Below are 113,938 nucleotides of genomic sequence, written 5' to 3' on the forward strand. Positions count from 1 at the left end.
GGGCACCGGGGTCGCCCCCTTCATCGGCTTCCTCCACGAGCGCCGCGCCCTCGGCCACCGCGCGCCCAACTGGCTCTTCTTCGGCGAACAGCACCGGGCCACCGACTTCTACTACGAGGACGAGCTGACCGCCTTTCTCTCCGACGGCACCCTCACCCGTCTGGACACCGCCTTCTCCCGCGACCAACGGGCCAAGATCTACGTCCAGGACAGGATCCGAGAACACGGTCCGCTGCTGTGGTCCTGGCTCCAGGACGGCGCCCACCTGTACGTCTGCGGCGACGCCTCCCGCATGGCCAAGGACGTCGACCAGGCGCTGCGCGACATCGTCACCGCCCATGGTGGTCTCGGCGAGGACGGGGCAGCCCTGTACCTCAGGCAACTCGCGGCCGACAAACGATACGTCCGGGACGTGTACTGATCAGCTGCGGCCGCCCTGACCACCTTGCGGGAGCCCTGCCTGAAGGTGCGCAGGCACGGGGCGTCGGCTCGTACGGTGTCGGTTGTGCCGAGGCGGGGAGTGCGCGTGGAGAGCATCACGAAGAACCGGCAGTCGCCGGAGGTTCTGCGGGCCATGGTCGAGCGTGCCTACGGTCCGGACCGTATCCCTGAGGGCGAGGGGTGGGTGAGCGAGCTGGCGCATGGCTGGTTCAACGTCGCCTACCGCATACGGCTTCGCGACGGCTACGAGGTCGTCCTGAAGATCGCGCCACCGGCCGGGGTGGAAGTGATGACCTACGAGCAGGGCGCGATGGGGATCGAGCTGGCGGCGCTTGAACTCATCGGCCGGCACACGGCCGTGCCGGTCCCCCGCGTCGACTTCGCCGACCGGAGCCGCCAACTGTGCGACGCGGACTGGTTCTTCATGCCGTACGTCGACGCCGACAATCTCGCCGTCGTCGGCCCCGAGCTGCCGGCGCAGGAGCTGGCCGGGTACAAGGAGCAGGTGGGCGCGGCCAACCGGCAGATCAACTCCATCCGCGGTAGGGCGTTCGGGCCACTGGCCGGCCCGGGGGACGCCTGCTGGCGACGGGTGTTCACGGACATCGTCGAGGACGTCCTGGTCGACGGGGAGCGCCGCCGGGTCGATCTGGGCTGGGACTACGACACGGTGCGCGAGGTACTGGCCGAGCATGCCGCGAGCCTGGACGAGGTGAGCGAGCCACGGCTGGTGGAGTGGGATCTGTGGGACGGCAACGTCCTGGTCCACGACGGGAAGATCGCGTGCCTCATCGACCACGAGCGGGCCTTCTTCGGTGACCCGCTCATCGAGTTCGGGTTCGCCGGCACGCAGCTGGCTGCCTTCGGCGACTCCACCCACTTCATGCGCGGCTACGGACACCCTCCGCTGACCGAGACCCAGAGCGTGCGCCGCCGCCTGTACTGCCTGCACCTGCTGCTCATCATGGTGATCGAGACCGTCTACCGCCGCCACACCGACACCGCCCAGTACGACCTCGCGCGCGAGCGGCTGACCGAGGTCATGGCCCAACTGGGCCGCACGCGCCGCTGAAGTAGGCGTCCCGTTCATCGACGCGCGTTCCCGGTCCCAATCGCCCCTTGACCAGCCGACGGTTCACGTCAGCGGATGTCGTGGTCGGGGTGGGTCTGGTCGTACGTGTGCCGTGCCTCGGCGATGCCGGCACGGTGGGCCAGGGACCAGTCGGCGAGTGCCTTGACCAGGTGGGTCAGGCCGGCTCCGGTCTCCGTGAGGCGGTAGTCGACATGAGCCGGCACGGTCGGGTACACGGTGCGCAGCACGAGGCCGTCGCGTTCGAGCCTTCGTACCGTGAGGGTGAGCATGCGCTGCGAGATGCCGTCGATGGCACGCTGCAGTTCACGGAACCGGCGTGGTCCGCCCGCGAGTTCAACGATCACGAGTACCGACCACTTGTCCCCGATGCGGTCCAGGACGTCGCGGATGCCGCAGTCGGGGTGATCCTCGCGTCCGCAGGGCTCGAGGTCGGCGGAGGTGGTGGTTACCCCGGTGTGCGTGAGTGACATCAGACTGCCTTCTTGTGGCCCGCGGGCGTGCGGTCAAGGATCAAGTGTAGTTACCGATGAGAACCACAACGGCAGATTGCGACTGACATGATTCTGGTGACCGGAGCGAACGGAAACCTCGGCTCGGCCACTCTTGCGGCGCTGCACGCTCGCGGCGTCGTCGCGACGGGCGGCAGCCGCACGCCGGGCGAGGGGATGCGGCCTCTTGACTTCGATGACCCCGCGGGCCTCGATCTCGCCGGTGTGTCGACCCTGGTGCTGGTCTCCGCCGGTTTCGCGGAGGACGACGCGGTCGTCGGGAGGCACGCCGGGGTCCTGGACGCCGCCGTCCGCGACGGCGTCCGGCACGTCGTCTACACGAGCCTGACCGGCGCCGGTGACCATCTCGGTTTCGCGCTCGCCCACCGTGCGACCGAACGCCTCGTCCGGGCCGGCGGACTGCCCTGGACGATCCTGCGCAACGGCCTCTACGCCGAACTCTTCGGCGGTCTCCTGATGTGGGCCGGCAGGGGCGTGGAGTCCGCGTTCGGGGACGGCGCGCTGGCCGCGGTCGCGCGAGAGGATCTCGCCGATGCGGCCGCGACCGTTGCGGCGGATCCGACGCGGCACAGCGGACGCGTCTACGAACTCGTCGGCACGTCGATCACGGCGGGAGGGGTGGCCGACCGGCTCGGGGTCCCGCACCACACCATCAGCGTGGGCGAGTACCGGCGCCGCCTCCTCGACGAGACACCGGGCCTGCTGCCGTTCCAGCCGCCGATGCTCGCCTCGATCGCCACTGCCGTCCGACACGGCTTCCTGGCCGGCACCACCACCGACCTCCCGGACCTCCTTGACCGGCCGGCCCGCGACCCATTGGCCACGGCCGTCGCAGCCGCGTCGGCCACGAGACCCAAAGCAAGCGTCTCCTCGTAGCGCATCGTGGGCTCGCTCAAGCCCGACCGTCGCGCCATCTCCTGAACGGTCGGACCCACTGCTTGCCCTCCGGCCGCGAAGTGGCTCCAGGTCGGCTGAGCGTCAGAAGAAGTCCGCCCAGGGCTGGTCCCAGATCTGCTTCACGCACAGGACCAGGAAGAGCAGTCCGGCGATGGCGAGCATGGCGTTGCTGAGCAGGCCGTTGCGCCACTCGCTGGGCGTGCGGGAGGAGTTGAGGAGCCAGATCAGGGTGAGGGCGAGGAAGGGGAGGAAGGCGGCGCCCAGGACACCGTAGAGAATCACCAGGCGGAACGGCTGGCCCTGGAAGAGCAGGACGATCGGCGGGAAGGTCAGCCAGAGCAGGTACGCACGGAAGGGCCAGGACTTCTCCCGGGTGCCCGACGCCACTTCCTCCCCGGTCGTCCTGGTCCCGCGATAGCGCTCCACGAAGTCCGCGAACATCAGGCTCACGCCGTGCCAGACGCCGATGAGCGAGGTGAAGGACGTGGCGAAGAAGCCGATCAGGAAGAACTTGGCGGTCGCCGTGCCGTACTCGGCTTCGAGGATGTCGCTCAGCTGGATGAGGCCCTGGTCGCCACTGGCGATGGCGATGTTCGCGGAGTGCAGCAGCTCGGCGCCCACGAAGAGCATCGAGATGACGAAGACGCCGGTGGTGATGTAGGCGACGCGGTTGTCGAGGCGCATGACCTTCATCCAGCCCGTGTTCGTCCAGCCCTTCGCGTTGACCCAATACCCGTACGCGGCAAGGGTGATGGTGCCGCCGACACCGCCGATCAGGCCGAGCGTGTTGAGGATCGAGTCCTTCTCGTCGGGGAGGACGGGGAGGAGGCCGGCGAAGGCGTCACCGAGGTTGGGGGTGACGCGGATCGCCAGGTAGACCGTGACGACGAACATCACGCCCACCAGCACGGTCATGACCTTCTCGAAAACCTCGTACTTGTTGAACCACACGAACACCAGGCCGACCAGGCCGCAGATGACCGCCCAGGGCTTGATCGACCAGGAGTCCGGGAAGACGTCGGGGAACAACGCCTGCAGCGGTAGCGCGCTCGACGACATCGCCGCCGCGCCGTACACGAAGCCCCAGATGACCACGTAGACGACGAAGAAGTACGTCGTCCACCGGCCCAGACTCGCCCAGCCGTCGAAGAGGGTTCGTCCGGTGGACAGATGCCAGCGGCCGGCCGCCTCGGCGAGAGAGATCTTGACCACGCAGCCGATGACCGCGGCCCAGAGCAGGGTGTAACCGAAGTTGCTGCCCGCCACAAGCGTCGCCACGAGGTCGCCGGCGCCGACTCCCGTCGCGGCGACGACGATGCCGGGTCCGATGTACTTCCAACTCGACTTGCGCGGCCGGGAGGTGGTCTCCCCTGACTCTGAGTTCCCAGTGGTCTCCGTCATGTGAATCAAGAAAGCGTAAAGAGTGCGAGGCCACAAGGGCGCGTGCTTCGATCACCACTCGACGTACACAGCGCCCGAGCAGGGCGACGCGCTGCCGCATGGGCGCGCACAGTATGAACAGAACTGAGCGATCAATGGTGCGCGAGTCGGCGTGTTCCTAGCATCACAGCGCTCGGCGCGATGGTGCGCCACTGGATCAGGAGCGTGGTTGTGCCCAGCCCCAGTCGGAACAGACCTTCCCGCACCGGATCCCTCATGCGACGTGGCGTGGCGCTGGCCGCCGGTATCGCGGGCGTCGTCGGGTCGTTGAGCGGCGTCAGCGCGGCCCAAGCCACCCAGCTGCGGCCGGGGCCGGCTGTGTGCCCCGCGGGTGTGGGCAGCAAGGCCACCTGTTACACCGGCCAGGACGCCAACGGGGCCTACTACGCGATCGCCGTGCCCGAGCACTGGAACGGCTCGCTGGTCGTACATGCTCATGGCGGCCCCGACTTGGGTGAGGGGTCGGATCCGGAGCGGAGCATCGACGACCTGGATCGCTGGTCCGTGATGGTGGACGAGGGATATGCCTGGGCCGGTTCGTCCTACCGCCGGGGGCGCTTCTCCGTGTTCACCTTCCGCGACATCGTGCACAACCGGCTCGGCGACCGGAATCCCTTCAGCAACAAGGGCGTGCGGTACTCCGGTTCGCACGACGACAAGGCACTCGACGCGGGCGTCGAGCGTTTCTCCGCCGACCCCGACGCCCGGCGCGATCTGTCCTACGACAGCGACCTCACCGGGCGGGTTTCGATGCCCGTACTCACCATGCACGCCATCGACGACCCCACGGCATTCATCGAACACGAGGCTGCGTACCGGGCGAGCCGTGAGGGCGCCCATCGCGAGTCGAACCTCGTGCAGACCTTCACCGGTGAGAGCGAGCACAGCGCACTGAGTGACTCGGAGTACGCCAACTCCATTGCTGCGCTGGCCGGCTGGGTGCGCACGGGCAGGAGGCCTACGCCGCAGTCCGTCGCGTCATCGTGTGCCTCTTTCGACCGCACCTACGGGACGGGGTGCTTCTACGACTCCGACTTCCGCCCGTCGCGGTACGCCTCTCGGGTCCTGCCGCGGCCGGGCGGGCTGTCGTGGCCGGCCATGACGGTATCTCAGGAAGAGGCCTGGAGCCGGATCAACGGGGTGGGGATCGCCCCGTAGCAGGCGCGGCGCCGCCGGTCGCCGAAAGGCGGCGGGCGGCGGGCGGCGGGCGGCGGGCGGCGTTGGGATGTCGCCGGCGCGAACGGCGGCGAGCCGGCCGGCGAGCACCTGGCCGAGTCCGGGGCGGGGGCGCTTGTCAGCTGCAGCGGCGCCCCGCCGCGACGCCTGCTCCGGGCGCAGCCTCCCCCGCGCGTACCCTCTTCTGCGTGTCAGCCCCCTCCCCGCATCACGTCGCCGTCCTCGTGCTCGAGGGTGCGAAGCCTCTCGATGTCGGCATTCCTGCCCAGGTGTTCACGACCCGCGCGAGCATGCCGTACGAGGTACGGGTGTGCGGCGCGGCATCCGGTCTGGTGACCGGCGGCGACGGCCTGTCGTACTACGTCGCCCACGGGCTGCAGGCGCTCGAGTGGGCTGACACCGTTTTCGTCCCTGGCTACCGGTTCCCGGATCGCGAGGACCCGCCGCAGGCCGTCGTCGATGCGCTGACCGCCGCCCACGACCGGGGGGCGCGGCTCGCCGCCATCTCGACGGGTGCCTTCGCGCTCGCGGCCACGGGGCTGCTCGACGGCAGACGCGCCACGACACACTGGCACTACACGCGGGCACTCGCGGCGAAGCGTCCGCTCGTTCAGGTCGACGAGGATGTTCTGTTCGTCGACGAGGGCAGCGTGCTGACGTCGGCGGGCGCCGCCTCCGGCATCGACCTGTGCCTGCACATCCTGCGCCGCGATCTCGGAGTGTCCGCGTCCAACCACGCGGCCCGGCGCCTGGTGGCTGCCCCCTATCGCAGCGGCGGCCAGGCGCAGTACGTACCGCGCAGGGTGCCCGAGCCGCTCAGCGAGCGGTTCGCAGCCACCCGGGAGTGGGCGTTGCACCGGCTCGGCGAGCCCCTCACCCTCGAAACGCTCGCCCGGCACGCGGCGGTGTCGCCGCGCACGTTCTCGCGACGCTTCGCCGAAGACACCGGGTACACGCCGATGCAGTGGGTCATGCGCGCCCGCATCGACGTGGCCCGCGAGCTGCTCGAACGCTCGCAGCGGAGTGTCGAGCAGATCGCCGCCGACGTCGGTCTCGGCACCGGTTCCAATCTCCGGCTGCACTTTCAGCGCATCCTCGACACCACGCCGAGCGAGTACCGGCGCACCTTCACCCAAGGCGAGTAGCCCCGCCACCACGTGGCGCGATACTTGCGAACCGTGGCGATCACGCCACTGTCACCGGCTGCAGGCGCGCGACACGCTGATGGCGAACGAGAAGGGACACCACTCATGACTCGCATTGCCATCAACGGATTCGGCCGCATCGGACGCAACGTGCTGCGCGCACTGCTCGAACGCGACAGCGACCTGGAGGTCGTCGCCGTCAACGACCTCACGGAGCCCGCCGCCCTTGCGCGGCTGCTGGCCTACGACTCGACATCGGGCCGGCTCGGGCGCCCGGTGGACGTCGATGGGGACGCCCTCGTCGTCGACGGCCGTCGCATCACCGTTCTCGCCGAGCGCGAACCTGCGCAGCTGCCATGGGCCGAGCTCGGCGTCGACATCGTGCTCGAGGCGACCGGCCGCTTCACGTCGGCCAAGGCTGCCCGCTCCCACATCGACGCGGGCGCGAAGAGGGTACTCATCAGCGCGCCTGCGGACGGAGCGGATGTCACCCTCGCGTTCGGGGTCAACACCGACGCGTACGATCCGGCCCTGCACACGATCGTCTCGAACGCCTCGTGCACGACCAACGCGCTTGCGCCTCTGGCCGCGGTGCTCGACGATCTTGCCGGTATCGAGCACGGCTTCATGACGACGGTGCACGCCTATACACAGGAACAGAACCTGCAGGACGGTCCGCACCGCGACGCCCGCCGCGCCCGCGCCGCCGCGGTCAACATCGTGCCGACCACGACGGGCGCCGCCAAGGCGATCGGCCTCGTGCTGCCGAACCTTGAGGGCAAGCTGTCGGGCGACTCGATCCGCGTGCCGGTTCCGGTGGGATCGATCGTCGAGCTCAACACGACCGTCGCCCGCGACGTGACGCGCGAGGACGTGCTGGGTGCGTACCGCGCGGCGGCGCAGGGGCCGCTCGCCGGCGTGCTCGAGTACTCGGACGACGCGCTCGTCTCCTCCGACATCACGGGCAATCCGGCCTCGTCCATTTTCGACTCGGCTCTCACCCGCGTCGACGGCCGCCACATCAAGGTGGTCGCCTGGTACGACAACGAGTGGGGCTTCTCCAACCGCGTGATCGATACGCTCCAACTTCTCGCCGCCGGCTGACCGGTAGTCGGGCGGACGCTGCCGACCACGGCGTGCGGGTGCGTCAGGGTCAGGTCCCCGACAACCGGCTCGTCGTGGTTGAGCCTCCGGTCGCCCCCGTCAGCGACTCCCGCGGGCGTTGAGCCGGGCGGCCTGGCGCGTCAGGTGGTCGCGTTCGGCGAGGTTGGGCGCCTTGGGAGCGGCCTCGGCATACAGCCGTGCCGCTGTGGCCAGGTCGCCGTCGCGTTCGTGCAGGTAGGCGGCCACCGCGGTGTGCCGGGGCAGTGAGTCGTCCAGCGTCGCGAGCGCCGCCAGGCCGGCGCGCGGTCCGTCGGCCTCACCGACGGCCACGGCGCGGTTGAGTCGGACGACCGGGCTGTCGGTCAGACGTGCGAGCTCGTCGTACCACTCGACGATCTGCACCCAGTCGGTCTCCTCGGCGGTGGGCGCGTCGGCGTGGAGCGCCGCGATGGCGGCCTGGGCCTGGAACTCGCCCAGCCGGTCGCGGGCTAGGGCCGCCTGGAGGATCCCGACGCCCTCGGCGATCGCCTTGGTGTCCCACCGGGCGCGGTCCTGCTCGGCGAGTGGCACCAGGCTGCCGTCGGGCGCGGTCCGGGCGGCGCGGCGGGCGTGGTGGAGCAGCATGAGGGCGAGCAGCCCCGCGACCTCGGGGTGGTCGATGGCGGCCGCGAGTTGCCGGGTGAGCCGGATGGCCTCGGCGGCGAGGTCGACGTCGCCGGAGTGGCCCTCGTTGAAGACCAGGTAGAGGACGCGCAGCACGGTGGCGACGTCGCCGGGCTGGTCGAACCGCACGCCGGAGACCGTGCGCTTGGCCCGGCTGATCCGCTGCGCCATCGTCGCCTCGGGCACCAGGTAGGCCTGGGCGATCTGGCGAGTGGTGAGCCCGCCGACGGCACGCAGCGTGAGTGCGACCGCGGAGGACGGCGTAAGCGACGGGTGCGCGCACAGGAAGTAGAGCTGGAGCGTGTCGTCCACCGCGGGCGCGGGTCCGGGTACCGGTTCCTCGTCGAGGCGGTCCTCGCGTCGGCGGCGGGCGGTGTCCGCCCGGGTCGCGTCGAGGAAACGGCGCCAGGCCACGGTGACCAGCCAGCCCTTCGCATCCCGCGGTGGATCGGCCGGCCACACGCGGACCGCCTCGACCAGCGCGTCCTGTACGGCGTCCTCGGCGGCCGCGAAGTCCGCTCCTCGCCGGACGAGGACGCCGAGCACGCTGGGCGTGAGGCTCCGGAGCAGGACCTCGTTCACTTGAAAGAACACTCCGAGATGGTGGGCGAGGCGCCGTAGAACGGGCGCAGCTCGAGCCATTCGTGGATCGGCTTTCCGCCCGCTCCGGGGGCGGCCGACAGTTCCCCGGCCAGCTCGACTGCTCGCTCGTAGCTGTCGACGTCGATCACCATCCAGCCGGCGATGAGGTCCTTGGTCTCGGCGAACGGTCCGTCGGTGACCGGCGGGCGACCCTCGCCGTCATAGCGGACGAACGTCCCCTCGGGGGCGAGCGCCTGACTGTCGACGAACTCGCCGGTCTCTTCGAGCCGCGCCGCGAAGTCGTTCATGTACTGCACGTGCGCCGAGATCTCCTCCGGCGTCCACTGCTCCATCGGCACGTCATTGACCGCCGCCGGAGCGCCGCTGTAGTGCTTGAGCAGCAAGTACTTGGCCATGGTGATACTCCTCGGTGCTGGTACAAACTATTTTGGTCGCGTTCACTGCCGGGACGAAGCCAGTCACCGGATCTCGACATCACCGTCCGAACTTTTTGAGATTCGTCGATGAGCCCGAGTGAGCCGACTTACGGTGCCCCGTCCACGCCGTGGCACGTGGGCCGGGCGGAGCGACGCCTCCCAGGATCAGCGACGACCCGGGGCAACTGAATCAAGAGAAGGCTCACGTACGTCACTCCCTGTGGTCCTGGCGCGTCGCGGAGCGCCCGTACCTCTGGCCTGTTCCGCGTGGCACCTCGGTGATCGCGCCTGTTGCGACAATGGGCCGGTGAATAACGTGTCACCGCGGAATCAGGATCGCCGAAGCCGACCCAACTACGACCGTGAATCTCTTCTTGAGATCGCGGTCGAGGTTTTCAACGAGCGCGGCTACGACGCCACCGGTATGGAGGAGTTGGCCAGACGCCTGGGCCTGAGCAAGTCCAGCATCTACCACCATGTCTCGGGCAAGGAGGAAATTCTGGATCTTGCCGTCACCCGTGCGCTCGATGCCCTTTTTTCCCTCATCGACGAACCCGATGAGGCGGAACTCCGGCCGACGGCCCGGCTTGAGCACATCGTGCGTCGGAGCGTCGAAGTACTCGCGGCAGAGCTGCCGTACGTCACCTTGCTCCTGAGGGTCCATGGGAACAGTGCCACTGAACAGCGAATCCTCAAGCGACGGCGAGAATTCGACCACCGCGTTGCCGAGCTGGTCGAGCTGGCGGCGCAGGAAGGAGGAATCCGTGCCGATATCGATCCCCATCTCGCAAGCCGACTGGTCTTCGGCACCGTAAATTCTCTCATCGAGTGGTACCGGCCGGACGGGGAGCTTCCTGTGGCTGTCCTCGCCGACGCTCTCACCGTCCTCGTCTTCGGCGGTTTGCGGTCTCATGGTCACGCCGGTTCTGTCGACATTCCCCGGCGCACGAGTCGGCCCCGCCTCTGAAGCGACGCGACCTGGAGACCGCGTGCGGCGATGCGGGGGTACCGCACCGCTTCGCGGACCAGGAATTCGCTCGCGCCCGGTGAGGTGAACCGATATTTTCCGCCTGAGGGCATTGAAGTCCCGGACGCGACCGCAAGGGAAGATCTGCATGGACATCGAGGGTGCGCGGACCGACCGACTGGGCTTGCTGCTCGAGCAGTTCGACAAGGCCCGGGAGATGGCCCAGGTGCGGCTGACCGGGCTCGGTGACGAGGAGTACCTGTGGGAGCCGGTGCCCGGTTGCTGGTCGCTCCGGCGCCGGGGCGAGACGGCGACACCCAGGGCGTTCGGGCCGGGCGAGTGGGTGCTCGACCTGGGCGCGGCGGACATCCCGGCGAGCGAGTACGCCGAGGTAGCCCGGCAGGCAGCCGGCGGCATGACCGTTGACAAGATCGCCGACGACTGGAGCGTGAGTGTCGAGCGGGTCGAGCAGATCCTCACCCACACCGGTGCGCCGGAACCGGACGCGGCGCCGGTCACGACCATCGCGTGGCGGCTCGGACACCTGCACTACCAGTTCGCGGGCGGCTGGGAGTGGGCCTTCGGCGAACGGCTGCAGGACCCGAAGCTGATGATCGACTTCTCCCCGTCCGCCGACCTGACACTCGAGCGGTTCTGGCCGGTGATCGACCGGTGGCGCGAGAGCATCGGCTCCGTCACGGAAGAGCAGCTCGACACGGTCGGCTTCTCGCAGTACCCGTACGGCTCCGACCCCGACGACCCGTTCATCGGCGTCCTGTCGGGAGCCAACCTCGAATTCATCCACCACATGGCAGAGATCGCGTTGCTCCGTGACCTGTGGCGAGCCCGCTTCACCGCCGGCGGGTAGGCCGGACGCGCGACCGTGTTTCACGGTGCACCGGTCCAACCGCCCTGAACGATTCGTAACCCGCTCTGTGAGCTTGCCGGTTGAGCAGCCAGGGCAGCGAAGCCCTTGATGGGCCCAGCTGTTGCAGGCCGACGAGGACACGGTGTGCGAAGTGATCCGGCGGTCAACTGACATGTGCGGCGATGGTTCGCGCACATGTCAGGGACTCGGTGTGCGTCGTGTCCACCTCCAGGTCGTAGGACACCCCTTCGTGCACCACATCCGCCTGCGCCGCGGCCATCCCCTGTACGCGATCTCCTCGTGCGACCTCACGGCCTGCGGCGACCGCGCTGTCACACCTGACGCCCACCCAAAACACGGGCAGTCCGCCCAGTGCCTTCTGCCACCGTTGCTGAGACGCTCCTCCGCCGAGGAAGACGTCATCGATGATGACCCTGGCGCCTGCATGGGCCATCGCCACAACACCGTTCATCCAGGCTGCCTCCAGCGCCCGGAAGTCCGCCCCGACGCTCACCTCTCCGTCCGACGCGAACACGATTCCCTCGTCCGACGCACGCATCTTCGCCGGCAAGGCATCGACGAACGAGTCGCATCCGAACGCCAGCCACGGATCAGCCAGTTGGGCCTGCAGGCATCGTACGATCCCGGACTTCCCCGAGCTGGAACCACCGTTGAGAATGATCATCCGAGTCGTCACCGCCCCACGGTAAAGCGCGTCCCTCACGACACAAAACGAATTCCGATGACGGCACCGCCCGGTCGAGCCGCGCGACGGTCGCACAGGCATCAACCTCAGGAGCCCTGACCGTCAGTCTGCGCCGATACCACAAGGGGAAAGTTGCGAACGCAAGCGCTGTGACGCGGTGTTTCCTGCCCGACCCCGACCGTCAAGTCGTTCTACGGGTAACCAGCCACACACAGCCGAGGCTGATCAGTGTCACCGCCGTGAGGTACAGGGCGATAGGTGTGGTGGATGACCAGCTCGTGTAGAGGCCTGTGGCAACGGTCGGCGCGATGCCGCCACCCAGTATCGCTCCCAACTGGTAGCCGAGAGAGGCCCCGCTATAGCGAATCTCAGCTCTGAAGAGTTCCGAGAACAGTGCCGCGATCGGCCCATAGACGATACCCATGAATACCGCCGTCACCAGGAGTGCCAGCAGAATCAGGGCAGAGTTCGCGGTGTTGACCATGGGGAACAGGAAGACGGCACACACCACAAGACCCATGGAACCGATCCTGAGTACCACCCGACGGCCGTGCCGGTCGGAGAGAGCGGAGGCCCATGGTATGACCGCGAGCCACACAAGTGAGGCGATGAGCGTGAGGACAAGGATGCGGTTCCGGCTCAGTTCGAGCACGGCAGTCGTATACGACAGCAGGTAGGCCATGAAGATGTAGCCGACCGCATTGATTCCGATGAACGCGCCGGCGGAAAGAGCCACTTCCTTCCAGTGTTCTCGCAGCACCGTCACGATGGGCATGCGCTGTTCCGACTTCGCCTGCTTGACCGCCTCGAAGTCCGGGCTTTCGGCGATGGTTAGTCGAATCACCAATCCCGCCACCACCATGACGGCGCTCGCCAGGAACGGGACTCGCCACCCCCAGGCCAGGAAAGCGTCATTGCTGAGATTGGTCGTGAGGCCGAGGAACACCAGGTTGGCGACAATGAGGCCCCCGGGCACGCCCATCTGCGGGAAACTGCCGTAGAAGGCCTTCTTTCGATCCGGGGCATGCTCGACAGCCATGAGGACTGCGCCGCCCCACTCGCCACCGACCCCTATGCCCTGGATGAAACGGAGGGTCACGAGCAGGATCGGCGCCCAGACGCCGATGGTGGCGTAGGTGGGAAGCAGCCCTATGCCCACCGTGGCAAGTCCCATGGTCAGCAGTGAAATCACCAGCATGGACTTGCGGCCGACGCGGTCACCGAAGTGGCCCATGACGATGCCGCCCACCGGGCGGGCGAAGAAGCCGACCGAGTAAGTGGCGAAGGCAGCCAACGTTCCCGCGGCCTCGGAGACGCCCGGGAAGAACAACGGTCCGAATGCAATTGCCGCAGCCATGCCGTAGATGAAGTAGTCGTACCACTCAATGGCGGTTCCGACGAAGCTTGCTGTTGCCACTCGCAGCGGGCGTATCCGCTTTGGCGTGACTGTCCCGGGTAGGTTTCGATCGATGGCCACTGCTGTCTCCTGACAGGGTGAGCGGTGCCGCCGTAGTTGTTCATCGGGGCTTGGGGAGGGAGATATCAGAGCGAAGTGGGGGATGAAGTCGCCCGATTGCCGAACTGCTCGAGGCCGGTCTGGTCACTACCTCGATCAACGGCTGGATGTGCTCTGCCGGCTTGCGCCTGAGCCCAGTTTTCCGACACTCCTCGTGTCGCGGGACCGAGCCGGCCGACTCAAGCAGGGCGCTGCGCAACTGATTTCCGTCGATTTCACTGGGTGAGTGATACCGACGGCGCCAGCAGCAGTCGACGGAAGACCGAGGCAGGGTGGCGCCCGGACCGCTCCCGCCAGCTGGAGATGGAGACTCTGCAGCTGAGTGGACTAGGCCTTTCATCATGTCGGCAGAGACTTCCAGGGCTGCGGCCGATCATTGCCCCAGACCTACCGACCGAACGATTGGTCGTCTCGTGACTGGTAAGTAAAGGCAGCCGTGCAACCGGTGTCAAGGGAATGGAACGGATAGAAGTTTGCCCGCCCAGGAGCATCACTGGGGCAATCGTTTACTACCGCCCCTCAACTCCCTGGCTGTCGCGGGGATGGCCTTCGCCTCCTCGGCCCACACAGGGCCGGACACCGCTGCCAGAGGCCCGCGCGGCCACGTCTGCACCCGAACAGGCAAGAAAAGTGACACTCCGTCGACGACGGACGGAGGGGCGACGGAAGGGCAATCGGGCAGGCTCACCACCCTTGCGGCGTTTGCTGGTTTGCACAGAAGCAGTGTTCCGAACTGCGCGCGTGACCTTGCACGGACGGCTGCTCACGAAGAGACGGCCATCGCTCAGCAGTGACCACAGAACGCCCGGGTGGCTGCGTACGAACGCGAAAGCGCCCTGGATTTCCCGCTTTCCCCTGCCTTCTTCTCGGCCCTTCAGCGCCCCTGATGCGCCCTCAGAACGGGCAGCGCCTGGCGGCCGCCCGAGCCAGTTGGTCCACCGGGGCGGTCAGCTGTCGTAGTCGACAGACAGCGTTTCGGAGAGCGGGTACGTCTGGCACGTCAGCACGTATCCGGCATCGACCTCAGCGGTTTCGAGGGCGTAGTTGCGGCGCATGTCCGCCTCGCCCTGCGTGACTCGAGCGCGGCAGGTGCCGCAGACCCCTCCCTTGCAGGCAAAGGGAAGGTCTGGACGGATGCGCGCAGCCGAGTCGAGGATCGTACGCCCGCGGGACAGCCCTGCCGTGGTGGAACGGCCGTCGAGGGTGATGGTGACCTCGCTGACGGGTCCGTCGACCGTCGGCTCTTCGCGGCGGATCGCCTGGGCCGGCTCGTCGGCGAAGAACAGCTCCTGGTGCACGCGTTCGTTGGACACGTTGAGATTCGCCAGTACCTGCTGGGCGTCCCGAACCATGCCGTGGGGGCCGCACAACCACCAGTGGTCTGCGCTTGCGACGTCGATCAGTCCGTCGATGAGGGCGTCGAGGCGCCGGCCGTCCAGGCGGCCGGAGAGCAGGTCTGCCTCACGGGGTTCCCGGGAGAGGACGTGTGCGAGCTGGAACCGGGTGCGGTATGTGTCCTTCAGGTCGGCCAGCTCGTCGGCGAACATGACTGAGTCGGTGCGCCGGTTTCCGTAGAAGAGCGTCACTTTGGACAGGTCGTTGGACGCAAGTACCGACTCGGCGATGGACATCATGGGGGTGACCCCGGATCCCGCCGCGATGAGTACGTGGTGACCGGGCCCTGTGAGGTCGGGTGTGAAGGAACCTGTGGGAGCCATGACTTCGATGGTGTCGCCGGGCTTCACCTCGTGGACCAACCAGGAGGAGAACAGTCCTCCCGGGACCTCCCGGACTCCGATGCGAGGGGGTGTACCGGCCGGCGAGCAGATCGAGTACGAGCGGCGTTCGTCCCGTCCGTCGATCTCACGACGCAGAGTGAGTGACTGGCCCGGTGCGAAGAGGAACTCCGGTGCCAAGGCCTCGGGGATCTCAAAGCTGACAGCGACCGCGTCTTCGCACAGGCGTTGTACGCCGGCCACACGCAGGGTGTGGAACATCGGGCGGCGCCTGCGTGCCCTTGTCGCGGGGGCACCGGAAGTCGGTGCCATCAGCTCTGCCATCAGATCTCCTTGACGTACTCGAACGGCTCATGGCAAGTGAGGCAACGCCACAGTGCCTTGCAGGAGGTTGACCCGAAACGCGATGTCTCCTGAGTTTCCACCGACCCGCACCGCGGGCACGGCACGATGTGGCGGATCGGTGAGAGGCTCAGCGGTACCGGGCCGGCGGGGCGTTGCGGTGTCCTCAGGGGTGGGGCGATGTCGTACTCGGTGAGTTTGCGGCGCCCTGCTGGGGTGATCCAGTCGCTGGTCCACGGCGGGTTCAGTACGGTGCGGATCTCCACCCGTTCGAAGCCGGCCTTCCTCAGGCGGGCGGACACGTCCGCCCGCATCTCCGCCATGGCCGGGCATCCTGAGTACGTCGGGGTCAGGCTCGCGACCACCGTGCCGTCTCCGGTGATGGTGACGTCGCGCAGGACCCCCAGGTCAGCCAGGGTGAGCATGGGCAGTTCGGGGTCGGGCACCTGCTCGGCAACACGCCGGGCGCGCCGGACGTCGGACAGGGCGGTCACCATGTCGCGTCCGGATGCGCACGGGCCACACTCTGCAGTTCGGCAAGGAGTGGCGCGAGGTGTTCGGTGTGGTCACCGTGCCGGCCCCCTCCGGGCAGGGGCGGAGTTTGCGGCATGGCGAGGCCGGCGGCGTCGAGCACCTGCTGAAGATCCGCCAGGACTTCGCTTCGCCCGTCGTGGGCCGAGAACAGTTCCTGCAAGTAGGGGGCAACGTCTGCGAGTGCGTTGTTGATGCGGCGGTGGGATTCTTCCGTTCCGTCTCCCAGGCGCACCATCCACTCGGCTGCGTACTGTCGGTGGTAGGCCAGTTCCTTCAGGGCCTTGTCGGCGATCGCCGACAGTACGGGATCCGGCGACGAGACGAGCCGGGCGAAGTGAGCGAGACGCCAGCTGGAGAACGCGAACAGCCGCACGATGGAGAACGCGAAGTCGCCGTTGGGGAGTTCGACCAGGCGGACGTTGCGGAAGTCCTCCGCATCCCTGAAGTAGGCATAGGCGTCCTCGGTGCGGCCGGTGCCGTCGGCCTGGCCGCAGCGGGCGTACAGCAGTCGCGCCTGGCCCAGCAGGTCGAGTCCGACGTTGGCGAGCGCCACCTCCTCCTCCAACTCCGGTGCCAGGGTGACCCATTCGGCGAGCCGTTGCGCCAGGATCAGGGTGTCGTCGCCGAGGGCACTGCAGGAGGCAGCCAGTTCGACGGCATCGATGCCGTCGGGCACAGAGGTGTCCACGCCGTGCAGCGGGTCTTCGAACCCGGTACCGAACGCCCAGCGGGCATCGCTGTCGTCGTGGCCCTCGGCCAGAGTCATGTAGACGTGATCGTCACTCATCCCCGGCTCCTAGATGTGCGGGACATCGTCAGGGATGTCGTAGAAGGTCGGATGGCGGTACACCTTGTCCGCGCTGGGCGCGAAGAAGGGGTCCTTCTCATCGCGCGAGGAGGCGGCGATGTGCTCCGAGCGCACGACCCAGATACTGACCCCCTCATTGCGCCGGGTGTAGAGGTCGCGGGCGTGGGTGAGAGCCATCCGGTCGTCCGCCGCGTGCAGCGAGCCCACATGCACATGGTTCAGTCCGCGCTTGCCCCGGACGAACACCTCGTACAACGGCCAGTCCCGCTTCTCGGTCTCCGCTTCGCTCATGCCGCTGCCTCCTCACGTGCTCGGGCGGCCTGCTTACTCGCATGGGCGGTGGCCGCCTCCCGTACCCAGGCGCCTTCATCGTGTGCGATCCGGCGCCGCTCGACTCGCTCCGTGTTGCACGGGCCGTCACCGGCGATCACCCGCTTGAGTTCGGAGAAGTCGGGGGTGCCGAAGTCGTGGTGGCCCCGTTCGTCGTTCCAGCGCAGTTCGGGGTCGGGCAGGGTGACACCGAGCTTCTCCGCCTGCGGCACCGTCATGTCGACGAAGCGCCGGCGCAGTTCGTCGTTGCTGTGCCGCTTGATCTTCCAGGCCATGGACTGGGCGGAGTTGGGCGAATCGTCGTCCGGGGGGCCGAACATCATCAGCGAGGGCCACCACCACCGGTCGACGGCGTCCTGCACCATCTCACGCTGGGCGTCCGTGCCACGCATCATCGTCATCAGCAGCTCGAAGCCCTGGCGCTGATGGAACGACTCCTCCTTGCAGATCCGCACCATGGCTCGCGCATAGGGACCGTACGAGCTGCGGCACAACGGGACCTGGTTGCAGATCGCCGCACCGTCCACGAACCAGCCGATGACGCCCACGTCCGCGAAAGTGGGCGTCGGGTAGTTGAAGATCGACGAGTACTTCTGGCGGCCCTCGATCAGTCGCTGGGTCAGGTCGGCCCGGTCCGCTCCCAGGGTCTCGGCAGCGGAGTAGAGGTACAGCCCGTGGCCTGCTTCGTCCTGGACCTTTGCGAACAGGATGGCCTTGCGGCGCAGCGACGGCGCCTTGGTGATCCACTCGCCTTCCGGCTGCATGCCGATGATTTCCGAGTGCGCGTGCTGGGCGATCTGCCGGACAAGCGACTTTCGGTACCCCTCGGGCATCCAGTCGCGCGGCTCGATCCGCTGGTCCCGCGCGATCGTCGACTCGAAGTGGGACCGCAGGTCCGGCTCGGTGTCACTACCGGGGGACGCGACGGAATGTGTTGTAGCCATGTGCACCACCTTACCTACCGACCATTCGTTCGGTCCATCATACGGTGACCCCTCCCCGGCCTGGCAAGCACCGGTGGGGACTGCACCCGGAAAAGGACGGCCGCTGTCCGGCCGGGAAGTCCGGCCGGGATGGACGTACCGCGGCACGGTGATCCTCTGTGCCGTCCAGTCGCTCCCGCCGCGCTACGGCCTCACGTTCGAGTACGCCTCCGCCCTGACGGTCACCATGTGTAGAACCCCTGTCCGGCCTTCTGCCCGAGTTCGCCACGGGCCACCTTCTCCCTCAGCAACTGCGGCGGCGCGAAGCGATCGCCGAGTGTGGCATGCAGGTGTTCGGCGATGGCGAGCCGCACGTCGAGCCCGACCAGGTCCGTCAGCCGCAGCGGTCCCATGGGGTGCCTGTAGCCGAGCCGCATCGCGTCGTCGATGGCCTCAGGGGCGGCGACACCCTCCTCGACCATACGGATGGCCTCCAGGCCCAGGGCCAGGCCGAGACGGCTGCTGGCGAAGCCAGGGGAATCCTTGACGACGACGTCCTGCTTGCCCAGCGCCTTGGTCCATTCCAGAGCGGCTCGGACCGTGCGAGGAGCGGTGTCGGGTGCGATCACGATCTCGACCAGTGCGGAGGCCGGCACCGGATTGAAGAAGTGCATGCCGAGGAAGCGTTCGGGGCGGCGGAGGACGGAGGCAAGGTCGGTGACCGACAGCGAGCTCGTGTTGGTGGCCAGGACAGTCGCGTCGCTCACCGCTTCTTCGGCCGCCTTGAGCAGGCGGGCCTTGAGCGCGACGTCCTCGGGAACGGCTTCCACGACCAGTTCGGTGTCCGGGGGCAGGGCCTCCACCGTCGATACGAAGGTCACTCGCCGGGTCACAACCGCTGCCGACTCGGCGAGGTGGCCCCGCTCTTCCGCCCGCGTGAGGCCGGCTCCGATCCGCTCCACCGCCGCGGCGGCAGCCTCCGTGCCGCTCTCCACGACCGTCACCACCGAACCGGCGGCAGCGAAGGACTGCGCGATCCCCGATCCCATGCGTCCGCCCCCGATGACTCCGACGGCCCTGGGCGCTGACGTCATGTCCGGCTCCTTCTGTCGAGAAAACGTGTCATGCGGTCCTTCTTGTCATCGCTCTCGAACAGCACGGCCTGTGCCAGGTCGTCGGCCACGGGGTGGGATCCGGGCGAGTCCACGACGAGCTTCGTGAGGCGCAGGGCCGTGGCTGATGAGCGCGCCATTCGATCGAGCAGCGCGTGGGCTGCCTCCAGCAGTTCTTCGGCCGGGACGACATCGATGACCAGGCCGACAGCGAGAGCTGCCCGGGCGTCGAGGTTGCGGTCGGCGAGCAGGACCTGCTTGGCGACGGACTCACCGACCAGTTCGGGCAGGCGCCAGCAGGCACCGGCCGCCGCGAGAATGCCAAGGCCCGGCTCGGGATTGCCGAACACAGCATCGGGGCCGGCAAGGCGCAGGTCGCAGGCATAGGCCAGTTCGGCCCCACCTCCCAGTGCCCAGCCGTCGACCGCGGCGAGCGTGGGCATGGGCAGCCTCCGGACTCGCTCGAACAGTCGGCTGTTGATGCCCTGCAGAGCTTCGTCCCTGCCTCGCTCGATGAGTTCGGCGATGTCGGCCCCGCCTGCGAAGACACCGCCGTGTCCGGTCAGGAGAAGCAGTTTGGGGGCACGTTCCAGTTGCTCGCACACCTGGTGCAGCTCGGTGATCATGCGGCCACTGATGGCGTTGCGGGCCTCTGGGCGGTGCAGGGTGACGACGACCCGGTCTGTGCCCTCCTCCACCCGCAAGGTGTCGTACGACGAGGGGTGACCGTCGGCGGTCATACCCGCTCCACCAGGAGCGCGACGCCCTGGCCCACGCCTACGCACAGGGTGGCCAGACCGCGGCGGCCGTCCTCTCGCTCCAGCCGACCGAGCAGGGTGAGGAGGATGCGGGCGCCGGAGCAGCCGAGTGGGTGGCCCAGGGCGATGGCCCCGCCGTCGGCGTTGACCTTCTCCTCGTCCATCTTCAACCGTCGCATCACGGCGAGTGACTGAGCGGCGAAGGCCTCGTTCAGCTCGATCGCGTCGAGGTCCCCGATTCCCCAGCCCGCGCGGCCGAGTGCCTTCTCGGTGGCCGGGACGGGCCCCAGTCCCATGAGGTTGGGCTGCACACCGGCCGAGGCCGAGCCGATGATCCGCGCCCGCGGTGTGAGTCCGTAGCGGTCGACGGCTGCCGCTCCGGCGAGCACCAGTGCGGCAGCGCCGTCCGACAACGGAGAGGACGAGCCTGCCGTGACGATGCCGTCCTTGCGGAAAATGGTGCGCAAGGACCCCAGTTTCTCCAGGGTGGTTGTCGCCCGTGGGCCCTCGTCCCTGGTCACCGTGGTGTCCTTGACCAGGACCGGCACGATCTCCCGGTCGAAGCGGCCTGCCTCCTGCGCCGCAAGAGCTCGGTGGTGACTGCGCAGGGCGAAGGCGTCCGACTCGGCACGGGTGATGCCGTCCAGAGCCGCTACCTCTTCAGCGGTCTCCCCCATGGACAGGGTGATCTTCGGTGTCTGCGGTCCGGCGTCGCCGGCGACAGCCAGGTCCGCGGCGGCGAATCGCGGGTTGGTGAATCGCCAGCCCAGAGCGGTGTCGTGCACCTGTCCCGGCTTGGCCCATGGGGTGCCGGGCTTCTCCATCACCCAAGGCGCGCGGGTCATGGACTCCACTCCCCCGGCGACCACCAGATCGGCCTCTCCGGCGCGGATCGTGTGAGCGGCCGAGGCCACCGCCGTCAGGCCCGAAGCGCACAGGCGGTTGACGGTGTAGCCGGGCACGGTATGGGGCAGGCCCGCGAGCAGCGCAGCCATGCGTGCTACGTCCCTGTTGTCCTCACCGGCCTGATTGGCGGCTCCCAGAACGACTTCGTCCACGGCCTCACGCGGAATGGCAGAGCGGCGGACTGCCTCGCCGACGACCAGAGCCGCGAGGTCATCGGGGCGCACGGAGGCCAGGGCGCCGCCGTAGCGCCCCAGGGCGGTCCGCGCTCCGTCGATCAGGTAGATCTCATCCGACATCAGGCGGACTCCTCAGCAGGGGCAGGTGCAGGACGGCGCGACTGCAGGGTCGCGAAACGGCCTGCGCCGAAGGCGGGATCGGACAAGGTGGCGTCGGCTGCCGGGTTGGCGGCGCAGCCGACGGAAGTCACTGAAGGCAGGGGCAGCCGACAGGTTGACGAAAACCCCACCGGTGACGTCTCCCGAGAGGTGCCCGCCGGCCCTGGTGTCGGGTGTGGCGTCGCACCAGGACGCGGCAGCGGCTTTCGCGGCGGCCACGGCGGCTTGAGGCGCCAGGCGGGGGTAGCTGACGCCGAGCGGGACTGCGTACGGCGAGGTCTCGGAGGATGCGGCCCACGCCTGGCCGGGGTGGCCGGGCCTGTCGAACGGGGTACCGAACCGGCGGTGGAAAACAGCCTCACCGTGCTTCGCAGCGCCTTCCCCGTCGCCGGACTTGCCCGGTGACTCGGGGTACGGAGACCAGTGATCCCGACATGCGACCGTGGCGGCCGCCTGGTCGGGCAGTGCGCTGTGACGTGCGAAGCAGTCAAGATCCTTCGGGTTCTGCTGGAGCATACGGCCCCCCTCTTGACAGGCAGGAGTCTGGCTGGATTACTTGGACTTGCCGCACGCTAACCGAATGTTCGGTCGGTCCACAAGGTGGTGGAAATGACGACCCAGGTGAACAGCACGACGCCTGATCCCGTCACAAGGATGTTCGCCGATGACGAGGCATCACGAGGGCTCGGCATCGAGCTGCTGCAGCACGGCGACGGGGCTGCCGTGCTTCGGATGACCGTGACCTCCGCCATGGTCAACGGACACGGGATTGCCCATGGCGGCTTCCTGTTCCTCCTCGCCGACTCGGCCTTCGCCTGCGCCTGCAACGGCCACGGTCCCGTGACCGTCGCCGCGGCTGCCGACATCGACTTCATCGCGCCCGCGTACGAGGGTGATGTCCTCGTGGCCACGGCACATGAACGCACTCGGTTCGGCCGCAGCGGCATCTACGACGTGAGTGTCCTGCGCGGCGACGACGTGATCGCGGAGTTCCGCGGACGGAGTCGCACTCTCCGCAGCACGCAACATGAGGAGCCGCAATGAGCAGCGAAGTCATCGTGCCCGAGCACTCGAAAGCGCACCGAGGAGACCCGCCCCCCAAAGCATTGCTGGATGGCGTCGAACGGCTGTCGCGCGAGGAGATCAGGCCTCTCCAGCTCACCAGACTGCGCACGACGCTGCAGCACGCCTACGACAACGTGGAGCTGTACCGGCACAAGTTCGACGAGGCCGGGGTCAAACCCGACGACTGCCGCAGCCTTGAGGACCTGTCCCGGTTCCCCTTCACCACCAAGGCCGACCTGCGTGACACGTACCCCTTCGGCATGTTCGCCGTCCCGATGTCGGACGTACGTCGCGTACACGCTTCCAGCGGCACCACCGGCCGCCCCACAGTGGTCGGTTACACCGACAACGACCTCGCCATGTGGGCCGATGTCGTCGCCCGGTCCATCCGGGCCGCCGGCGGCCGCCCGGGTCACAAAGTCCACATCTCCTACGGCTACGGCCTGTTCACCGGAGGCCTCGGTGCCCACTACGGCGCCGAACGCGCCGGATGCACCGTGATCCCCGCCTCCGGAGGCATGACCGCACGCCAAGTGCAGATCATTCAGGACTTCAAGCCCGAGATCATCATGGTCACACCCTCGTACATGCTCACCCTCCTCGACGAGTTCGAGCGCCAAGGCATCGACCCTCGCTCCACATCCCTCAGGGTCGGCATCTTCGGCGCCGAACCCTGGACGGAGCAGATGCGCCGCGAGATCGAAGAGCGCCTGAACATCCACGCCGTCGACATCTACGGGCTGTCCGAGGTGATCGGTCCCGGGGTCGCCCAGGAATGTGTGGAGACCAAGGACGGATTGCATGTCTGGGAGGACCACTTCTACCCGGAGGTCGTCGATCCGCTCACCGATGAGGTCCTGGCGGAGGGTGACAGCGGTGAACTGGTCTTCACCTCGCTCACCAAGGAAGCCCTGCCGATCATCCGCTACCGCACACGGGACCTGACTCGGCTGTTGCCGGGGACCGCCCGGCCCGGATTCCGCCGTATCGAGAAGATCACCGGACGCTGCGACGACATGATCATCCTTCGCGGTGTCAATGTCTTCCCCAGCCAGGTGGAAGAGATCGTGCTGCGCACAGCTGGTGTGGCCCCTCACTTCCAGATCGAACTCAGCCGGCGGGGACGGATGGATCACATGACGGTCCGCGTCGAAGCGCGGCCCGGCAGCAGCTCCGCTCAGCATGCGGCCGCCACGAAAGCAATCGCTCAGGGAATCAAGGACGGCGTCGGCATCTCCGTCGAGGTTGCCGTCGTGGACCCCGAAACTTTGGAGCGATCGCAGGGCAAGCTTCGACGCGTGAGGGACACGCGTCGGCCCTGACCCACCGGAGGATCCATACGTCCTCCCCCGGAGGGTCCCGCAATTACTCACGTCCGCAGGAGCTTAGGGCCGGCTCGTGTCCTTCGCGGGAGCAGAAAGTCGGTGCACTCCCACGAAGGCACATCACGCTGCCGTCGGCGACGGCTCGCAGGTGTCCCGCTCGTGCTGTGACGGCGTAGGGCCGCCGGGTTGGTCGATTTCGTGCCCCGTGTCACCTCCGCCAGAACAGGTGGTGCGCCACGCCGCTCGTGCTGGGCACGACCTCGAGGTGGAACCGGTCGAGCAGGTCATCGGGGGAATCCCAGAGGCGAAGGCCAGATCCGAGCTTCACCGGCGCGACCGCCACGTGCAGGGTGTCGACGAGGTCGGCGGCAAGGAACTGCCGGATGGTGGTGACCCCGCCGCCGAGTCGGACGTCCTTGCCCTGTGCCGCCTCCCGCGCCCGTTCGAGGACGGTGATCGGGTCGCCGTCGACAAAGTGGAACGTGGTGTCCGAGAGCGTGATCGAAGGGCGCTCGTGGTGGGTCATGACGAACACCGGGGTATGGAACGGGGGCTCGTCGCCCCACCATCCGCGCCAGTCATGGTCGTGCCAGGGCCCGCGCTGGGGGCCGAACTTGTTACGACCCATGATCTCGGCGCCGATGTTGTGTGCGAAGTCCCGCGTGAAGTAGTCGTCGAGGCCGCGACTGCCTCCGGGATCGGTGCGCCTGGGCCAACTTGCCGTGGCACCGGCCCAGGCGAACAGCCTCTCGGCATCGGCGAGGCCGAACGGGCTCTCGAGGCTCTGGTGCTCACCGGCACCGATCCCGTCACTTGAGACGTTGAAGTTCATGACCTTCAGCAGCTGATCCACGTGTTCCCCTCGTCAGGTCCTGTCGCATCCTGATGGGGCGAAGTGCCCCACACCAGGACGTCGAACGGGACGTGGGCGGATCGACAGCCGCCTGATCTTTTTCTCGCTGCGGATTCGGGCCGTGTTCTGGGAACGCGGTGAACCTCGTGAAACCGAGGTGCCTCGACTCGCATCGGTCGGGTAGCGTGCGGGCCATGTCGAGTCCTGAGTCAGACACGGTGGGGGCTTTCGGTCACGCCGTCAGCCCCCTGAACCACTGAGCTCATAGCCCTGCCGTCGCGCCGCATCCTGTGGCGGGACGACAGTTTCCCCGGGGGCCGACCGCGGTGACGAGATGACCTTCTCGTACTTCTCCTCACCTCGGAGCCACTCGATGCCTCTCCCGTTGTATCTGCTTGCCATGGCCGTCTTCGCCATGGGCACCTCGGAGTTCATGCTCGCCGGCCTCTTGCCGGACATCGCATCAGATCTCGATGTCACCGTCGGGACAGCAGGCGTTCTGACCGCGGCCTTCGCCAGCGGCATGGTCGTTGGCGCCCCGCTTGTCGCAGCGCTGGCCCGCAACTGGTCCAGGCGCGTCAGTCTGCTCGGGTTCATCGTCACCTTCGCGGCGGCTCACGCCGTGGGCGCCCTCACAACAAGCTTCCCGGTCCTGTTCGCCACCCGGGTCGTCGCCGCCCTCGCGAACGCAGGGTTCCTTGCCGTCGCTCTGACGACCGCCGCCACGCTTGTCTCGCCCGACAAGAAGGGGCGTGCGCTGGGCGTGCTGCTGTCGGGCACGACGGTAGCCACGGTCGCCGGTGTCCCAGGTGGGTCGGTACTCGGTGCGTTGCTCGGCTGGCGGGCCACATTCTGGGCTGTCGCCGCTCTTTGCGTGCCCACGGCTCTCGGCATCCTGAAAGGCATCTCATCGGGGCGCGTGAAGGAAGAGGCGACTGACGGGCCGGCCTTGCGAGGAGAGCTCGCCCAGCTCGCTGAGCGGAGGTTGATCCTGGTGATGGCGCTCGGGGCGCTGGTGAACGCGGCAACCTTCGCCGGCTTCACCTTCCTCGCCCCCGTCGTGACCGACACCGCCGGACTGAGTGAACTGTGGATCTCTGTCGCCCTGGTGCTCTTCGGCGCCGGTTCCTTCGCCGGGGTCACCGTCGCCGGCCGACTGTCCGACCAGTACCCCGGCCCGGTCATCGCAGTCGCCGGTCCGCTGCTGTTGATCGGCTGGCCGGCTCTGGCCGTGCTGGCCGACAAGCCGGTCGCTCTGCTCACCCTCGTGTTCGTGCAGGGCGCCCTGTCGTTCGCGCTGGGCAGCACTCTGATCGCACGGGTCCTCTACGAGGCCGCAGGAGCCCCCACCATGGCCGGCTCGTACGCGACCGCGGCACTCAACGTCGGCGCCACCGTCGGACCCCTCATCGCCGCGACCACCCTCAGCACCCCGGGCGGAAATACCGGGCCTTTCTGGTTGAGCGGACTCCTGGTCGCGGTTGCGCTGCTCATCGCGTTCCCCCTTCGCACAGTTGTCGAGACCGCCGGAGCACCGAGGTGTGACTTCCGCCCGCGTCATGGCGAAGGACCACCGACAGCCCCGTAAGCGGTCTCTCGCAGGCCTCTGCGCAAAAACTGGGGTGTGATCAACGGGGATACCATGTGGAGATGGCTGAGAGTTCCCGGGGAAGCAATCCGACGGATGGTGGCCGTCCCCTGAGGCGAGACGCCGCTCTCAACCGGGAAAGGATCCTGCAGGCCGCACGCGAGGTCTTCGGCCGGCGCGGGTTGGGGGTCACGCTCGACGACGTGGCCCGCCACGCCGGAGTCGGCGTCGGTACGATGTATCGCCGCTTCCCCACCAAGGAAGCCCTCGTAAGTGCCCTGTTCGAGCAGGATCTCGCGATGCGGCAGGAGTCGGCCGAGAAGGCGCTCGCTCATCCTGACCCTTGGCAAGGCCTGGTCGACTTCCTCATGGAGATGACGGCCGACCTCGCCGAGAACCGCGGCCTCCATGAAGTGATCATGCTGGGCAGCCACAGCTCCGAACCCATGGAGACAGCGCGCGGAGGCATGCTCCCCTTCCTCGGAGCCTTGATCCGCCGAGCCCAGGAGAGCGGAGATCTCCGGGCGGAGGTAACTCCCTCCGACATCCCGGTCATCCAGCACATGCTGAGCGCCGCCACCCAGTTCACACAGGGAAAGCGGCCGGACATCTGGCGCCGCTACATCGAGATCCTTCTGAATGGCCTCCGAGAGCGCCCCGACAACCCTCCACTGACAACTCCAAGTCTCAGCAACGAGACGGTGGAGCAGGTCATGGGACTCGTCCGGCCCGCTCAGGCACAAGAGTAGCGAGCCGACGGCAGGGCCTTTCAGCGTCTGCACGCAGGGCCCCACTCCGGAAACCACGCATGGCCCCACTCCGGAAACAAGGAGTAGCCGGGCGGACGGTCATGATGGCCGTGACCAGCCCGGCGGCGGCAGAGGAGCCGTCACTTCTGGGGCGACGGCGCCCAGCTGGAGCCGTGTTGTCGGGAGCAGGGGCCAACCCAAAACCAGGGCCTCGAACTGGGATCGCGCCCCGCCGGGACGGGCTGCCCCGGATTCACCACCAGCGTCGTCGGCGTTCCCGCCGACGTCGGCGAAACGCCGTCGCCGGCACGGCCTGAGCTGTCCCCGGGCGGGCCATCCCCGTACTGCACATCGACCAAGGCGGTGCTATCTTAACTAAACGGAGAGATCATCTCCACTTAAAGGAGGTTCACCATGTTTGCACGCAGCACGCTCAGCGTGATCGCAGGGATCACGCTTCTCGGTCTCGGGGTGACGGCCTGCTCGTCCGGGGGATCGTCCACAATAGCCGCCGGATCCGCGTCCCCCTCCCCCGCGGCAAAGACCGTCGCCTGCCCAGTGACCTCCAGCGAAGCGGGTACCGCTCCCTCCGGGGCATCCAGCGCACCTCCCGCCGGGGCAGCAATTCCCGTGGCGAAAACGGTGAAGCCGGCCGACACCAGCAACAGCACGGTCATCACTCCGGACGGCCCGCAGATCCAGTGCACCGACACCGAGGTGACGACGCACAAGGACATCACGTACTCGTCACCCACGGCCGACGGTAAGAAGCTCGACCTGAAACTGGACCTTCAGGTGCCGGAGACGGCGGGCAAGAAGCCCCTGGTGGTCTACATCACCGGAGGCGGGTTCGTGATGGACGACAAGTCGGCCAACCTCGGCCAACGCACCTACGTGGCAGATCAGGGTTACGCGGTCGCGAGTATCGAGTACCGCACGACGACGACCGGCTCCACCTACAAAGATGGCGTCGCCGACGTGAAGTCCGCCATCCGCTACCTGCGTGCCCACGCCGACGAGTACGGCATCGACACGAACAAGGTGGCCGTCTGGGGCCAGTCGGCCGGCGGGTACCTCGCCGCCATGGCTGGTGCGACCAACGGGACGAAGCAGTTTGATTCGGGGGACAACCTCGACCGGAGCAGCGACGTCCAGGCCGTGGTCGACGAGTTCGGCGCCGGCGACCTGGCGAAGATCGCCGACGACTTCGACTCCGCGACCAAGGCTGCTTACTTGGCTCCTGGCAGCTTCATCAACGCATACGTATTCGGTCCCGATTCCACCAAAACCGTCGTAACGGACCCTGCCGCGAACAAGGCAGCCGACCCAGCCACCTACCTGAGCGAATCCTCCGCTCCGTTCATCCTGCTCCAGGGATCCGACGACCACATCATCTCTTCCAGCCAGTCGTTGATCCTTCTCGACGCTCTCAAGGCCAAGGGAGTGGAGGCCACTCGCTATGTCGTCAAGGGCGCCAACCACGGAGACATGTCATTCCTCGGTGACACCAAGGCGGGCCTGCCTTGGTCCACGCAAAAGGTGATGGGCACCATTACCGGATTCCTGGACAAGAAACTCGGAATTTGATGTCAGAAAGCTTCGCTTTCCGAACGTGATCGTGTGTTTCGAGGTTGGTGGGCGTGAACTCCGCCTGTGGGTGGGAGAGATGGGGCGGTTCATCTGCTCGTCTTGTCCGTGGAGCCCGTAGTGAACCGGTCAGGTCGCCCGAGCGGGTCGCCCGAGCGGGTCGCCCGAGCGGGTCGCCTGAGCGGGTCGCCTGAGTAGGTCACTAACTGTCCTATACAGCCTCTAGTCTGCGGCATATGGAGAAACACGAGGACGGCGTCGAGATCCTTGTCGCCGCGAGCCCGGCCGAGCTGGAGGCGTGGCTCGAAGAGCATCACGGGAAGAAGGCCGCGCTCTGGGTGAAGATCGCCAAGAAGCATACCGGCATCTCGTCGCTCACCTGGGAAGAGATGGTCGACACGGTGCTCTGCTTTGGCTGGATCGACGGTCAGCGGCGCGGCTTCGACGACTCGTACTTTCTGCAGCGCACGACACCCCGCCGCCCCCGGTCCGCCTGGTCGCAGGTGAACGTCGACAAGGCCGAGGTCCTGATCGCGGCAGGCCGGATGCGCCCCCGCGGCCTTGCCGCGGTCGAGGCGGCGCGGGCGGACGGCCGCTGGGAGACGGCATACGCCTCGCAGAAGAACGCCACCGCACCACCGGATCTCATCGAAGCCCTCGAGGCGAACCCTGCAGCGCGGGTGTTCTACGACACGCTCGGCAAGTCCGACCAGTTCGCCCTGTACCTCGGTCTGGTCACCGCCCGTACCGAGAAGACGCGGCTGGCCCGCCTGGAGCGGATGGTGGCGTCCATGGCAAGGTCCGAGCGGCCATCATGATCGACCGCTCGGTCCCCCGCGCAAAGAGTTCGTGATTCAACAGACAGCCCGACCTCTTCGGGAACTTCACCTGAGCCCAATCACGCCGAAAGCCAATAAGGAAACACGATGACCAATTCTAGCGACTTCCCCAAGCCCACCATTGTTCCGGTCAACGGCGTGGAACTCGAAGTCTTCGAAGCAGGACGAGAAAACAAGGGAAAGCCCATCGTGCTCTGCCACGGCTGGCCTGAGCACGCGTACTCCTGGCGTCATCTGATGCCCGTCCTCGCCGAAGCCGGCTACCACGTCATCGCACCGAACCAGCGGGGTTACGGCAACTCATCCCAGCCGGCCGAAGTGGCCGACTACGACATCGAGCACCTGTCGGGCGACCTCGTCGCGCTCCTCGACCACTACGGATACGAAGACGCCACCTTCGTCGGCCATGACTGGGGTGCGTTCGTCGTCTGGGGACTGGCCCTGCTGCGCCCCAACCGTGTGAACAAGGTGATCAACCTGTCCTTGCCTTACCAGGTGCGCGGTGAAACGCCGTGGATCGAGGTCATGGAACAGTTCCTCGGCGGCGACTTCTACTTCGTCCACTTCAATCGACAGCCGGGCGTTGCGGACGCCGTGTTCGATGCGAACACAAGCCAGTTTCTCCGCAACCTCTACCGGAAGAACGTTCCCCCGGTGCCCCCTGAGCCGGGCATGGCGTTTATCAACCTCGCCCTGGCGGAAGCACCGCTCGGTGAGCCTGTCATGAGCGACAGCGACCTGGCCGTCTACATCTCCGGGTTCGAAACGTCGGGATTCACGGGCGGCATCAACTGGTACCGGAACCTCGACCGCAACTGGCACCAGCTGGCGGACGTGGACCCGATCATCCAGCAGCCCGCCCTCATGATCTACGGCGACCGGGACCTTGCGGTCCCGAGGTCCGAAACGCTGGCGGAGTTCGTGCCCAACGTGGAAGTTGTCGGCCTGGACTGCGGGCACTGGATCCAGGAGGAAATGCCTGAGGAAACAAACCAGCTGATTACCAAATGGCTGGAACAGCAGGATGCCACCGTCTGAGAAGGCTTCGCCGCCGCCTCGGGCGCAGCGAGGGCCCGCAGGATCTACTGGTGAGCCCATCTCTCCCGCCCACAGGCAGAGTTCACGCCCACCAACCTCGAACCACACGATCACGTTCGGAAAGCGGAAGCCTTCTCAGTTCCGATGCGGGGATCAGGCTGTGCGGTTCCTCGGCCCCCCTCACCCCGCAGATGAAATCGTGGCGGCCGACGACGACCAGGACCGGCACGGCGACCGAGCTGAGTTCCGCACTGTCGTCGATCGTGTGCGGTCCGAGGTTCTCGTCCAGTGTCGAGATCGCCGCCGGTCTCGCCGTGACACCCCCGGGTCCGGCGAGCGAGGACGAGGTCACCTGGACCTACCTGACAGCGAGCCCCGGCCACGGCAGACCGCTGCCGTACTCCCAGGTCGGGGACGAAGTCGAGGCTCCTTACTATGGCGATCGACATAGCTATAGAGACCACTATAGTTACAGGCATGGCGAGACCGAAGTCGGATTCACGGGAGAAGATCCTCGGCGTGGCGCAACTCCTGCTGTGCCGCCAGGGCTACAAGGGGACAGGACTGGCACAGATCATCGAGGAGTCCGGCGCGCCCCGCGGATCGGTCTACTACCTCTTCCCGGGTGGCAAGGAGGAGATCGCAGTCGAGGCCACCCGGATCGCCACAGCTGACTCGGTGGCGTTCATCGACGCCACCTGCCAGGCCGGCCCCACCGCCCGGCAGTGGATCACCGCGATGTTCGAGAACTGCTCACGCGAACTGCAGGACAGCGGCTTCGCCGAGGGGATGCCGCTCACCACCGTCACCCTCGACTCCGTGCCCGGCTCCCCCGCCCTCAGCGCCGTCTGCCGCGAGGGCTACGAGTCGCTGGTCCAGGCCCTGCAAAAGGGCCTGGAAGGTTACGGAGTCTCCTCCACGGAACAGTCCCGCGGGCTCGCCACACTCCTGCTCAGCGCATGGGAAGGCGCCACGATCCTCGCCCGCGCCCAGCAGTCATTGGACCCCTTCCAGGAGATCCTGCCCCACGTCCTCTCTCTCCTCCCCGAATGAGCGGCTGCCCTCACCGCGAACGCCGGACGCCGGACGCAGAACCGTGAGCCGTGAACCGTGAACCGACAGGAACCAACCCGATGCCCGCGTGCCCCGACCACCCGACTGGAAGCGACCTTCCCGTCCACCCGTCAGCTCCGGTGCCGGACGGTTCGTGGGTTCATGGCTGGGTCAGTTCGGGCAGGTCGAGTTCGGGGAGGTCCAGCTCGGGCAGATCCAGGTCCCACGGGTCGCTCTGGACGACATAGGTGCAGTCCGTGTACGAGTAGCCGGACTCGATCTTGCTGGTGGCGGTGTGGTTGGCATTGTCGACCGTGTCGTCGGCACGCTTGTAGAGGAAGTAGTAGTCGCCTGCGGGCAGCACCAGTCTGGTCTTCGGATAGCTCCTGCTCGCGTCCTGGCAGGCAAGGGTTCTGCCGCTCGACTCACTGGAGTACGTCTCGCAACCCCCGCAGGCCCTCAGCGAGACCTTTCCGGTGACCGGACCGGTGAAGAGGATCTCCACATTGTCCGGAGCGTCATTGCTGATGACGAGTTCCAGTCCGGAGCCATTCGGTTCGGCGGCCGACGGCACGCGCTTGCCCGCCGCAGGAGACTCCTCGGCGATCTCCGCGCCTATGGCGATGTTCTGAGCCTGCACGCGATGTTCGCTGTCCTTGTACCTGTCGGCGAAATCGGTCATGGTCTGGCGGGCCGCGGCGAAGTCGTCGTCCTTGAACTGGTCCACACCGCAGGCGTAGGTCCCCGACTCCACCCCATCACCGGCTTCCGCGGACAGCACGGTCGCGCTCTCGCCGGGCAGCCCCGATGCCGTGTCGCTGACCCGTTGCAGTTCCTCGGTGACAGCGCAGGGAGCCCGATCGCCGCTGGTCAGTTCCCCGTTCAACTGCTTGATCCTGCTCCGGACGGCCGGCTCCACCTTGTCCGCCTGCGCGGAGGCCGGGAACGTACGCAACAGGACCCCGAACTCGCCCCCGTCCGTGGCTGCCCCCTCGGCCCCGAGCCTGCTCACGCCGCACTCGTACAGCGAGGTGGCCAACCGGTCGTCGGGCCAGGCGGTGAGACTGCCCAGCAGATCCTCGTCCACCGCGTCGGGGACGGTCCGCAGATACGTCAGCGGTTCGACGGCGTCGCAGTACTCGTCCTTCGCGTACGGGTCGGCGACGGTGGTGTAGTACTTTCTCAGCCTGTCCGGTACGAGCTTCGCGGCTCTCGATCCCTCATGTTCCTCGGCGAGTTCGCTGTATTGCGCCAGCGCTCTCCGGTAGTGCTCCTTCGATGCGGCGAACGAGCCGGCGGAGCCTTCGGCCACCAGTTCGTCGGCGCCGGCGAGCCGGTCGAGCAGCATCTGCTCCACGGCCTCGTCCCGTGCCGCGTCATAGGCGACCGCACCGCCCGCCGGCACCGCCAGCAGCACCAGGCCCAGGGCAAGGACCACGGGCGGCCGCAGCAGGCCGGACCGGCCTGGCGCACCCGTCGCCGCCGGCGCAGGATCAGCGGGGACACGCAGTCCGCGGCGTGCCCCGTCGCCTGCGGTGAACAGCAGGAAGATGACGTACGCGACCACCACTCCACCGGGTACGCCGTCCGGATCCGCGGGCAACGCGATCAGCAGCAGCACGGCCGTCACGGCCCAGCAGAGAGCCGCGGCCATCCAGCGGCGCAGCAGCACATATCCGAGTCCCAGGCCGCTCAGGTTCAGCAAAGCCACGGCCGGCGCGCGCAGGGGATCGGGCGCAGACAGCGCACCGACCAAAGGCGGACGGTCCGGCGGGGGCGGGAACGGTGAGTAGCCCGGCACCGGGGAAGGGCCCGAGGGCGGGAGCACGGAGTCCTCGGGCGGTGCCGGGGGCGGTGCCGGTACCGGGTCCGGAGCTGCGGCCCCGGCCGGTGCCGAAGGCCCGCCCTCGCTGTGCCCCCGGTCCGGGTCCGGCACCGTCGAAGATCCCTCAGGGCCCCAGGGCACGCCCGGGTCCGAGGGCCTCGAGCCAGCTCTGTCGTACTCGTCTCCTGAACCCACAGCATCCCCCAACTGCCTTGACCCCAGCCCTACTTCAGCACGATACGCATGCATCCGGAGAATTTCGAACATACCCAGCACACGTCGCGCTCAAGCGCCCGCCGTGGACACCGTAGGGGCCCGGTGTGCAACAGGCCTTGCTGATGGGAGCGGCCTCCTCCGCACCGAAGCCGGCGGGTGCGGAAAGCCGAGAGGCTTCAGCCCTGGGCCAGTTCCGCCACCGGCTGCCACTTCTCCCACGTCGCCAGACGTTGCTCGTAGTCGGCCCTGGCGATACCCAGTGGCGCCGCACCGAAGAAACACCGCAGCGGCGGCTCGGCGGCGTCCACGATCTCCAGGACGGCCGCCGCGGACGCGCGCGGATCGCCCGGGGTGCCGATGCGCTGACGACGCTGCTCCTGAACCTGCTTGTGGAACTCTGCGTACGCGGGCAGCTGCTCGGACGTGCTCGACGACGAGCCCGCCCAGTCGGTGGAGAAGCCACCGGGCTCGATCAGCGTGACCTTGATGCCGAACGGCGCCACCTCCTGGGCCAGCGCCTGGCTGATCCCCTCGAGCGCCCACTTCGACGCGTGGTAGATGCCGACCAGCGGGAACGCGCTGATCCCGCCGATGGAAGAGACCTGCAGAATGTGACCGCTGCCCTGCTCGCGCAGGAACGGCAGTGCGGCCTGGGTGACCCACAGCGCCCCGAACAGGTTGGTCTCCAGCTGCGCGCGGGCCTCCGCCTCAGTGAGTTCCTCGACCATGCCGAAGTGGCCGTAGCCGGCATTGTTCACGACGACGTCCAAGCGCCCGAATCGCTCGTGCGCCTGCCGCACGGCTGCAAAGCCCGCGTCGCGGTCCGTGACATCCAGTTGCAGGGGCAGGAGCCGCTCTCCATAGGTCGCGCCAAGATCGTCCAACGTGGACAGATCGCGTGCCGTCGCGGCCACGGAGTCACCGCGTTCCAGCGCCGCGATCGCCCACTCCCGCCCGAAGCCGCGCGAGGCTCCGGTGATGAACCAGACCTTCTGTGTCATGGCGTACTCCTCATGAAAGTCGTCGGCCGCGCCGTCGCGACGGCGCGGTCCTGCCTTCACCAGCGAACACCCTGGAGTGCGCTCGAAGTCAACTCGGGCGCTCCCCGACCGGGGGCGCCCGGGTGTCGCGTCCGGGATCGGTGGCTCAGGCCTGTAGGCGAGTGCCGTTGACGGCGACACGGCGGCCCTGGCGGGTGTGGGGGAAGGAGTCCCACACAGCGTGGTGCTGCACGCTTCGGTTGTCCCAGCAGACCAGGGTGCGCGGCTGCCAGTGGACGCGGCAGTGCAGCAGCGGGTTCCTGGCGATGTGGGCGTACAGCATGTCGAGCAGGGCGCTGCTCTCGGCGCGACTCTTCACGGAGGACAGCGCGGCGCGCGCGTCGTCCGCCAGGCCGTACGCCTGGCGCAGTAGCCGTCGGTCAGTTCGGTGTCGACGAGGACACCTCCGACGAGCATCACGTCCGCGTCGCCCTGCCTGAGCATCCCGGCGGCGAGGTGGACGCCGACGAGCGAGCTGGAGCTGCCGACTGCACGGTGAAGGCGGGGCCGGTCAGACCGAGGTGGTAGGCGGCCTTACACGGCCGTCGGTCGAGGGAAAGTGCTCGATGCCGCGCCGGCCGGAGGTGACCAGGTCCCAGAAGGCGGCCAGGTCGCGAGCGCCGGGGAGCCGTACGGCCATGCCGATGACGGCGATGGGCTCCAGCCGGTCGGCGTGGTGACGGGTGCCCGTCAGCCCGCCGACCGACCCCTGGGGTGACGAGTCGTCAGCCATACACTCACGCCCGGCATGAGGTCGGCCTCGCGCGGCCGACGGAACCCGAGGGGCCGCAACTGGTCCGCGTGAGGGGCGGAGACCGTGATCGCGACGGCGGTCGCGGCCTGGTCGTCGACGGCGCGCAGCCCTGGTGCCAGCAGGTCGGCAGCGACGGTACGGTCCCAGGCGCTCGTCTCGTCCGGCGCGCCCGCGATGACCACCTTCCAGTGCGGCCCCGGGGGCCCCGCCTCCTTCAGCAACGCCGGCAGCACCGGGCGGTGTTGCCGGCCGATGGCGAGTTCACGCGCAAGAAGGCTGCTGAAGTACGTCTCGGGGGGCTCGGACTCGACGCCGGGCGGCAACCAGACGGCGGCAGCGAGGAGCGCGCCGTCCTCCTGCTCGGCCACCCATACCTGGCCCTCTTCGAGGGCATGGTGGGCCAGCACCAGCCGCATGGCGCTCTGCGCCTGCTCCCAGTCCCGTGCGGAGCTGCCCGGAGCCGCGGCCGGGGCTGAAGGCGAGGTCGAAGGTGGGGCGGGAGCGATCAGGCGTACCACGGCGGGCACGTCCACCAGGCCCGCCGCACGCACGGACGTCCGAGGATGCAGTTGAAGAGTCGTCATGTTCGCGTTCTCCCTTTCAGATGACCCGGCTCGTTCCGGTGATGCCGGCCACGGCCGGGCGCATCCGTCCGGTGGACGCGAACGCGGTTCGGAAGAGGCGGGAGGGCCGCAGGCCCGGGGCGGCCGCCTGCCGCGGCCGCCGCGGCAGGCGCGGGTGGTCGTCGCCGTCGCCGTCGCCGAAGCTGTCGTGGTCGTGGTGGGGCTGGGGCCTGCTGAGCAGGACCACACCGCGGCCGGCCGCCGCGGCGCCCGCGATCGCGAGCAGGGTGCCGGTCGTCCCGTACTGGAAGCCTTCACCGAGCAGGGTGATGCCGATGAGCGACGCGGTGACGGGGTTGACGAGGGTGAGCAGGGCGAGCGGGCCACCGAGGCCGCTGCGATAGGCCTTCTGGGAGAGCAACAGCCCGGCCGTGGCGAACGCTGCGGTGAGCACCGTCACCACCGCCACGTTCCAGGACAGCGCCGGCCCGACGGCGAGCTTCTGGGCCAGCGTGGAGCCGACTCCGGAGGCGATGCCGGAAGCCGCCGCGAAGGCGAGGCCGCCCAGGGCGAAGCGGCCCGAAGCGACCCGGACGAGGACCGCGACGACCGTGGCGGCGGTGAGGGCGACCATCACGACCTCGGTGGCGTCCAGGGTGTTGTCCGGCGCGTTGCCCGAGGCGGTGGCGGTCAGCAGTGCGGTCAGCCCGACGAGGGTGAGGGCCATGCCGCGCCACTGCGTTCCCGAGGTCCGACTGCGGGCGGCCAGCGAGCCCAGGGGAACTGCCGCCACGAGGGTCAGCGCGCCGAGCGGCTGCACCAGGGTCAGCGGCCCGTACCTCAGGGCGACGACGTGCAGCAGTGCGCCGGTGGCGTTGAGGAGAACCGACCACCACCATGAGCCGCGGACGAGGGCGCCGCGCAGGTCCGGAGTTCTGGCGGCGGTCCTTTCCTGGACCACGGCCGCCGTGGCATAGCAGACCGCGGAGAGCAACGAGAGGGCGACAGCCAGGAACACCGGAGAGGTAGTCATCGCGCAGCCCGCGCCACGACGGTCACGACCAGCGCCGCGGACCCCGACTCACGCGGTACGCCGGGCTTGCTACTGCGACTACTGGGCACGCCCCGAACTCCCTCAATACGAAACGGTTTCGTACACATAACCTATGTCGACCAAGAACGAAACGCAAGCGTTTCTTTAATTCGGCGCTTGGCGTAACCCGCTCAGGTACGTCGATCCACGCGCCGCGGCCGCCTGCTCCGGACCTGCACCGGCAGGTGGCCGCCACCTTCCACCCTCCCTCGCGGCAGCGCGCAGGGCACGACGCCCAGGATTATTGTCGGCGGTATGGACGGAAATCGCCCAGGGTGGCGCCAGTGTCTCCTCGGCGGGGCGGTGTTCGCCGTCTGCATGGCCGGCACCACGCTGCCGACCCCGCTCTACACCCTCTACCAGGAGAAGTTCGATTTCTCCGAGCTGATGGTGACCGTCGTGTACGCCGTTTACGCCTTCGGGGTCATCGGCGTACTGCTGCTGGCAGGCAACGCCTCCGACGCCGTCGGCAGGCGGCCCGTACTGCTGGCAGGCCTGGGATTCGCGACCTTGAGCGCCGTCTGCTTCCTGTCCGCCGACGGGCTGACCTGGCTGTACGCGGGCCGGCTGATGTCGGGACTGTCAGCCGGCCTGTTCACCGGGGCCGCCACGGTCTACGTGCTGGAACTGGCACCGGACGGCGGCGCCTCCCGGGCGACGTTCGTGGCGACAGCCGTCAACATGGGCGGGCTGGGCTGCGGTCCGCTGCTCGCCGGAGTACTCGCCCAGTACGCCACCTGGCCCCTGTATCTACCGTTCGCCGTGCACCTCGTGCTGGTGGCCGGCTCGGCTCTCGTCCTGCTGCGTCTGCCGGAGACCGTACGGGAGCGACGGCCGCTGAGCACCGTACGGCCGCAGCGGCCAGGCGTGCCCTCGCAGGTGCGGGCCGTGTTCGGGCCCGCGGCGATCGCCTCCTTCGTGGGGTTCGCGCTGTTCGGGGTGTTCACCGCGGTCAGCCCGGCCTTCCTCGAAGATTCCCTGAACGTGGACAACCACGCCGTGAGCGGGCTTGTCGTCGCGCTGGCCTTCTTCGCCTCGATCGGCGGGCAGCTGTTGGTCGGCCGGGTCGGGGTCGGCCGGTCGCTGCCGCTGGGCTGCGCCACACTGTTCCTCGCCCTTGCGCTGCTCGCGGGTGCGCTGCGGTGGGACCTGCTGTCACTGGTGGTGGCGAGCGCGCTCGTCGCAGGGGTGGGCCAGGGGCTGGCCTTCCGCGGAGCGCTGTCCGCGGTGGCCGAGGCCTCTCCCCCGGACCGGCGCGCTGCAGTGATCTCGATGCTGTTCGTGGTGGCCTACGGGGGCATTTCGGTGCCGGTCATCGGTGTGGGGGTGCTGGCGGGTCCGATGGGCCTGGAGGGTGCGGGCCTGGTGTTCATCGCGTGCATGGCTGTCCTCGTCACGACCGCAGCCGCCTATCTGCTGCGGCGACCGGTACAGGCGAGCACGTGACCACAGGCGGACGCGCGACAGCGGACACGTGACACAGGCGGCCGCGTGATCGCAGGCAGACACGGTCGCGTGATCGCAGGCAGACGCGGCCCCTGCCGCGCCCGCCTGCACGCCTGTCGATCGCCGTCCCGGCGCGCGCCGGGCCCTCAGCTGCCCAACGCCGTCGAGACGACGGTTTTCGCCTCCTCCTGAACCTGGCGGAGGTGGTCGGTGCCGAGGAAGGACTCGGCGTAGATCTTGTAGACGTCCTCCGTGCCTGAGGGACGGGCCGCGAACCACGCGTTGGCGGTGGTCACCTTGATGCCACCGATGGACGCTCCATTGCCCGGAGCTTCGGTGAGTACCCCGGTGACGGCTTCTCCGGCCAGGGTGTCCGTGCCGACCTGCGCGGGTGAGAGCCTCGCGAGGAGAGCCTTCTCCTCGCGGGTCGCCGGGGCGTCGATGCGCTCGTAGGCGGGTTCGCCGAAACGTGCGGTCAGCGCGGCGTAGTGCTCCGACGGCGTCTTCCCGGTCACGGCCGTGATCTCCGAGGCGAGCAGAGCCAGGATGATGCCGTCCTTGTCGGTGGTCCACACCGAACCGTCGTGGCGCAGGAAGGAAGCGCCGGCCGACTCCTCCCCGCCGAAACCGAGTGAGCCGTCGGACAGCCCGTCCACGAACCACTTGAATCCCACCGGCACCTCGACCAGTCGGCGGCCCAGATCGGCGGCGACCCGGTCGATCATCCCGGACGACACCAGCGTCTTGCCGATCCCCGTGTCCGCGGGCCACTGCTCCCGGTGCGAGTACAGGTAGAAGATGGCGGCGGCGAGGTAGTGGTTGGGGTTCATGAGCCCGGCGTCCGGGGTGACGATCCCGTGGCGGTCGGCGTCGGCGTCGTTGCCTGTGGAGATCTGGAAGCGGTCGCGCTGCTCGATCAGCGAGGCCATGGCATAGGGCGAGGAACAGTCCATTCGGATCTTGCCATCCCAGTCCAGCGTCATGAACCGCCAGGTGGGGTCGGCAAGCGGGTTGACCACGGTGAGGTCGAGCGCGTGCTGTTCGGCGATGCGTCCCCAGTAGGCGACCGAGGCCCCGCCCAGCGGGTCCGCACCGATGCGCACCCCGGCCGCCCGGATCGCCGCCAGGTCCAGCACCTGCGGCAGGTCGGCCACGTAGGTGCCGAGGAAGTCGTAGCGGCCGGTGCCGGGGGCGGTCAGCGCCCTGGCGTAGGGGATGCGGCGTACGTCCTTGAGGCCGCCCGCGATGAGTTCGTTGGCCCGGTCCTGGATCCAGCCGGTCGCCTCGGAACCCGCCGGGCCGCCGTTCGGCGGGTTGTACTTGAAGCCACCGTCGGCGGGCGGATTGTGGGAGGGGGTGACCACGACCCCGTCCGCGAAGCCTGCGGACCGACCCCGGTTGTGGGTGAGGATGGCGTGCGAGACGGCCGGTGTGGGCGTGTAGCCGTCCGTGCTGTCGAGGAGTACCGACACGTCGTTGGCCGCGAACACCTCCAGGGCGGTGACCTTGGCGGGCTCCGACAGGCCATGGGTGTCGGCGCCCAGGAAGAGCGGACCGTCGATGCCCTGGGCGTCGCGGTATTCGCAGATCGCCTGGCTCGTCGCGGCGATGTGGTCCTCGTTGAAGGCGGTCGCCAGGGAGGATCCGCGATGTCCGGACGTGCCGAAGGCGACACGTTGGCCGGGTTCTGCCGGGTCGGGGTGCAGCGAGTAGTACGCCGTGACCAACCGGGCGACGTCGACGAGGTCCTCGGGGCCTGCCTGTTGGCCCGCTCGCTCGTGCGGCATGGGCGCGCACCTCCACATCCGTTGTTCTTCGTTTGTGGTCTCATCTTTCCTCACCCGACTTAGGCGGTCGCACCGCGGTACGGCGGTGGCTGGAAGCAGCGCCAGGGCGGTACTCCGCTCCCCGGGGCATCCAGTCGTCGGCCGCGGCAGTCGCTTGAGGCGACGAATGGCTCAGCGCGCTTCGTTCTGTCGCCCTTTGCCCTTGTCGTCCGTGGAGGGCGGCAAGGGCGGCAAGGGCGGCAAGGGCGGCAGGCGTGAGGGGTTCCCGGTGGTGAGGTAATCCAGTACTTCCACCAGATCTTGGCAGGCCAGTTCCACGGAGCGTCTTGTGTTGCGCTGCTCAGTGATCACGGCCGACAGGAGCAGAGCGGTGAGGGCCATGGTTCCGTTGAAGGCCTGGAGTTTGATCATCAGCTCGTTATCGCTCAACCGCTCGAACGGACCGACCCGGTCGGTGGCCGCGACGGTGGCCGCCACGGAGGCGAAGAGGGCGCAGAGCACGCTGCCGCCGTGCGGGAAACGCAGCGCTGCCCAGACCAGCAGGGGATAGACGAGGAACAGGAGGCTGATCGGGCTGTGCGCGGCGACCGGCACAACGACACAGGCGACGAGTGCCAGTGCCACGGCTTCCTTCCATCGCGGCGCACGCAACGGCAGACGTATCCGATACAGCATGAGAAGGACCGGGGTGACGATCAGGACACCCATCGCGTCGCCCACCCACCACGCCAGCCACACCGGCCAGAAGTTGTGTGCGGCGATCTTGCCCGCGAGGACCAGCACGGCGACGTCGACGGTGGCGCTGATCAGCATGCTGCCGAGGGCCCCCAGGAATACCAGGACCAGGCCGTCGCGCAGACGGCTGAGGTCGGTCCGGAAGCCCAGCCTGCGCAGCATGAGGTAGGCGCAGATCGGAGCGACGGTGTTGCCCGCGATGATGCCGATCGCAGGGGGCTGGAGCGAGGCAAGGGTGATGACGACGAGGAGGGCACCGATCGCGATCCCGAGCCAGCAACGGATCCCGAAGATCAGCAGGGCGGCCACCGCCACGCCGGTGGGCGGCCAGATGGGCGTGAACACCGCGCCCTCGACAGTGAGCCGCCGCATGAGTCCCAGGCGCCCTGCCGCGAAGTAGCAGGCGGCCACGGCCAGCGTCTGGACAGCGACGACGACCGGTCGGCGCAGCTCGTGTGTACCCACCACAGCAGCCATCAGACACCCCCGCCGCCGCGTCGGCGAGGCGAGGCGTGGCGTGGCGCTCCGGCTTCCTATGGCGTCCTCCGCCCTACGGCGCCGTCCGTCACGCGGCGCCGTCCGTCACGCGGCGCCGTCCGTCACGCGGCGCCGTCCGTCACGCGGCGCCGTCCGTCACGCGGCGCCGTCCGTCACGGCCGAAGGCCGGACGGCTCGTGGCCGACCACCAGTACGGCGGCGTCGTCCTCGTGTCCCACGCGCTCGGCACCCTTGATCACCCCGGCGGCGAGTGAACCGGCCGACAGGCCCGCCACGGCGGCGATACCCGCGAGCCGCACCACCTGATCGAGCCCCTCCTCGACGCTCATCGAAGGGCCCTCCACCACGCCGTCGGTCAACAGCACGAACAGTCCGCCGGTGGTGAGCCGGTACTGGGTCACCGGGTACTCCGTGCCCACCTCCACGCCCAGCGGTGGACCGCCTTCGTCCTCCGTGATGCCGGACTTTCCGTCCGCCGTCGCCCAGACGCACGGTATGTGACCGGCCCGTGCGCTCTCCAGCGCGCCGGTGGACGGGTCGAGCCGCATGAACGTGCAGGTGGCGAAGAGGTCGGTGCCGATGGACAGGAGGAGGTCGTTCGTCCGGGCGAGGAGTTCTCCCGGCTCGCTCGTGACGGAGGCCAGCGCCCGCAGCCCGACCCGGACCTGGCCCATGAACGCGGCCGCCTCGATGTTGTGTCCCTGGACATCACCGATGGACAGCCCGATGCGTCCGTCGGGCAGCTCGAAGGCGTCGTACCAGTCGCCGCCCACATTGAGGCCGTAGCAGGCCGGCGCGTACTGGACGGCCACGTCGAATCCAGGGGCGCTCGGCAAGTCTCCGGGGAGCATCCCGCGTTGCAGCGCGATGGCCAGCTCGACCTGTGAGCGCTGGAACTCCGCACGCTCACGCGCCTGCGCCGTCAGCGACCCGAGCCGGGCCAGCAGCTCGTCGCCGTCGTCCGTCGGTCGCTTGCGGGACATCGACCACCCCGGGAGAAAGCTGCATCATCAAGGCAGGGACATATTGCCTCGTTATCAGATCATTTATCGGATCATAACGACACGGTCGGCTTCACCCGACATCGGAGCGTCCAGGCCGACGACGCACGGCGCGGGGGTCGAGACGCCCCGCGGAGGTGCTTCTCCGGAAAAACGGTGGTGGGGCCTGCCTGGGCAGGCCCCACCACCGTTCAAGCGCGCTCCTGGGAGCCCCGTCAGATCTGGCCGCGCCTGATGCGGCGGAGCACGACGACGCCCGCGATCACGAAGACCCCGCCCAGCGCGGCCGGCCACAGTTGCGCTCCCGTGGCGGCGAGGCTGCCCGTGCCCTCCGTTTGCGGTTCGATCCCCGATACGGCGGACGGGTCCGTCCCGCCGGCCGGCGGCGGTGTCTGCGCGGGGCTGCCGACCTCACTGCCGTGATCGCCGTCCGAGCCGGCGTGGGACGACGGTGTCTCAGCCTCGTAGGTGGCCGAAGGTGTCTCGACCCTGGGTTCCACGCTGACGGGGGCGTCGGGCGAGTCTTCGCCCGCCGGTTCGGTTCCCGGTTCGGTTCCCGGCGCGGTCGTCGCGGGCTCCGTGCTCTGGTCACCGCCGTTGTCACCGCCGTTGTCACCGCCGTTGTCGGCTCCGTTGTCGCCTCCGTTGCCGCCCGGCTCCTCGTTCCCCTGGCCGTTGGACGGGGTGTCCGCGGTGGGCGTCGGGGACTGCGGGGGTTCTTCGGAAGCGGGGGGCTCCTGCGACGGCTCTTCGGAGGCAGGCGGCTCCTGCGGTTCCTCGGTACCGGTGCCCGGGTCGGCACCCGCACCGCACTGACGGCCGCTGTTGATGCAGTCGACCATCTCCTGCATGAGTGCCTCGTCGAAGACGTTGATGAAGTCGCCGTGGTCCGTGACCGGCTTGTGGAGCTGCTCCGGGAAGGAGTCCACCGCGAACAACGGTGTCGTCCGTCCGCCGTCGTCCAGACTCGGCGCGTCGACGTCGTAGACGAGTCGCTGCACCAGCTGCGGAATGGCGCGGAACCCGGTGGGGCAATTGCCCTGGGCGTCCGCGAAGGCCACGTGGGTGCGGTGGTTGGCGCTGTCGATGTTCGCGCCGTCCCAGCAACTCTGGAACTTGAAGGTGCGCACTACATCGCTGCCCTGCGGGCAGATCGGGTACTTGTCCTTCAGCTGCCGGTCCTCGAGTCCGGTGCAGCTCCACGACGCGTTGGCGTTGGCGTTGCCGTTGACGAACGCCTTGGCGTCACCGGTGATGATGCGCAGCAGTCGTGGCATGGCGGTGACTTCGCTCTGCGGGCTGCCGACGAAGGTCAGCGTGACCTGCTTGGGCGTGACGATCTCACCGGCGTTGCCTTCGATTCCGCCCCCGGCCGATCCGGCGTCCTGTTCCTGAGTTCCGTTCTGCAGCCTCAGTACGGGCCAGAAGTATGACGACTTGTCGCCGTCGTCCTCGCAGGTCGTGTCGCTGTTGGCCAGGTCGTCGTCGCTGGCGAAGGCGTTGTTGGCCTGGTTGCCGACGTAGTCGTGGAAGTGGTGGGCGCCGTTGGTGACACCGGGAGCCACGATCACGTTGTCGGAGTTGAACAGGCCGTTGGCGTTCACACCGCAGCTGGTGGTGAACTCGCCGCGGGAGGCGTTGTCCTGGTCCAGCGGGCTCTGCACGTTGGGCTGGACCGAGTTGATGTCCTGGAAGTCAGCGGCCACGGGCCCGTTGCCGACGGGGACGCCCTGCTGGTCGTCCGCTTCCGCGTCGCCGCCGCCCTGGTTCTGATCCGCGGCGTCCTGGCCGTCGCCGGTCGCCTCGCCGTTCTCACCACTGCCGGTCTGGTCGGCGGACTTGAGCAATGTGCAGGTCGCCAGGGCCTCAAGTCCTTCCGGACGGTCCCCCGCGCTGTCGAGGGCGAGCACGATGCGGTCGATCGCCGCGGCACGCTTCTCCGCGAGCGGATTCAGAATCTCGCTGTCGTCGACGGTGGCGCCCTGATCCGCGGCCTGCGCCGCGCCCTGCAGTTGCTGATAGGCCTCGGTGATCTGCTGGTCCAGGACAGCGAGTTCCTTGTCGACCTCTTCCCTGGCGGCGTCGGGAACCGTCGTCAACTGGCTACCGACGTCCGGGCAGTCGATCGTGGCGCCCGCCGAAGACAGAACCTGGTTGTCCGGGCCGGCCTCGCTGCCCGAACCGCTTTCGGTCGCCGAGGCGTAGACGTTGACCGTTACGAGCCCGACTCCCCCCAATATCAGCGCGACCGCTGCAGAGGTCGCGCGCCGTGCGCCTGTCGGGCGTCTGCGCGTGTTGCGTCTCAAGGAAGGGCTCCTACGCGTGATGGTCGGCTCGGTTGGTCCGCTCGGTTGGTCGGCTCGGTTCGACAATCCCCTGCCCCCATACGCAGCCGCGCCCCGCCGTGTTCAAACACCTCACGAATTCATAGAAATCTCCTAGGAATCAGGTTTGGCTTCAGTCCGGGTCGCCATTGGCGGCGGACGGCGTGGTGCCTATGGGGCGGCGACGACGGAGGGCTCGTCCTGAGATTGAGCGGTGCCGCCGGCGATCCCCGGTGGTGGCCACTGCTACGAGGGAACAGTGGCGCCGGAGTGCGAGTCATCGGTCTCCGGGTCCTGCGGCGGGGAGCTGAGCTGTTCGCGCAGATAGTTCCAGAAGACCGCGATCAGCGCGGCGACCGGTACGGCGAGCAGGCTTCCCACGATGCCGGCCAGACTGCCGCCCAGCGTCACCGCCAGCAGGATCACCGCCGCGTGCAGGCCCAGTCCGCGGCTCTGGATCATGGGCTGGAACACGTTGCCCTCAAGTTGCTGCACCACCACGATGATCAGCAGTACAAGCAGTGCGTCCGTCAGACCGTTCGACACCAGCGCGATGAGAACCGCGACGAAGCCTGCGAACAGCGCTCCCACGATCGGAACGAACGCGGACACGAAGGTCAGCACCGCCAGCGGAAGAACGAGTGGTACTCCCAAAGCCCACAGGCCAATGCCGATCAGGACGGCGTCGAGCAGGCCGACGACCGCCTGGGAGCGCACGAACGCACCCAGGGTGTCCCAACTGCGGGCCGCCACGATCGGAACGTCGGTGGCGAGCCGACCGGGCAGCTGACGGGTGAGCCACGGCAGGAACCGCGGGCCGTCCTTGAGGAAGAAGAACATCAGGAACAGCGCCAGCACAGCGGTGACCACGCCATTGATCACGGTGCTCACGCCCGTGGCGAAAGCGGTGACCAGACTGCCGGCACTGTCCTGAAGGCGGGCGATAGCGGCGTCGGAAGCACCCGCGATCTGATCGTCGGCGATATTCAGCGGCGGCCCGGCAGCCCACTCGCGGACCTTCTCGATGCCCTCGACCACACCATCGGTCAGGTCACCGGACTGGGACGCCACCGGCACCGCGATCAGCGCCACGATGCCCACGGCGACCAGGAGGAACAACACGGTCACCACCGACGCGGCCAGCGCCGGCCGCCATCCGCGCCGGCGCAGGAACCGAGCCAAAGGCCAGGTCAGCGTGGTGAGGAACAGGCCGACTACGAGCGGCCATACGACCGACCACATCCGGCCGAGAAGCCATAGGGCCACCCCGGTCGCCACGAGGACCAGCAACAGGTCGACGGAGACACGCGCCGACGTACGGAGCGCGGCGCGGGCTTTCGTGGAACTCAAGGCGGCGGACATGGGATCACCCTATGGGTACTCCGGTCCTACTCCGCCGGCGCTGCCGGCGAGCGTCCCGACGAACGGCCGGAGAGGCCGGTTGGCTGGTGACGGGGGTTCGTGACGCGCTCTCGGGCCGATTCGGTGCGCCAGGACGATATCGGGTTCGTCAACGCCTGCGTAGTCGGACCACGTACGCGCTCACCGATTCACCCGGGGGAAAAGGCATCGCCCGTCCGGTCCGCGGGAGGCGGACCGGACGGGCGAGGTGGCTCAGGAGAGGTCAGGGAGTGAGCTGCCACCGCTCGATGTAGCCGACGTCGATCGAGGCGGTGTCACGGACCCGCAGGATCCAGGTGCCGCTGACCGGTTGCGTGGAGGCGTCGACCGTGAAGGTCTGGTCGACGTTGTCAGTACCACCACCGATGTGGTTCAGCAGCGAGTAGACGGTGCCGTTGGGGCCGACCAGGTCGACCGTCAGATCACCGCGGTACGTGTGGACGATCTTGACGTAGACCTGAGTGGCTGCCGAGGCGTTGCCGCTCAGGCCGGTGATGACGATCGGGGACTCCACCGCGGCTCCGACGTCGGGGATGTCGACGCGCGTGCCGTTGGCGTAGATGTACGCCACCCGCCAGTCGAAGGTCACCGGGGCGGTCGCGCCGGTGCTGTCGGTGACCGTCAGTGTCACCTCGCTGGTACCGGCAGTGGTGGGGACGCCCGTGATCAGTCCCGTGTCGCTGATTGTCAGACCGTCCGGGAGGCCGGTGGCCTCGTAGGTCAGGCTCGCGCCGGAGTTGGTGGTGTACGCCTCGGCCTGCAGGGAGACCGTCTGGCCGACACCGCTGGTCTGGTCGGCGATCGGGGCAACGTTGACGCCGAGCGCTATCCGGTCACCGACGTTGATGCCGGCCCAGGCAGCGGCGACGGCGAGGTAGGTGTCGCTGTACGCGCCGAACAGGTCCGCCGCTGCCTGCAGGGTCGCGGTCCGGGCGCCGGCGTAGTTGGTGGTGGAGGTCATGTAGGTGGTGAGGGCCCGGTACCAGATCTGCTCGGCGTTCTCGATGCCGATGCCGGTCACGGCCACGCCGTCGTAGGTCGGGCTGTCGTAGGCGACCCCGTTGACGGTCTTGGTGCCGCTGCCCTCGGAGAGGAGGTAGAACAAGTGGTTGGCCGGGCCCGAGGAGTAGTGGACGTCGATGCTGCCGAGAGTGGAGTCCCAGTAGTCGCGGGACACCCCGTCTTTGGAGGGCTTGTCCATGTACCGCAGCGGTGTGCCGTTGCCGCGGATGTCGATCTTCTCGCCGACCAGGTAGTCGGGAACGTCGGCGGCCAGGTCGGCCTTGAACTCCACGGCCGCGGCGAAGATGTCCGAGGTCGCCTCGTTGAGGCCACCGGACTCGCCCGAGTAGACGAGACCGGCGGTGGCGCTGGTGACGCCGTGGGTCATCTCGTGCGCGGCGACGTCCAGCGAGGTCAGCGGGTGGGTGTTGGTCGCGCCGTCGCCGTAGGTCATGCAGAAGCAGCTGTCGGACCAGAAGGCGTTGACGTACGCGTTGCCGTAGTGCGCGCGGCTGTAGGCGGCAACGCCGTCGTTGCGGATGCCGTTGCGGCCGAAGACGTCCTTGTAGTAGTCCCAGGTGGCCGCGGCGCCGAACGCGACGTCCACACCGGCTGACTGCCGGTTGGCCGGAGTACCGTCGCCCCAGACATCGTTGTCATCCGTGAAGAGGGTTCCGGTGCCGGAGGTGCCCTGGTTCAGGTCGTAGGTCTTCTGGTCGGCCCGGTCGGGGTCCTGCAGCTGGTACGTGGTGCCGGAGAGCGTGCTGCCGACGTCGACCGTCCCGCTGTACTGGCCCGTGCCGCTGCCGGTGTGCACCTGCTCGAAGTCGAAGACGGCCTTGCCGGAGGCGGCGTCGGTGATGACGTGGAGCTCACTCGGGGTGCCGTCGTGCTGCAGGCCCTCCACCACCGACTCCCAGGCCAGGACCGGTTCGGCTCCGCCGGCCCAGACGACCAGTCGCGGCGCGCCGTCGACGGCGGGGCTCTTGGCCTCGGCCTTCTTGGCGGCGGCAAGTGCCTTGCCTGCGGCGGTCTTGGCGGTGATGCGGGGCGTGGTCGTCGGGACCTCGATGGCAGCCTCGGTCGCCTCGGACACGGTCGTGCGGCCGGCCTTGACGTGCACGACCAGGTCGCCGCCGAGGACCGGCAGGCCGGCGTAGGTGCGCTCGTAGCGGGTGTGCGTGGTGCCGTCGGCGTCCTTCGCGACGTCCTTGACGATCAGCTTTTCCTTGGAGCCGAGGTCGAGGTTCTTGGCGGTGTCGTCGACCGCGAGGCCCGCGCTCTTCATGAGCTCGGCGTGCTTGGCCGGAGACAGTTCCGCCGGGGCCGCACCGGCCCGGGGCGTAGCGACGATCTTCCCGTCACCGCGTTCGCGGGGGGCCGCCGACCCGACGCCGGCCTGGAAACCTGCGGCGAGCAGCGTGCCCGCGGTGGTGAGGGCCAACGCTGCCGTGTATCTGCGTCGGTTGAGGGTGCGGTGTGGCCGGAGCAAGGGCTTCTCCTTATGCGACGGAGGCCTGTGATGGAGGCCGGGAGAGCAGGCCGGCAGGGTGTGGCCGGCAGGCGACGCGCTGAGCGGGAAAGGGCACGGCACGAGATGAACGCGAGGCGTGTCAGAACTACGTGGCGTGCAAAATGTGGGGGTGTGAAGGAAGGGTGAACGCGCGAAGATCAGAGTGACATCGCACAGGCGATCTTGTCATGGATGCGCCAACAGTTCGGCTCGAATTGGCCCATGCTTGCTGGGTGTTCGTCTTGACGCAGGTCAGTTTTCGGCCGCCGCCGGATGGTGGGAGTGCCCATCCGGGACCGAGTGGCGAACTCGACTGCGACCACCCCCTCGAACACCGGGGGCCAGGGCAGCCACCCGGGGCGAGCCGCCGTTCCAAGGCCGATGGGCGGCTCTGACAGGGCTGCCCGCGGGCCAAGCCGGGGGCGGACGCCGAGTCAGGCCAAGCCGGGAGGCGGACGCCGAGTCTGCTCGAGCCCCCGGGAGGATTGCCGCGGCTGGCGGCGGAGAGCCTGCCGTGGCAGGGTCGGCATGCTCGTGAACGTGCCGTTGGTGAGGGAGAGTTCGTGGACACGCAGGTGTGGGACGCACTGGTCGCTTCGATGAAGAACGCGTACACCGCGGGTCTGGGCGAGGGCGAGGTGCCCCGCCCGGTCATCATGCCCCTGGTGCGCGGCGAACTGGTCGGCCTGGTCTGGGTGCGCCCCATCAAGACCGGCGACGACGCGCTCACCGGCATCGCCCAGCTCTCGAACATCGCCGCGGCGGCCGGCGCGGACGAGGTCGTCCTGGCCTGGGAGACAGGCGATGTCGCCGCCGCCTGCGGGCTGCCGGTCGTCGGCCCGGCCCCGTGCCTGAACATGGTGCACGCCACGAAGGACGGCCACGTCCTGCACCGGTTCCCCTACGCCGAGCAGCCGTCGGCCCCCTCCCCCGACGGCGCGGTCCAGGTCGATCCTCGTTGGCTGCCGGCTCTCGAGCCACAGCCGGGCGGTGAGCTGGTGGCGCCGGTCCGGGCCGCGGTCGAATTCTCCTTCACCCCGCTCGACCTGGACCACCCCTCCCCCTTCGGCGTGACCGTCATCCTGATGGAAGAGGACGGCTTCAGCGTGCGTCTGACCGAGGCGTTCGCCCCCTGACCAAGCAGGCGCCGCACAGCACGCGCCTGTCGCCTCCGCCGGTCCGGCCGCTGTTCACGGCACCCTGGAGCCATGAGCGCATCTGACACGAATTTTCTGGCCCGGGGACGCGTAGCGACCAGGCTTCCCGCGCAGGATCTGGACCGGGCGCGGCGTTTCTACTCCGAACAGCTCGGGCTCGAGCCCGTCGACGAACGGCCCGGCGGGCTGCTCTACCGGTGCGGAGGCGTGGACTTCGCGTTGTTCCGGTCGACCGGAGCCTCCCCCGGAACCTTCACTCAGATGGGGTGGGAGGTCGATGACATCGAGGCGGTCGTGTCGGAACTCCGGCGGCGCGGCGTGGTGTTCGAGGAGGTCGATGTGCCAGGTTTTCGCACCAGGGGCGGCATCGCCGAGGTCGAGGGGAACTACCCGAGCAAGGGTGCACGGGGCGAGCGCGCCGTCTGGTTCCGGGACAGCGAGGGGAACCTGCTGGGCATCGGCGAGCCGGTCGTCTGAGCAGTTCCGGCAACCACCGCTTCACGACGTAACGCGTACGCCGCCTGTCCGCGGCGCGTGCACAGCGGGCAGGCGGCACAGCGCGGCGTCAGCCCTTGAGCTGCGGGTAGAGGTTGGTGATGTCACCGGAGACGGCCGCCTTCACCTGCCGGGACGTCTCGTCGGCGAGTACCTCGAACGCGCCCTTCTCGATCCCGTCCAGCGCCTCCCTGGCGATGTCGGCGGGCTGCGACTTGGGCTGGGTCACCGCCGCGGTCATGTCGGTGTCGACGTAACCCATGTGCAGGACCGTCACGCCGATGCCGCGGTCAAGGAGCTCGATACGGATGGCATCGGTCTGCAGCCAGAACGCGGCTTTGGTGGCGGAGTACGCCCCGTGCCAGGCGACCGTCGACGCCGCGGGCCGGCGGCCCACCAAGGCCGAGAAGGACCCGACCGGCGTCGAGGTGACCCCGCCCGGCTCCCGTCACCATCTGACGACAGCCTGGAAACTCGGCGACGCCCTGCGGAAGGGCCGCACCGGCACCAGCCCGCCGCCCCGGTGGCAGCGGCCCGAAGTACTGACAGAGCCGCTGCCACCGGGGCGGCGCCCTCAGACGACCTCGTTCAGTTTGCCCGTGGCGACATCGAACACGAAGCCCCGCACACGGTCCTTGTGGACGACGAACGGGTCCGCCTTGATGCGGGCGATCGACTGCCGTACGTCGGCGTCCAGGTCGGGGAACGCCTCGGCCGCCCACGACGGCCGGATCCCCGTCTCCGCCTGGACCACGTCCTTGAAACCGTCGTCGGTGAAGGTGAGCATGCCGCAGTCGGTGTGGTGAATGAGGATGATCTCCTCGGTGCCTAGCAGCCGTTGGCTGATGGCGAGCGACCGGATCTCGTCCTGGGTGATCACTCCGCCCGCGTTGCGGATGACGTGCGACTCGCCTTCGACGAGCCCCAGGATCGCGTACACGTCGAGCCGGGCGTCCATGCATGCCACGACGGCGAGTTTCCTCGCGGGCGGAAGCGGGAGCGGGCCGGTGAAGTTCTCGGCGTAGCGAGCGTTGTTGGCCAGCAGTTCATCGGTCACGGACATGGTGATCCTCTGTTCCTGGGATGCGGCGGATGCGCCGCTCACGGAACTGGGCAGCGAGCGGCGCGGAGAGGTCGGCACACGGGAGCCGGATGCGCGGAGCGGACACGCGACATGGCCCGGGGGTTGCCGAACAGCTCCTCGGGGAGCAGCCCGACGCCCCTAGGACGACAGGACCTATCGACAGAAGCCGTCGAAGAGGTACACGCGACGCGAGGGCCAGAAACCCTCGGTGAAGCGGAGCATGCGGTCAGTGAACACCGGGGCCGGTCCAGCTGGCAAGAGCACAGGGGTCCGGTGAGAGCCCTGCGGCGTCGGCCCGTTCGCCGACAGCCTGGAACACCTGCCTTCAGCGGCCCCTATGGGTCGCTGAAGGCAGGTGTTGACTGTGGACGTGGACTACCAGGTGAAGGTCGCGGTGGTGCGCGCCGGGAGTGTGTAGACGTAGGACTGGCTGCCCCAGTTCACCCGGATGGACTGGGTGCTGGTGCCGCCGTTGTGGGCGATCAGGGCCTTGGAGCCGTCGGGGTTGCGCCAGGCGACGTTCTGCACCGTGCTGTTGGCGGTGGAGGCGATGCGGTACGCACCGGGCTTGACGAACTTGGTGAGGTGGCCGGTGGTGTAGTACTCGACGGTGTAGTCGACCTGGCCGGCCCGTGAGCCGCCTTCCTGCACGGTGATCAGTCCGGTGCAGGTGCCGCAACCGCCGTTGTGCGGACCCATGTTCTGGTTCAGCGCCAGGCTCCACTTGACCAGGCTGCTGCTCCAGTTGCGGGCGTAGTTGACGATGTCGGCGAGATCCTCGTTGTGCTGGTTGGCGATCCAGGTGCCGCCCGAGTGCTCGGTGCTGAACTGCTTGACGGTCGGGTACTGGTTGCGGACCTGGGTGCCGACCGCCGGGTCGCCGAAGTAGCCGTGCCAGGCGATCCCGCCGAACAGCGGGTCGTTGCGGACGCCGGTGTCGGCGAGGATCGCGGAGCCGAAGCTGGCGTAGTCACCGTAGTTCCAGTCGTGCACGAGGACCTTGGTGGTGATGCCGGCGGCGCGGAAGGCCGGGTACACGTGGTTCTTGGTGAACTCCACGAGGCCCGAGGGGTTCCAGCTCATGCCCGGGTAGTTCATCGCCGTCGGGTTGCTCGCCTGGCAGCAGTTGGGCTCGTTCTGCACCGAGATGTAGTTGATGGGGACACCCGCGGCCTGGTAGCTCTGGATGTACTTGACCAGGTACTGGGCGTACATGGGGTAGTACTCCCACTTCAGCCAGCCCATCTGGTCCATGCGCCCGTTGTCCTTCATCCACGCCGGCGAGCTCCACGGCACGCCCTTGACCCGGAGCGCCGGGTTGAGCTGCTTGGCCTGCGTGGTCAGGAGGCGGACGTTGGTGTCGTATCCGTTGGCGCCGAAGTCATTCAGGGTGCAACAGGTGTCGTCGAGCGAGACGTTGCCCGGCCGGGACAGGTCGGAAGCCCCGATGGGGTTGCGGACGAAGGACAGCCCGATGCCCTCGGTCGGTGAGAACAGCTTCTGCATGACGCTGTCGCGGGTGGCCGCGGTGATCGGGCCGCCGCGGAGCAGGTAGGCAGTGGTGTCCGTGATCGAGGCGCCGCCGCCCTCGAACTGCTGGTACGTCGTGTTCTCGTCGACGGTGATCGTGTGCTGGGCCGTTCCGCCCGCGGGGCCGAACCGCAGCGCGGTCTGCTGCGCCAGACCACGCGTCACGGTCCGTCCGGCGGAGTCGGAGGTAGTCGTGAGCCAGACGTTGACCGGCTCGTTCACCGCCTGAGCGGTGCCGCCGGACGCGGCGAGTGTCGCGGCTGCGACAACGCCGGCCAGAAGAAAGCGAGTTGCCCGGGAAAGTGGGGACCAGGGACGGGATCGTGGCATGCTGTCGCCCTTCGCAATGGTGGGGGCAGTGCAAGGCATTCAGATCCATGACCAGAAGGCCAGTGTGTGACCAATCGCCGCAAAAACTAAAGGTCTGAACCAGACACGTCAAGACCGCGCACAGACCCCGTCAGTCCCAGAGTTACGAGGTCACGCTCCCGGCCCAGGGTCCGGCTGCACGGCGTCGGTGATTCCTGCCCGGGCCGCTTCGAGCTGAGCGGCGAAGGCGATGCCGAGGAACAGCGTCACACCGGTGAGGTTGGCCCACAGCAACAGTGCGACGAAGGCCGTCAGCGGCCCGTACACGGTGCCGAACGATCCGCTCTCGGCGACGTACAGCGCCAGCAGCCACGTGGCCGTGATCCACAGCACCAGATGGACCGCCGAGCCGAACGCCAGCCACGTGTAGCCCGGTTGGTCCCTGCGCGGAGCCCAGCGGAAGATCACCGCCGAGGCGACCCAGGAGAGCGCGACACCCAGGGGCACCTGGAGGACCCCCCACCAGTCGAGCCGCTCCCGGGGCCAGCCGAAGGTCTCCCCCACCGCGTTCCCGACGGCATCCCCCGCGACGAGCACGAGGAACCCGAGGACCATCGGCATGCCCGCGGCCATGGCGAGGAGCAGGGCCCGCCCGTACTTGGCGAGGAACGGCCGGTCGCGTTCGATGCCGTAGATGCGGTTGGCGCCTCGTTCGACCTGCGCCATCGCCGAGGCGAGGTTGAGTACGGCGAACGCCAGCCCCAGCCACATGGCGACGGCGCTCCAGGCGCCGGAGCCGGCGCTTCGTTCGGTGCCGTCCAGAGCTTCCGCGACCAGCCCCGAGCTGGCACCCGGCACGATGCGCCCGAGTGTGAGCTCGATGATCCGTCCCACGCTCTCCGTGTGCACCGTGGTCGCCACACCGACGAGCGCGATGGTGAACGGCACCATCCCCAGGACCACTTGGAACGCGAGTGATCGGGAGCTGGTGAAGCCGTCGGCGTAGCGGAACCGGGCGAAGGCGTCGAGAAGCAGCCGGCGCCCTCCGTAGTGCCGCAGCGCGGTGAGCGCCTCGTCTCCGGAGAGTTCGTCCCCGATCATGTCCCGCGTCTGCGGAACGTGTACAGCGGTCCCCATGGCGAGCGTGTCCCCTCCGGTCGTACGTTCAAGCGGTCCTCGGCGGCCGGCTGCTCCGGCCTATCCGCTCACGACCGGGCGGTGCCGCACGTTCACCGCGGCCGGGGGGTCATCGCCCCTGAGCAGCTCAACCCGGATGGGGCACCTCCGGAATTTCCCATCCAGGAACCCGTCCAGCGACATCGTGAAGTGCCGGAGCATTTTGCCCACAGCGGCCTGTCGTCCCGTGTCCGCCGTCTGCGTGGTGTCAGTGTTCCGCGCCGCTGGGGCGGACATGATCGATCCTCTCTTCGGTCGACTCTGCTTCGTCGGACAGCGGGTGGGTTACCGGTGCTGCAAGCCGCGCGGGTGGCGGGTCCGGTACTGACCCGCACGTTACAACCCTCGCAGTGTTCGGCCATTCGGTCCGGCCGGTTCCCGGCCTGCCTGCGGTTTCGCGGCGGACCCGGAGGGCCCGGAGGACTGGGCGGACCGGGTTTCAACGGCAGGGTCTGGCCAAGTCCCCTACGGCGGCTACGCGTTGCGGTAGTCGGGCGGCGCGGGGGCCCAGCGCCGAACCACCACGGTCGAGCACCAGCCGCACTCTTGACCGCAGATGGTACAGACCAATAGCTTCCGGGCATGCGTCGAAGACTTCTCAGCAGGCTGGCACTCGCCGCCTGCGCCATGTCCCTTCCCGTCACTCTCCTCGCCACGGCCCCCGCGTCCGCCGATGGCCCTCACACGTCGAAGTCCCCCGCGTACAAGAGCGTCGGCTACTTCACCCAATGGGGTGTCTACGGCCGCGACTTCCAGGTCGCCGACCTGGAGACGAGCGGAGCGGCAGCCAGCCTCACCCACATCAACTACGCCTTCGGCAACGTCAGTTCGGACGGCAAGTGCTTCACGGGGAACGTCCCCGGCGAGGCCGACGCCTGGGCGGACTATGCGCGCCCGCTGGACGCGGAGAACTCCGTGGACGGCGTCGCCGACACCGACACGCAGGCGTTGGCGGGCAACTTCAACCAGCTGCGCGAGCTGAAGGCGAAGCACCCTGACCTGAAGGTGCTGATCTCCCTCGGCGGCTGGAGCTGGTCCACCCACTTCTCCGACGCGGCCCGCACCGCCGCCTCCCGCAAGGCGTTCGTGGCCTCGTGCCTCGACCTGTACATCAAGGGCAACCTTCCCGTCGACGGAGCACGTGGCGGCCAGGGCGCCGCGGCCGGGCTCTTCGACGGTGTGGATCTGGACTGGGAGTGGCCGGGGTCCGCCGGTGACACCGACACGGTCTACCGCCCCGAGGACAAGCGGAACTTCACCGCGTTGGTGCACGAGTTCCGCCGGCAGCTCGACGCCTACGCGGCCGGCCAGAGGAAGGGCAAGCAGTACGAACTGACGGCGTTCGTCCCGACCGCCCCGGAGAAGATCGACGCGGGATTCGACGTACCCCGCATCATGCGGGACCTGGATTTCGTCAACCTTCAGGGCTACGACTTCCACGTCTCCGGTGAGGCGACCACGAACCAGCAGTCCGCGCTGTACGCCGCGAACGACTTCAGCGTCGACCAGACTGTCGACGCCTGGCTCGAACGGGGCGCACCGGCGCGCAAGCTGGTCGTCGGCATGCCCTTCTACGGGCAGGGCTGGACCGGCGTGACCGGGGGTGGCGACGGCCTGAACCAGCCCGCGGCGGCGCCCGCGCCCGCGACCTGGCAGGCAGGGTACGAGGACTACAAGGCGCTCAAGAAGCTTGCGGACTCGGGCGCGTACACCGTTTACCGCGATCGCCGGAACGGCCATGCCTGGCTCTTCGACGGCACGACCCTGTGGACGTACGACGATCCGCAGGTCCTCACCGCGAAGACCGACTACATCCGCCGGCACCGGCTGGGCGGGGCAATGTTCTGGTCGCTCGACGGAGACACCGCCGACGGTGAGTTGATCCACGCCGTGGACGACGGGCTCAACCAGCGCTGAGCCGTCGCGTTCCTCCGCACGACGCGTTCACTCCGGGGCTCCGAGGGTGAGGCGGTGGCCAACCCACCGCCTCACCCTTTTTTGCCACGCAAGTTGAGATCTGTTGGGTACCGGGGCAAGGGCGCGACGAGGGGTCCGTAAACCTTTTGAAACTGGTGGTTGCTGTTCTGTTTCGTGGGTTGCTGGGGCAGGATGACGCGCACACGCCCCCTAGCGTGTCCATGCCAGGACAAGGAGCCGCAACCTTGATCACCTCGCAGCGCAGTACTCCCCGTAGATCCCGCCCCTTCGTCGGACTGCTGATTCTCGCCGTTCTCTCCGCCTGCCTCGGCCTGGTCGGCGCATCGCCCGCCACCGGGGCAACGGTGAACACGGCCGGGTTCACCGTGGTGGACGTCACGGACTTCGGTGCCGATCTTCGCGGACGCACCGACTCGGCACCCGCGGTCAAGGCTGCGCTCCGGCACGCCAAGACCGTGAAGGCGCCGGTCAGGATCGTGTTCCCGCGCGGCACCTACCAGCTGTACCCGGAGAGCGCCGAGGTACGCGAGCTGTACGTGTCGAACACGGTCGGCGCCGATCAGCGCTACCGGGACAAGTCGATCGGGCTGCTCATCGAGGACATGCGCGATGTGGTGGTGGACGGCCGTGGGTCGACCCTGCTGTTCCACGGGCTGCAGACGGCGTTCGCCAGTATCCGCTCGCACAACGTGACGTTCACCGGCTTCACCTTCGACTATGTCGCGCCGAAAGTCGTCGACGCCACGGTGAAGACGGCCGGGGTGGAGAACGGGCGCGCCTACCGGATCCTGAGCGTGCCGGCCGACAGCCCGTACAAGGTGGCGGACAACAAGGTGACCTGGCTCGGCGAGACCAGCCCGGTGACCGGACAGCCGTACTGGTCCGGCGTGAACGCTCTGGAGTACACCCAGATCCAGGACCCGACGGAGCAGCGATCCTGGCGCGGTGACAACCCGCTGTTCAGCGACGTGGCGTCGATGACCGACCTGGGCGGGCAGCGCATCCGGATCGACTACACGACCTCCGCCAAGCCCTCGGACCAGGGGCTGGTGTATCAGATGCGGCAGATCGAGCGGGAGCAGCCCGGAGCGTTCATCTGGGAGTCCTCCGACGTCACGGTCCGCAATCTGGTCGCCCGGGAGCTGCAGACCTTCGGGCTGGTCGGGCAGTTCAGCGAGAACATCACCATCGACCGGGTCGACTTCTCACCGGATCCGGAATCCGGGCGCGCCACCGCCGGGTTCGCCGACTTCATCCAGATGTCCGGGATCAAGGGCAAGGTGTCGGTGACCAATTGCGTGTTCGACGGCCCGCACGACGACCCGATCAACATCCACGGCACCTATCTGCAGGTGGCAACGCAGCCCTCGGCGAAGAGCCTGACAGTGAGTTACAAGCATCCGCAGACCGCGGGGTTCCCGCAGTTCTACGTCGGCGACAAGGTCCAGTTGGTCGACAGCGCGACCATGCGCCCGGTTCCCGACGGTAGGGCGAGGGTGACCGCCGTCGACGGGCCGAGCGGGCAGGACCACGACACCTCGCTGACCGACATGACGATCACTCTGGACCGGCCGGTTCCCGCGGGCGTCAAGATCGGCGGCACCGTCGTGGAGAACCTGACGTACACGCCGAGCGTGCGGATCGCCGGCAACGTCTTCCGCAATGTGCCGACGCGCGGGATCCTCGTGACCACGCCCAAGCCCGTCGTGATCGAGAACAACCGCTTCGAGCGGACGACGATGGCGGCGATCTACATCTCGGCCGACGCCTACCAGTGGTACGAGTCGGGCGCGGTCTCGGACGTCCTCATCCGTCGCAACACCTTTGTGAGTTCGACCGGTCCGGTCATCTTCGTCGAGCCGACCAACCAGGTGCTGAACGCCGCGGATCCGGTGCACCACGGCATCCGGATCGAGCGGAACACGTTCGAGGTCGGCGATGTCACCGTGGTGGACGCCAAGAGTGTCGGCGGGCTGTCCTTCACGGACAACGTGATCAGGCGGGCCGCGGGCGCGACGGCGCCGTACTCCTCTCGGTTGTACGTCTTCCGTGGCTCGGACGACGTGCTCATCGAGGGCAACCGGTACGTTGGCGGGCTCAACGCCCGGGCCGATACGGAGTACATGGACGCCTCGTCGGTGACCGTCCGCTCGGACGCGGCGCGGATCAACGCGGACAACGTGCTGCCGGTTCGCGGCAACCAGGGTCTGTCCGGCGCATAGGTCCGGCGGCAAGCAGCGGTGCCTCATGAGCGCCGGTGAACGGGGTCCGGTGCGTGCTCGCAGCATGGCGCGCCCGTCTCAACGTCGTCCCAAGGCGCCTCAACCTCCTGAAACTGGAGCGCAGGTCGCGACGGGCCATGGCGAGCCCGTCCATTCGTACAGGCATCGCTGCCTGCCGCATCGCGACGGTGCCGGGCGGGTGCGCGGGACACACAGTCCCTGCCCAGCCCGTGTCCCACCGCATCCCTGGGACACGAGCACGTAGCTCCCGGCGCCCGAGAGGGAAGTCGCCGCTCCCCTCCGGTCGTCTTGAAGTCTTGAAGCCAACCCGTCGCACAGGCGTACCAATGCCGACGAGAAGCATTGACAACGCCATGTCATGTGTCTTTCACTCCCGAAGGAGAGCGCCGGAACCGGTTCCGGTACCGGTTCCGGCGCACCCCCCACTCCCCAAGGAGGAGTGCCGTGTTAGCAGATTCCCCACGCCCCACCACAGATCGGGTTCGCAAGCGGCCCGCCTGGACCGCCGTGTTGGCAGCATTCGTTCTGGTGGTGACCGCGCTGTCCGCGGCTGCGACGCAGGCCACTGCCGACCGCTCGACCACCACAGGGGCCGAAGTCGTCCGGGTGGCCGAGTTCCTGGCCGAGTGTCCCTACAGCCACCGCCTGCCCGACGACCCGATCGTCGCCCCCGGGCTGCCCGGCGCCTCCCACATGCACAGCTTCTTCGGCAGCCGAGTGACCAACGCCAACACCACGGTGACCAACCTGCTGGGTTCGGCCAGCACCTGCAGCCCGACCGTGGACACCTCGGCCTACTGGGTGCCGACCCTCTACTCCAACAACCAGGCGGTGGAGCCCACCGGCACCACCTTCTACTACCTCGGTGAAGGCGTGCGCGACGACATCATCCAGCGCACCCAGCCCCTCCCCCAGGGCCTGCGCATCGTCGCCGGAAACGCGAAGGCGACGGGTACGGCCGACCCCACCTCCATCGCCCGCTGGTCGTGCCTGCACCACGGCGAGGTCAGTCCCTCCAAGGACTTCGTGGCCTGCCCGGCCGACTCGATGCTGGAGTCCTACCTCGACTTCCCGCAGTGCTGGAACGGCAGGGACCTGGACTCCGCCGACCACAAGAGCCACATGGCCTACCCGGTGAACGCCGCTTGCCCCGCGAGCCACCCCGTGCCCGTGCCGAAACTGCGTCAGGTACTGCGCTACCCCGTCACCGGCGCGACAGCGGGACTGCGTCTGGCATCCGGTGCCGGCTACACGATGCATGCCGACTTCTTCAACGCCTGGCCGACGGCCGAGATGGCACGCAGGACCACGAACTGCATCAACGCCATCGTCAAGTGCGGCGCTGACGGCAACCCCTCCTGAGCGGCGCCACCAACCTGCCCCGCATACGCGGGACATCGCACGCAGCACGGCCCCGAGACAGGAGACGGTCATGGCGAAACCCGAACCCGCTGCAACGCGCCGTGCGGGCCGGGCACAGCTCGTCGTGACGCTGCTGTGTGCTCTGTTGATCATGTCCGGGTGTGCCGGCTCCCAGCAGGGGGCCGGCACAGCCGCCAAAGCAACCGTCACCGACAGCTCCCCAGCGGGAGCCTCCGGAGCGGCGGCCGGAACCACCGGAACGTTCAGTACGACGGACATCGCCTGGCTCCAGTTGCTGATCGCCATGGACGACCAGACCCGACTCATCCTCGAACTCGTACCGCGTCATGGCGGTGAAACGGCGCTCAAGACCTGGGCTGCAGGTGTCGCCCGTGACAACCGCAGCCACCTGACAGCCCTGCGCGAGCTTCTCGCCGCGACCGGCGTACCGGACACCAACCCGCACGAGGGCCACGACATGCCGGGGATGGTCAACTCCGAGGAAATGAAGGCGCTCGGTGACGTGACGGGTTCGCGGTTCGATGGACTGCTGCGATCCGCGTTGCGCGAACACCTCACCCACGCCGAGCAGTTGTCGACCGACCTGCGGAAGAACGGGGCCGATCCGAGGGTGAAGAAACTCGCGGCAACCGTCAAGGAGTCCGCCGCGGAGCACCGCGAGCGTATGCCGGTCTGAACGGTTCAGGCGGTCTGGTGGGTTCGCCCGGCGTCCACCGGAGTGCGGCCGGCCGCCCGCAGGTTGCGGCCGCGTCGGGTCAGCCCCCAGGGCTTGAGGACCGAGATCGCTGTCATGAAGACGTAAGCGGACAGGGAGACGATGGGCCCGAACAGCACGTCGCCGGCGTCGGGCAGCGGTCCGCCGGCGGCGACGGCGGAAACCGCGTGGTTCACTCCCGGGCGCAGCGCGAAGACGGTGGCGGTGAGTGTGGCCAGGGTCAGCCAGAACTTCGTGAAGACCCATCGGTGCCTCGCCAGCCCCCACGGGGTGCCCAGGGACAGCACCAGCCCGCTGAGGAGCGTGAGGAACGCGACGGGGAGCAGCAGCCAGTCGGCGAAAAGCTTCATGGCGCGGACGGAGGCCTCCACGGTCACCGCGGAGCCGGTGGTGGCCGCGGTGATCCCGAGGGTGAGCAGCCCGAGCGTGAGCCCGAGCCAGCTTGCGGAGGCGGCTACATGGACGACCAGGTTGGCCCGGCGTGCGGGGCGGCTCAGTTTCACCCGACCCACGGTGCCGGGCAGCGGCTCCCAGGTCGTCCGACAGCGGGAGTAACCCCGCGTACTAGCGTCGGCGTACGGGGCGGAGGCGCGGGGACACGCCCGCGCCGTTCACCTGGGCAGCCCGGCACCGGCACCGGCACCGGCACCGGCAAGCACGGTGCGGCGCTCCCGGATCTCCGGGCCGTCTGGCTCACTCCGTGTCGTCGAAAGTCCAGACGGCACGGTTGCCCGGGCCGACGGCGAGCGTCGACCGGCCGATCTGTTCCTGGTGCCGGTACTCCATGGAGCGGTTGAGGGACAGGCCGATCTGCCGCAGGCCGACCTGGTCGCGCGCAACGGCGTCGAGTCGGATCATGGTCCCACCGCCCTGCGCGACGATGCCACCGCCCGACACGGGCTTGACGACGAACCCGCCGGCCCGCAACAACGGCACCGTGTTGGCGATGTCCCGTTCGGTGATCGCGAGCCGGATGGAGGCCACGTCACGCATCAGATGGCTGGTGTAGTCGTCGGACAGGTACCGCTCCCGGCCCACGTCACCGGGGTAGCCGGCCGGCTCGGTGTTGCTGCGCGGGTCGGCGAAGTACTCCGGCAGGTACTCCATCGCCCAGGCGCCGAAGGCGTCGTACTGGTCGGTCGTGAAGAGGGCGTCGAACCACGGCACCGGGACGCCGTCACCGAAGTCACGCGTCTGGCGGAACTCGACCGGGGTGATCTCCTGGTCCCGCAGGCGTTCCGTCACCGTGACGAGGTCGCCGGCCCGCTCGGTCGAGATGCCCATCCCGGTGGAGCCGAAGGCACCGTCCTGACCGGGAAGGTCGCCGACCCCGAAGAGTTCGAGGTACGTCTCGCGGCCCATCAGGTAGCGACCGGTCCAGGTCTGCCCGCCGGCACCGGTCGTGGTGCGCACCTGGAAGTTGGCGAACTCCCTCAGGTACTCGGAGTGTTCGATGGCATCGGCGGTCTCCCGGTCGAGCACTCCGTAGGCGTGGTTGTAGAACAGCAACTGCCGCTCGGGAGACAGCCGGCTCCCCTCGGCCCGCGCCACAGTCGCGCCACCCTCCACCACCCCGGTGAGGGCGACGGCGAGGGCCACAGCAATGACCATGATCATTCGCAACATCCGGCTGGGCAGCATGCGGGTGAGCGTAGAACGGGGAGAATCACGGGCACCGCTGATTCGAGGACAACGACTCGAAACCGACCCTCGCCCGCAGCCCGGCCCCACCGGCCCCTCACCGGTCAGGCCGTCCGGCCCCCGCCTTGTGTCATGACCGGTGGCCGACCCATGGGTCACAGGAGGTGACGCCCTCGGTATCGCGGGAAGTGTGTTGCTCGCGGAGTCGTGGGTCTGACGGCGGGATTCGGGGGAACACGTAGCGCACACGACGTCATGACGAAATAGGGGAGCTGCTCCATGCTTGGTATAGCTGCGGCCGTGCTGTTCTTCATCGCCTTTTTGATCAATGCTGCCGAGATCGACACGAACGACACGTTCTCGTCCGGGAATGTCATGCTCCTCGGCCTGACCTTGCTGGCGCTGCACGTGGCGGGGATCGGCAGTGGCTGGGCAAGCCGGGCCCGCAGACGCTGACGGAATCGCGGCTCGGTGGCTGAGCGCCGGCACCGTTTCCGGTGCCGGCGCTCAGCTGTCCCCCCGCGCGCGCCCAGCACATCCGTCCTCACCGAAGGCCGACCACACCGCCTGCGCCAGACCCGCTCCGAACTGTCGGTGCCGGAGTGTGCGCAGCGGGTGACGAGTCAACCGGCCGTCGCCATCTCCCGCAAAACAAGGCCGGGGCGGTGTGGGACGCGAAAACAGGGTCACTCGTCGTGCATGACACGCCTTCTGGGTTTCGGACACCGGCACACCTCGGATCAGCACGGCGGTGAGCCCCCGCGCCACACGCGCGAGGAACCTGCGGCACGTGCCGAGAGCGGCGGCCCCGAGCAGCCCTCGTCGGACGACCGCGTGCCCAACGAGGGCTTCGGTCCGACCTCGGACGTGGAGAGGGATGCTCCGGACACTCCTTCGGAGATGCCGAAAAAATCATGGTGGGCGGTGTTGAAGCGGACATTCGGCGAGTTCAAGGACGACGAGCTGACCGACCGCGCCGCGGCGCTGACCTACTACGGAGTGCTGTCGCTGTTTCCCGCACTGCTGGTACTGGTCTCACTGCTGGGACTGGCCGGCAAGTCGGTGACGGACAGCATTCTCGACAACGTCACGCAGCTGACCCCGGGCTCAGCCCGTGATGTGCTCACGAGCGCGGTGCAGCAGTTGCAGGGCAACGCGGACACCGGCTCGGTGATGGCGATCGTGGGTCTGGCGCTGGCGGTGTGGTCGGCCTCCGGCTACGTGGCCGCATTCATCCGCGCCTCGAACGTCGTCTACGACATTCCTGAGGGACGGCCGGTCTGGAAGGTGCTGCCGGTCCGCGTGGGTCTCACCGTTGTGCTGATGGTCCTGGCGGTCGCCAGCGCGCTGATCGTCGTCTTCACCGGCGGTCTGGCCCGGCAGGCCGGCGCCGCGTTCGGGATCGGCGACACCGCCTTGGACGTGTGGTCCATCGCCAAGTGGCCGGTGCTGCTGATACTGGCCACCATCATGATCGCGATCCTCTACTGGGCGACACCGAACGCCCGGGTCCGCGGCTTCCGTTGGATCACCCCGGGCAGCTTCCTCGCGCTGGTGATCTGGATGATCGCCTCCGGCGGGTTCGCGGTCTACGTGGCGACCTTCGCCTCTTACAACAAGACCTACGGCACCTTCGCAGGAATCGTCGTCTTCCTGCTCTGGCTGTGGATCTCCAATCTGGCGATCCTCCTGGGCCTCGAATTCGACGCCGAGTTGGCCCGCGAGCGCGCCATCGTCGGCGGCCTCCCCGCTGAGGCCGAGCCCTACGTCGAGGCGCGCGACACGCGGAAGTGGGACGAGCGGGACAAGCGGCGTCTCCGAGAGCAGCAGTGACCGCGTCCGTCCTCCCCGCCCGGCACCTGTGGGCGAGGGTTCGGATCGTTTCACCGGGTACCCGGCACCAACACAACGATCAACACGGCGGAGAGAGAGGGTGAACTGCCATGGCCACGGTCAACCCCCAAAGCAACCGGAGCAACGCCGAACAGCCGGTGGGCGAGCTGGTCCAGCGCGCCTCGCAGCAGTTGTCGCAGCTGGTGCGCGACGAAATGCGGCTGGCTCAGGCAGAGATGACACGGAAGGGCAGGCAATTCGGGCTCGGCGGCGGGCTGTTCGGCGGCGCCGGACTGGTCGGAGTTCTGGCTCTGCAGGCCCTGGCCGCCACCGTGATCGCCGCCCTGGCGCTCACGCTGCCTGTGTGGGCCTCGGCTCTGATCGTCACCGGTGCACTGGCCGCGATCGCCTTGGTTCTCGCCGTGGCCGCAAAGCGGCAGATCAGCAAGGCCACCCCGGCCGTGCCCGAGCAGACCATAACCAGCGTCAAGGCTGACGCCGCCGAGATCAGGGAGAAGGCTCACCGATGACCCAGCACAAGCCCGAGGACAGCGCCCACGCGCCCACCCCCGAAGAGCTGCGCGAGCAGGTCGAGCACACCCGCGAGGAATTGGGGCAGACCGTCGAAGCGCTGGCCGCCAAGACCGATGTCAAGGGCCGTGCCAAGGAATCTGCCGCCGAGGCCAAGGAGCAGGCGGGCCAGAAAGCCGCTCAGGTTTCGGCTCAGGTGCGCGCCACCGCCGCCCACGCCGCGCAGTTGGTGAAGGACAAGACCCCTGAGCCCGTACGCGACAAGGCCGGCCGTGCTGCCGTGCAGATCCGGGAGAAGGTCACCGAGGCCGGGCACCTCGCGCACGACAAGGCCCCGCAGCCGGTCCGCGAGAAGGCCGACCGGACGGCAGAGGTGGCACGGGACAACCGCACAGCGCTGCTGGCCGCCACGGGCACCGCCGTCGTCCTGCTGCTCGCACGCCGCTCCGTCAAGGCACGCCGTTCTGTCAAGGCGCGCCCCGCGTTCAAGGGACACCGGTGAAAGCTTCCAAGCTTGTCTACAAGCCGGTCGGCCTGGTGCTCGGCGCGGTCGGCAGCACGCTGGCCGGCGCCGCGTTCCATCAGACCTCGAAGCTGTTCGGCCGCGAGCAGAAGGCGAACGACACCACGGAAGCGGACCGCCCCTGGCGGCAGGTTCTGCTCGCCGCGGCCCTGCAGGGCGCCACCTTCGCGGTTGTCAGGGCTGTCGTCGACCGCTCGGGAGCGGCCACGACCCGCCGCCTGACCGGAAGTTGACCCGACCACCCCGCCACCTCCAGCGCACCCCTGCCTGCGGCCCGTGCCGGCCAAGCGGCCGGCACGGGTGGGCTGTCGGGAGAAGCAGCAAGCCGACGTGTCGGGCGGCGGCGGCCCGACACGTCGCACCCGGTCTTCCCGGCCTCCGCGGGCTCACCGGTGTTCCGGCGGACGTGCCACGGGAGCTGCAACCCGTACCCGCGCTATCCAGGCACGGGCTGGCGCTGACCGCGGAGCGAGTGTCCCCACCCCTGGCACAGAACTCCGATTGCGCGAGGGCTGGTCAGCAGGCCGAGGTGAGGCCACTATCTGACTTGATCCGATAGGTCGGGCCACCCGCTCAAGCCGAGCGTGCCCGCACGACATCCGCTCCCGGCATTCAGCCGGTCCTGCACGGCCAGCTGCCCCCGTTCCGGCATCGCGAAGAGAGAGACCACCATGGCCGAGACCACGTCTCCACGCGTCTCGACTCCCGTCGAGGCGGCGGTGTGACGGTCGCCCGCATTCCCGGCCTGATCCTGCCGGTCACCTTTCTGGTAGCTGCTGTGATCTGTGCCGTCTGGTACTGGCAACACCGCGGCGAATAGACCGGCATCGGACGGCGCCGGCTGCCCGGTCGAGCAGGGGGACGCGAGGCGCAGGGATCTCACTCCGGCAGCCCCCTGCGCCACTGTCACCCTCCCGCCACCGTCACCCTCCCGTCAGGGCCGCACCTGTGCTCGGGCCGACGGCGGCAGGAACGCGTCGGCCCGCACGTGCGGCATCACTCGACTCGCCACGCGGTACCGGCCGTTGGGGACATCGCGGGACTTCGTGACATGCACGGCGAGCGGACCGGCCCATTCGTAGCCCTTGCGTTCGCCATGGCGGGCCAGGGTGTCGGTGAGTACCTCGTCGATGCGGTCGTCACCGTTGCGCTCAAGTTCCTCGTGGGCGAATTCGGCCAGCTCGACGTCATAGGCGTTGGGCACGACCACACGGCTCTCGCTGCACACGATGGCGTGGTCGTCGCACTCCCGGCGCAGGGCATCGACAAGCTCGACCGGCTCCTTGTCCCGGATCTGCCCGACCAACCTCTGTCCGAAGCGCTCCAGCGCTCGTTCCAGGCCGGTGAGTGTGCTCACGTCTGTCTCGTCTCGCACGCTTGCCCGGTCGTGTCGTTCTCTTCGCCTCATCTACCCCGGGTTCCCGGACTCGGGAGGTCGACGCGTGCGCAGGGCTACTGGCTCTGAGCCGACGTCAGGACGCCGATCTTGTCGATGCGGTGTTCGGGGTTTCCTCTGTCGTCGCGCCAGTGGTTTCCTGCGGCGTTGTCCTCGGGTGTCGCACAGGTGGAGATAGTGATCATGGCTTGGACAGGGCTTTTACCCGGGTGCCCCGGGACCGCCGCCCGCTGTTCGGCGAGGGAGCGGGCGGAGCGGAAGGACGTGATTCTGCTGTCGGTGATCTCGTACTCGTAGACCGTGCCGCCCGCCGTGACGATGACCGAGTCCCCCTCACCGAGAGCCGGGAGCTCCCGCAGGGGGCCGCCGGCGGACAACCGGTGAGCCGTGACGAGATAGTTGCCGACCTCGCCCGGACCGACGCCGCCACGGGCGCCGTAGGGGCTGGCGGCGAGGCCGCGGTTCTGGATCCGGGTGCCCGGCCAGTCGTCGGTGGTCCCCTCGTAGGGCACGACGCGCAGGTCCGCGAGGGCGAGCGCCGGTATGGAGAGCCAGGCGGTGCGGGCCTGGGTACGGGTCTCGCGAGGGGATGGCTCCGCGGAGGTCGCGGTGGGGATCGGCCCGGCTGCCGTCGTGGACGGAGGGGTGGCCGACGAGGGCATCGCGGCGGTGGCCGACGACACCGTCTTGGTGGTTGCCGCGGAATCCTCGCCTGCGCCGCCGGTCGAGCAGCCCATGAGTACGAGGATGACGCCGCCGGTGAGAGCGGCGGGAAGCCCTCGGGTACGGGTACAGGTACGGGCCATGGCACTCGGAATCGGTAGCCGGATCGTGTCGCGCCACGCTGCGTGGAGAGTGGCTGCCTCTGGGAGGAGAACGGCAGGAGCACGTCCGGAGTTCCCCCGTCACCGGGCAGCCCGCGGCCCGGGAACGGGTGATGAGCCCCTGGCGCGAGGACGAGCGACGAACCTGCGCGCGCCTTCGGCCTCTCCAGGAGACGGAGAAGCGAAGCGAGTGGAGAGGCGTCAGCGTTCCCAGCCCGGACCAGGCTCGCGAACGGGACCCTTGGTCTTTCAGGGGAACGAGAGAGTGCGGGCGAAGAGGGTGACGAGGATCAGTACGACAGGGAAGCAGACCAGGAACATGGCGAAGGTGTAGCCCATGATGTCGCGTGCCTTGAGCCCCAGGATGGTGAGCGTGGGCAGCATCCAGAAGGGCTGGAGCAGATTGGCACTGGCCTCACCGAGGTCGTAGACGACGACCACCCAGCCCTGGTTCACATGGAGTTGGTTGGCCGCGTCGAGCACATAAGGCGCCTCGATGACCCACTTGCTGCCGCCGCTGGGGACGAAAACACCCAGAATGGCGCTGTAGATGGCGATGAACGCCGGATAGAAGAACTGGTTCGACACCGACACCAGCCAGCCGGCGATGGTCTTGCTGAGCCCGGTGAACGCGATCATCCCGAAGATGCCGCCGTACAGCGGGAACTGCAGCAGGACGCCAGAGGCTGCCGGCGTCCCGTCCTTGAAGGCCTGCGCGAGGCGTACGGGCCGCCAGTGCAGGATGAGCGCGAGCAGGATGAGAATGAGGTTGATCGTGTTGAGGTCGAGGGCGTTGAGAGCGCTGCCCTCCGCGTTCGCGAAGTGCCGGGCCAGGTACCACGCGCCGAGCGCGAACAGCAGGATCGCGAAGACGGGGCTGTACTCGATCCACTCTCCGGGCCGGCTGCGGCGCAGCAGAGTGCGCTCCTCGCCGACGCTGGGGCCCAGTTCGATGCCCAGTTGCTCGGCGGTCTTCGCACGCTCGGGCGAGGGCGACAGGAGCCAGGCCGTTCCGACGGCGATGACGAAGATGATCGCCGTGGCCACGATGCCCTGCCACAGGAAAATGGTCTCTGTCAGGGGGATGAGACCACTGCCACGCCCTTCCGCGATGACCTCCTGGACAGCGGGCGGACTGGAAGCGGCGCTGGCCACCTGGAGCGCCGCCGACCCCGACAGACCCTGAGCCCATACGGTGCCCAGGCCGAGGAAGGCCATCGCGCCGAGCGCCCGGTAGTCCACGCCCGCGACCCGGCGCGCGATCTCCTTGGCGAGGATCGCGGTGAAGATGAGACTGAACGCCCAGTTCAGATAGGAGCTCACCATCGCGACGGCCGCGGTGAACGCGATGGCGCCACGAGGTGTACGCGGCACTCGCGCGACCCTGGCGATCAGCCGGCCGACCGGTGGCGACACCGCCACGGCGTACCCGGCGATAATGATCATCGCCATCTGCAGGGTGAAGGTGATCAGCGACCAGAATCCCTGACCCCATGCGTCGACAAGGCCGTAGCCGGTCGTCGCCGCCGGATCGGAGGGTGCGCCGAGCAGCTTCTCGCCGGTCGCGAGACCGAGTGCGAAGACGGCGAAGGTGCCCACCAGCACAAAGCCCAGCGCATCGGGCAGCCACTTCTCCGTGAAGGCGGTGAAACGCAATGCCATGCGCGCCAGCCAGTTGTCCCGGCTCGCCGTCCGGTCCGGATCCTGCGGGGGCGCCGTTGCCATCGCGTCTCCTCCTGTAAGGGGTGTCGATGATCTTCGATCTCGCAGGATCGAAAAGCAATGTAGCCACTCCACACAAACCCGGGGTGCTTCATGTCGTTCATCGCCTTGAGCTGAAAAAGTCCTACCTGTCGGTGCCCGCCGTGCAACGGGACGCAGCGGCCTACTTCTTGAGCGGTTTGGTTCGGTCTGCCGTGTGCGGCGTGCTCACCCCCACGGGGATCCGGCCAGCGGTGGTGGATACCCCAACTTCCCCTCGTAAGTCCGCACTTGTTCTTGGCTGGTCAATCACAATGTGCTTGGCTCACCCCGGTCCTTGGCTCAGCCCATGCATCGGCATACGGAGGCCTGTGGTGTCACCCACGAACGAACCTTCCTCGTCCCCCGCCAGACCCCGGCCCCGGCCGACCGCCCTGAGCCGGCGCGGCCTGCTGGTCGGTTCCGCCGTCGTGGCGGGCGCACAGGCGCTGAACATTCGTACGGCCCACGCGGAACCGGTACACCAGGATCCCTTCAAGCTCGGTGTGGCCAGCGGTGACCCGCTGCCGGACGGGGTCGTCCTGTGGACCCGGCTGGTCGCCGACCCCTACGACGCCGCGTCCATGGGGACCCGCCCGGTGCGCGTGGAGTGGGAGATCGCCACCGACGAACGGTTCCGCCGGGTCGTCCGGCGCGGCACCGAGACCGCCGAAGCCAAGCACGCGCACAGCGTCCACGCGGAAGTACGCGGTCTGGCGCCGGGCCGCGACTACTGGTTCCGGTTCCGTACGGGACGGCAGATCGGGCCGGCCGCCCGGACCCGTACCGCCCCCGCACCCCACTCGCGCCCCGGCGGGCTGCGGATCGGTCTGGTCAACTGCCAGGACTGGCAGAACGGTTACTGGCCCGCGTACACCGCACTGGCCGAGGAGGACCTCGACGTGGTCCTGCATGTCGGCGACTACATCTACGAGTACGACCCGAGCAGCGCCTACGCGGACCGGCTGCACACCACCCCGCAGACCTCCGGCCTCGACCAGCTGCTCACGCTCGCCGACTACCGTGACCGGCACGCCCAGTACAAGACCGATCCCGCGCTGCAGGCGGCTCATGCCGCCTTCCCCTGGATCGTCACCTGGGACGACCACGAGGTGGAGAACAACTACGCCGGCCTCGTCGACGAGACCGATGACACCGGCGCGCGCCATCAGGACCCCGCCGCCTTCGCCCGCCAGCGCTCCGCCGCCTATCAGGCCTACTACGAGCACATGCCGCTGCGGCGCAGATTCGTCAACGGCTCCTCGGACTACCGGCTCTACCGCCGCTTCGACTTCGGCGACCTGCTCCGCCTGAACGTCCTCGACACCCGCCAGTACCGCACCGACCAGCCCGCCGGCTTCGCCTCGGACTTCGGCAGCGTCGCGGCCGGCCTGGGCAACACCGACGGGACCCTCACCGCAGCGGCGCAGGAGAAGTGGCTGCGGCAGGGACTGCGGCGCTCCCCGGCGCGCTGGAACGTCGTCGCCCAGCAGGTGATGATGAGCCAGATCAGATTCCCCAACTTCCTCGATCCGGCACATCCGTTGCCGCCCATCGCCAACCTCGACCAGTGGGACGGGTACGATCCGGCCCGCGCCGACTTCCTGCGCTTCCTGCGAGATGCCCAGGTGGCCAATCCGGTCGTGCTCGCCGGGGACATCCACTCGTCGTGGTTCAGTGATCTGCGGATCGACCGCGACGACCTGGACAGCGACCCGGTCGCGGTCGAGTTCACCGCGACCAGCATCAGCTCCGACTTCCCCATCGCCTTCGACGCGCCGCTCAAGGCCTACAACCCGCTCCTGAATCCGCACGTCCGCTACTTCGACGGCTCGCGCCGCGGATACCTGCGTCTCAACGTCGGCCGACAGCAGTGGACCACCGACGCCCGGACCGTCGACAGCATCGCGGTCCGCCAGTCGCCGGTCAGCACCACCGCGTCCTGGGCCGTGACGGCCGGCGAACCGGGGCTCACCGCCGTGTGACCCACCGGCACCAGCAGAAGCCGCACAGACGTCGCGGCGGCAGCGTCACGGAGAGCGCCCCAGGAGCCGGGGGCGCTCTCCGCTCACTTTCCCCGCCGTCAACACCACCGTCGTTGCCGTCGACATCACCGTCATTGCCGTCATTGCCGTCATTGCCGTCGACACCACCGTCGTTCAACCGTTGGGTTGAACGCGGCTTCCATCTTCCGCCCGCCGGCCGCTCCGCACGGGCGACGCGCAACGCCTCTCGGCGGCACCAGAATCACTCCTGACCATGGCGCCGTGGCCCGTACGAACCCACCCCCGCAGAGAGGTGCTCCAGCGTGTCCAGCTTCATCAGCAGGCGACGTGTACTCGCCACCGGTACCGCCCTCGGCCTCGGAGCGCTCGGCGCCACCGCGACCCCCGCCGCCGCGGCCTCTCCCGCCGTGTCCCCGGCTTCCACCGTCACCGAGGAGACCAGGACGCTCGACGAACTCTACGAAGCCGCACTGGCGGAGGACGGCAAGCTCGTCATCTACGCCGGTGGGGACTTCCAGGCGCAACAGGAAGCCACCAGGCAGGCCTTCCGTACCCGCTTCCCCGGTGTCGAGCTGACGCTGATCGTCGACTACAGCAAGTTCCACGACGTCCGCGTCGACAACCAGTTCGCGACCGACACCCTCGTCCCCGACGTCGTACAGCTGCAGACGCTGCAGGACTTCACGCGCTGGGACGCGGAGGGCCGCCTGCTGCATTACAAGCCGGCGGGCTTCTCCAAGGTCTACGACGGTTTCAAGGCGCAGAACGGCTCGTGCGTGGCCGTCCAGGCGAACGCCTTCAGCTTCATCTACGACATCGCCGCGGCCGGGGCGGACGCCCCGAAGACCCCGCTCGACCTGATCGACCCGAAGTGGAAGGGCAGAATCGCGTCACGGTACCCGCACGACGACGACGCGACCCTCTACCTCTTCACGAAGTACGTGGAGAAGTACGGCTGGGAGTGGGTGACCGCGTACGCCGCCCAGGACAACGTGTACCTGCGTGGCGGCCTGGCGACGGACGCGGTCGTCGCCGGGCAGCGGACGATCGCCGTCGGCGTTGGCGGCTCGCCCCTGCAGTCCGCCACCTCTCCGACGAAGCTGATCGTCCCCGACGGCCACCCCTTCATCGCGTGGGGCCAGCGGGCCGCGATCCTCAAGCAGGCCAAGAACCCGACTGCCGCCAAGCTCTATCTCAACTGGCAGCTCTCGACCGCCCGGCAGCAGACGACCGCCAACGGCTGGTCGGTACGCACCGACGTGACACCTCCGGCGGGCATGAAGCGCCTCTGGGAGTACCCGGACGTGTACCTCGACTTCCCCCAGTTCATGGCCGACCGCGCGGAGGTCGAGCGCCTGAAGCAGACCTTCGCCCTGTACTTCGGCGAAGTGACGGGCGAGGCCACACCTGGCTGGCTGGGCCTGCACCCGGGCGCCTAGGGGCCGTTGGGGCTGTTGGTCCGTCTGTGCACGGACGGACGGAGCAACAGCCCCACCCTTCACGTGAGTCATACAACCCGCCGATAGACTCACTGGCCTGGCCGAATCGATTGGCCCGCCGGAGGGAATCTGCCGTGCCCGAGCGCGTTCCGCCGACCGTCCGTGGCGGTCGGCCCACCCTGGCACACCTGTCTCACTTCGCGTTCTTCCTCGTGGTCGGGGCCTCCCTCGTACGGCTCGCCCGGCTCAACTCCCCACTGTGCTGGCGCATAGCGACCGTCAGCCTGCTGCTGGCACTGGTGTACGCGGGCGGGCTGAAGTTGCTGGACCGGCTCGGTCCGCTCGGCCGGGGTACCTGGATCCCCCTGCTGCTCGTGTTGTGGACCCTCCTCATCTGGGCCGCTCCGGTGTCGCTGACACCTGACTACGTGTGGTGTGCCGTCCCGCTGGCCTGTGCGGCACTGCGTGTGCTCGGCGGCCGCTCCGCGCTGGCGGCGGTGGCCGTGATCACCGTCGTACTCGTCCTGGCACTGGTCCGTTCCCACGGTCCTTCCGGTACGGAACTCGTGCTGATCCCGGCGGCGGCCGTCTGGGGAACCGTCGCCCTCTACCGCGCCCAGCAGCGGGATGCCACGGCCCGTCAGCGTCTGATCGAGGAACTGCGCGACACCCGCGACATCCTGGCGAGGCAGCAACGCCAGGCAGGTGTGCTGGCCGAGCGGACCCGTATCGCACGCGATCTGCACGACACGCTGGCCCAGGACCTGGCCGGCAGCCTGATGCTGCTGCAGGCCGCCGAGCGTGACTGGGAGAAGCGGCCCGACGTGGCACGGACCCGCGTCCGTGCCGTGGCCGACGGCCTCGACACCAACCTCGCCGAAACCCGGCGGATTCTCCGGGACCTCACCCCCGCCGATGTCGCCGAGACCGGCCTGGAGGGTGCGCTGCGTCTGCTGTGCGCCCGCTCCGACGCGGGCGGGACCGCGGCGCATGTCCGGTTCCGGTCGGTGGGAGATCACCAGCCGGTGCTTGAGGAGCACGCGGCCGTGGCCCTGTTCCGGGTCGCACAGAGTTCGCTCGCGAACGTACGCGAACACTCCCAAGCGGTGAACGTGCTCATCACGCTGCGCCGACAGCCGGACCAGGTGGATCTCGAAGTGTCCGACGACGGAATCGGCTTCGAACCGGCCACGATCCTCCTGACCGGCTCCCGGACGGGCCGCGGATTCGGACTCCCCGCCGCCCGGGCACGCCTGCGTGAGTACGGCGGCGACCTCCACGTCAGCAGCGCGCCCGGCGGGGGGACCACGATCCGAGCCACCGTGGCCGCCCGGCCCCGCCTCCCGATGGTTGCGCCCCTGCCTCCGGTGACCGCCGGATGACCGCCGAACCGCTGCGCGTGCTCATCGCCGACGATCACGCCGTCGTACGTGCCGGGCTGCGCGCCCTCCTGGACGGCGAACCGGACCTCGATGTGATCGCCGAGGCGGGCAGCGGTGAGGAAGCCGTCCGGCTGACCGCGCGCCTGATGCCGGACGTGGTGCTGATGGATCTCCGGTTCGGGGGCTCGGGGAGTGGGATGGACGGTGTCGAGGCCATCCGACGGCTCACGGTCGAGGCGCCGAAGGTGGCTGCGGTGATGCTCACCAGCTACGCGGGCCGAGCCGATATCGTCCGCGCCTTGGAGGCGGGCGCCCGAGGTTATGTGCCCAAGGCCGGGCCGCCCGAGGAGCTGTTCCGAGCGGTCCGCACCGCGGCCACCGGCTCAGTGGGACTGGCTCCCGAGGTCGTCGGTGAACTCGTCGGCCAAGTGGTCGGCCCAGCCCATGAGTTGAGTCGGCGCGAGATCGAGGTCGTCCGCCTGATGGCGGAGGGCCGCAGCAACCGGGCCATCGCCGAGGCGCTGTTCCTCAGCGAGGCCACGGTCAAGACCCACCTCGTCCGCATCTACCGCAAACTCAAGGTCTCCAACAGACCGGCCGCCGTCTCGGAAGCCGTACGCAGGGGACTTCTCGAACTCACCTGAGGTGGGAAGGGCCCCGCCCGCGTGCCACGGCATTGTCAGTGGTGGCGGGCAGGTTGACGGGCATGACATCACCAGTTGCAGTGATCGTGGATGCCGCCTCCTACGCGCAGGCGGTCGAGGACGCGATGAAGGCGGCGGCCGGCTACTACGCGGGCGGCACCTCGGTGCTGGACGACGACGCCTACGACCGGCTGGTGCGTGGCATCGCGGCGTGGGAGGCCGACCACCCCGCCGAGAGCCTCGGTATCCGGCTGGCCGAGCCCGACGAATTCGCCGCCCTCGTCGCCGACTACCTCGACTGCCCCCGGCCCACCCCGCGCCTCACGCCTTTCGAGCGGGCGTCTCCCCAGGGGTCCCTCGTTGTCATGCCGTGTTGCCGGCGGCCGTGAGCCGGAGCTGGAGATCCACCTCCTGGTCGCCGGAGGCCGATCCCGTCGCCTCGACGGCGAAGCCGGAAGCGAGAATCTCGCGTAGCCGGCCGACGGCCACGGGACCGCCCTGGAGGTCCGCCGTGACGGAGCCCGCCAGGATCGTTCCGGACAGCGGGGCAGCGCCGGGCGGCACGACAAAGGCGCTGGTCCACGTGTCGGGGTGGGTGTCGGTGCGCTGCGCCGGCGTGTCGTCGCCGCGATCGGAGGCGAGGCGGGAGCCCAGCGCGCGGAACACGGTGTCCGCGTCGGCAGCCGAACAAGCGCCCAGCACCACCTGCACCAGATCGGGGGACGAAGCCTCGGCGGCGGTCGGTTCGCCGGAGGGATTGGCTGACGATGTGTCGTTGTCGCTCATGGTGTCCGGTCTCTCCGTGTCGTCGGCGGTCACAGTTCGCGCAGTGCGGGCAGGAGCTCCTTCTCGGCCCAGGCAATGAAGGGAAGTTGCTGGTCGCCGCCCACTTGGACGAGGGCGATCTCGGTGAAACCGGCTTCCGCGTAAGGGCGTACCGCGTCGATGAAGACGTCGACATCGTCGCCGCACGGGATCGTTCCCGCCACGTCCTGCGGAGTGACGTGCTCGGTCGCTCGGGCGAACCCCGAAGGACCCGGGAGTTCGGAGTTCACCGGCCAGCCCCCGACGGACCAGCGGAACTGGTCGTGCGCGCGAGCGATCGCCGTGTCCCGGTCGGTGTCGTAGCAGACCGGGAGCTGGCCCACACGAGGCTTGCCGTGGCCGCCGTGGCGGTCGAAGGAGTCGAGCAGTTCGGGCTTGGGCTCGGTGGCGATGACGAGGTCCGCGAGTCGGCCGGCGAGCGAGCAGGAGAGTTCACCGGAGACGGCCACACCGATGGGCGGCAGCTCGTCCGGCAGGTCCCAAAGCCTGGCGTTCGCCACGTCGAAGTGGGGGCCCTGGTGGTTGACGTTGCCTCCGGCGAAGAGTGCCCTGATGATCTCCACCGCCTCTTCGAGCATCTCGACCCGAATCCGCGCAGAGGGCCAGCCCGCACCCACCACATGTTCGTTGAGGTTCTCTCCGGATCCGAGCCCGAGCCGGAATCGCCCCTGGGAGAGGTGCTGCACGGTCGCGGCCTTCTGCGCGATCACGGCCGGGTGATATCGGACGGTCGGACAGGTCACGTAGGTCATCAGCGGGATCCGCTCGGTGGCCTGGGCCGCTGCGCCGAGCACACTCCACGCGTAGGGCGCGTGGCCCTGGGACTCGAGCCAGGGGAAGTAGTGGTCGGAGGTGACGGAGAAGTCGAAGCCCGCCCGCTCCGCGGCCACCAGGTCGTTCACAAGGGCACGGGGGCCTGCCTGCTCGGTCATCATCGTGTAGCCGATTTGCACCATAGTGAGCGGGTTGCCGATATCGCCCCTCCCGAAACATCGCCGCGTGGGGATGGCGGGCGGGCCCTCGATCGGCGTCCGGCCGTCGACGCACGGTTCCCGCCTGCCACACCGGGGGCCAGCACTGGTGTTCGGTGACACGCGCGTCGGACGATGGAGGAGCCCTGTGCCACTGCCCTCGAAACCGTTGCGGAAACCGGGCTTCCTGACCATCGGACTGTTCGACGGAGACAGGGCGGGCGGCCGGCTGACCGGATCACCCGGCGGGGGCAGCCGGACGCCGGCCCGGCGCGACACCGTCGAGGACGGCGTCGATGACATCGCACACGAACCCGTCACTGAGCGGCGCGTGACCGTGCAGGAGCCGGTGGTAGACCGGGCCGTAGAGCAGATCGAGTACGACTTCGATCTTGGTGTCGGCGGAGATCTCGCCGCGTTCGATCGCGCGCCGGAAGATCTCACGGGCCTGGTCCCGACGGGGTTCGACGAAGCGTGCGTGGTACTCCTGGGCGAACTGCCGATCCGTCTGCACCTGGGTGAGCAGCGCCGCGACGACACGTCCGTACGGACGCCGGTCGGCGAGTCCCACCCAGGGGCGCAGGAGGCTGCGTAGGTCGCCACGGAGCGATCCGGTGTCACGGGCCGGCGGGATCTCGGCCCATTCGTGGTACAGCGCGTCCGCCGCGAGAGTCTCCTTGGTGGGCCACCAGCGGTAGATCGTCGCCTTGCTGACGCCCGCCCGAGCCGCGACCGTGTCCATGCTCACTGCGGAGAGACCGCGCTCCAGGAGCAGTTCCCCCGCCGCGTCGAGAATGGCATCGCGGGCCTTCTCGCTGCGCGGTCTGCCGCGCTGTGGGACCGGCTCCTGCTGATCAGGCTTCACGCACGGCTCCCGCTGGTTGTCGTTCCGGTACATCGACGAGGCTCGGACCGCCATGTCCGTGGGGTTCCGCCACCGTGTGATCGAGAACCTCGTAGAGGGAGGCGATGTCCCGGTGCGCGTAGCCCATCTGTTCGGCCTTTGTCAGCATGGTGTCGGTGACGGAGGCCGAGGGAACCGGAAGGCCGAGGTCGTCGGCGGCTTCCAGGACGAGCCCGATGTCCTTGTGCATGAGCTCCACGTCGAACCACCCCTGTTCGGGCAGGTCGAGGATGAGCGGGACGCGCGCCTGCACGGTCGGCGATCCGATGGCGCTGGTGGACATCACCTGCGCCGCCAGTGTCCGGTCGATTCCGCCGCGTTCGGCCAGCAGGACGCCCTCGCTGAAGGCCAGGATCTGCGCGGCGAGGCTGATGTTGATGGCGAGCTTGAGCAGCAGGCCCTGTCCGTTCACGCCGACGTGCGTGACCGGGTGGCCGAGCCGGCGCAGCAGCGGCTCGACCGCGTGGAACGCGCCGTCCGGGCCGCCGACCATGATGGCGAGGGTGCCGTCGGCGGCTGCTGTCACGCTGCCGGAGACCGGGGCGTCGAGCAGGGTGGCGCCCAGGGCCTGCACACGATGTGCCAGCTCCCGGCTGGCCTGCGGGCTGACCGTGCTCATGTCCACGTAGACGTTGCCGGGTGCCAGTCCGGCGAGAATCCCGTCCGGACCGGAGGTGACCGCCTGCAGGGCCGCGTCGTCGGTGACCATGCTGAAGACCACCTCGGCTTCGGCGGCGACCTCGCGCGGCGTCGCGCGCCAGGCCATGCCCCGGTCCATCAGCTCACTGGCCCTGGACCGGGTGCGGTTGGTGCCGTACACCTGGTTGCCGTCCAGCAGGCGGCCGGCGATCCGGCTGCCCATGGCGCCCAGACCGACGAATCCGATGGTGGTCATGGTCGTCACCTTCCTTCGGTTGCTTCGATCTCGCGGATGTCCTGTTCGGTGAGTTCCAGGTCCGCCGCGGCGACGACCGGGTCCACCTGTGCGGGCCGGCGGAACCCGGTGATCGCGCCGTCCACCGCGCTGTTGTGCAGCGTCCACGCCACCGCGACGGCCCCCGGCGTCACGCCGTGCCGGTCGGCGACGGTCTGGAGCCGCGCGACCAGTGCCAGGTGCCGTGACAGCTGCGGCTCGGCGAACCGCGGGTCGCGGGCACGCCAGTCGTCCGCCGGAAGCTGCTCGATGCGCTCGCGTGTCATCGCGCCGGTCAGCAGGCCGGAGCCCATCGGCGAGTAGACGATGACGCCGATCCCCTCGTGTTCGGCAAAGGGCAGGATCTCGGCCTCGACCTCACGGTCGACCAGCGAGTACTGCGGCTGAAGGGTCTCCACAGGGGCGATCGCCTGGATGCGGCGCAGCTGCCCGACGTCGAAGTTGGACACGCCGATATGGCGCACGAGCCCCTGTTCCTTCAGTTCGGCCAGGGCCGACCAGCCCTCCTCGATGTCCTGCGCGGGGATCGGCCAGTGGATCTGGTAGAGGTCGATCGCGTCGACGCCGAGCCGTGTCAGGCTCGCCTCGGCCTCCCGCAGGACCGAGTCCCGCTTGAGGCTGTGGCGGACGCGGCCGGTGCCGTCGTCGAGCAGTGACGCCTTGGTGAACACGTACGGTCGCTCGGTCAGGCCCGCTATCGCCCGGCCGACGACCTCCTCGGACCGGCCGAAGCCGTAGGCGGCCGCGGTGTCGATCCAGTTCACCCCGAGCTCCAGTGCCCGGTGGATCGCGGCTACCGACTCGTCGTCCTTCTGCGGACCCCAGCCGAACTCCCAGTCGCCTCCGCCGATCGCCCACGCCCCGACACCCACTCGGGTGATCTCCATGCCGGTGGCGCCCAGCGTGCTCGTCCTGAGCTTCGTCGAATACATCGTTCCTCCAGTGCGCCGGGAGACCGGACCCAGCGGGCCCAGAGTGCCCTCCCCGCATAACAAAACTAAACTGCCAGTTTTGAAAATACAACGGGAAGCCGGACATTTGGTGCGAAGAACCAAAGAAGCTCGTTGGCGGAGCCGACAGCCATCAGCCGCCAGCCGTCAGCCGTCAGCCGTCAGCCGCCGGAACCGTACGCACCGTTCCGTCGTCTCCGTCCCGGGAGGCCGGTGATCGTCGTCATCCCGCGGGGCACGAATCGAGGGTGGAGGCGGATGACAGGCACGGTGACGGGCACTCCGCGCGCCGACGATCCGCGGCGGGCGCCCCGCGGCCGCGTGCGGACGTGGGGGCTGCCGGGCTGTGGGCTGGTGCTCACCGCTCCCGCCGGTCTGCTTCTCGTACGGCTGACGGGACTTGACGCGGGAACGCCTTTCGCGGTGCCCATGGTGCTCTTCCCGTACTCGGCTCTGCTCGGCGCGCTGGTGCTTGGCCTCATGGTCACCGTTCCCGCTCTGCGCTCCTGGTGGGCGGTGGCGGTCGTCACGGCTCTGACGGTTGTCCAGGCGGGGCTGCTGGTGCCGCGGTTCGTCCCCGACAGCCGCCATGTTCCGGCGGGCACGGCGGTGTTGCGTGTCGCCACCCTCAACACCGATGCCGGCGGCGCCGATCCGGGCGCGGTGGTGGAGCTGGTGCGCACCGAGCGGATCGACGTGCTGGCCCTGGAGCAACTGCCGCCCGCCGGAGTGGCCGCGCTGGACAAGGCGGGGCTGGCCGCGCTGATGCCGTACCGCGAACTCCACCCGGAGTACGACTCCTCGATCTACTCCCGGCGTCCGCTGTCCCGCGGCGGTACGACGGACTCCGACACCGCCTGGCCCCAGACCACCGCCGAGATCACCGTCGCCGAACGTCCGGTGAAGTTCGTGGCCGTGCACACGTACTACCCGCTGGGAGACGCGGGCCGCTGGACGCGGGACATGACCGCCCTGGCCTCCCTGGCCCGGCGCGGCGGCCCCGACACCGTGTTCCTCGGCGACTTCAACGCCTCCCTGGACCACGCCCCGATGCGGGGGCTGCTGGCGGCCGGCCTCACCGACACCCACGCCGAACTCGGCCACGGATGGCCCCGCACCTGGCCGGTCGGCCTTCCGGTCGTGCCGCCGCTGGTCCAGCTGGACCACGTCCTGCACGGCTCGGGCCTGGCGGGGGTCTCCGTCGGCGAGCGCACGCTGCCGGGTACGGACCACCGGGCCGTCGTGGCGGTGCTGGCACTGCTTCCCGCCTAGGACCTGTCCGGCCGATCACGGTGGAGGAAAGCAGCGGCGCCCCTATCGGTCCCGGTGAGCGGGGTGTGGTGCGTGCAGCTGCAAGGCGGAGGAGGGCGACGACGCGATGGGGGTCCCCCCGCTCGAGCGCAGCCGAGAGTGGGGGAGTCGGCAACCGACGACAACGCCGCAGATGGGCGTGCCACACCCCGCGTCTCCGCCGTGATCGGCCGGACAGGTCCTAGGGCACCCCACCGGACGCGCCAGGCCTCGGGCCAGGTGTACGCAAGGCCGCCGCTCCGACACCGACCCCGTGGTAACTTCCGTATACAAGGTGTATGCGATCTCTGGGGGTAGTGGTGGCGTCCGGTCGGGAGAAGGCGTACGCATACCTCAAGGACACGGTGCTGACGGATCCGGCGATGCAGGGGCAGTTCCTGTCGGAGCAGGAGATCGCCGACCGGATCGGGGTGTCACGAACCCCCATCCGGGAGGCACTGCTGCTGCTCGCCGCCGAGGATCTCGTGCAGCTGGTACCCAAGCGGGGTGCGCGTGTGGCCCCGCTGTCGGGCCGGGAGATCTCCGAACTGATGGAGCTGCGTGGGATCGTCGAACGGTACGCGGCACAGCAGGTCATCGGCGCGGAGCGGGCCCCGCTGCGGGAGCTGACCGAACTCCTCCAGCGGCAGCGGGAGTTGATCGGTCCCGACCAGGCCAAGGAGTTCATCGCCGTCGACCACCTCTTCCACTCCACCCTCGTGTCCGCCGTGGGCAACGCACTGCTCGAACGGCACTACGACGGGCTGCGCAGCCGTCAGGTACGGGCCGGGGTGGTGGCGCTCTACAACCAGCACGGGCGCCAGGAGGCGGTGCTTCATGAGCACCAGGACATCCTCACCGCGCTCGCGGCCGGTGACGCGACGGCCGCGTGCGTCGCGATCGACAGTCATCTGCGGTCGACACTGAAGGTACTGCTCGCCGGTTAGGCAGAGGCGGGCGAGTCCTTCCTGCGGGTAGGTGAAGGCGAGTTCGGTGGTGCCTTCGACCGTTGCCCCGGGAGCCGTGGGCGTCACTCCTGCGGATAGGTGAAGACGAGCATGGTGACGCCTTCGGCAGCCGTCCAGGGACCATGGGGCATCCCCGGTGGGCGGCAGGCGTACGAGCCCTGCGGGAACGTCTCGTCGAGGGTGAGGTCGTACAGAGAGCCCTCGATGAGCCAGACCTCTTCCCAGAAGTCGTGCCGGGTCACGCCGTCGGCGGACGTGTCGGTGCCTGGCGCCCACCGGACGAGCGTGGTGCGGTGCGCACCGGTCGGGTCCTCGGCGAGGACGCGCTCCTCGATCCCCTCGGCGGCGCCCGCCGGCGCTGTCCAGGGCCCCGAAGGCAGGTGGAACTCCAGCTCCGGTTTACTCATGAGTCCCGCCCCAGGCGGCGGTTGGCCAGCACCGACGTCTTCTTGCGCACCGCCGCGACCTCGTCGACATCCAGGTCGGCGATCAGCAGCCCCGGCTCCGCCTCCAGGCCCGCACGTACGGTCCCGTCGGGGCCGACCACCATGCTGTGCCCGATGCCTGTGGGTGCCGCGGAGTGCGGCATCACTCCCCCGGTTGCCGGGGCTGCCTGGTCCACAGCGGCGACCCAGAGGGTGGCGTCCAGGGCGCGGGCGCGAACCAGCAGTTCCCACTGCTCACGCTTGCCCGGCCCGGCTCCCCAGGACGCGGCCAGCAGCGTCGAGACGGCACCCGCATCGGCGTGCGCCCGGAACAGTTCGGGGAAGCGGACGTCGTAGCAGGTGGCCAGCCCCATGCGGACGCCGTCGATGTCGACCGTGACGATCCGCGAGCCCGCGGCGACCGTCTCCGACTCGGCATAGCCGAAGGCGTCGTACAGGTGGATCTTGTCGTACGCCGCCTCGACGCCCGGGCCGGTGGCCAGCAAGGTGTTGGCCACCCGACCGTGCGGAGCCGGGGTGAACATGCCCGCCACCACGACGGTGCCGGCCGCGGCGGCGATGGCGCGCACCGCATCCGCCCAGGGGCCGTCGAGCGGCTGCGCGACCGGCGCCAAGGGGGTACCGAAGCAGGCCATCGACGCTTCGGGGAACACGACGACACGCGCTCCGGCGGCCGCGGCGCGATGAGTGTCGTCCTCGATGAGTGCGAGGTTCTTGTCCGGTTCGGGTCCGCTGGTGAACTGGCTCAGGGCGATACGCACGGGCGGCCTTTCTGCGTCGGGACGGATGCGGGCGGGGATCGGCGCGGGATCAGGAAACCTCGGCCGCGGACTCGGGGGCGTGCACGACGCGTGCCAACTCCTCGTCCGTGGCGCCGTCCGGGTCCCGGCCCAGCGAGAGTCCGGCGAGGGTGACGGCCGCGGCGACGGCGATGTACAGCGCCAGCGGGACCCAGCTGTCGTACGAGCTCAGCAGGGCGGTGAACAGCAGCGGTGCGACAGCGCCGCCGATGAGGCCGGCGAGTGTGTAGGCCAGCGAGGAGCCCGTGTAGCGCAGTCGCGGCGCGAACTGCTCGGCGATGAAGGCCGCCTGTGGTCCGTACATGAGGGAGTGGATGGCCAGGCCCACGACGACACCGAACGCGAGAAGAGGCCAGCTGCCGCCGTCGGCCATCAGGAAGAACACGAACGGCCACACGCCCGCTGCCACGGCTGCGCAGCCGTACAGCAGTCGGCGGTTGACCCGGTCGGAGAGCGCTCCGGCGAGCGGGATGAGGAAGATCTGGAGCGAGGAGCCGATGAGTACGGCGGCCAGCGCGGAGCCGCGCGCCATGCCCAGTTCGCCGGTGGCGTAGGTGAGGACGAAGACGGTGAACATCGCGTAGAGCACGTCGGGGCCCACCCGGCACAGGATGGCCGCGCACAGGGCGCGGGGCTGGGTGGTGAACACCTCGCGGATCGGCGCCTCGGGCCGGGTCTCTTCGGCCTGCATCGCCTTGAACACCGGAGTCTCCTCCAGCTTTGCCCGGATCCACAGGCCGAAGCCGACGAGGACGCCGGACAGCAGGAACGCCACCCGCCAGCCCCAGGACAGGAACTGATCCTCCGTCAGAAGCGCGCCGAGGGCGGCCAGGACGCCGTTCGCCAGGAGGTTGCCCGCGGGCGGTCCGACCTGTGCGGCCGAGGCGTAGAAACCGCGGCGGCGCGGGTCGCCGAACTCACTGGACAGCAGGACCGCGCCACCCCACTCGCCGCCCACGCCGACACCCTGGGCGAAGCGGAGTACGACCAGGGCGATGGGCGCCGCGACGCCGACGCTGCCGTACGCCGGCAGCAGGCCGATGAGGAAGGTGGCGGCGCCGATGAGGATCAGCGTGGCGATGAGGACCTTCTTGCGGCCGATGACATCGCCGAGCCGGCCGAAGACGAAACCGCCGAGGGGTCGGGAGAGATAGCCGACGGCGTAGGTGGAGAACGCCAGGAGGGTGCCGGTGAGGGGATCCTCGGAGGGGAAGAAGAGGTCACCGAAGACCAGGGCCGCGGCGGCCGAGTAGACCGCGAAGTCGTACCACTCCAGCGCGGTGCCGGTGAGGCTGGCGAAGAAGGCGCGGCGGATGCCGGAGCGGCCCGGCGGTGGCGCCTTGGTGGCCTGCTGGGTGTGCTGCATGCTGCCTGTCCTTGCGTCGGGGGACGTCGACCTTTCGGCATACTTCTTGTATACAGGTCGTATGCGCAACCCCTGCGCCGGAAGTTAACCGCTTCGAAACCGACATCTTCAGGAGTTCCCGTGGCCGTGCTGACCTTCGAACTGCCCGACGGTTCCACCCGTGACGTCGATGTCCGGCAGGTGCTCAACGCCGGCTACGCCGGGCGCAGCCAGCAGGACGTCGCCGCGCACGTCGCCGAGCTGGCCGAGCTCGGCGTGCCCGCGCCGTCCGTGACCCCGGCGCTCTACCCCGTCTCCCCCTACCTCGCCCAGCAGACCGACACGGTCGCCGCCCAGCACGCCCGTACCTCCGGCGAGGCAGAGTGGGCTCTGATCGTCGCCGCGGACGGAGAGCTGCTGCTCACCGCCGCCTGCGACCACACCGACCGGGATCTCGAAGTGCACGGGGTCGCCTGGAGCAAGAACGCGGGCCCCGACGTGCTCGCCCGCCGCGCCTGGCGGCTGGCCGACGTCGAGGCGCGCCTCGACGAGCTCACCCTGCGGGCCTGGGTCACCCACGACGGCAAGGAGTCCGAGATCCAGAACGGCACCCTCGCCGAGTTGCTCACTCCGGGATACTGGGCCGAAGTGCTGCGCTCCCGGGGCGACTTGACGCCCGGCACCGTCCTCATCTCCGGGACCATCCCGATGACCGAGGACGTGGACCAGTTCGCCGAGACCTGGCGCGTGGAGCTGGGCGATCCGGCGAGCGGAGACACGATCCAGCTGGCCTACGACGTGATTCCGATGCCCGAACCGATCGGCTGACGATCCGGGCCCACTCGGCCTCGCCGGAGGTGCGGGCGGCGTGCCGGGCGGCAACCGTGTCGGTCGCTGGGCGAGGTGAGGGCGGCGAAGCCCCGTAAAGGCGGCAGGGCTTCGCTACCGGCTGGTCCTGCCGAGGGCTTCGCTACGCGCCGGTCCTGCCGAGGTCAAGGTTCCCGATGTGGGCCACGTTCTCCAGGTCGTCGGCGTCGCCGCCGGCCCGGGCGGCGAACCAGGCGTCGAGGATCTCCCTGAGCAGCGGCTCGGAGGTCAGCCGCAGGCTCAGCGCCAGCACATTGGCGTCGTTCCAGCGGCGGGCGCCGTCCGCCGTGTACGCGTCCGTGCACAGGGCCGCTCGTACCCCGGGCACCTTGTTCGCGGCGATCGACGCACCGGTGCCGGTCCAGCAGCAGACGACCGCCTGCTCCGCGGTCCCGGTGGCGACCTCGCGGGCCGCCGCCTCCGAGCAGAACGCCCACTGGGCGCTGTCACCGGGCTTGAGCGCCCCGTGCGTCAGTACCTCGTGGCCGCGGCCCCGCAACTCCGTGACGAGGTGCCGGGCGACAGGTTCGTCCATGTCGGAGGAGACGGAGATGCGCATGCTTCGAAGACTACCCAGCGGATGAACCGGATGTGCCCGGTCCTGTGGGCAGACACTGCTCGGCGTGATCAACTGGCAGCACAGCCGCGGCGACGGCCGGCTGCCACCGCGGATTCGCCCAGCACCGCGCGGTGTACGGAGAGGGGAAGACGTGAGTGAGAGTCTGCGGCCCGACGGATCGGCAAGGCTGAACACCTCGGTGGCGCACAACGCCCGGGTCTGGAACTACTGGATCGGTGGCAAGGACAACTACGAGGTCGACCAGCAGGTGGGCGATCAGGTCGCCGCGATGTTCCCGGTCATCCGGGACGTGGCCCGCGCCGATCGCGAGTTCCTCGGGCGTGCGGTCACCTACCTGGCCGCCGATTGCGGGGTACGGCAGTTCCTGGACATCGGCACCGGGCTGCCGACGATGGACAACACCCATCAGATCGCCCAGCGCGTCGCGCCCGAGTCGCGGATCGTGTACGTCGACAACGACCCCATCGTGCTCCTCCACGCCCGTACCCTGCTCACCGGCACTCCGGAGGGCACCACCGACTACATCGACGCCGACGTCCACCGACCCGACGTCGTCGTCCAGGGTGCTGCGGCGTCCCTGGACCTCGACCGGCCCGTCGCGGTCATGATGCTCGGTATCCTGAACTTCGTCCTCGACACCGGCCAGGCACAGGACATCGTGCGCCGCGTCATGGCATCGGTTCCCTCCGGCAGCTACCTCGCCCTGACCCACCCCACCACGGACGCCGACCTCGGCGGCGAGGGCAACATCGAGGCGATGGACTTCTGGAACAGGAACGCCACCCCGCCGATCACCGCCCGCAGCAGGGCGGAGGTCACCGCCTTCTTCGACGGCCTGGACCTGATCACGCCGGGAATCGTCTCCTGCTCGCAATGGCACGCCCGGGCCGAATCCGCCACCGCCCTCCCGCAGTTCGGCGCCGTCGCCCGCAAACCCTGACCGCGACCGCACGGGACGCCCGGAGCTTTCGCTCGTGCGACAGGGTCGCAGTGTGCCTCGATCCGGAGCATCGAAATCCGCGGGCGGTTCGATCAGCGTCAGGGCAGGATGCCCCTGTGCATCCAGTCCTGTGCGGGCTCGCCGCCAATACCGCTCTACCCGCTGAGCTGATCGACCGGTTGATCGCGGTCGCGGACACCGCCGTCGACACGGCACTCGCCAGTCGCCCGGACCTCAGCCATGCGCAGGTGCTTGCGCTGGCCTCGCGGGCCGACGACACCGCCGTACAACTGGTCTATGAGGGGCGACTGACTGCCCCCGACGTCGATCCGGTGACCCACCCGCAGGCGGCGCTCGCGCTGCTCGGCGAACACGTCGGTCAGCCGGAGTGGGCACGCCTCTTCGCGCTGGATCCCTCCGTCGAGCGCCGCGAGAAGTTGGCCGCGTGCCCCGGCCTTCCGCCCGATGCGGTGGAGACGCTCGCCACCGACTCGGATGCCCGGGTGGTAGCCGAACTCGCGCTCCGGACCACGTCCGACATGGCCGCCCGGCTCGCGGGACACCCGCATGCCGAGGTCCGCAGGGCGGTGGCCGCGAATGAAGCGACACCACCGGCCGTACTCGCGATGCTGGTAACCGGCGAGGGACTGCGTCCGGCAGAGCGGTGTCTGGTCTGCGACCGTCGGGACACGCCCTTCGTGCACGATCAGGGATGCCAACGGACCGACTGCGATCTTCTGCCGGGTGCCTCCTGTGACGGCTCCCACGAGTCCACCGTGCACGACATGCAGTTGCAGGCACTGCGCAACCCAGCGACGCCTGCCGGAGCTGTCGTCGGCTTCGCCGACCATCCCTCGACACTGCTGCGCCAACAACTCGCCGCCCGGCCCGACCTGCCGCCAGAGGTGTGGGGACGGCTTGTCGACGACCCCGACGCGGGTGTCCGAGGGGAGCTCGCCGAGAACCCCTCGATCGGCGTCGCCCAGATCCGCGCGCTGGCCACCGACCACGGCTACGACGTACGGCGCAGGCTCGCGCACAATCCACGTGTACCGCTCGACGTACTGGACCAGTTGGCCACCGAAGTCAGAATCGGCTCGCATCTGCTGCCGCGGATCGCCGCCGCCTCTCCGGCCGAGGTAGCGGCAATGGCCGGGTCGAAGAACCCAGCACTGCGGATGCTCGTTGCCGAACGGCGCGACTTGCCGAACGGGATCCGAGATGTGCTGGCCCGCGACCCGGACGCCAAGGTGGTCAAGTCCATCGCACGGCATCCGGGTCTCTCCGAGGCCCAACTGCGGGCCATGGTGGACCGGCACCACGTCCGGGTCATCGCCAAGGTGGCCGCCAACCCCGACGCGTCGGCAGCGCTGCTGGAGGACCTGGCCGGGCTCGAACCGCCTGGGCACAAGGTCTTCCGCGAGATCGCCCGGCACCGCAACGCGACGGCCCCCTCGCTGCTCGCCTGCCTGTCGAACTGGAGTGCCCGGTCCCTGGCAGCCGGCCATCCCGCCCTGCCTCCGCACGTCATAGTCGAACTGCTCTCGCACGACGACTGGCAGGTGGCGGAAGCCGCGGCAGCCAATCCGTCTCTGCCGCCGTCGGTCATGTCGCAATGGGTGCTCGGCCGATGAGAGGCAAGGGTCCGGCAGAGCCGGCCGCCCCCAGCTCCCGGTGGTCAGGAAACTCTGTCGAGCTCGTCGTGGGGCATGCGTACGCTCACGACATGGCCCATGCGAAGACCTCATACGTCTGCCTGCCCTGCCGGGCCTCGTACAAGCAGCCCCACGACAGGGAGCGGCAGCGGCTCTGTCCACGCTGCGCGCAGCCGTTGGTTCATGTGGGGTCGGCCTTCGCCCCGCCCAGACGACGGGACGCCGCGGCGTGGCGGACGCTCACCGTGCTGCTCAACGCGGGCGTGCGCTTCCACAAGAGTTGCTGCGGCGGTCCCGGCTTCCGTCCCCGCACGCTGCGCGAGGTACGCGAGCGGATGACCTACGCGCAGCGTTCCGGAGAGCCCGCGACCAAGGCGCTCGTCAGGCGGGACGTGCCCAGTGGACTCATCTGGACTCACGCCTCACCATCGGTTCTTCGCGCGCCCCGACGCGCAGAACCGCCCCCGCGCAGGCCGTAGCGCTGCGCGGGAGCGGTTGGCGTCGGATTCCCGGCTGTCGGGTTCCCGGCTGTCGGGTTCCTGGCTGTCGGGTTCCCGGCTGTCGGGTTACCGGGCCGTGTAGGCGCGGAGGATGGTCTGGTCCACCGTGTTGCCTCGCTTGTCGGACGCCTTGGCGCGCAGGGACACGCTGCCGCCCGCCGCCGGGGTCTTGACCGTGACCTTGCCGGCGATGACCGGCCGCAGGGCCCAGTGCGCGCCTTCGTCGTACGAGACGTGGACGAGCAGCACGGCGAGCTGCTTGCCGGCCGCCGCGCCCTGCACGGTCACCGGGATCTGCAGGGTCGAGCCCGCGGTGGCCGTGCTGTCCGCCGCGAGCGGCGGGGCGAAGCGCACCACCGACACCGGCAGCGCGGTCTTCTCGGCGACGTTCTCCGAGCGGAACGTCCAGCTGGCAGTGACCTTGCTGGAGACCGGGGTGCCCGCGGCGCGGGTGGCCGTGGTGGTCAGCCGGTACGCGGCGGAGCGGGCCGGGACCGTGAAGGACGCGGCGCCGGTCAGGGGATCGGCGCTGGTGCCGATCTCGGTGCCGTTACTGGTGAGCGAGGTGCCCGCCGAGGCGTACGTCAACGGTACGGAGTTGCCGTCGCTGTCCGCGAACAGCGGGACCGTTCCGGTGATCTGGTCACCGGTCCGGAACAGCCCCTGGCCCGTACCGAGGTTCGGCCCGAACACGCCGATGCCGAAGGACGTCTGGTAGCTCTTGCCCGCCTCGTACGTCGCGTACGGGACCACGTACTGGGCCTCGAAGAGGTTGGTCGCGATGTCGTACCGCCGGAAGTCCAGCTGCCATTTGGTGCCGCTGTCGGCGTTCACATAGACCGCGGTCTCGTACGGCAGGTTGCGGCTGACGATGTACTCCCACCCGGCCCCTCCGGTGCCGGTGTCGGCCCCCACCAGCAGGAAGGCGCGCTTGTTCGGGGTGGGCGAGCCGAGCCGTGTGTCGATCTTCGCCAGTTCGGCGAACTGCGGGCTGCGGACGAAGCCGTCGGTGTACCGGGTACCCGCCGCCTCGTACGCGAAGTGGTACTCGGACGCGTCCGCGTTGTTGAGGAAGGTGACCTGGATGCGCTGCTGGAGCTCACCGGGGGCGGCGTCCGCCCCGAGGTGCGCCGTGCCGAAGGCGAAGGTCTTGAAGCTGCCGAGCAGCCACGCGGTGCTGGTCCAGTACTCCGGCGTCTTGATGTCCGCGCCGACGTAGGCCGAGAGAGAGGTGGCCTTCGGATCGGGCGGGGTGACGTCGACGGGCTTGGCGGTGCGTTCGTCGATGGTCACCTTCGTGTCGTGGTCGAGCTGCAGGTTGGACTGGTTGATCACATCCGCGCCGGACCAGATGGAGCCTGTGTAGACATAGAAGGATGTGCTGACGTAGTAGCGCCCCTTGGGCAGCCGGATGGAGTCGGTGCCGGTCGCGTTGCCCAGATCGCCCCAACGGCCCTTGCCGAGTCCGCCGACGCCCACGTAGTGGCTCTTGTAGGTGGTGGCCGGCTTGCCGTCCTTGCCGATGTGCTCGAAGGTCAGGTCGTACGACTCGATCTCGCGCTCCACGGCTGCCGCGGTGCGCACGCTCTGACCGCCGCCGCTCGCCGTGACGTACGCGCCGTAGACGCCGTCCAGCGTGCCGACGCGCGTGTCCGCGCTGACGGTGGTGGATGCCTCACCGCCGGCGGGGACGGTCAACTGCGGGTCCTCCACGGTGAACACGCCTTCGGGCGCGGGCTTGCCGTCGGGGCCGGTGGCCGCCAGGGACAGGTCGAGGGTGACGGCCTCGGTGCCCTCGTTGCGGTAGGTGAGTTCCTTGGTGAGGAGCTCGTCGTCGGTGTGCGGCCAGGTCTGCCGGCCGAAGGAGAGCGAGTTCTGCTCGGCGGTGACGGTCTGGTCGATGGCCCGGGCCAGGTCGATGCGGCCGGAGCCCTGCTGGAAGGGGGTGTAGCCACCGGAGACCGTCGAAGCGGTCAGCGTCGACTTGATCTGCTCGCCGGTCCAGTCCGGGTGTTCCTGAGCCAGGATGGCGGCGGCGCCGGCGACATGCGGCGTGGCCATGGATGTCCCGGAGATGGCCACATAGCCGTCCGCGACGGGGGTGCCCCCATTCGCGACGGTGCTGCCCGGCGCGGCTGCGGCGCCGATGCTCACGCCGGGCGCGGTCACATCGGGCTTGATCGCGGCATCGCCCAGGCGTGGGCCGCGGCTGGAGAAGGCGGCGAGAACGTTGCTCTTGTCGACGGCGCCGACGGTCAGGGCCGCGTCCGCGCTGCCGGGCGAGCCGATCGTTCCGGTGCCCGCTCCGATGCCGGAGTTGCCGGCGGCGATGACGAACAGCGTGTCGGTTTCGGCCGAGAGCCGGTTGACGGCCTCCTCCAGCGGGTCGATGCCCGGAGTGTCGGTGCTGCCCAGGCTCAGGTTGACAACGTTGGCACCCTGCGCGACGGCCCACTCCATACCGGCGAGGATCCCGGAAGTGGGGCCCGAGCCGTAGTCGTTGAGCACCTTGGCGTCGAGGATCTTCGCGCCCGGTGCGACGCCCGTGTACTTCCCACCGGACTTGGCCCCCGTACCGGCGGCGATGGACGCGACGTGGGTGCCGTGGCCGTAGCGGTCCGTGGAGTCGGCCGAGGTGGAGAAGTTCTTCTCGGCGATCTCCTGGCCGGCCAGGTCCGGGTGGGTCTGGTCCACTCCGGTGTCCAGGACGGCGATCGTCGTGCCGGCGCCGTCGTAGCCGGCCTGCCAGGCCGTGGGGGCGCCGATCTGCGGCACGCTCTTGTCCAGGTCGGCCTGGCGGATGTCGTCCAGCCAGACGGCGTCGATCCCGGACGCGGTCGTACGGTACGGGGCGGCGCTCGCGGGCTCACTGGTGAGCGCGTCCCAGGTGGTCGTGGCGTCCTCGGCCGGGGTGGTCACGGCGTCGGCGTCGAGCGAGGTGAAGGAACGCCGCAACTCGTTGTCACCCGCGGTGCGTACATCCTGCCGGGCGGCGGGGCGGGCGCCCTGGTAGGTGACGATGAGCTGGATACCGTCGCGCTGCTGGGCCAGATAAGCGGGCTCGCTGAGCGTGGTGAGGTCGAAGAGCCGCTGGTCGACGCGGCCTTGCTGGACCAGGCGTTCGGCGTCGGCGGGCACGGCGTAGGTGTGACCCTCGACGCGCTCGATCTGGATGGGGATGTCCTCGCGACCCGCCGGGCGCTCCACGGACACCGGTTCGCCCTCGCCGTCCACGGCGATCCGGTCGCCGGTGACGAGGGTGATCCAGTTCTGCGCGGTGCTCGCATCCGATTCCGTCAGCGTCTCGGACCCGGCAGTCTGCGCGGCTGCTGCGGCACTCGCCGCGCCGGCCGCCGGGGTCCCGACCAGTCCGGCGACGAGTGCCGTGGCCGACGCCGCGGCGACCGAAATGGCGCGTATTCGGCGCGGTCTGCTGCTCGGCTGTCTATTCAATTCCGTGCCCCTGACGAAGTCAATGTGAAAGGAAGCCCCATCGGGCTCTCCCGATCACACAGTATGGGCATGACAAGGGCTTTCACTCAACAGGCTTCCGATCATGGACAGTTGAGATAAATCGGCCACTTCCACATCGAATTCAGTAAACCCATTGGCATGTTTCCACTCTGTGAAGAATATTCAGGCGGATCGCGTTATCGGTAAAAGGCGGTCGCGTTCTTCGCGAAGAAGCAGAAAAGGGTCGGGGCGAACGGGGGGACAATGGGTGGATGCGCATCCGTATCGACGCCGACGATCTGCCGGGCCTCACCTGCTCACCCGGGGCCCAGGCCGACAGCAACACCGTGGTCCACAGCAACGTTCACGTCGCTGTGCAGCGCCGCGACCGCCCGGCTGAGCTCCTCGACCCGCAGCCCGGCGACGCCGCTTCGGCGACCTGGACACTGGAGTGTTCCACGGCACTCTCGCCGACCGGCACCGAGGTGAAGGGCCCTTACGTGCAGGACCGTCTGGGCCGACGTTTCATCTATTTGTCATGGGGCACGGTCGACGAGGCGGGCGTCTTCTCGATGTTCCGCCGCGCCAAGCTCATGATCGACGCCATTCCCGCCGAGGTACTCGCCGCCGCCGCGCGTGACGGTCTGCTGGTCGGACGCCTCGGCCTGTCCGACGCGTACGGCGGACCGCTGTGCGCACGCGTCGAGCCCCCGCACATCACCTGGACCGCCGGACCGGCCGCCTAGTACTGCAGCTGCAACCCGCGGCCAAACCGGCTGCGGGCATGGGCGGCCTCCTTGACGCCCCCTCCCCAGGCCCCTCGGTTCAGTCCCGGAGCCGGTCGATCTGACGGATCTTGTTGGTCGCGTCCAAGGCGGCCACCTTGTAGGACTCGGCGAGCGTCGGGTAGTTGAACACCGCGTCGACCAGGTAGTCGACCGTGCCACCGCAGCCCATGACGGACTGGCCGATGTGGATGAGTTCGGTGGCGCCGGTGCCGAAGCAGTGCACCCCGAGCAGCTTGCGGTCGTCCGGGGAGACCAGAAGCTTGAGCATGCCGTGCGAGTCGCCGATGATCTGGCCCCGGGCCAGTTCCCGATAGCGGGAGATGCCGACCTCGAACGGCACGCGCTCCTCGGTGAGTTGGTCCTCGGTCCGGCCGATGAAGCTGATCTCCGGAATGGTGTAGATGCCGATCGGCTGGAGGTCGTGCATCCGGTTCACCGGCTCGCCACAGGCATGGTAGGCCGCTGTACGGCCCTGCTCCATCGAGGTCGCCGCCAGCGCCGGGAAGCCGATGACATCACCGACGGCGTAGATGTGCGGTACTTCGGTGCGGTAGTGCTCGTCGACCTTGATCCGGCCGCGCCGGTCGGCGGACAGGCCCGCCTTGTCCAGGTCGAGTTCGTCGGTGAGACCCTGTCGGCCCGCCGAGTACATCACCGTGTCCGCCGGGATCCTCTTGCCGCTCTCCAGGATCGTGAGCGTGCCCCGGGCGTGCCGCTCGACCGCGGCGACGGTCTCCCCGAAGCGAAAGGTGACGGCGAGGTCCCGCAGGTGGTACTTCAGTGACTCGATCACCTCGACATCACAGAAGTCGAGCATCCCTGGCCGCTGTTCCACCACCGTGATCTTGCTGCCGAGGGCGGCGAACATCGAGGCGTACTCCATGCCGATCACACCGGCGCCGACGATGACCATGGAGCGCGGCACTCGCTCGAGGTTCAGGACGTTGTCCGAGTCCAGGATCGTCTGCTCGTCGAACTCGACGGTCGCCGGCCGGGCAGGACGGGTGCCTGTGGCGATGACGATGTGCTCGGCGGTCAACTCCCTTTCATGGCCGTTTACTTCTTTGAGGCCGATGGTGTGCTCGTCCACGAAACGGCCGGTGCCTGCGAACAGGGAGACGTGGTTGCGGGAGAGCTGGCTACGGATGACGTCGACCTCGCGGCCGACCACGTGCTGGGTGCGCGCGGTCAGGTCGGCGACGGTGATGTCCTCCTTGAGCCGGTAGCTCTGGCCGTACAGATCGCGCTGGGTCAGCCCCGTGAGATACAGGACCGCCTCGCGCAGCGTCTTGGAGGGGATGGTTCCGGTATGGATGGATACTCCGCCGACCATGTCCGGACGGTCGATGACGGCGACCCTGCGGCCGAGTTTCGCGGCGGCGATGGCGGCCTTCTGACCGCCCGGACCGGAACCGATGACAAGCATGTCGAAGTCAGGCACCCTCCGGAGTGTGTCAGCCCGAAGCCCTCGTCCGAAAGGGTGAACGGGTGACCGTTCACCCGGAATGCCGGTAGCTCCGTCCACCGACCCCTCTCCGGCCCCCTTCTCCGGCCCTGCCCCGACCCCGCCCCCGCACCGGTTCCAGCCCCCTTCTCCGCACCGGTTGCAGCCCCCTTCTCGGCGCCGGTTCCGAGAGGGATCGTCAGCCTCCTCGGGCCGCCGGCGCCCGCCCTTGCCGGACATCATCGACGGGGTCCGGCGGGCACCGGGGTTGCCGGCTGAGCCGAGCAGGGTCACCGGTCGGCGGTCTCCTGGCCACCCGGAATCCATCGGCCGAAGGGCTGCTCGGTGAATCCCTCACGGGCGTCGTCGACGTGGGCTAGATTCAGGGATCCTCGGCTCCAGCGTCTCTCGGTGAGGCCGATTCGAGGAGAACTCCGGAGCGGCGAATGCACCAGTCCGAACTTCCCCCGACCGCTACGGCGGTGATGCAGGGGGGACTCGCCGACAGCCTCTTCGAAACCGCTCGCCGCAACCCGGAGCTCGCACAGGTCGCGCGTCGCTCCGACTCCTCGTCCTCGGCGTGGACACCGGTGACGGCCGCCGAGCTGTGGGACGAAGTGGTCGATCTGGCAAGGGGGCTTGTCACGTCCGGAATACGTCCGGGCGACCGGGTCGCCATCATGGCGCGCACGCGCTACGAGTGGACGGTGCTCGGCTATGCGCTGTGGTCGATAGGAGCCGAGGTGGTTCCCGTCTACCCGACCTCCTCGCACGAACAGGTCGAGTGGATCCTCAAGGACGCCCACTGTGTCGGCGTGGCGGTCGAGGACGAGCAGGGCGTGATGACGGTCGGCTCCGCGTGTGCCGCGCTGCCGTTCCTGCGCCATGTCTGGCAGTTGGACACCGGGGCCCTGGCGCAGCTGGCCGAGCGGGGCCGTGCGATCCCGGCGACCACGGTCGACTCGCTGCGCCGTATCGTGCTGCCCGACTCCACCGCGGTCGTCGCCTACACCTCCGGCACGACGGGACACCCCAGAGGCTGCGCCCTGACCCATCGGAACCTGGCGAGCTCCGTCGACACACTGCTCGCGGGCTGGCGGCACACGGCGGCCCCTCCCGGAGAGCAGCCCGCGATCCTCGCCTTCCTCCCGTTCTCGCACGTGTACGGCCTCATGGTCCAGGGGCTCTGTCTGCGGGGCGGCATGCTGATGGCACACGAACCTGACGCGCGTGCCGAGGCACTCTCGGCAGCCCTCCTCTCCTTCCGGCCCACCTTCCTGTACGCGGTGCCGTTCGTCTTCGAGAAGATCTACAAGAACTTCCTGCGCTCCGCCCAACGTGCAGGACGCGGACCGCTGTTCGAGCGTGCCGTCCGCACCGCGCAGGACTTCGCCGCGGCCACCGAACGCCAACGGCTGGGCACGGGCCCCGGTCCCGGTTACGACCTGAAACTGCAGCACGCCCTCTACGACAAGGCGGTCTACCGAAAACTGCGCGGCGCACTGGGCGGACGGGTGTGCGGCGGGGTGTCCGGCGGCTCGCCCCTCAACCGTGAACTGGCCCTCTTCTACGCCGGAATCGGGATCTCCATCCACGACGGATACGGGCTCACCGAGACCAGTGGCGGCATCACCGCGCAGCCGGTGCGACGAGAGAAATTCGGAACCGTCGGCCGTCCTCTGCCGGGCACGGACATTCATGTGGCCGAGGACGGGGAGATTCTGGTCTGGGGCCCCTCGGTGTTCCAGGGATACATCAACGACGCCCCGGCCACCGAGGCCGCGTTCCCGAACGGCTGGCTGGCCACCGGTGACATCGGCAGTGTCGACGACGAGGGCTACCTGACCATCACCGGACGCAAGAAGGACATCATCGTCACGAGCGGCGGCAAGAGCGTGGCCCCCGCGGCCCTCGAGGAGCGTCTGCGCGCGCATCCGCTGATCCATCAAGCGGCGGTCGTGGGTGACAACCGGCCTTGTGTGGGGGCCCTGATCACACTGGATCCCGAGTTCGTCGCGCACTGGCAGGCGTCCCGGGCCAAGGGTGAAACCCCGGTCCGGGACGCCCGCGAGGAGAACGAACTGCGCGAGGAGGTCAGACGTGCCGTCGCCGCCGCCAACTCCACGGTGTCCCGCTCGGAATCGATCCGGGTGTTCCGCGTCCTCCCGGATGCCTTCGACATGACCAACGGTCTGATGACACCCTCGATGAAACTGCGCCGGGATGCGATCACCAAGCGGTTCGCCGCCGAGATCGAGGCGATGTATCAGAAGTCCTCGCGCGCCTCACGGGAGTACGTACAGAGCGAGCCGTCGATCTGGGACGACTCCGACAACGTGTTCCGGTGAACAGGACGCGCTCCGCCACGGCGTGGGACGTACGTGCTTCCCAGAAGTGACCTCAGCGGGGTCACGCGGCTCCTGACTTCCGGCTGTTTCGTGGTGTTCATGGAAACACTCTGCGCCGAGGGGACCCGGGCCACCAGACCCCTCCTGTGAGCATGACTGCCGGTCCTGGTACTGGTGCCACCACCGTCGGCGGGAATCCCCATTTATGGCGCCGCCGACTGGTGCGAGCGCACGGCGCCCGAACGTTCCCCGGCCGGCCACCGTCATAGCGGTAGCTGTCTTCGAAGGGACTGCCGCCATGACCGCCTCACGCTACCTGCCCACCGCCGCGCTCATCGGGGGGCTGCTGTACGCGACCGCCGCTTGCGGATCCGAGGCGTCGACTTCTTCCGGACGCGGTGGGACGGCCGCGGCGAGTCCCTCCGCCGAGGGGAGCGCAACCAGTTGGCAGGAGCCCTCCTCGTACGCCTACACCATGACGTCGAGTGAAGGCGAACGGAGTCTGATCGGGACGTTCCGGGTGACGGTCCAAGGCGGCAAGGTGACAAAGGCTGTGGGACTCGACGAGAGCGGCCGGCGGGTGGTGGAGCAGTCGCTCGGTGAAGTACCCACCATCGGTGGGCTGTTGGAGGAGCTGGAGCGGGCCCGGCGTGACAACGCGGACAGGGCGGAAGCGGAGTACGCGCCCGATGGGCACCCGGTCCGGATCTTTCTCGACCACGAGAGCAACGCGATCGACGACGAAGCCCTGTACGTCATCAGCGCCTACCAGCCGGGCGACGGCTGACGTGCCGCTCACCGGGCGCCGTCTGTCAGAAGCCGTACCCGCACGCCCTGTTCAAGGCACCAGAACGATCTTGCCGATGGTGCGCTTCTCCTCGATCGCGCGGTGCGCGGCGGCGGCTTCGGCCAGCGGGTAGGTGCGCTGGACCGTGACCCGCAGTCGGCCCGCCTCGATGAGCTCGGTGACCCGCTCGAGTACCTCGCCGGAGGGCTCGGCCGTGACCCAGACATCGCGCAGACCGCGGGCCGTGGCCTGCGCCTCGTCCGTCCCCGGGTCGATCGACGCGCCGATGAGCAGTCCACCCGGCCGCAGGACGTCGAAGGAGCGCGGCCCGTAGGAGCCACCGACCAGGTCCAAAACCGTGTCCACCGGCGCAACGGCGCTCCGGAAGTCGGTGGTGGTGTAGTCGATCAGTTCGTCGGCGCCGATACCGCGCAGGAACTCGTGGTTGGCCGCGCGGGCGGTGCCGATGACGTACACGCCGAGTTCCTTGGCGAGCTGCACCGCGACATGGCCGACGCCGCCTGCCGCCGCGTGGATCAGTACCCGGTCGCCGGGGCGGGCCCGGGCCAGCACAGTCAACGCCTGCCACGCGGTGAACGCGACCAGGGGCACGGCCCCGGCGTGCACCAGGTCGAGGTTCTTGGGCCGGGGAGCCAGCGCGGCGGCCGGCACGGCGGTGTAATCGGCGTACGCGCCGCGCCGCGAGACCGGCAGCAGGCCGTACACCTCGTCGCCCGGCACGAATCGCGTCACCCCCTCGCCCAAGCGCTCGACGACGCCGGACACGTCGTTGCCAGGCGTCCACGGCAGGTTGACGAGCCCCGACACCCGCCCCGAACGGAGAACCGTGTCACCTGGATTGACTCCGGCACCGGCGACCCGAAGCAGCACCTCCCCCGGGCCGGGTTCCGGCACGTCGGTCTCCTTGTAGACGAGCTCCTCCGGACCACCGAAGGTGGACTGGACGATGGCATGCATACGGTCGGACACCCGAACTCCTCGTCGGCGGGCACAACACGGACGTCGGCGGCTGCTATGTCAACTGGCCGGCCCTTGGGGGGAAGCGCGTCCTGGCGTCCACGGTGTGGGCGCGCATCACCTGCTGGGCGCGTGCGTCGTCGCGGGCGGCGATGGCCGCGATCAGCTCGCGATGCTCCGCCCAGGCCTGGCTGACGATGGGTGTGAAGTACCGGCGGACCCTCTGTTCGACATGGGCGGCCAGCTGGGCGAGCACCGCGTTCCCCGCCAGTTCCACGACGCAGGCGTGGAACGTGGCGTTGGCGATCACGGCCGTCTCCACGTCGTCCGCGGCGACCGCGGCCTCACCCCTCGCGCACAACTCGTCCAGCCGCTCAAGTCCTTCGCCGCAGGAGCCGACCGCCGCCAGCCGCGCCGCCTCGGTCTCCAGTACGACGCGGACACCGAAGAGCTGATCGGTCTCGTCCCCGGTCGGCTCGTGGACGAAGGCGCCCTGGGCCGGGCGAAGGTCCACCCACCCTTCGGAGTTCAGCCGTTGCAGCGCCTCCCGTACGGGCTGGCGCGAGACCCCGAGGTGGCCCGCGAGCTCACTCTCCACCAGGCGCTGGCCAGGGTGCAGCGACTGTGAACTGATCAGCTTCCGCAGCGCCTCGTACACCTGCTCGCGCACCGGTATCGGGCGCTCCAGCTTGGATATTGATTCGTGCGGCAGCCCGTTGAACAGCATCCCGGCCTCCGTTGACGTCTCCTGTCTCCTCAATCTAGTGCCGTGGCACAGCCGCAGTCACGACTAACCGTGGCTGCCGCGGCTCATTCCGTAAACACGCCGGTCCACTGTGGGAGGACGCCGGCGCACCCACCCGAACAGGGCCACCGACCACACCGCCACGAACGCGCACCAGGTCGAGACGAACTCCATCTGCCACAGCGCCCAGCAGATCAGCGCGCCCACGGCGACCATGACGCCGAAGAGCGTCAGCCCGCGGTCACCGCAGAGCATCAGGGATCCGACGGTGGCGAAGAGGTAGCAGACGATGAGTAGTTCCGGGTGGGACAGGTCGACGAAGTAACCGACCGTGTGGCCGCGGATCTCGGCCCTGACGGGACGGACGGCGAGCGCGTGGGCGAGCATGGCGGCGGTCACCAGGCCCACGGCGAGCGGGATCAGCAGACGGCGCCTGGCGTGTCGAGGCGCGGCGCACAGCACTGCCACCGGTACCCACACCGCCAGCAGCGGGAGGGCGATGACGGCCCAGGCGACGGTGGCGGGGCCCGTTCCGCCGCCGGCGTCCCACACCTTGGACTCGATGATCTGGTGCGCCCCGAGGAGCAGCGGCAGCGCGGCCAGTGGGAGATCGCCGGGCCTGCGCACGCGTGACACACAGGCCACGCCGACCGCGGCGATACCGGTACCGGCTACCAGATCGGCCGTCGCACTCCAACACATTGCGCCACCGTGGGTCCGCCGTCATGTGAGTCAGCCCTTACAGCGCACAAAGCTACGGCGCCGGTGGACCGATGGATGTCGTTGACACGACAGCCCCGTGGGGTTGTGTTCCTCGTGCCTGGGATCCCTGCAGGAAGACCCGCCCTGTGTTCCGGCCGCGAACAGTGATTGGGTGGGCCTCGGTCACGCCAATCGAAGCGCAGGAGAGCCCCGTAGTCATGAGCAACCCCTACACGTACGAGTACAAGGTCGTCACCTTCCGGGAATCGCTGATCGGCGACGCCCTGGACAGCGGCAAACTGGAGAAGGTCCTCAACAAGCACGCCGAGGACGGATGGGCGCTCAAGGCGATCACGTCCGCCGACGTCAAGGGCCGTGTAGGTCCCGGCGCCGTGGAGGGGCTGCTCCTGACGCTGGAGCGCCCCCGCCAGTAGCCGCGCGGGGTGCGCCGTACGCCGAGGCGGGGGATGCTGGTGCTGATGGGACAGCGGATCCGCAGGCGCTACTGATGCCGTCGTAGGCCTTCCGGCACGGGAGGCCTACGTCGGCTGGGCGGATACCGGCTTCGGTGACGTCAGGACGGTACGGCGATGAAAAGCGACAGCACACTGCCCGGAGAGGTCGTCTCCAGTCACTCGGTGTTCGGCGCCCCGTGCTGGGTCAGTCTGACCACGCGCGACCTGGCGCTCGCGGAGAGGTTCTACCAGGCCGTCCTGGGCTGGACGTGGCAGCCGAGCAAGCTGGACGACCAGTACAGGATCGCAGTCCGGGACGGGGTGCCGGTCGCCGGGATCGCCGGAGCGACCTCGCTCTGGCAGACGGCTGTGGCGTGGATTCCGTACTTCGCGGTGTCCAGCGCGGACGAGACGGTGGCCCGGAGCCAGGAACGCGGCGGTACCACCGCGGTGGGACCCATCTCGTTCCCACCGGGGCGGGCAGCGCTGCTGGCCGACCGGGACGGAGCGGTGTTCGGCATCTGGGAGGGTGAGCTCGTGGCCGGCTGGGAGACCTGGCGCCGCGCGGCACCCGCCTTCGTACGGCTGCACACGCGCGACGCCTTCGACGCCGCCATTTTCTACGGTGAGGTCCTGGGCTGGGATTCCTCGACCTTCGGAGGCTGTGAAGTCCACTACGAGGAGAACGAGGTCGTGCTGCGCAGCCAGGGCGATGTCATCGCCCGCATCTACTCGGGCGCGGTGGGGTCAGCGCCCGATCCCACGATCAGACCGCACTGGCAGGTCCATTTCGCCGTCTCCGACGTGGAGGCCTGCGCCCGGGCCGCGCGAGCGCATGGCGGCACCGCCCATCAGCAGGGCGTGGGCTCGACGGAGGCGGTCCTCGCCGATCCCGACGGAGCGCGCTTCACGGTGACGTCGAAGGCCGTGCTGTAGCTGGGGATGTCGGTGCCGGGAGCGCGTGGGGCGATCCCGGGCGGCGGGGCACCCACCCTTCAGGGCCGTGGCGGGTGTGGCCGGTGTCCGCACAAAGTCTCCTCGCCCACGACGCGACGGAACCCCCGGATCAGGCTCCAATAGAGGGTGACGGGATTCAACCGGTACGACAGGCGCCGCCGGACCCCCCGCAGCCCCGACGGCGGCGCGATGGAGGTCCGCGATGCCCACTGCTCTCCGGCTTCTGCCCGCACTCTCCCCCGACCACCGCGAGCGGCTGATGAGCCTGGCGCGTGAGGTCTCGTTCCCGGCGGACGGAAGGATCTTCGAGGCAGGCGGCATCGCCGACCGTTTCTGGGTGGTGCGCTCGGGGACGGTCTCCCTGTACCAGCGGGTCGTCGGGGACAGGCGCATCTCCGTCGCGACGCTGGGGCCCGGCGATCTGCTCGGCTGGTCATGGCTGTTCCCGCCGCACCGGTGGGACTTCGGCGCCGAGGCGTTCAGCCCCGTACGTGGCTACGAGTTCGATGCACGGGCGGTCCGCACCCTCTGCGCCGCCGACGCGACGCTGGAGCTCTCGCTGACCCGGACGATCGCCGCCATCCTCGCCCACCGGCTCGAAACGACCCGGGTGGCGCTGATCGAGCACTACGCGCGCCACGGAGGTGGCAGGTGAGGTGACACGACGCCGTACGGGAAGGCCACCGTGTAGGAATCTCGTATGAACGAGACCCCGGACTCCTTCGAACTCGTCCCCGGCACGGCCGGCTCCCCGGTGATCCTTCATGTGCCGCACTCGGCACGGGAGATCCCGGCGCCGGTACGCGACGGCATCGTGCTCGACGACACGGCGCTGGAGCGCGAGTTGGACCACATCACCGACGCGCACACCGCCGAACTGGCCGTGGCGGTCGCGGCGGCCGCCGATGTCGCGCCGTGGCGGTTCGTCAACCGGCTGTCCCGGCTGGTGATCGATCCCGAGCGCTTCCCCGACGAACGGGAGGAGATGCTCGCGGTCGGCATGGGCGCGGTCTACACGCGGACCACGCACCGTGCGCCGCTCCGACCGGCCGACACCGACCCGCGGGCACTGATCGACCGTTACTTCCACCCGTACGCACGGGCGATGACCGACGCGGTGGCCGACCGGCTGGCCGCCACCGGGCAAGCCGTGATCATCGACGTCCACTCGTATCCGACGGCCCGGCTGCCCTACGAACTGCACGGCGACGGTCCCCGGCCGCCGGTCTGTCTGGGCACCGACGGGTTCCACACGCCGCCCGAACTCCTCTCGCTCGCCGAGAAGGCGTTCGCGGGCGTCGGCGGTGTGGGGATCGACAGCCCGTTCTCCGGTACGTACGTCCCGCTGCGTTTCTACGAGCGGGACCCCAAGGTCACGGCCCTGATGGTGGAGATCCGGCGGGACACGTACATGAGCGAGCCGGGAGGTCCCGTGGGCCCGGGGCTTTCCCGCCTGGTGTCGGCGCTCACCACTCTCGTCGATGCCGTATCGAGGTGACCGGCCGCACGCTGGATCGAGGTAAGCAGTTGCGTCGAGTCTCCGTTGCCTGACGCCCGGCTCTCCGTCAGGCTGTGCTCACTCGTTCTGCTCGCACGGCTGAGCGAGCACCGTGTGACGCCGCGTCCACGTCCCGTGGAGAGGGGGTGTGGCTAGCTTCCATTGGGGACGGCGTCGGCAACGATCACCAAGTAGTTCAGCTCGCCGGACTGGTGCCCGTCGAGGAACGCCTGCTCGACCCCGGTGCGGAGCCTGGAATGGGACCGCAGCTCCCAGTAGGGGATGGCCTCGGCTGTGAGGTCCCGGACCATGGAAGGAACGAGGTTGTTGGCGGCCAGCGCCCGCATGTAGGCGCTGCGGCGGTGGATGTGGCAGACGTAGTGGCGGTCGATGTAGTCGACGGCGTCGCTGTGGGCGGACACGGCGTCGTCCGCGCACCAGGTGACGCACACGTAGCGGCCCCCCGGGCGCAGCAGGCGGGCGAACTCGGCGAACCCTTCGTGCAGGTCGATGTACATCGTGGTCTCGTTGGTGACGACCGCGTCGAAGGAACCGGCGGGCATGCGGGTGTCGGTCATGTTGCCGTACTGGAAGGAGACCTTCTCGTCCCAGCCGCGCTCGCGTCCGAGGCGTTCGGCGAATTCGATGTGGTGGGAGCAGAAGTTGACCCCGGTCACCGAGCAGCCGAACCGCTGGTTGATCAGGTATGAGGTGCCGCCTCGCCCCGACCCGCCGTCCATCACATGTGCCTGAGGGGAGAGCGGCTGCAGCCCCTCCAGCACGAGTTCGACCTGGTCGGTCTCCATGCGGTGCATCTCGGCGAGGATCGCCGCCTCCCGGCGGTCCCCGGGCAGGTCGAGGACGGCATGGTTGAACCCGCCGACGGCGAAGTGATGGTGGTAGAGGCCGTCTTCCGCGCCGAGAAGCAGGTTGATCGGGTCGTCGGTCTTGTTGTCCCAGTCGGTCTGCAACCGGCGCTCGTAATCGGTGCGAGCTACTGGGTTGGCCACTCCCTCGTGGATCGTCATGGCGTCTGTCCTTTCCCTTGTGCGGACTTGGCTGTTGTGTTTCGGGTGCTGTGTAGTTCAGGTCGTGCGGTTGACGATGAGTTGGAACAGGGCGCGCAGTTCACCCGTGGCGGCCGCCGTCAGGCCGGCCCGGTCCAGGCAGTCCAGAGCCAGGCCGAGGTGGTGGTGGGACCGATGTCGGGCCGTTCGGCGCCCGCCGGCTTGCTCGATGAGGTCGGCCATCTCCTCCAGGTGCGCCGGGGTGGTCTCGGCGCCTTGCCACAGTCGGCGCAGCCGGGTTCCTGCGGGCCCGTTGTCAGCCGCGGCGGCCAGGACGGGCAGGGTCAGATTGCGGCGCTGGAGGTCACCGCGCGCGGGCTTTCCGGTAACGGCGGGGTCGCCCCAGATGTCTTCGAGGTCGTTGGCGGCCTGCCATGCGATGCCGAGGTGGTGTCCGGCGCCGCGCAGGGCGTTCAATGTGGTGTCGGGTGCGCTCGCGCGGATCGCGGGCGCGGTGAGGGCACATTCCAGCAGGGCGCTCGTTTTCTGGGCGGCGACCTGTTCGTATCGCGCGACGTTGGCAGCGGGGCCCAGGCTGAGGGTCAGCTCGGCGGCCTGTCCGGCGAGGACCAAGCCGATCGCGTCGGCGAACGATCGCGCCTGCCGGTTGTGGCTGTCCAGGATCATTCGCAGGCCGGCGGCCTGCATGGCGTCACCGGCCAGCACCGTCAGCGGCACGCCGAATGCCGCCCAGGCGGACGGGCTGCCACGGCGCGTGCGGTCGTCATCGATGATGTCGTCGTGCAGGAGAGTCGAGTTGTGCAGCAGCTCGACTGCGGTGGCTTCGGTTCCCATGTGCTCCGGCGGGATGTTGAGGCCGACCGCAGTCGCCATGACAAGGCTGGCCCGCACCAGCTTGCTCGTGCCGACACCGGCGTCGGCGTCGACAAGACCGACGTGGTGCAGGCAAACCCGCGCCAGGTCGGCTTGCAGCGCACGGACTTGCTCGTTGAGCAGGGGCCAGACGATGGTGCGCGCGCTGTCCAGCGAGGGGAACGGTTGTGGTTTGACGGGCACGGCAGGCGTGGTCATCGGGGTCCTCCTGGACGACGGAGTATCGATCTTCGAATTGGCGGCCGCTACGGCCTTGCAGGCGTGATGGGTCCTTTGCCTTTGGGGTCCGTGTTGTCGATCCGGACTGCTTTCACGGACCGGTCAGGTGCGCGCCATCAAGAGCGGGGCGGTTGCGATGGTGAGCCCCCACACCAGGTAGAACAGCTGGTAGGTGAGGCGGTCGGCGGAACGACCGTGCCGCAGCAGCGCCAGCGCGGCGCAGGTCCAGGACGGGAGTGCGATCGCCGCCGCACTCACCACGCCTCTCCAGTCGCTGACATCCGACATGCGGGCCAGCGTGAGATAGAACGCGAAGGGCAGCAAGACCATGAGTGCGGCGAACCAGCGGCGCACGAAGCCGGGGCCGATCACCAGTGCCAGGGTGCGGCGTCCGGTGGCGCGGTCGCCCTCCATGTCCCGGACGTCCTCGTAGATCAAGCCGAGCGGAAAGTACACCGCCACGAATGCAACCCAGATCCACGCGGTGGCGTCGAGCGGGGCCAGGAGCTGCCATCCGACGGCAGGCGGTGCGAACGCGCCCGAGACGTTGAAGGCCGGCTTCCACCATAGGTAGTAACGAGGCGAACCCCAGCGGTACGTCAGGAACACAGCGGCCACGAAGATCAGCGCCCACTGCCACACGCCGCAAGCCCAGGCCATCAGGATGGACAACGCCGTGACCACCCAGTAGCGGCGTACGAGGTCGTCCGCGGTGGCCAGACCCGCTGGGATGGGGCGGTAGGGCTTGTTGTACGCGTCTTCGGCGCCGGAGTGAACCTGGTTCGAGCAGTCGTTGATGTAGACGAGCAGCAGCGCAAGCACGAGCGCCTTGCCGACCCCCGCCAGTCGTTCCCCGGCAGGCAGGTCGTAACGGGTACCGGCGGCGACCGCGAACAGGACGGTCGGCAGGACAGAGACCATCAAGTTGTCGGCGATCATGCGCCTGGTCAGATCGACCTCGCGGCTCAGCCAGGCGGCCACGGACCGCAGACCCGACGCGGGGCGCCGGCCATGCGTGGTGCCGGACGTCTCGTTCGTCACCATGCGCGGTCCACGACCATGGCACCGAGAGCCCACAGCGCAGCGGTTTGCCGGGGGTCGAGCCCGCAGCTTTCAAGGTGCCCCTCCGCGTCGGCGAGCGCGGTGAGGGCCACCGCCCTGCTGAGGTCGCCGGCGCCGGCCTGCTCGATGGCGCGGGTGCACTCGGCCACCTGCGCGTCGCTCGGCGGCTCGGTGCTGCGGTAGAGCGCCCGGAGTGATTGCGCGGCAGGGTCCGGGCATGACAGAGCGGCAAGGACGGGGTAGGTCCACTTGCGTCGGCGCAGATCTGCGCCGACCGGCTTGCCGACGACCTCCGGGTCACCGAAGATCCCGAGGAGATCATCGACGATCTGGAAGGCCAGGCCGATGCACCGGCCGAAGCGGCCCATCCGGGCTACGAGTTCGGGGGGCCCGCCAGCCGCGGCGGCGCCCAGCGCGCAGGCCGCGCTCATCAGCGCCCCGGTTTTGAGCTCGGCCATCCGCAGGTAGTCCTCAGTGGTCAGATCGCGTCGCGATTCGTACTCGACGTCCAGCGCCTCACCATGAATCAGCTCTTGGACCGCCTCGCACAGTCGGCCGACGAGCCGGATGTCGTCGAGGCACTCCACCGCCAGCGCCAGCAGTGAGTCGCCGCACAGGAGGGCCGCCGACGAGCCGAACTGTGTCCACACCGTGGGGCGGCCGTGCCGCTCCCGGTCCTGGTCGATCACGTCGTCGTGAACGATGCAGAAGTTGTGCACCAGCTCGACTGCGGCGGCCACTTGGTCGAGCCGGCCTGACAGCGCTTCTGTCGCATGGTCGAGCCGGTCGGACGCGCCTGCGGCCGCCTGCGCCGCGGCGTAGACGAGGGCGGGCCGCAGCCCTTTTCCGGGAAGTCCACCGGTGACCGGGTTCCCCTCGGCGTCGCTCCAGCCGAAATGGAACGCCGCCCAGTGACGTTGCCGGGGCGGCAGTCCTTGCACCTGGGTGCGCAGGGTGGGAAGCACCTGCCGCCGCGCCTGCTCTAACGTCTCTCCCGCGAGTGATCCGAATTCGGGCCTGTACTGCCTCATGAACTGATACCTCCTGCAGGCACGCGCTCCTTGCGCATTTCACGGATCTGCGTCGCTCAACGATGGGATCCGTCGGGGACCCGCCTTCGGCGGGCGCTTGCTCCGGGTTCTCCCCGAGACGGGGAAAGGTCCCAGGGCGCCAGCGTGCAGGCGGCCTTGGGCGGCAGGCCGTGGGGCCGCATGACCGGCGGCAAAGGTCAGTGCGACCGCTGGCGGCGCGCAAGGGCCAGCAGCGCGAGGGCGAACGCCTTTTTGCTGAAGCGGGTGTCGTGGAATCGGGTGTGGTTGTGCAGGGTGAACTGACGGTCGGCCAGATCGTTGACCATGCGCATTCCCTGGCCGGGACCCTGGGTGACGGCGTGCAGGGCGTGGAGGCCGTACTGCGCTAGTTGTTCGGGGGAACTGAGGTCACGGGCCATGTCGAGCAGGATGTCCGGCAGGGCGTCGCGGATGCTGTCGGAGAGTTTCAGGTCGGGGTGGATGTGGCGGACGGTGCCTTCCATGTTGGCTACGGCTTTGCCCACGATCGAGACGTTGGGTGTGGTCTGGATGCCGCGGTTGCTGGCGAAGGCGAGGACCGATGTGAGGGCGACGCCGAAGTTCAGCTCGGCAAGGGAGGCGTTGGTGACGTGGGGGACGAAGCGTGCAATGTCGGCAGTGAATCCGCCGATGTCGCTCCAGGGGTTGGTGGAGCCCATACGGATCCAGGACTGTGCGAGTGCCGGCCCATCGTTGTAGGCCATGCCGACCAGCGTGCCGAGCATTCCGGCGCTCATGCTGCGGTCGATGCGGCCCACCATGCCCCAGTCGATGACGTGGGCCTTCCCGACAGGGCTGATCAGGACGTTGGCGGGGTGGGGGTCGGCGTGGAAGACCCGGTGGACGAAGAACCCTTTGAACATGTAGGCGACGAACTCGTTGGCTATCTTCTTGCGCTGTTTGCGGCTCAGTTCGCTGTCTTTGAGCCGGTGCGCAGCCTGCCCGTCGGCCAGGGTCTGGACAAGGACGCGTGGAGTGGCGACGAGGGCTTTCGGCACCTTGATCGTCTTGAACTCTTTCGCGGCTCTCCGGGCGTCCTTCATGTTGGCCGCCTCGCGGGTGAAGTCCAGTTCAGCGCCCATGGCGCGGAAGATGACGTCGAGCATTGCCGCGGTGTCGATGACCTCGTTGAACCGTGGCGCCACCCGGCCGAACATGCGGATGACGCGCCGCAGGACAGCCATATCGCCGACTACGGCCCCGTGGGAACCAGGCCGCTGGATTTTCACGACGCACGGGGTGCCGTCCCGCCAGGTGGCGCGGTAGACCTGCGCGAGGGAGGCGGCGCCCAGTGGCCGGTCCGTCTCGAGCGAAAGGAACGAAGCCCGCCAGTCGGCTCCGAGTTCTTCCTCCAGCGTCGGAACGAAGGACGTGAAGGGCCGGACGTTGGCCTGGTCGGTCAGCAGGGCGAGTTCCTCGCGCACGTAGTCCGGGACCATGTCCGGTCTGGTGGCCAGGATCTGGCCGACCTTCACATACAGGGGCCCGAGTTGTTCCAGAGCCTGGCGGATCGCCCGGGCCCGCTGCTGCTCGGTGGTTGCTCCCGATTCACTGCCTGTGCGGGGGCGGCGGCGTCCGGTGGACCGGGACACCTCCTGCATCCCGAGCCGGGCCAGTACCTGAGCGGTGTGTCGCGCGCGGCGCTCAGACATGCCGGCCCGCCTGTCCCCGCCGCCCGAGGCCTACGGGCTGGGAGGGCGGACCGCCGCACCGCGCGCGCTCAGCCCGCGTGGGAGCTCCTTTCCTTCGCACGGTCCTGCTTGAGGTACTGGTCGAGTTGCACCACGAGGGCTTCGACCGCGCGGTTGTTCCGCTTGACCAGCTTGCGGGTGCTGTTCTTCCCCTTCTTCTTTTTCTTCCTCCCGGTGAGTGCCCGGCGCGTCATGTCGCGCGAGTCGCATGCGAGGTCGCTCGCCCGGTCCAGGACGGCCTCGACAAGGCCCTTGCGCTTTTTGGACATGGCAGTACTCCCTGCTTGAACGGTGCTGTGAGTGGAACCGACACCGGACGACGGGCGTACTGGCAGCCCTGTCGTGCGCCGGCAGTGTGGTGGCGCCGAGCCCTCGGGTTCCGTGGCGGGCAGCGCTTGAAGACCACCACGGCCGACTGACCAGGGAGTTGCCGCCTGGCTGGTAGATCGCTCATTTCAACCATCGGCACCCGCGGTTGCAGAGTCAACCCCCAGGTGGGAGGGCTCGCAGCACACAGGGGGCGTGCGCGGACTCTCCGGTTCCACCGGCGCGAGGCCGCTCTGCAATAGGCCCGGACCGGCTGGGGTGGCTGCGGCCGCCCCGGCTGCAGCCACTGGCAGACCGGCCACGCACTGGGGCTGGGGACGGACGGAGGAATCGATTCGATGTGCGGCCATGGCAGCACGGCCCGGTGGTGCCGCCACCGCCGAAGGGCGTGAGGCGTTGCAGCCCACGAGTGCGGAGCGGTTCAGGCGTCGCGCTGTTCCCGCAGGGACTGCTGGTGTCCGGTGTACCCACCGAGCCGACCGCCGGTAGGACGAACGGTCCGGGAGGCGGAGCGTGAGCAGGGGTGATGACGCCGAGTGTCCCCAGTGCGCCCACAAGTGCGGCTCTGACGCATTCGTGGCGGAGCACCTCAAAGAAGCGGCCCGGCATCGTTTGCCCTGCGGCGGCCGACCAGGACATTCACGACCTGCCGCGTTGGCAGTGGCGGGAGAAGCGGAAGCGATTAGCCGACCCGAGCCTGGTGGTCCTGGACACGCAGAGCATCCACGTGGGCATCGACGTCGAGATCGTCGAACGCAACCCGGACGACAACGGCTTCGTTCCGGGCCAAGCGGTGGATCGTGGAGCAGACGAACGGGATCCTGATGTTCTACCGCCGCGTCGTGCGCAACTACGAACACTGGTCCGCTTCCTCCCGCATCCGCTCCCGCATCCTGTCGGCCGACGCCCGCTCCGTCTTCCGCCCGGCGGATCATTCGTAGATGCTTGCGGCGGACAGTGTTCAACGCTGACGTCCCTGAGGTAGCCGAGGTCTCTGAGGTAAGGGCAGCCCGTCGATGGCTTTGCAGATCAGCGCCACCAATCCGGAGCACCCCGCGCTCCTGCTCGAACTGCCCTGGCAGCTGCCACTGGAGGAGTGGCCCGAGCACTTTCTGGTCCCGCTGCCGCGCGGTATCTCACGGCACGTGGTGCGCTACGCGCGCGCCGGGACCGAGGTGGTGGCGGTCAAGGAACTCGCCGAGCGGCCCGCGGTGCGCGAGTACGAGCTGCTGCGCAGTCTGGACCGGCTCGGAATCCCGGCGGTGGACCCGCTCGCCGTGGTCACCGAGCGCACGGACGCGGAGGGCGCGCCCCTGGAGCCCGTACTGATCACCCGGCATCTGGGCGGCTCGATGCCGTACCGGTCGATGTTCGAGACGACGATGCGGCCCGCCACCATGCACCGGCTGATGGACGCGCTGGCGGTGCTTCTGGTGCGACTGCACCTGGCGGGGTTCGCCTGGGGCGACTGTTCGCTGTCCAACACCCTGTTCCGCCGGGACGCCGGGGCGTACGCGGCCTACCTGGTGGACGCGGAGACCGGCGATCTGCACCCCCAGCTCAGCAATGGACAGCGGGGCTACGACCTCGATCTCGCCCGGGTCAACATCAGCGGCGAGCTGCTGGACCTGGAGGCGGCCGGAGCCCTGCACCCCTCGGTGGACCCGATCGAGTTCGGCACCGAGATCTGCGCGCGCTACCAGGGCCTGTGGGACGAACTCACCCGCACGTCGGTGTACCCGACGGGCAAGCACCACTACATCGACCGCCGCATCCGCCGTCTGAACGACCTCGGTTTCGACGTCGCCGAGATGCAGATAGCGCACTCCTCGAACGGTGACACCGTCACCTTCGTCCCCAAGGTCGTCGACGCGGGCCACCACCAGCGCCAGCTGCTGCGCCTGACCGGTCTCGACGCCGAGGAGAACCAGGCGCGCCGGCTGCTGAACGACCTGGAGAGCTGGATGGCCACCCAGGACGACTACGCGCCGGGCGATCCGCTCGCCGCCCGACCCGAGGTCCTCGCCCACCGGTGGGTCCGGGATGTGTTCCGTCCGACGGTCCGGGCCGTGCCACTGGATCTGCGCGGCTCGATGGACCCGGCCGAGCTGTACCACGAGCTCCTCGAACACCGCTGGTACCTGTCCGAGCACGCTCAGCACGACATCGGCCTGGACACAGTCGTGGACGACTACGTCACGAACATCCTCCCCAAGGTCAGGGAGACCCTGCCCCCGCGGGCTGACACCCCCGTCCCGCCCGCCTGAGAACCCGGTTACAGAGCAAAGGGGACCGATCGTACATACGATTGGGTGGGTACCGGCCCGGCGGCGTGCGCTCGCGTACGCGTCTCCCGGCCGGGACACACTGATCTGCTCGGGGTGGGAGACGTATGGCACAGGCCACCAGTCCAGCGCGGACCGTCATTCTGACCGTCGATGACGATCCCGGGGTGTCGCGCGCCGTGGCCCGAGACCTGCGACGCCGCTATGGCGAGGCGCACCGCGTCGTGCGTGCCGAGTCCGGGGAGGCGGCCCTGGATGCGCTGCGGGAGCTGAAGCTCCGCGGCGATCAGGTCGCGGTGATCCTCGCCGACTACCGGATGCCGCAGATGAACGGCATCGAGTTCCTGGAGCAGGCGATCGACGTCTATCCGGGCGCGCGGCGCGTGCTGCTGACCGCCTACGCGGACACCAACGCGGCGATCGACGCGATCAATGTGATCGACCTCGATCACTACCTGCTCAAGCCGTGGGATCCGCCCGAGGAGAAGCTCTATCCGGTCGTGGACGATCTCCTGGACGCGTGGCGGGCGAGCGACTACCGGCCCGTGGGGGTCTGCAAGGTGGTCGGGCACCGGTGGTCGGCGCGTTCGTCGGGCGTACGGGAGTTCCTGGCCCGCAGTCAGGTGCCCTACCGCTGGTACGCGTCCGACACGCCGGAGGGTGTACGGCTGCTGGCCGCCGCCGGGCAGGACGGGGAGCGGCTGCCGCTGGTGATCACGCCGGACGGTACCTCGCTCGTGGCGCCCGAGGATCCCGATCTCGCTGCCCTGGTGGGGCTGGCCACGACGCCGACCGAGGAGTTCTACGACCTCGTCGTCATCGGCGGCGGACCCGCGGGGCTCGGAGCGGCTGTGTACGGCGCGTCCGAGGGACTGCGGACCGTACTGGTGGAGCGGTCGGCGACCGGCGGTCAGGCCGGGCAGAGTTCGCGGATCGAGAACTACCTCGGTTTCCCGGACGGGGTGTCCGGGGCGCAGCTCACCGACCGGGCACGGCGGCAGGCGACGAGGTTCGGCGCCGAGATCCTGACCGCGCGCGAGGTGACCGCTCTCGAGGTCACCGGGGCGTCGCGCACGATCCGTTTCTCGGACGGTTCGTCGATCGCCGCGCACTCGGTGATCCTGGCGACGGGAGTGTCGTACCGGCAGTTGGAGGCGCCCGGCCTTGCGGATCTGACCGGATGCGGGGTCTTCTACGGATCCGCGCTCACGGAGGCCGCCGCCTGCCAGGGCCATGACGTGTACATCGTGGGCGGGGCGAACTCGGCCGGACAGGCCGCCATGTTCCTGGCGCGCGGCGCCAAGTCCGTCACCATCCTCATCCGCAGCTCGTCCCTGTCCGCCTCGATGTCGGCGTACCTGATCCAGCAGATCGCGGACGCGCCCAACATCAGTGTGCGCCCCGGCACGGTCGTCGAGGCCGCGCACGGCTCGGACCACCTGGAGCAACTGACGCTGCGGGATGTGGAGAGCGGGCACACCGAACTCGTGGACGCGCAGTGGATCTTCGTGTTCATCGGGGCGGCCCCGCTCACCGACTGGCTCGAGGGAACCGTGCTCAGAGACTCGCGCGGATTCATCGTGACCGGGCCCGACATGACCCCCGACGGGCAGCCGCCCGCCGCGTGGGAGCTGGACCGGCCGCCGTATCACCTGGAGACCAATGTGCCCGGCGTGTTCGTGGCCGGGGACGCGCGTGCCGAGTCCGCCAAGCGGGTCGCGTCCGCCGTCGGAGAGGGAGCCATGGCCGTGATGCTCGTACACCGTTATCTGGAGCAGTCGTGAGCGGATACCTGGAGCAGTCGTGAGCGGACAGCCGATGCCGTGCAGTATCGAGGAGCTCTCGAAGCTGTTCCTGTTCGAGAAGCTCGACGCCGGCCAACTCGACCGGCTGTGCCGCGAGGGCCGCGTCGAGTTGTTCGAGCCCGGCTATGTGTACCGCGAGGGCGAACCGGCCAGCTGCTTCTTCGTGCTCCTCGAAGGCAGTCTCGTGATGTCGCGCCGGGTCGGCGCCGACGACGTGGAGATCAACCGCAGCTCGCAGGTGGGGGTGTACGCGGGGGCCATGCAGGCCTATCTGGGCGGCGGTCCGGACGAGAAGAGCTACCGGGGTTCCCTGCGGGTCACCGAGCCCTCGCGGTTCTTCATCCTGCCCGCCGAGGTGTTCGCCGCGGTCCTGCGGGACTGGTTCCCGATGGCCGTCCATCTGCTGGAGGGCCTGTTCTTCGGCAGCCAGAACACCCAGCGGACCATCAGCCAGCGCGAGCGGCTGCAGGCGCTCGGTTCGCTGTCCGCCGGGCTGACGCACGAGCTCAACAATCCGGCCGCGGCGGCGGTCCGGGCCACTTCCGCACTGCGGGACCGGGTGGCCGGGATGCGGCACAAGCTCGGCGTGATCGCGGCGGGACCTTACAAACGCGCCACACTCGAAGCGCTCGTCGAGCTCCAGGAGCGCACCGCCGACCAGGTCGCCAAGGCCACCTCGCTCAGCCCGCTGGAGGCCTCGGACCGGGAGGACGCGCTCGCCGACTGGTTCGACGACCACGACATCGCGGGCGGCTGGCAGCTCGCGCCGACCTTCGTGCAGGCGGGTCTGGACACCGACTGGCTCGACCAGGTGGCCGCGGCCGTGGACGAACACA

General features: G+C 68.8%; 103 protein-coding genes and 3 pseudogenes (2 of these 106 only partly in view). 50 read left to right on the forward strand and 56 right to left on the reverse strand.

Features of this window, described 5'->3' with window-relative positions; genetic code table 11:
• Both ACFYPC_RS26660 and ACFYPC_RS26665 read left to right on the forward strand, forming a co-directional pair.
• Window positions 1–421, forward strand: the end of a protein-coding gene (locus tag ACFYPC_RS26660; RefSeq protein WP_388681244.1) for a molybdopterin-dependent oxidoreductase. It extends 3,623 nt beyond the left edge of the window; 421 of the gene's 4,044 nt are visible here — the last part of the coding sequence; its start codon lies beyond the left edge, outside the window; it ends in the stop codon at window positions 419–421.
• 105 nt (window positions 422–526) lie between these two features.
• Window positions 527–1,513 carry a phosphotransferase family protein gene (locus ACFYPC_RS26665; RefSeq protein WP_388680944.1) on the forward strand — a complete coding sequence of 329 codons (987 nt, stop codon included), beginning with the start codon at window positions 527–529 and terminating at the stop codon, window positions 1,511–1,513.
• A 68-nt stretch (window positions 1,514–1,581) separates the two neighbouring features.
• On the opposite strand, the gene ACFYPC_RS26670 is transcribed toward ACFYPC_RS26665, so the two are convergent.
• The gene (locus ACFYPC_RS26670) at window positions 1,582–2,004 is read right to left on the reverse strand and encodes a winged helix-turn-helix transcriptional regulator (RefSeq protein WP_388680947.1); all 423 of its coding nucleotides are present in this window, start codon (window positions 2,002–2,004) and stop codon (window positions 1,582–1,584) included.
• A gap of 87 nt (window positions 2,005–2,091) precedes the next feature.
• Here ACFYPC_RS26670 and ACFYPC_RS26675 point away from each other — a divergent pair, with 87 nt between their 5' ends.
• Window positions 2,092–2,919 (forward strand): NAD(P)H-binding protein, encoded by an 828-nt coding sequence (locus ACFYPC_RS26675; RefSeq protein WP_388680950.1) that lies wholly within the window; start codon window positions 2,092–2,094, stop codon window positions 2,917–2,919.
• A 102-nt stretch (window positions 2,920–3,021) separates the two neighbouring features.
• Here the strand turns inward: ACFYPC_RS26675 and ACFYPC_RS26680 are convergent, their stop codons facing one another.
• Window positions 3,022–4,341: an Nramp family divalent metal transporter gene (locus ACFYPC_RS26680; RefSeq protein WP_388680953.1), complete on the reverse strand. Its 1,320-nt coding sequence runs from the start codon at window positions 4,339–4,341 to the stop codon at window positions 3,022–3,024.
• A gap of 255 nt (window positions 4,342–4,596) precedes the next feature.
• Here ACFYPC_RS26680 and ACFYPC_RS26685 point away from each other — a divergent pair, with 255 nt between their 5' ends.
• The 3 genes from ACFYPC_RS26685 (at window position 4,597) to gap (ending at window position 7,805) form a co-directional block, all read left to right on the forward strand.
• Window positions 4,597–5,538: a hypothetical protein gene (locus ACFYPC_RS26685; RefSeq protein ID WP_388680955.1), complete on the forward strand. Its 942-nt coding sequence runs from the start codon at window positions 4,597–4,599 to the stop codon at window positions 5,536–5,538.
• Window positions 5,539–5,744: 206 nt separating this feature from the next.
• Complete coding sequence (locus ACFYPC_RS26690; protein WP_388680958.1) at window positions 5,745–6,701, forward strand: GlxA family transcriptional regulator; 957 nt, start codon at window positions 5,745–5,747, stop codon at window positions 6,699–6,701.
• 105 nt (window positions 6,702–6,806) lie between these two features.
• Complete coding sequence (gap, locus tag ACFYPC_RS26695; protein WP_388680961.1) at window positions 6,807–7,805, forward strand: type I glyceraldehyde-3-phosphate dehydrogenase; 999 nt, start codon at window positions 6,807–6,809, stop codon at window positions 7,803–7,805.
• A 99-nt stretch (window positions 7,806–7,904) separates the two neighbouring features.
• On the opposite strand, the gene ACFYPC_RS26700 is transcribed toward gap, so the two are convergent.
• Both ACFYPC_RS26700 and ACFYPC_RS26705 read right to left on the reverse strand, forming a co-directional pair.
• On the reverse strand, window positions 7,905–9,050 hold the full coding sequence (locus ACFYPC_RS26700; protein WP_388681247.1) for an RNA polymerase sigma factor: 1,146 nt from the start codon (window positions 9,048–9,050) through the stop codon (window positions 7,905–7,907).
• Entirely contained in the window at window positions 9,047–9,466 is a 420-nt protein-coding gene (locus ACFYPC_RS26705; RefSeq protein WP_388680963.1) for a YciI family protein, read from the reverse strand. Before ACFYPC_RS26705 ends, ACFYPC_RS26700 begins: the two co-directional genes overlap by 4 nt.
• A gap of 337 nt (window positions 9,467–9,803) precedes the next feature.
• On the opposite strand from ACFYPC_RS26705, the gene ACFYPC_RS26710 reads away from it, so the two are divergent.
• Window positions 9,804–10,454: a TetR/AcrR family transcriptional regulator gene (locus ACFYPC_RS26710; protein ID WP_388681250.1), complete on the forward strand. Its 651-nt coding sequence runs from the start codon at window positions 9,804–9,806 to the stop codon at window positions 10,452–10,454.
• 148 nt (window positions 10,455–10,602) lie between these two features.
• A complete protein-coding gene (locus ACFYPC_RS26715; protein ID WP_388680966.1) occupies window positions 10,603–11,322 on the forward strand; it encodes a DinB family protein in 720 nt (239 codons plus the stop codon).
• A gap of 163 nt (window positions 11,323–11,485) precedes the next feature.
• Here the strand turns inward: ACFYPC_RS26715 and cpt are convergent, their stop codons facing one another.
• The 10 genes from cpt to ACFYPC_RS26765 all read right to left on the reverse strand — a co-directional run bounded on the left by cpt (window position 11,486) and on the right by ACFYPC_RS26765 (window position 21,289).
• Complete coding sequence (cpt, locus tag ACFYPC_RS26720; protein ID WP_388680968.1) at window positions 11,486–12,019, reverse strand: chloramphenicol phosphotransferase CPT; 534 nt, start codon at window positions 12,017–12,019, stop codon at window positions 11,486–11,488.
• Between the two features lie 190 nt (window positions 12,020–12,209).
• Window positions 12,210–13,505, reverse strand: a complete 1,296-nt coding sequence (locus ACFYPC_RS26725) for an MFS transporter (protein WP_388680971.1) — start codon at window positions 13,503–13,505, stop codon at window positions 12,210–12,212.
• Between the two features lie 986 nt (window positions 13,506–14,491).
• A complete protein-coding gene (paaE, locus tag ACFYPC_RS26730; RefSeq protein WP_388681252.1) occupies window positions 14,492–15,592 on the reverse strand; it encodes a 1,2-phenylacetyl-CoA epoxidase subunit PaaE in 1,101 nt (366 codons plus the stop codon).
• Between the two features lie 11 nt (window positions 15,593–15,603).
• Window positions 15,604–16,119 carry a 1,2-phenylacetyl-CoA epoxidase subunit PaaD gene (gene paaD, locus ACFYPC_RS26735; protein ID WP_388680973.1) on the reverse strand — a complete coding sequence of 172 codons (516 nt, stop codon included), beginning with the start codon at window positions 16,117–16,119 and terminating at the stop codon, window positions 15,604–15,606.
• Complete coding sequence (gene paaC / locus ACFYPC_RS26740) at window positions 16,113–16,943, reverse strand: 1,2-phenylacetyl-CoA epoxidase subunit PaaC (protein ID WP_388680976.1); 831 nt, start codon at window positions 16,941–16,943, stop codon at window positions 16,113–16,115. The genes paaD and paaC overlap by 7 nt, the downstream gene beginning before the upstream one ends.
• A 9-nt stretch (window positions 16,944–16,952) precedes the next feature.
• Complete coding sequence (gene paaB / locus ACFYPC_RS26745; RefSeq protein ID WP_388680978.1) at window positions 16,953–17,255, reverse strand: 1,2-phenylacetyl-CoA epoxidase subunit PaaB; 303 nt, start codon at window positions 17,253–17,255, stop codon at window positions 16,953–16,955.
• Window positions 17,252–18,238 (reverse strand): 1,2-phenylacetyl-CoA epoxidase subunit PaaA, encoded by a 987-nt coding sequence (paaA, locus tag ACFYPC_RS26750; protein ID WP_388680980.1) that lies wholly within the window; start codon window positions 18,236–18,238, stop codon window positions 17,252–17,254. The genes paaB and paaA overlap by 4 nt, the downstream gene beginning before the upstream one ends.
• 221 nt (window positions 18,239–18,459) lie before the next feature.
• Window positions 18,460–19,311 carry a 3-hydroxyacyl-CoA dehydrogenase family protein gene (locus ACFYPC_RS26755; RefSeq protein ID WP_388680982.1) on the reverse strand — a complete coding sequence of 284 codons (852 nt, stop codon included), beginning with the start codon at window positions 19,309–19,311 and terminating at the stop codon, window positions 18,460–18,462.
• Entirely contained in the window at window positions 19,308–20,069 is a 762-nt protein-coding gene (locus ACFYPC_RS26760) for an enoyl-CoA hydratase/isomerase family protein (protein ID WP_388680985.1), read from the reverse strand. Before ACFYPC_RS26760 ends, ACFYPC_RS26755 begins: the two co-directional genes overlap by 4 nt.
• The gene (locus ACFYPC_RS26765; protein WP_388680987.1) at window positions 20,066–21,289 is read right to left on the reverse strand and encodes a thiolase family protein; all 1,224 of its coding nucleotides are present in this window, start codon (window positions 21,287–21,289) and stop codon (window positions 20,066–20,068) included. The genes ACFYPC_RS26760 and ACFYPC_RS26765 overlap by 4 nt, the downstream gene beginning before the upstream one ends.
• A gap of 648 nt (window positions 21,290–21,937) precedes the next feature.
• Between ACFYPC_RS26765 and paaI the strand changes: the two genes are divergently transcribed.
• Window positions 21,938–22,372: a hydroxyphenylacetyl-CoA thioesterase PaaI gene (paaI, locus tag ACFYPC_RS26770; protein WP_388680989.1), complete on the forward strand. Its 435-nt coding sequence runs from the start codon at window positions 21,938–21,940 to the stop codon at window positions 22,370–22,372.
• The gene (paaK, locus tag ACFYPC_RS26775; protein ID WP_388680992.1) at window positions 22,369–23,715 is read left to right on the forward strand and encodes a phenylacetate--CoA ligase PaaK; all 1,347 of its coding nucleotides are present in this window, start codon (window positions 22,369–22,371) and stop codon (window positions 23,713–23,715) included. Before paaI ends, paaK begins: the two co-directional genes overlap by 4 nt.
• Window positions 23,716–23,926: 211 nt before the next feature.
• On the opposite strand, the gene ACFYPC_RS26780 is transcribed toward paaK, so the two are convergent.
• Window positions 23,927–24,571, reverse strand: coding sequence for a dihydrofolate reductase family protein (locus ACFYPC_RS26780; protein ID WP_388680995.1), 645 nt, complete (start codon window positions 24,569–24,571; stop codon window positions 23,927–23,929).
• Window positions 24,572–24,944: 373 nt separating this feature from the next.
• Between ACFYPC_RS26780 and ACFYPC_RS26785 the strand changes: the two genes are divergently transcribed.
• The 6 genes from ACFYPC_RS26785 (at window position 24,945) to ACFYPC_RS26810 (ending at window position 31,425) form a co-directional block, all read left to right on the forward strand.
• On the forward strand, window positions 24,945–26,159 hold the full coding sequence (locus ACFYPC_RS26785; protein ID WP_388680998.1) for a Cmx/CmrA family chloramphenicol efflux MFS transporter: 1,215 nt from the start codon (window positions 24,945–24,947) through the stop codon (window positions 26,157–26,159).
• 62 nt (window positions 26,160–26,221) lie between these two features.
• The gene (locus tag ACFYPC_RS26790) at window positions 26,222–26,908 is read left to right on the forward strand and encodes a TetR/AcrR family transcriptional regulator (protein WP_388681001.1); all 687 of its coding nucleotides are present in this window, start codon (window positions 26,222–26,224) and stop codon (window positions 26,906–26,908) included.
• 630 nt (window positions 26,909–27,538) lie between these two features.
• Window positions 27,539–28,495, forward strand: coding sequence for a prolyl oligopeptidase family serine peptidase (locus ACFYPC_RS26795; protein ID WP_388681005.1), 957 nt, complete (start codon window positions 27,539–27,541; stop codon window positions 28,493–28,495).
• A 236-nt stretch (window positions 28,496–28,731) separates the two neighbouring features.
• Window positions 28,732–29,313, forward strand: a complete 582-nt coding sequence (locus ACFYPC_RS26800) for a YdeI family protein (protein WP_388681007.1) — start codon at window positions 28,732–28,734, stop codon at window positions 29,311–29,313.
• 108 nt (window positions 29,314–29,421) lie between these two features.
• Window positions 29,422–30,372, forward strand: a complete 951-nt coding sequence (locus ACFYPC_RS26805; protein ID WP_388681009.1) for an alpha/beta fold hydrolase — start codon at window positions 29,422–29,424, stop codon at window positions 30,370–30,372.
• Between the two features lie 477 nt (window positions 30,373–30,849).
• Window positions 30,850–31,425, forward strand: coding sequence for a TetR/AcrR family transcriptional regulator (locus tag ACFYPC_RS26810; protein WP_388681011.1), 576 nt, complete (start codon window positions 30,850–30,852; stop codon window positions 31,423–31,425).
• 160 nt (window positions 31,426–31,585) lie between these two features.
• On the opposite strand, the gene ACFYPC_RS26815 is transcribed toward ACFYPC_RS26810, so the two are convergent.
• The 6 genes and pseudogenes from ACFYPC_RS26815 to ACFYPC_RS26840 form a co-directional block, all read right to left on the reverse strand.
• The gene (locus ACFYPC_RS26815; protein WP_388681013.1) at window positions 31,586–33,136 is read right to left on the reverse strand and encodes a hypothetical protein; all 1,551 of its coding nucleotides are present in this window, start codon (window positions 33,134–33,136) and stop codon (window positions 31,586–31,588) included.
• A gap of 506 nt (window positions 33,137–33,642) precedes the next feature.
• Window positions 33,643–34,467: an SDR family oxidoreductase gene (locus tag ACFYPC_RS26820; RefSeq protein WP_388681015.1), complete on the reverse strand. Its 825-nt coding sequence runs from the start codon at window positions 34,465–34,467 to the stop codon at window positions 33,643–33,645.
• Window positions 34,468–34,612: 145 nt separating this feature from the next.
• Window positions 34,613–34,903 (reverse strand): annotated as a pseudogene (locus ACFYPC_RS26825) (TauD/TfdA dioxygenase family protein); the annotation flags it as partial.
• Window positions 34,876–35,167: pseudogene (locus tag ACFYPC_RS26830) on the reverse strand (beta-ketoacyl synthase N-terminal-like domain-containing protein); the annotation flags it as partial. The pseudogenes ACFYPC_RS26830 and ACFYPC_RS26825, both read right to left, overlap by 28 nt.
• 29 nt (window positions 35,168–35,196) lie before the next feature.
• Window positions 35,197–35,844 carry a hypothetical protein gene (locus ACFYPC_RS26835; protein WP_388681017.1) on the reverse strand — a complete coding sequence of 216 codons (648 nt, stop codon included), beginning with the start codon at window positions 35,842–35,844 and terminating at the stop codon, window positions 35,197–35,199.
• 16 nt (window positions 35,845–35,860) lie between these two features.
• Window positions 35,861–36,856: a hypothetical protein gene (locus tag ACFYPC_RS26840; RefSeq protein ID WP_388681020.1), complete on the reverse strand. Its 996-nt coding sequence runs from the start codon at window positions 36,854–36,856 to the stop codon at window positions 35,861–35,863.
• Window positions 36,857–37,171: 315 nt separating this feature from the next.
• Between ACFYPC_RS26840 and ACFYPC_RS26845 the strand changes: the two genes are divergently transcribed.
• Entirely contained in the window at window positions 37,172–38,362 is a 1,191-nt protein-coding gene (locus ACFYPC_RS26845; RefSeq protein WP_388681022.1) for an MFS transporter, read from the forward strand.
• A 146-nt stretch (window positions 38,363–38,508) separates the two neighbouring features.
• Here ACFYPC_RS26845 and pgm read toward each other — a convergent pair whose 3' ends face one another.
• From pgm to ACFYPC_RS26875, 6 genes are all read right to left on the reverse strand, one after another.
• Complete coding sequence (gene pgm / locus ACFYPC_RS26850) at window positions 38,509–40,149, reverse strand: phosphoglucomutase (alpha-D-glucose-1,6-bisphosphate-dependent) (RefSeq protein WP_388681024.1); 1,641 nt, start codon at window positions 40,147–40,149, stop codon at window positions 38,509–38,511.
• A 171-nt stretch (window positions 40,150–40,320) separates the two neighbouring features.
• On the reverse strand, window positions 40,321–41,361 hold the full coding sequence (locus tag ACFYPC_RS26855) for an MASE1 domain-containing protein (protein ID WP_388681026.1): 1,041 nt from the start codon (window positions 41,359–41,361) through the stop codon (window positions 40,321–40,323).
• A 173-nt stretch (window positions 41,362–41,534) separates the two neighbouring features.
• Window positions 41,535–42,365, reverse strand: a complete 831-nt coding sequence (locus tag ACFYPC_RS26860; protein WP_388681029.1) for a PP2C family protein-serine/threonine phosphatase — start codon at window positions 42,363–42,365, stop codon at window positions 41,535–41,537.
• Between the two features lie 233 nt (window positions 42,366–42,598).
• A complete protein-coding gene (locus ACFYPC_RS26865; RefSeq protein ID WP_388681031.1) occupies window positions 42,599–44,689 on the reverse strand; it encodes a DUF1996 domain-containing protein in 2,091 nt (696 codons plus the stop codon).
• Window positions 44,690–44,953: 264 nt separating this feature from the next.
• Window positions 44,954–46,069, reverse strand: coding sequence for an AI-2E family transporter (locus ACFYPC_RS26870; RefSeq protein ID WP_388681033.1), 1,116 nt, complete (start codon window positions 46,067–46,069; stop codon window positions 44,954–44,956).
• A gap of 262 nt (window positions 46,070–46,331) precedes the next feature.
• Window positions 46,332–48,602, reverse strand: coding sequence for a M4 family metallopeptidase (locus tag ACFYPC_RS26875; protein ID WP_388681036.1), 2,271 nt, complete (start codon window positions 48,600–48,602; stop codon window positions 46,332–46,334).
• A 584-nt stretch (window positions 48,603–49,186) separates the two neighbouring features.
• On the opposite strand from ACFYPC_RS26875, the gene ACFYPC_RS26880 reads away from it, so the two are divergent.
• Both ACFYPC_RS26880 and ACFYPC_RS26885 read left to right on the forward strand, forming a co-directional pair.
• Complete coding sequence (locus ACFYPC_RS26880; protein ID WP_388681039.1) at window positions 49,187–49,759, forward strand: hypothetical protein; 573 nt, start codon at window positions 49,187–49,189, stop codon at window positions 49,757–49,759.
• A 72-nt stretch (window positions 49,760–49,831) separates the two neighbouring features.
• Complete coding sequence (locus ACFYPC_RS26885; RefSeq protein WP_388681042.1) at window positions 49,832–50,257, forward strand: VOC family protein; 426 nt, start codon at window positions 49,832–49,834, stop codon at window positions 50,255–50,257.
• Between the two features lie 88 nt (window positions 50,258–50,345).
• On the opposite strand, the gene ACFYPC_RS26890 is transcribed toward ACFYPC_RS26885, so the two are convergent.
• The 4 genes and pseudogenes from ACFYPC_RS26890 to ACFYPC_RS26905 form a co-directional block, all read right to left on the reverse strand.
• Window positions 50,346–50,672: an SDR family NAD(P)-dependent oxidoreductase gene (locus ACFYPC_RS26890; protein WP_388681045.1), complete on the reverse strand. Its 327-nt coding sequence runs from the start codon at window positions 50,670–50,672 to the stop codon at window positions 50,346–50,348.
• A 177-nt stretch (window positions 50,673–50,849) separates the two neighbouring features.
• A complete protein-coding gene (locus ACFYPC_RS26895; RefSeq protein WP_388681047.1) occupies window positions 50,850–51,338 on the reverse strand; it encodes a beta-class carbonic anhydrase in 489 nt (162 codons plus the stop codon).
• 399 nt (window positions 51,339–51,737) lie between these two features.
• Window positions 51,738–53,219, reverse strand: a pseudogene (locus ACFYPC_RS26900) (glycoside hydrolase family 30 beta sandwich domain-containing protein); the annotation flags it as partial.
• A gap of 150 nt (window positions 53,220–53,369) precedes the next feature.
• Window positions 53,370–54,335 carry a YihY/virulence factor BrkB family protein gene (locus tag ACFYPC_RS26905; protein WP_388681050.1) on the reverse strand — a complete coding sequence of 322 codons (966 nt, stop codon included), beginning with the start codon at window positions 54,333–54,335 and terminating at the stop codon, window positions 53,370–53,372.
• Between the two features lie 621 nt (window positions 54,336–54,956).
• On the opposite strand from ACFYPC_RS26905, the gene ACFYPC_RS26910 reads away from it, so the two are divergent.
• From ACFYPC_RS26910 to ACFYPC_RS26925, 4 genes are all read left to right on the forward strand, one after another.
• A complete protein-coding gene (locus ACFYPC_RS26910; RefSeq protein ID WP_388681053.1) occupies window positions 54,957–56,291 on the forward strand; it encodes a glycoside hydrolase family 18 protein in 1,335 nt (444 codons plus the stop codon).
• Window positions 56,292–56,536: 245 nt separating this feature from the next.
• Window positions 56,537–58,534, forward strand: coding sequence for a right-handed parallel beta-helix repeat-containing protein (locus ACFYPC_RS26915; protein WP_388681056.1), 1,998 nt, complete (start codon window positions 56,537–56,539; stop codon window positions 58,532–58,534).
• A gap of 552 nt (window positions 58,535–59,086) precedes the next feature.
• Window positions 59,087–59,917 carry a DUF1996 domain-containing protein gene (locus tag ACFYPC_RS26920; RefSeq protein WP_388681255.1) on the forward strand — a complete coding sequence of 277 codons (831 nt, stop codon included), beginning with the start codon at window positions 59,087–59,089 and terminating at the stop codon, window positions 59,915–59,917.
• Window positions 59,918–59,987: 70 nt separating this feature from the next.
• Window positions 59,988–60,614 carry a DUF305 domain-containing protein gene (locus ACFYPC_RS26925; protein ID WP_388681059.1) on the forward strand — a complete coding sequence of 209 codons (627 nt, stop codon included), beginning with the start codon at window positions 59,988–59,990 and terminating at the stop codon, window positions 60,612–60,614.
• A gap of 5 nt (window positions 60,615–60,619) precedes the next feature.
• Here the strand turns inward: ACFYPC_RS26925 and ACFYPC_RS26930 are convergent, their stop codons facing one another.
• The gene (locus ACFYPC_RS26930; RefSeq protein WP_388681062.1) at window positions 60,620–61,156 is read right to left on the reverse strand and encodes a DUF2269 domain-containing protein; all 537 of its coding nucleotides are present in this window, start codon (window positions 61,154–61,156) and stop codon (window positions 60,620–60,622) included.
• Window positions 61,157–61,346: 190 nt separating this feature from the next.
• Window positions 61,347–62,294: a DUF5829 family protein gene (locus tag ACFYPC_RS26935; RefSeq protein WP_388681064.1), complete on the reverse strand. Its 948-nt coding sequence runs from the start codon at window positions 62,292–62,294 to the stop codon at window positions 61,347–61,349.
• Between the two features lie 279 nt (window positions 62,295–62,573).
• Between ACFYPC_RS26935 and ACFYPC_RS26940 the strand changes: the two genes are divergently transcribed.
• From ACFYPC_RS26940 to ACFYPC_RS26960, 5 genes are all read left to right on the forward strand, one after another.
• Window positions 62,574–62,750 carry a hypothetical protein gene (locus ACFYPC_RS26940; RefSeq protein WP_384384592.1) on the forward strand — a complete coding sequence of 59 codons (177 nt, stop codon included), beginning with the start codon at window positions 62,574–62,576 and terminating at the stop codon, window positions 62,748–62,750.
• A 243-nt stretch (window positions 62,751–62,993) separates the two neighbouring features.
• Complete coding sequence (locus ACFYPC_RS26945; RefSeq protein WP_388681067.1) at window positions 62,994–64,127, forward strand: YihY/virulence factor BrkB family protein; 1,134 nt, start codon at window positions 62,994–62,996, stop codon at window positions 64,125–64,127.
• 110 nt (window positions 64,128–64,237) lie between these two features.
• The gene (locus ACFYPC_RS26950; protein WP_388681070.1) at window positions 64,238–64,657 is read left to right on the forward strand and encodes a phage holin family protein; all 420 of its coding nucleotides are present in this window, start codon (window positions 64,238–64,240) and stop codon (window positions 64,655–64,657) included.
• Window positions 64,654–65,160 carry a DUF3618 domain-containing protein gene (locus ACFYPC_RS26955; RefSeq protein WP_388681073.1) on the forward strand — a complete coding sequence of 169 codons (507 nt, stop codon included), beginning with the start codon at window positions 64,654–64,656 and terminating at the stop codon, window positions 65,158–65,160. The genes ACFYPC_RS26950 and ACFYPC_RS26955 overlap by 4 nt, the downstream gene beginning before the upstream one ends.
• Entirely contained in the window at window positions 65,157–65,414 is a 258-nt protein-coding gene (locus tag ACFYPC_RS26960) for a DUF4235 domain-containing protein (RefSeq protein ID WP_388681076.1), read from the forward strand. The genes ACFYPC_RS26955 and ACFYPC_RS26960 overlap by 4 nt, the downstream gene beginning before the upstream one ends.
• A 701-nt stretch (window positions 65,415–66,115) precedes the next feature.
• Here ACFYPC_RS26960 and ACFYPC_RS26965 read toward each other — a convergent pair.
• The 3 genes from ACFYPC_RS26965 to ACFYPC_RS26975 all read right to left on the reverse strand — a co-directional run bounded on the left by ACFYPC_RS26965 (window position 66,116) and on the right by ACFYPC_RS26975 (window position 69,126).
• The gene (locus ACFYPC_RS26965) at window positions 66,116–66,538 is read right to left on the reverse strand and encodes a DUF3662 domain-containing protein (protein ID WP_388681079.1); all 423 of its coding nucleotides are present in this window, start codon (window positions 66,536–66,538) and stop codon (window positions 66,116–66,118) included.
• Window positions 66,539–66,633: 95 nt separating this feature from the next.
• The gene (locus ACFYPC_RS26970) at window positions 66,634–67,383 is read right to left on the reverse strand and encodes a class E sortase (RefSeq protein WP_388681081.1); all 750 of its coding nucleotides are present in this window, start codon (window positions 67,381–67,383) and stop codon (window positions 66,634–66,636) included.
• Between the two features lie 267 nt (window positions 67,384–67,650).
• Window positions 67,651–69,126: a short-chain fatty acid transporter gene (locus ACFYPC_RS26975; RefSeq protein WP_388681084.1), complete on the reverse strand. Its 1,476-nt coding sequence runs from the start codon at window positions 69,124–69,126 to the stop codon at window positions 67,651–67,653.
• 350 nt (window positions 69,127–69,476) lie between these two features.
• Between ACFYPC_RS26975 and ACFYPC_RS26980 the strand changes: the two genes are divergently transcribed.
• From ACFYPC_RS26980 to ACFYPC_RS27000, 5 genes are all read left to right on the forward strand, one after another.
• Window positions 69,477–71,126 (forward strand): alkaline phosphatase D family protein, encoded by a 1,650-nt coding sequence (locus tag ACFYPC_RS26980; RefSeq protein ID WP_388681087.1) that lies wholly within the window; start codon window positions 69,477–69,479, stop codon window positions 71,124–71,126.
• Window positions 71,127–71,449: 323 nt separating this feature from the next.
• Window positions 71,450–72,586 carry an ABC transporter substrate-binding protein gene (locus tag ACFYPC_RS26985; RefSeq protein ID WP_388681089.1) on the forward strand — a complete coding sequence of 379 codons (1,137 nt, stop codon included), beginning with the start codon at window positions 71,450–71,452 and terminating at the stop codon, window positions 72,584–72,586.
• A 134-nt stretch (window positions 72,587–72,720) separates the two neighbouring features.
• Window positions 72,721–73,968, forward strand: a complete 1,248-nt coding sequence (locus ACFYPC_RS26990; RefSeq protein WP_388681092.1) for a sensor histidine kinase — start codon at window positions 72,721–72,723, stop codon at window positions 73,966–73,968.
• Window positions 73,965–74,612, forward strand: a complete 648-nt coding sequence (locus ACFYPC_RS26995; protein WP_388681095.1) for a response regulator — start codon at window positions 73,965–73,967, stop codon at window positions 74,610–74,612. Before ACFYPC_RS26990 ends, ACFYPC_RS26995 begins: the two co-directional genes overlap by 4 nt.
• Before the next feature lie 62 nt (window positions 74,613–74,674).
• On the forward strand, window positions 74,675–75,001 hold the full coding sequence (locus ACFYPC_RS27000; RefSeq protein ID WP_388681098.1) for a hypothetical protein: 327 nt from the start codon (window positions 74,675–74,677) through the stop codon (window positions 74,999–75,001).
• Here the strand turns inward: ACFYPC_RS27000 and ACFYPC_RS27005 are convergent.
• From ACFYPC_RS27005 to ACFYPC_RS27025, 5 genes are all read right to left on the reverse strand, one after another.
• The gene (locus ACFYPC_RS27005) at window positions 74,976–75,398 is read right to left on the reverse strand and encodes a hypothetical protein (RefSeq protein ID WP_388681100.1); all 423 of its coding nucleotides are present in this window, start codon (window positions 75,396–75,398) and stop codon (window positions 74,976–74,978) included. The two genes, ACFYPC_RS27000 and ACFYPC_RS27005, sit on opposite strands and share 26 nt — an antisense overlap.
• A 29-nt stretch (window positions 75,399–75,427) precedes the next feature.
• Window positions 75,428–76,393: an LLM class F420-dependent oxidoreductase gene (locus ACFYPC_RS27010; protein WP_388681102.1), complete on the reverse strand. Its 966-nt coding sequence runs from the start codon at window positions 76,391–76,393 to the stop codon at window positions 75,428–75,430.
• A 253-nt stretch (window positions 76,394–76,646) separates the two neighbouring features.
• The gene (locus tag ACFYPC_RS27015) at window positions 76,647–77,273 is read right to left on the reverse strand and encodes a TetR/AcrR family transcriptional regulator (protein WP_388681104.1); all 627 of its coding nucleotides are present in this window, start codon (window positions 77,271–77,273) and stop codon (window positions 76,647–76,649) included.
• Complete coding sequence (locus ACFYPC_RS27020; protein ID WP_388681107.1) at window positions 77,263–78,207, reverse strand: NAD(P)-dependent oxidoreductase; 945 nt, start codon at window positions 78,205–78,207, stop codon at window positions 77,263–77,265. The genes ACFYPC_RS27015 and ACFYPC_RS27020 overlap by 11 nt, the downstream gene beginning before the upstream one ends.
• Window positions 78,208–78,212: 5 nt before the next feature.
• Complete coding sequence (locus tag ACFYPC_RS27025; protein WP_388681110.1) at window positions 78,213–79,178, reverse strand: aldo/keto reductase; 966 nt, start codon at window positions 79,176–79,178, stop codon at window positions 78,213–78,215.
• 276 nt (window positions 79,179–79,454) lie between these two features.
• Between ACFYPC_RS27025 and ACFYPC_RS27030 the strand changes: the two genes are divergently transcribed.
• Together ACFYPC_RS27030 and ACFYPC_RS27035 are read left to right on the forward strand one after the other, a co-directional pair.
• The gene (locus tag ACFYPC_RS27030; protein WP_388681113.1) at window positions 79,455–80,468 is read left to right on the forward strand and encodes an endonuclease/exonuclease/phosphatase family protein; all 1,014 of its coding nucleotides are present in this window, start codon (window positions 79,455–79,457) and stop codon (window positions 80,466–80,468) included.
• Window positions 80,469–80,785: 317 nt separating this feature from the next.
• Complete coding sequence (locus ACFYPC_RS27035) at window positions 80,786–81,433, forward strand: GntR family transcriptional regulator (RefSeq protein ID WP_388681116.1); 648 nt, start codon at window positions 80,786–80,788, stop codon at window positions 81,431–81,433.
• 83 nt (window positions 81,434–81,516) lie between these two features.
• Here the strand turns inward: ACFYPC_RS27035 and ACFYPC_RS27040 are convergent, their stop codons facing one another.
• From ACFYPC_RS27040 to ACFYPC_RS27050, 3 genes are read right to left on the reverse strand one after another with little or no spacing between them, the layout of a single operon-like run.
• Window positions 81,517–81,861: a cupin domain-containing protein gene (locus tag ACFYPC_RS27040; RefSeq protein WP_388681118.1), complete on the reverse strand. Its 345-nt coding sequence runs from the start codon at window positions 81,859–81,861 to the stop codon at window positions 81,517–81,519.
• Window positions 81,858–82,661: a nitrilase-related carbon-nitrogen hydrolase gene (locus ACFYPC_RS27045; RefSeq protein WP_388681121.1), complete on the reverse strand. Its 804-nt coding sequence runs from the start codon at window positions 82,659–82,661 to the stop codon at window positions 81,858–81,860. Before ACFYPC_RS27045 ends, ACFYPC_RS27040 begins: the two co-directional genes overlap by 4 nt.
• 49 nt (window positions 82,662–82,710) lie before the next feature.
• Complete coding sequence (locus ACFYPC_RS27050; protein ID WP_388681123.1) at window positions 82,711–84,066, reverse strand: MFS transporter; 1,356 nt, start codon at window positions 84,064–84,066, stop codon at window positions 82,711–82,713.
• A 120-nt stretch (window positions 84,067–84,186) separates the two neighbouring features.
• Between ACFYPC_RS27050 and ACFYPC_RS27055 the strand changes: the two genes are divergently transcribed.
• Window positions 84,187–84,873, forward strand: a complete 687-nt coding sequence (locus tag ACFYPC_RS27055) for a DUF2848 domain-containing protein (RefSeq protein ID WP_388681126.1) — start codon at window positions 84,187–84,189, stop codon at window positions 84,871–84,873.
• Between the two features lie 142 nt (window positions 84,874–85,015).
• Here the strand turns inward: ACFYPC_RS27055 and ACFYPC_RS27060 are convergent, their stop codons facing one another.
• Window positions 85,016–85,471 (reverse strand): RpiB/LacA/LacB family sugar-phosphate isomerase, encoded by a 456-nt coding sequence (locus tag ACFYPC_RS27060; RefSeq protein ID WP_388681128.1) that lies wholly within the window; start codon window positions 85,469–85,471, stop codon window positions 85,016–85,018.
• Between the two features lie 151 nt (window positions 85,472–85,622).
• Between ACFYPC_RS27060 and ACFYPC_RS27065 the strand changes: the two genes are divergently transcribed.
• The 3 genes from ACFYPC_RS27065 (at window position 85,623) to ACFYPC_RS27075 (ending at window position 88,566) form a co-directional block, all read left to right on the forward strand.
• A complete protein-coding gene (locus tag ACFYPC_RS27065; RefSeq protein WP_388681131.1) occupies window positions 85,623–86,432 on the forward strand; it encodes an SAM-dependent methyltransferase in 810 nt (269 codons plus the stop codon).
• Between the two features lie 116 nt (window positions 86,433–86,548).
• Complete coding sequence (locus ACFYPC_RS27070; protein WP_388681133.1) at window positions 86,549–88,066, forward strand: hypothetical protein; 1,518 nt, start codon at window positions 86,549–86,551, stop codon at window positions 88,064–88,066.
• A 92-nt stretch (window positions 88,067–88,158) separates the two neighbouring features.
• Entirely contained in the window at window positions 88,159–88,566 is a 408-nt protein-coding gene (locus ACFYPC_RS27075; RefSeq protein WP_388681135.1) for a deoxyxylulose-5-phosphate synthase, read from the forward strand.
• A gap of 87 nt (window positions 88,567–88,653) precedes the next feature.
• On the opposite strand, the gene ACFYPC_RS27080 is transcribed toward ACFYPC_RS27075, so the two are convergent.
• A complete protein-coding gene (locus ACFYPC_RS27080) occupies window positions 88,654–92,040 on the reverse strand; it encodes a S8 family serine peptidase (protein WP_388681137.1) in 3,387 nt (1,128 codons plus the stop codon).
• 272 nt (window positions 92,041–92,312) lie between these two features.
• On the opposite strand from ACFYPC_RS27080, the gene ACFYPC_RS27085 reads away from it, so the two are divergent.
• Window positions 92,313–92,786 carry a DUF5990 family protein gene (locus tag ACFYPC_RS27085; protein ID WP_388681140.1) on the forward strand — a complete coding sequence of 158 codons (474 nt, stop codon included), beginning with the start codon at window positions 92,313–92,315 and terminating at the stop codon, window positions 92,784–92,786.
• Between the two features lie 79 nt (window positions 92,787–92,865).
• Here ACFYPC_RS27085 and sthA read toward each other — a convergent pair whose 3' ends face one another.
• Window positions 92,866–94,269 (reverse strand): Si-specific NAD(P)(+) transhydrogenase, encoded by a 1,404-nt coding sequence (gene sthA / locus ACFYPC_RS27090; protein ID WP_388681142.1) that lies wholly within the window; start codon window positions 94,267–94,269, stop codon window positions 92,866–92,868.
• A 449-nt stretch (window positions 94,270–94,718) separates the two neighbouring features.
• Between sthA and ACFYPC_RS27095 the strand changes: the two genes are divergently transcribed.
• Both ACFYPC_RS27095 and ACFYPC_RS27100 read left to right on the forward strand, forming a co-directional pair.
• Entirely contained in the window at window positions 94,719–96,620 is a 1,902-nt protein-coding gene (locus ACFYPC_RS27095) for an AMP-dependent synthetase/ligase (RefSeq protein ID WP_388681145.1), read from the forward strand.
• 298 nt (window positions 96,621–96,918) lie between these two features.
• Window positions 96,919–97,407 (forward strand): DUF6174 domain-containing protein, encoded by a 489-nt coding sequence (locus ACFYPC_RS27100; protein WP_388681148.1) that lies wholly within the window; start codon window positions 96,919–96,921, stop codon window positions 97,405–97,407.
• A gap of 51 nt (window positions 97,408–97,458) precedes the next feature.
• Here ACFYPC_RS27100 and ACFYPC_RS27105 read toward each other — a convergent pair whose 3' ends face one another.
• The 3 genes from ACFYPC_RS27105 to ACFYPC_RS27115 form a co-directional block, all read right to left on the reverse strand.
• The gene (locus tag ACFYPC_RS27105) at window positions 97,459–98,397 is read right to left on the reverse strand and encodes an NADP-dependent oxidoreductase (RefSeq protein ID WP_388681150.1); all 939 of its coding nucleotides are present in this window, start codon (window positions 98,395–98,397) and stop codon (window positions 97,459–97,461) included.
• 43 nt (window positions 98,398–98,440) lie between these two features.
• Window positions 98,441–99,112, reverse strand: coding sequence for a GntR family transcriptional regulator (locus ACFYPC_RS27110; protein ID WP_388681152.1), 672 nt, complete (start codon window positions 99,110–99,112; stop codon window positions 98,441–98,443).
• A 63-nt stretch (window positions 99,113–99,175) separates the two neighbouring features.
• Window positions 99,176–99,832 (reverse strand): DUF6629 family protein, encoded by a 657-nt coding sequence (locus ACFYPC_RS27115; RefSeq protein ID WP_388681154.1) that lies wholly within the window; start codon window positions 99,830–99,832, stop codon window positions 99,176–99,178.
• Window positions 99,833–100,050: 218 nt separating this feature from the next.
• Between ACFYPC_RS27115 and ACFYPC_RS27120 the strand changes: the two genes are divergently transcribed.
• From ACFYPC_RS27120 to ACFYPC_RS27135, 4 genes are all read left to right on the forward strand, one after another.
• On the forward strand, window positions 100,051–100,266 hold the full coding sequence (locus ACFYPC_RS27120) for a DUF4177 domain-containing protein (protein WP_388681157.1): 216 nt from the start codon (window positions 100,051–100,053) through the stop codon (window positions 100,264–100,266).
• A 156-nt stretch (window positions 100,267–100,422) separates the two neighbouring features.
• Window positions 100,423–101,223, forward strand: coding sequence for a VOC family protein (locus ACFYPC_RS27125; protein ID WP_388681159.1), 801 nt, complete (start codon window positions 100,423–100,425; stop codon window positions 101,221–101,223).
• 223 nt (window positions 101,224–101,446) lie between these two features.
• Window positions 101,447–101,899 carry a cyclic nucleotide-binding domain-containing protein gene (locus ACFYPC_RS27130; protein WP_388681160.1) on the forward strand — a complete coding sequence of 151 codons (453 nt, stop codon included), beginning with the start codon at window positions 101,447–101,449 and terminating at the stop codon, window positions 101,897–101,899.
• Between the two features lie 45 nt (window positions 101,900–101,944).
• Window positions 101,945–102,742 carry an N-formylglutamate amidohydrolase gene (locus tag ACFYPC_RS27135; RefSeq protein ID WP_388681162.1) on the forward strand — a complete coding sequence of 266 codons (798 nt, stop codon included), beginning with the start codon at window positions 101,945–101,947 and terminating at the stop codon, window positions 102,740–102,742.
• Between the two features lie 152 nt (window positions 102,743–102,894).
• On the opposite strand, the gene ACFYPC_RS27140 is transcribed toward ACFYPC_RS27135, so the two are convergent.
• The 6 genes from ACFYPC_RS27140 to ACFYPC_RS27165 form a co-directional block, all read right to left on the reverse strand.
• Window positions 102,895–103,770, reverse strand: a complete 876-nt coding sequence (locus tag ACFYPC_RS27140) for an SAM-dependent methyltransferase (protein ID WP_388681164.1) — start codon at window positions 103,768–103,770, stop codon at window positions 102,895–102,897.
• A gap of 57 nt (window positions 103,771–103,827) precedes the next feature.
• Window positions 103,828–104,841, reverse strand: a complete 1,014-nt coding sequence (locus tag ACFYPC_RS27145) for a polyprenyl synthetase family protein (protein ID WP_388681166.1) — start codon at window positions 104,839–104,841, stop codon at window positions 103,828–103,830.
• Window positions 104,842–104,964: 123 nt separating this feature from the next.
• On the reverse strand, window positions 104,965–105,906 hold the full coding sequence (locus tag ACFYPC_RS27150; protein WP_388681169.1) for a UbiA family prenyltransferase: 942 nt from the start codon (window positions 105,904–105,906) through the stop codon (window positions 104,965–104,967).
• The gene (locus ACFYPC_RS27155; RefSeq protein WP_388681171.1) at window positions 105,900–106,955 is read right to left on the reverse strand and encodes a polyprenyl synthetase family protein; all 1,056 of its coding nucleotides are present in this window, start codon (window positions 106,953–106,955) and stop codon (window positions 105,900–105,902) included. The genes ACFYPC_RS27150 and ACFYPC_RS27155 overlap by 7 nt, the downstream gene beginning before the upstream one ends.
• A 197-nt stretch (window positions 106,956–107,152) precedes the next feature.
• A complete protein-coding gene (locus ACFYPC_RS27160) occupies window positions 107,153–108,646 on the reverse strand; it encodes an ABC1 kinase family protein (protein ID WP_388681174.1) in 1,494 nt (497 codons plus the stop codon).
• 68 nt (window positions 108,647–108,714) lie between these two features.
• Entirely contained in the window at window positions 108,715–108,954 is a 240-nt protein-coding gene (locus tag ACFYPC_RS27165; RefSeq protein ID WP_388681177.1) for a hypothetical protein, read from the reverse strand.
• An 858-nt stretch (window positions 108,955–109,812) separates the two neighbouring features.
• Here ACFYPC_RS27165 and ACFYPC_RS27170 point away from each other — a divergent pair.
• The 4 genes from ACFYPC_RS27170 to ACFYPC_RS27185 form a co-directional block, all read left to right on the forward strand.
• Window positions 109,813–109,953 carry a hypothetical protein gene (locus tag ACFYPC_RS27170; RefSeq protein WP_388681179.1) on the forward strand — a complete coding sequence of 47 codons (141 nt, stop codon included), beginning with the start codon at window positions 109,813–109,815 and terminating at the stop codon, window positions 109,951–109,953.
• A 75-nt stretch (window positions 109,954–110,028) separates the two neighbouring features.
• Window positions 110,029–111,279 (forward strand): DUF4032 domain-containing protein, encoded by a 1,251-nt coding sequence (locus tag ACFYPC_RS27175; protein ID WP_388681181.1) that lies wholly within the window; start codon window positions 110,029–110,031, stop codon window positions 111,277–111,279.
• A gap of 125 nt (window positions 111,280–111,404) precedes the next feature.
• Window positions 111,405–113,081 (forward strand): FAD-dependent oxidoreductase, encoded by a 1,677-nt coding sequence (locus ACFYPC_RS27180; RefSeq protein WP_388681184.1) that lies wholly within the window; start codon window positions 111,405–111,407, stop codon window positions 113,079–113,081.
• Between the two features lie 19 nt (window positions 113,082–113,100).
• Window positions 113,101–113,938, forward strand: the 5' portion of a protein-coding gene (locus ACFYPC_RS27185) for an ATP-binding protein (RefSeq protein WP_388681187.1). The gene runs 638 nt beyond the window's last position; the window shows 838 of its 1,476 coding nt (coding positions 1–838); the start codon lies at window positions 113,101–113,103; the stop codon falls past the right edge of the window.

The sequence above is a fragment of the Streptomyces sp. NPDC005808 genome (assembly GCF_042871385.1).
In the GTDB taxonomy this organism is placed as follows: Bacteria; Actinomycetota; Actinomycetes; order Streptomycetales; family Streptomycetaceae; genus Streptomyces.

Coding starts and splice junctions, on each gene's coding strand:
- ACFYPC_RS26670 (WP_388680947.1), bottom strand. CDS start 2,004: ATGTCACTCACGCACACCGGGGTAACCACCACCTCCGCCGACCTCGAG.
- ACFYPC_RS26675 (WP_388680950.1), top strand. CDS start 2,092: ATGATTCTGGTGACCGGAGCGAACGGAAACCTCGGCTCGGCCACTCTT.
- ACFYPC_RS26680 (WP_388680953.1), bottom strand. CDS start 4,341: ATGACGGAGACCACTGGGAACTCAGAGTCAGGGGAGACCACCTCCCGG.
- ACFYPC_RS26685 (WP_388680955.1), top strand. CDS start 4,597: ATGCGACGTGGCGTGGCGCTGGCCGCCGGTATCGCGGGCGTCGTCGGG.
- gap (WP_388680961.1), top strand. CDS start 6,807: ATGACTCGCATTGCCATCAACGGATTCGGCCGCATCGGACGCAACGTG.
- ACFYPC_RS26705 (WP_388680963.1), bottom strand. CDS start 9,466: ATGGCCAAGTACTTGCTGCTCAAGCACTACAGCGGCGCTCCGGCGGCG.
- ACFYPC_RS26715 (WP_388680966.1), top strand. CDS start 10,603: ATGGACATCGAGGGTGCGCGGACCGACCGACTGGGCTTGCTGCTCGAG.
- paaE (WP_388681252.1), bottom strand. CDS start 15,592: ATGGCACCGACTTCCGGTGCCCCCGCGACAAGGGCACGCAGGCGCCGC.
- paaD (WP_388680973.1), bottom strand. CDS start 16,119: ATGGTGACCGCCCTGTCCGACGTCCGGCGCGCCCGGCGTGTTGCCGAG.
- paaC (WP_388680976.1), bottom strand. CDS start 16,943: ATGAGTGACGATCACGTCTACATGACTCTGGCCGAGGGCCACGACGAC.
- paaB (WP_388680978.1), bottom strand. CDS start 17,255: ATGAGCGAAGCGGAGACCGAGAAGCGGGACTGGCCGTTGTACGAGGTG.
- paaA (WP_388680980.1), bottom strand. CDS start 18,238: ATGGCTACAACACATTCCGTCGCGTCCCCCGGTAGTGACACCGAGCCG.
- ACFYPC_RS26755 (WP_388680982.1), bottom strand. CDS start 19,311: ATGACGTCAGCGCCCAGGGCCGTCGGAGTCATCGGGGGCGGACGCATG.
- ACFYPC_RS26760 (WP_388680985.1), bottom strand. CDS start 20,069: ATGACCGCCGACGGTCACCCCTCGTCGTACGACACCTTGCGGGTGGAG.
- ACFYPC_RS26765 (WP_388680987.1), bottom strand. CDS start 21,289: ATGTCGGATGAGATCTACCTGATCGACGGAGCGCGGACCGCCCTGGGG.
- paaI (WP_388680989.1), top strand. CDS start 21,938: ATGACGACCCAGGTGAACAGCACGACGCCTGATCCCGTCACAAGGATG.
- paaK (WP_388680992.1), top strand. CDS start 22,369: ATGAGCAGCGAAGTCATCGTGCCCGAGCACTCGAAAGCGCACCGAGGA.
- ACFYPC_RS26785 (WP_388680998.1), top strand. CDS start 24,945: ATGCCTCTCCCGTTGTATCTGCTTGCCATGGCCGTCTTCGCCATGGGC.
- ACFYPC_RS26790 (WP_388681001.1), top strand. CDS start 26,222: ATGGCTGAGAGTTCCCGGGGAAGCAATCCGACGGATGGTGGCCGTCCC.
- ACFYPC_RS26800 (WP_388681007.1), top strand. CDS start 28,732: ATGGAGAAACACGAGGACGGCGTCGAGATCCTTGTCGCCGCGAGCCCG.
- ACFYPC_RS26805 (WP_388681009.1), top strand. CDS start 29,422: ATGACCAATTCTAGCGACTTCCCCAAGCCCACCATTGTTCCGGTCAAC.
- ACFYPC_RS26810 (WP_388681011.1), top strand. CDS start 30,850: ATGGCGAGACCGAAGTCGGATTCACGGGAGAAGATCCTCGGCGTGGCG.
- ACFYPC_RS26820 (WP_388681015.1), bottom strand. CDS start 34,467: ATGACACAGAAGGTCTGGTTCATCACCGGAGCCTCGCGCGGCTTCGGG.
- ACFYPC_RS26835 (WP_388681017.1), bottom strand. CDS start 35,844: ATGACGACTCTTCAACTGCATCCTCGGACGTCCGTGCGTGCGGCGGGC.
- ACFYPC_RS26840 (WP_388681020.1), bottom strand. CDS start 36,856: ATGACTACCTCTCCGGTGTTCCTGGCTGTCGCCCTCTCGTTGCTCTCC.
- ACFYPC_RS26845 (WP_388681022.1), top strand. CDS start 37,172: ATGGACGGAAATCGCCCAGGGTGGCGCCAGTGTCTCCTCGGCGGGGCG.
- pgm (WP_388681024.1), bottom strand. CDS start 40,149: ATGCCGCACGAGCGAGCGGGCCAACAGGCAGGCCCCGAGGACCTCGTC.
- ACFYPC_RS26855 (WP_388681026.1), bottom strand. CDS start 41,361: ATGGCTGCTGTGGTGGGTACACACGAGCTGCGCCGACCGGTCGTCGTC.
- ACFYPC_RS26860 (WP_388681029.1), bottom strand. CDS start 42,365: ATGTCCCGCAAGCGACCGACGGACGACGGCGACGAGCTGCTGGCCCGG.
- ACFYPC_RS26870 (WP_388681033.1), bottom strand. CDS start 46,069: ATGTCCGCCGCCTTGAGTTCCACGAAAGCCCGCGCCGCGCTCCGTACG.
- ACFYPC_RS26885 (WP_388681042.1), top strand. CDS start 49,832: ATGAGCGCATCTGACACGAATTTTCTGGCCCGGGGACGCGTAGCGACC.
- ACFYPC_RS26895 (WP_388681047.1), bottom strand. CDS start 51,338: ATGTCCGTGACCGATGAACTGCTGGCCAACAACGCTCGCTACGCCGAG.
- ACFYPC_RS26905 (WP_388681050.1), bottom strand. CDS start 54,335: ATGGGGACCGCTGTACACGTTCCGCAGACGCGGGACATGATCGGGGAC.
- ACFYPC_RS26910 (WP_388681053.1), top strand. CDS start 54,957: ATGCGTCGAAGACTTCTCAGCAGGCTGGCACTCGCCGCCTGCGCCATG.
- ACFYPC_RS26925 (WP_388681059.1), top strand. CDS start 59,988: ATGGCGAAACCCGAACCCGCTGCAACGCGCCGTGCGGGCCGGGCACAG.
- ACFYPC_RS26935 (WP_388681064.1), bottom strand. CDS start 62,294: ATGCTGCCCAGCCGGATGTTGCGAATGATCATGGTCATTGCTGTGGCC.
- ACFYPC_RS26940 (WP_384384592.1), top strand. CDS start 62,574: ATGCTTGGTATAGCTGCGGCCGTGCTGTTCTTCATCGCCTTTTTGATC.
- ACFYPC_RS26945 (WP_388681067.1), top strand. CDS start 62,994: ATGACACGCCTTCTGGGTTTCGGACACCGGCACACCTCGGATCAGCAC.
- ACFYPC_RS26950 (WP_388681070.1), top strand. CDS start 64,238: ATGGCCACGGTCAACCCCCAAAGCAACCGGAGCAACGCCGAACAGCCG.
- ACFYPC_RS26955 (WP_388681073.1), top strand. CDS start 64,654: ATGACCCAGCACAAGCCCGAGGACAGCGCCCACGCGCCCACCCCCGAA.
- ACFYPC_RS26970 (WP_388681081.1), bottom strand. CDS start 67,383: ATGGCCCGTACCTGTACCCGTACCCGAGGGCTTCCCGCCGCTCTCACC.
- ACFYPC_RS26975 (WP_388681084.1), bottom strand. CDS start 69,126: ATGGCAACGGCGCCCCCGCAGGATCCGGACCGGACGGCGAGCCGGGAC.
- ACFYPC_RS26995 (WP_388681095.1), top strand. CDS start 73,965: ATGACCGCCGAACCGCTGCGCGTGCTCATCGCCGACGATCACGCCGTC.
- ACFYPC_RS27000 (WP_388681098.1), top strand. CDS start 74,675: ATGACATCACCAGTTGCAGTGATCGTGGATGCCGCCTCCTACGCGCAG.
- ACFYPC_RS27005 (WP_388681100.1), bottom strand. CDS start 75,398: ATGAGCGACAACGACACATCGTCAGCCAATCCCTCCGGCGAACCGACC.
- ACFYPC_RS27010 (WP_388681102.1), bottom strand. CDS start 76,393: ATGGTGCAAATCGGCTACACGATGATGACCGAGCAGGCAGGCCCCCGT.
- ACFYPC_RS27020 (WP_388681107.1), bottom strand. CDS start 78,207: ATGACCACCATCGGATTCGTCGGTCTGGGCGCCATGGGCAGCCGGATC.
- ACFYPC_RS27025 (WP_388681110.1), bottom strand. CDS start 79,178: ATGTATTCGACGAAGCTCAGGACGAGCACGCTGGGCGCCACCGGCATG.
- ACFYPC_RS27030 (WP_388681113.1), top strand. CDS start 79,455: ATGACAGGCACGGTGACGGGCACTCCGCGCGCCGACGATCCGCGGCGG.
- ACFYPC_RS27035 (WP_388681116.1), top strand. CDS start 80,786: ATGCGATCTCTGGGGGTAGTGGTGGCGTCCGGTCGGGAGAAGGCGTAC.
- ACFYPC_RS27040 (WP_388681118.1), bottom strand. CDS start 81,861: ATGAGTAAACCGGAGCTGGAGTTCCACCTGCCTTCGGGGCCCTGGACA.
- ACFYPC_RS27050 (WP_388681123.1), bottom strand. CDS start 84,066: ATGCAGCACACCCAGCAGGCCACCAAGGCGCCACCGCCGGGCCGCTCC.
- ACFYPC_RS27060 (WP_388681128.1), bottom strand. CDS start 85,471: ATGCGCATCTCCGTCTCCTCCGACATGGACGAACCTGTCGCCCGGCAC.
- ACFYPC_RS27075 (WP_388681135.1), top strand. CDS start 88,159: ATGGCCCATGCGAAGACCTCATACGTCTGCCTGCCCTGCCGGGCCTCG.
- ACFYPC_RS27085 (WP_388681140.1), top strand. CDS start 92,313: ATGCGCATCCGTATCGACGCCGACGATCTGCCGGGCCTCACCTGCTCA.
- ACFYPC_RS27095 (WP_388681145.1), top strand. CDS start 94,719: ATGCACCAGTCCGAACTTCCCCCGACCGCTACGGCGGTGATGCAGGGG.
- ACFYPC_RS27100 (WP_388681148.1), top strand. CDS start 96,919: ATGACCGCCTCACGCTACCTGCCCACCGCCGCGCTCATCGGGGGGCTG.
- ACFYPC_RS27110 (WP_388681152.1), bottom strand. CDS start 99,112: ATGCTGTTCAACGGGCTGCCGCACGAATCAATATCCAAGCTGGAGCGC.
- ACFYPC_RS27115 (WP_388681154.1), bottom strand. CDS start 99,832: ATGTGTTGGAGTGCGACGGCCGATCTGGTAGCCGGTACCGGTATCGCC.
- ACFYPC_RS27120 (WP_388681157.1), top strand. CDS start 100,051: ATGAGCAACCCCTACACGTACGAGTACAAGGTCGTCACCTTCCGGGAA.
- ACFYPC_RS27125 (WP_388681159.1), top strand. CDS start 100,423: ATGAAAAGCGACAGCACACTGCCCGGAGAGGTCGTCTCCAGTCACTCG.
- ACFYPC_RS27130 (WP_388681160.1), top strand. CDS start 101,447: ATGCCCACTGCTCTCCGGCTTCTGCCCGCACTCTCCCCCGACCACCGC.
- ACFYPC_RS27135 (WP_388681162.1), top strand. CDS start 101,945: ATGAACGAGACCCCGGACTCCTTCGAACTCGTCCCCGGCACGGCCGGC.
- ACFYPC_RS27140 (WP_388681164.1), bottom strand. CDS start 103,770: ATGACGATCCACGAGGGAGTGGCCAACCCAGTAGCTCGCACCGATTAC.
- ACFYPC_RS27145 (WP_388681166.1), bottom strand. CDS start 104,841: ATGACCACGCCTGCCGTGCCCGTCAAACCACAACCGTTCCCCTCGCTG.
- ACFYPC_RS27150 (WP_388681169.1), bottom strand. CDS start 105,906: ATGGTGACGAACGAGACGTCCGGCACCACGCATGGCCGGCGCCCCGCG.
- ACFYPC_RS27155 (WP_388681171.1), bottom strand. CDS start 106,955: ATGAGGCAGTACAGGCCCGAATTCGGATCACTCGCGGGAGAGACGTTA.
- ACFYPC_RS27160 (WP_388681174.1), bottom strand. CDS start 108,646: ATGTCTGAGCGCCGCGCGCGACACACCGCTCAGGTACTGGCCCGGCTC.
- ACFYPC_RS27165 (WP_388681177.1), bottom strand. CDS start 108,954: ATGTCCAAAAAGCGCAAGGGCCTTGTCGAGGCCGTCCTGGACCGGGCG.
- ACFYPC_RS27175 (WP_388681181.1), top strand. CDS start 110,029: ATGGCTTTGCAGATCAGCGCCACCAATCCGGAGCACCCCGCGCTCCTG.
- ACFYPC_RS27180 (WP_388681184.1), top strand. CDS start 111,405: ATGGCACAGGCCACCAGTCCAGCGCGGACCGTCATTCTGACCGTCGAT.